Origin of the sequence: Streptomyces sp. NPDC101151 (genome assembly GCF_044768335.1) — a bacterium.
Lineage (GTDB): Bacteria > Actinomycetota > Actinomycetes > Streptomycetales > Streptomycetaceae > Streptomyces.
This window is the reverse complement of record NZ_JBIWPP010000007.1, coordinates 33,932-144,733: the sequence shown is the minus strand read 5'-3', so window position 1 is coordinate 144,733 and position 110,802 is coordinate 33,932. Positions and strand designations below refer to the sequence as shown.

106 protein-coding genes (1 of these 106 running past the window's edge) are annotated in these 110,802 nt (G+C 71.9%); 61 read left to right on the top strand and 45 right to left on the bottom strand.

Translation table 11 applies throughout. The annotated features are described in order from the left end of the window. Positions 1-349: the final stretch of a hypothetical protein gene (locus tag ACIRU3_RS15880; protein ID WP_404056506.1), read on the top strand. 1,337 nt of this gene lie to the left of the window's left edge; 349 of the gene's 1,686 nt are visible here — the last part of the coding sequence; its start codon lies beyond the left edge, outside the window; it ends in the stop codon at positions 347-349. Between the two features lie 27 nt (positions 350-376). Here the strand turns inward: ACIRU3_RS15880 and ACIRU3_RS15875 are convergent, their stop codons facing one another. After that, complete coding sequence (locus ACIRU3_RS15875) at positions 377-1,705, bottom strand: ABC transporter substrate-binding protein (RefSeq protein ID WP_404056504.1); 1,329 nt, start codon at positions 1,703-1,705, stop codon at positions 377-379. A 117-nt stretch (positions 1,706-1,822) separates the two neighbouring features. Here ACIRU3_RS15875 and ACIRU3_RS15870 point away from each other — a divergent pair, with 117 nt between their 5' ends. From ACIRU3_RS15870 to ACIRU3_RS15860, 3 genes are read left to right on the top strand one after another with little or no spacing between them, the layout of a single operon-like run. Next, the gene (locus ACIRU3_RS15870; RefSeq protein WP_404056502.1) at positions 1,823-2,323 is read left to right on the top strand and encodes a hypothetical protein; all 501 of its coding nucleotides are present in this window, start codon (positions 1,823-1,825) and stop codon (positions 2,321-2,323) included. Between the two features lie 47 nt (positions 2,324-2,370). After that, positions 2,371-3,252 (top strand): formyltetrahydrofolate deformylase, encoded by an 882-nt coding sequence (purU, locus tag ACIRU3_RS15865; protein WP_404056500.1) that lies wholly within the window; start codon positions 2,371-2,373, stop codon positions 3,250-3,252. Positions 3,253-3,276: 24 nt separating this feature from the next. Then, on the top strand, positions 3,277-4,056 hold the full coding sequence (locus ACIRU3_RS15860; protein ID WP_404056498.1) for an SDR family NAD(P)-dependent oxidoreductase: 780 nt from the start codon (positions 3,277-3,279) through the stop codon (positions 4,054-4,056). Positions 4,057-4,076: 20 nt separating this feature from the next. Here the strand turns inward: ACIRU3_RS15860 and ACIRU3_RS15855 are convergent, their stop codons facing one another. Continuing rightward, positions 4,077-5,444: a zf-HC2 domain-containing protein gene (locus tag ACIRU3_RS15855; protein WP_404056496.1), complete on the bottom strand. Its 1,368-nt coding sequence runs from the start codon at positions 5,442-5,444 to the stop codon at positions 4,077-4,079. Then, positions 5,441-6,046 carry a sigma-70 family RNA polymerase sigma factor gene (locus tag ACIRU3_RS15850; protein WP_404056494.1) on the bottom strand — a complete coding sequence of 202 codons (606 nt, stop codon included), beginning with the start codon at positions 6,044-6,046 and terminating at the stop codon, positions 5,441-5,443. Before ACIRU3_RS15850 ends, ACIRU3_RS15855 begins: the two co-directional genes overlap by 4 nt. A 334-nt stretch (positions 6,047-6,380) precedes the next feature. Between ACIRU3_RS15850 and ACIRU3_RS15845 the strand changes: the two genes are divergently transcribed. Together ACIRU3_RS15845 and ACIRU3_RS15840 are read left to right on the top strand one after the other, a co-directional pair. Beyond that, on the top strand, positions 6,381-6,761 hold the full coding sequence (locus ACIRU3_RS15845; RefSeq protein WP_404056492.1) for an STAS domain-containing protein: 381 nt from the start codon (positions 6,381-6,383) through the stop codon (positions 6,759-6,761). Between the two features lie 149 nt (positions 6,762-6,910). Then, positions 6,911-7,423 carry an EF-hand domain-containing protein gene (locus tag ACIRU3_RS15840; RefSeq protein WP_404056490.1) on the top strand — a complete coding sequence of 171 codons (513 nt, stop codon included), beginning with the start codon at positions 6,911-6,913 and terminating at the stop codon, positions 7,421-7,423. On the opposite strand, the gene ACIRU3_RS15835 is transcribed toward ACIRU3_RS15840, so the two are convergent. Beyond that, positions 7,407-8,930: a class I adenylate-forming enzyme family protein gene (locus ACIRU3_RS15835; protein ID WP_404056488.1), complete on the bottom strand. Its 1,524-nt coding sequence runs from the start codon at positions 8,928-8,930 to the stop codon at positions 7,407-7,409. The two genes, ACIRU3_RS15840 and ACIRU3_RS15835, sit on opposite strands and share 17 nt — an antisense overlap. 139 nt (positions 8,931-9,069) lie before the next feature. On the opposite strand from ACIRU3_RS15835, the gene ACIRU3_RS15830 reads away from it, so the two are divergent. The 4 genes from ACIRU3_RS15830 to ACIRU3_RS15815 all read left to right on the top strand — a co-directional run bounded on the left by ACIRU3_RS15830 (position 9,070) and on the right by ACIRU3_RS15815 (position 13,343). Continuing rightward, positions 9,070-10,263, top strand: a complete 1,194-nt coding sequence (locus ACIRU3_RS15830) for an amidohydrolase family protein (RefSeq protein WP_404056486.1) — start codon at positions 9,070-9,072, stop codon at positions 10,261-10,263. After that, the gene (locus ACIRU3_RS15825; protein ID WP_404056484.1) at positions 10,263-11,396 is read left to right on the top strand and encodes an acyl-CoA dehydrogenase family protein; all 1,134 of its coding nucleotides are present in this window, start codon (positions 10,263-10,265) and stop codon (positions 11,394-11,396) included. The genes ACIRU3_RS15830 and ACIRU3_RS15825 overlap by 1 nt, the downstream gene beginning before the upstream one ends. Before the next feature lie 2 nt (positions 11,397-11,398). Continuing rightward, positions 11,399-12,283 carry an acyl-CoA dehydrogenase family protein gene (locus tag ACIRU3_RS15820; RefSeq protein ID WP_404056482.1) on the top strand — a complete coding sequence of 295 codons (885 nt, stop codon included), beginning with the start codon at positions 11,399-11,401 and terminating at the stop codon, positions 12,281-12,283. Between the two features lie 553 nt (positions 12,284-12,836). Further along, positions 12,837-13,343, top strand: coding sequence for an ATP-binding protein (locus ACIRU3_RS15815; protein WP_404056915.1), 507 nt, complete (start codon positions 12,837-12,839; stop codon positions 13,341-13,343). Positions 13,344-13,598: 255 nt separating this feature from the next. Here the strand turns inward: ACIRU3_RS15815 and ACIRU3_RS15810 are convergent, their stop codons facing one another. After that, positions 13,599-14,534 carry a cyclase family protein gene (locus ACIRU3_RS15810; protein ID WP_404056480.1) on the bottom strand — a complete coding sequence of 312 codons (936 nt, stop codon included), beginning with the start codon at positions 14,532-14,534 and terminating at the stop codon, positions 13,599-13,601. 86 nt (positions 14,535-14,620) lie between these two features. Here ACIRU3_RS15810 and ACIRU3_RS15805 point away from each other — a divergent pair, with 86 nt between their 5' ends. The 3 genes from ACIRU3_RS15805 to ACIRU3_RS15795 all read left to right on the top strand — a co-directional run bounded on the left by ACIRU3_RS15805 (position 14,621) and on the right by ACIRU3_RS15795 (position 17,836). Further along, positions 14,621-15,532: an SDR family NAD(P)-dependent oxidoreductase gene (locus ACIRU3_RS15805; RefSeq protein ID WP_404056478.1), complete on the top strand. Its 912-nt coding sequence runs from the start codon at positions 14,621-14,623 to the stop codon at positions 15,530-15,532. Positions 15,533-15,638: 106 nt separating this feature from the next. Further along, on the top strand, positions 15,639-16,787 hold the full coding sequence (locus ACIRU3_RS15800) for an acyl-CoA dehydrogenase family protein (protein ID WP_404056476.1): 1,149 nt from the start codon (positions 15,639-15,641) through the stop codon (positions 16,785-16,787). Next, positions 16,787-17,836, top strand: a complete 1,050-nt coding sequence (locus ACIRU3_RS15795; protein WP_404056474.1) for a Zn-dependent alcohol dehydrogenase — start codon at positions 16,787-16,789, stop codon at positions 17,834-17,836. Before ACIRU3_RS15800 ends, ACIRU3_RS15795 begins: the two co-directional genes overlap by 1 nt. 60 nt (positions 17,837-17,896) lie before the next feature. Here ACIRU3_RS15795 and ACIRU3_RS15790 read toward each other — a convergent pair whose 3' ends face one another. Then, positions 17,897-18,928 carry a GlxA family transcriptional regulator gene (locus ACIRU3_RS15790; RefSeq protein ID WP_404056472.1) on the bottom strand — a complete coding sequence of 344 codons (1,032 nt, stop codon included), beginning with the start codon at positions 18,926-18,928 and terminating at the stop codon, positions 17,897-17,899. Positions 18,929-18,999: 71 nt separating this feature from the next. Here ACIRU3_RS15790 and ACIRU3_RS15785 point away from each other — a divergent pair, with 71 nt between their 5' ends. Beyond that, on the top strand, positions 19,000-20,301 hold the full coding sequence (locus ACIRU3_RS15785) for an MFS transporter (protein ID WP_404056470.1): 1,302 nt from the start codon (positions 19,000-19,002) through the stop codon (positions 20,299-20,301). A gap of 7 nt (positions 20,302-20,308) precedes the next feature. On the opposite strand, the gene ACIRU3_RS15780 is transcribed toward ACIRU3_RS15785, so the two are convergent. Both ACIRU3_RS15780 and ACIRU3_RS15775 read right to left on the bottom strand, forming a co-directional pair. Then, positions 20,309-20,917 carry a flavin reductase family protein gene (locus ACIRU3_RS15780; RefSeq protein ID WP_404056468.1) on the bottom strand — a complete coding sequence of 203 codons (609 nt, stop codon included), beginning with the start codon at positions 20,915-20,917 and terminating at the stop codon, positions 20,309-20,311. Between the two features lie 98 nt (positions 20,918-21,015). Further along, positions 21,016-21,663: a ScbR family autoregulator-binding transcription factor gene (locus ACIRU3_RS15775; protein WP_404056466.1), complete on the bottom strand. Its 648-nt coding sequence runs from the start codon at positions 21,661-21,663 to the stop codon at positions 21,016-21,018. A 248-nt stretch (positions 21,664-21,911) separates the two neighbouring features. Here ACIRU3_RS15775 and ACIRU3_RS15770 point away from each other — a divergent pair, with 248 nt between their 5' ends. The 6 genes from ACIRU3_RS15770 to ACIRU3_RS15745 all read left to right on the top strand — a co-directional run bounded on the left by ACIRU3_RS15770 (position 21,912) and on the right by ACIRU3_RS15745 (position 26,873). After that, positions 21,912-22,859 (top strand): ScbA/BarX family gamma-butyrolactone biosynthesis protein, encoded by a 948-nt coding sequence (locus ACIRU3_RS15770; protein ID WP_404056464.1) that lies wholly within the window; start codon positions 21,912-21,914, stop codon positions 22,857-22,859. A gap of 122 nt (positions 22,860-22,981) precedes the next feature. Then, a complete protein-coding gene (locus ACIRU3_RS15765; RefSeq protein WP_404056462.1) occupies positions 22,982-23,680 on the top strand; it encodes an HAD family phosphatase in 699 nt (232 codons plus the stop codon). A gap of 1 nt (position 23,681) precedes the next feature. Beyond that, a complete protein-coding gene (locus ACIRU3_RS15760) occupies positions 23,682-24,437 on the top strand; it encodes an SDR family NAD(P)-dependent oxidoreductase (RefSeq protein ID WP_404056460.1) in 756 nt (251 codons plus the stop codon). Between the two features lie 189 nt (positions 24,438-24,626). Continuing rightward, entirely contained in the window at positions 24,627-25,223 is a 597-nt protein-coding gene (locus ACIRU3_RS15755; RefSeq protein ID WP_404056458.1) for a TetR family transcriptional regulator, read from the top strand. 319 nt (positions 25,224-25,542) lie between these two features. Then, positions 25,543-26,202, top strand: coding sequence for a sensor histidine kinase (locus tag ACIRU3_RS15750; RefSeq protein WP_404056456.1), 660 nt, complete (start codon positions 25,543-25,545; stop codon positions 26,200-26,202). After that, positions 26,199-26,873: a response regulator gene (locus ACIRU3_RS15745; RefSeq protein ID WP_404056454.1), complete on the top strand. Its 675-nt coding sequence runs from the start codon at positions 26,199-26,201 to the stop codon at positions 26,871-26,873. The genes ACIRU3_RS15750 and ACIRU3_RS15745 overlap by 4 nt, the downstream gene beginning before the upstream one ends. 28 nt (positions 26,874-26,901) lie before the next feature. Here the strand turns inward: ACIRU3_RS15745 and ACIRU3_RS15740 are convergent, their stop codons facing one another. The 10 genes from ACIRU3_RS15740 to dmpI form a co-directional block, all read right to left on the bottom strand. Next, positions 26,902-27,687, bottom strand: a complete 786-nt coding sequence (locus ACIRU3_RS15740; protein WP_404056452.1) for an SDR family NAD(P)-dependent oxidoreductase — start codon at positions 27,685-27,687, stop codon at positions 26,902-26,904. Next, on the bottom strand, positions 27,684-28,715 hold the full coding sequence (locus ACIRU3_RS15735) for a ketoacyl-ACP synthase III family protein (RefSeq protein ID WP_404056450.1): 1,032 nt from the start codon (positions 28,713-28,715) through the stop codon (positions 27,684-27,686). Before ACIRU3_RS15735 ends, ACIRU3_RS15740 begins: the two co-directional genes overlap by 4 nt. Beyond that, the gene (locus ACIRU3_RS15730; protein ID WP_404056448.1) at positions 28,705-29,715 is read right to left on the bottom strand and encodes an AfsA-related hotdog domain-containing protein; all 1,011 of its coding nucleotides are present in this window, start codon (positions 29,713-29,715) and stop codon (positions 28,705-28,707) included. Before ACIRU3_RS15730 ends, ACIRU3_RS15735 begins: the two co-directional genes overlap by 11 nt. 41 nt (positions 29,716-29,756) lie before the next feature. After that, on the bottom strand, positions 29,757-30,425 hold the full coding sequence (locus ACIRU3_RS15725; protein ID WP_404056446.1) for an HAD-IA family hydrolase: 669 nt from the start codon (positions 30,423-30,425) through the stop codon (positions 29,757-29,759). Positions 30,426-30,473: 48 nt separating this feature from the next. Further along, complete coding sequence (locus ACIRU3_RS15720; RefSeq protein WP_404056444.1) at positions 30,474-31,451, bottom strand: ketoacyl-ACP synthase III; 978 nt, start codon at positions 31,449-31,451, stop codon at positions 30,474-30,476. 103 nt (positions 31,452-31,554) lie between these two features. Beyond that, entirely contained in the window at positions 31,555-33,459 is a 1,905-nt protein-coding gene (locus ACIRU3_RS15715; protein ID WP_404056442.1) for a CoA-transferase, read from the bottom strand. Continuing rightward, positions 33,456-34,745, bottom strand: coding sequence for a beta-ketoacyl-[acyl-carrier-protein] synthase family protein (locus tag ACIRU3_RS15710; protein ID WP_404056440.1), 1,290 nt, complete (start codon positions 34,743-34,745; stop codon positions 33,456-33,458). Before ACIRU3_RS15710 ends, ACIRU3_RS15715 begins: the two co-directional genes overlap by 4 nt. A 158-nt stretch (positions 34,746-34,903) precedes the next feature. Then, the gene (locus ACIRU3_RS15705; RefSeq protein ID WP_404056438.1) at positions 34,904-36,118 is read right to left on the bottom strand and encodes an acyl-CoA dehydrogenase family protein; all 1,215 of its coding nucleotides are present in this window, start codon (positions 36,116-36,118) and stop codon (positions 34,904-34,906) included. Between the two features lie 45 nt (positions 36,119-36,163). Then, positions 36,164-37,201, bottom strand: coding sequence for a phosphotransferase family protein (locus ACIRU3_RS15700; protein WP_404056436.1), 1,038 nt, complete (start codon positions 37,199-37,201; stop codon positions 36,164-36,166). A 125-nt stretch (positions 37,202-37,326) separates the two neighbouring features. Beyond that, positions 37,327-37,509 carry a 4-oxalocrotonate tautomerase DmpI gene (gene dmpI, locus ACIRU3_RS15695; RefSeq protein WP_404056434.1) on the bottom strand — a complete coding sequence of 61 codons (183 nt, stop codon included), beginning with the start codon at positions 37,507-37,509 and terminating at the stop codon, positions 37,327-37,329. Positions 37,510-37,731: 222 nt separating this feature from the next. Between dmpI and ACIRU3_RS15690 the strand changes: the two genes are divergently transcribed. The 3 genes from ACIRU3_RS15690 to fabG are packed head-to-tail and all read left to right on the top strand — an operon-like array spanning position 37,732 to position 40,533. Further along, complete coding sequence (locus tag ACIRU3_RS15690; protein WP_404056432.1) at positions 37,732-39,318, top strand: FAD-dependent monooxygenase; 1,587 nt, start codon at positions 37,732-37,734, stop codon at positions 39,316-39,318. Between the two features lie 35 nt (positions 39,319-39,353). Then, positions 39,354-39,743, top strand: a complete 390-nt coding sequence (locus tag ACIRU3_RS15685; protein ID WP_404056430.1) for a PPOX class F420-dependent oxidoreductase — start codon at positions 39,354-39,356, stop codon at positions 39,741-39,743. A gap of 28 nt (positions 39,744-39,771) precedes the next feature. Next, positions 39,772-40,533 (top strand): 3-oxoacyl-ACP reductase FabG, encoded by a 762-nt coding sequence (fabG, locus tag ACIRU3_RS15680; protein WP_404056428.1) that lies wholly within the window; start codon positions 39,772-39,774, stop codon positions 40,531-40,533. 60 nt (positions 40,534-40,593) lie between these two features. Here the strand turns inward: fabG and ACIRU3_RS15675 are convergent, their stop codons facing one another. Together ACIRU3_RS15675 and ACIRU3_RS15670 are read right to left on the bottom strand one after the other, a co-directional pair. Continuing rightward, positions 40,594-41,367: an SDR family oxidoreductase gene (locus ACIRU3_RS15675; RefSeq protein ID WP_404056426.1), complete on the bottom strand. Its 774-nt coding sequence runs from the start codon at positions 41,365-41,367 to the stop codon at positions 40,594-40,596. Between the two features lie 80 nt (positions 41,368-41,447). Then, positions 41,448-42,116 (bottom strand): response regulator, encoded by a 669-nt coding sequence (locus ACIRU3_RS15670; protein ID WP_404056424.1) that lies wholly within the window; start codon positions 42,114-42,116, stop codon positions 41,448-41,450. 174 nt (positions 42,117-42,290) lie between these two features. Between ACIRU3_RS15670 and ACIRU3_RS15665 the strand changes: the two genes are divergently transcribed. From ACIRU3_RS15665 to ACIRU3_RS15645, 5 genes are all read left to right on the top strand, one after another. Next, a complete protein-coding gene (locus ACIRU3_RS15665; RefSeq protein WP_404056422.1) occupies positions 42,291-43,841 on the top strand; it encodes an acyl-CoA carboxylase subunit beta in 1,551 nt (516 codons plus the stop codon). Next, positions 43,838-44,062, top strand: a complete 225-nt coding sequence (locus ACIRU3_RS15660) for an acyl-CoA carboxylase epsilon subunit (RefSeq protein WP_404056420.1) — start codon at positions 43,838-43,840, stop codon at positions 44,060-44,062. Before ACIRU3_RS15665 ends, ACIRU3_RS15660 begins: the two co-directional genes overlap by 4 nt. A gap of 150 nt (positions 44,063-44,212) precedes the next feature. Next, on the top strand, positions 44,213-45,178 hold the full coding sequence (locus ACIRU3_RS15655; RefSeq protein ID WP_404056418.1) for a zinc-binding dehydrogenase: 966 nt from the start codon (positions 44,213-44,215) through the stop codon (positions 45,176-45,178). Between the two features lie 41 nt (positions 45,179-45,219). Further along, entirely contained in the window at positions 45,220-46,626 is a 1,407-nt protein-coding gene (locus tag ACIRU3_RS15650; protein WP_404056913.1) for an MFS transporter, read from the top strand. 142 nt (positions 46,627-46,768) lie between these two features. Beyond that, the gene (locus ACIRU3_RS15645; protein WP_404056416.1) at positions 46,769-47,689 is read left to right on the top strand and encodes a hypothetical protein; all 921 of its coding nucleotides are present in this window, start codon (positions 46,769-46,771) and stop codon (positions 47,687-47,689) included. A 3-nt stretch (positions 47,690-47,692) separates the two neighbouring features. Here the strand turns inward: ACIRU3_RS15645 and ACIRU3_RS15640 are convergent, their stop codons facing one another. The 3 genes from ACIRU3_RS15640 to ACIRU3_RS15630 all read right to left on the bottom strand — a co-directional run bounded on the left by ACIRU3_RS15640 (position 47,693) and on the right by ACIRU3_RS15630 (position 52,478). Then, the gene (locus ACIRU3_RS15640) at positions 47,693-48,481 is read right to left on the bottom strand and encodes an enoyl-CoA hydratase/isomerase family protein (RefSeq protein WP_404056414.1); all 789 of its coding nucleotides are present in this window, start codon (positions 48,479-48,481) and stop codon (positions 47,693-47,695) included. Continuing rightward, positions 48,478-50,724, bottom strand: a complete 2,247-nt coding sequence (locus ACIRU3_RS15635) for an acetate--CoA ligase family protein (protein WP_404056412.1) — start codon at positions 50,722-50,724, stop codon at positions 48,478-48,480. The genes ACIRU3_RS15640 and ACIRU3_RS15635 overlap by 4 nt, the downstream gene beginning before the upstream one ends. A gap of 548 nt (positions 50,725-51,272) precedes the next feature. Further along, positions 51,273-52,478, bottom strand: a complete 1,206-nt coding sequence (locus tag ACIRU3_RS15630; protein ID WP_404056410.1) for a flavin-containing monooxygenase — start codon at positions 52,476-52,478, stop codon at positions 51,273-51,275. A 416-nt stretch (positions 52,479-52,894) separates the two neighbouring features. Here ACIRU3_RS15630 and ACIRU3_RS15625 point away from each other — a divergent pair, with 416 nt between their 5' ends. Genes ACIRU3_RS15625 through ACIRU3_RS15615 form a run of 3 tightly spaced genes read left to right on the top strand, consistent with a single transcriptional unit; the run spans position 52,895 to position 54,645 of the window. After that, positions 52,895-53,344: a DoxX family membrane protein gene (locus ACIRU3_RS15625; RefSeq protein ID WP_404056408.1), complete on the top strand. Its 450-nt coding sequence runs from the start codon at positions 52,895-52,897 to the stop codon at positions 53,342-53,344. A 22-nt stretch (positions 53,345-53,366) separates the two neighbouring features. Further along, the gene (locus tag ACIRU3_RS15620) at positions 53,367-53,771 is read left to right on the top strand and encodes a Zn-ribbon domain-containing OB-fold protein (protein ID WP_404056406.1); all 405 of its coding nucleotides are present in this window, start codon (positions 53,367-53,369) and stop codon (positions 53,769-53,771) included. A 7-nt stretch (positions 53,772-53,778) separates the two neighbouring features. Beyond that, positions 53,779-54,645, top strand: coding sequence for a GNAT family N-acetyltransferase (locus ACIRU3_RS15615; protein ID WP_404056404.1), 867 nt, complete (start codon positions 53,779-53,781; stop codon positions 54,643-54,645). On the opposite strand, the gene ACIRU3_RS15610 is transcribed toward ACIRU3_RS15615, so the two are convergent. The 3 genes from ACIRU3_RS15610 to ACIRU3_RS15600 form a co-directional block, all read right to left on the bottom strand. Further along, entirely contained in the window at positions 54,634-55,299 is a 666-nt protein-coding gene (locus ACIRU3_RS15610; protein ID WP_404056403.1) for a pyridoxal 5'-phosphate synthase, read from the bottom strand. The two genes, ACIRU3_RS15615 and ACIRU3_RS15610, sit on opposite strands and share 12 nt — an antisense overlap. 10 nt (positions 55,300-55,309) lie before the next feature. Beyond that, positions 55,310-55,735 carry a pyridoxamine 5'-phosphate oxidase family protein gene (locus ACIRU3_RS15605; protein ID WP_404056401.1) on the bottom strand — a complete coding sequence of 142 codons (426 nt, stop codon included), beginning with the start codon at positions 55,733-55,735 and terminating at the stop codon, positions 55,310-55,312. Between the two features lie 83 nt (positions 55,736-55,818). After that, positions 55,819-56,991 carry a thiolase C-terminal domain-containing protein gene (locus ACIRU3_RS15600; protein ID WP_404056399.1) on the bottom strand — a complete coding sequence of 391 codons (1,173 nt, stop codon included), beginning with the start codon at positions 56,989-56,991 and terminating at the stop codon, positions 55,819-55,821. A gap of 118 nt (positions 56,992-57,109) precedes the next feature. On the opposite strand from ACIRU3_RS15600, the gene ACIRU3_RS15595 reads away from it, so the two are divergent. Beyond that, complete coding sequence (locus ACIRU3_RS15595) at positions 57,110-58,294, top strand: acyl-CoA dehydrogenase family protein (RefSeq protein WP_404056397.1); 1,185 nt, start codon at positions 57,110-57,112, stop codon at positions 58,292-58,294. Then, the gene (locus tag ACIRU3_RS15590; RefSeq protein WP_404056395.1) at positions 58,294-58,776 is read left to right on the top strand and encodes a nitroreductase family deazaflavin-dependent oxidoreductase; all 483 of its coding nucleotides are present in this window, start codon (positions 58,294-58,296) and stop codon (positions 58,774-58,776) included. The genes ACIRU3_RS15595 and ACIRU3_RS15590 overlap by 1 nt, the downstream gene beginning before the upstream one ends. A 69-nt stretch (positions 58,777-58,845) precedes the next feature. Here the strand turns inward: ACIRU3_RS15590 and ACIRU3_RS15585 are convergent, their stop codons facing one another. Further along, the gene (locus tag ACIRU3_RS15585) at positions 58,846-59,802 is read right to left on the bottom strand and encodes a GlxA family transcriptional regulator (protein WP_404056393.1); all 957 of its coding nucleotides are present in this window, start codon (positions 59,800-59,802) and stop codon (positions 58,846-58,848) included. 226 nt (positions 59,803-60,028) lie between these two features. Here ACIRU3_RS15585 and ACIRU3_RS15580 point away from each other — a divergent pair, with 226 nt between their 5' ends. Further along, positions 60,029-60,319 (top strand): hypothetical protein, encoded by a 291-nt coding sequence (locus ACIRU3_RS15580; RefSeq protein ID WP_404056391.1) that lies wholly within the window; start codon positions 60,029-60,031, stop codon positions 60,317-60,319. Positions 60,320-60,440: 121 nt separating this feature from the next. On the opposite strand, the gene ACIRU3_RS15575 is transcribed toward ACIRU3_RS15580, so the two are convergent. Then, a complete protein-coding gene (locus tag ACIRU3_RS15575; protein ID WP_404056389.1) occupies positions 60,441-61,061 on the bottom strand; it encodes a LysE family translocator in 621 nt (206 codons plus the stop codon). Between the two features lie 82 nt (positions 61,062-61,143). On the opposite strand from ACIRU3_RS15575, the gene ACIRU3_RS15570 reads away from it, so the two are divergent. Next, positions 61,144-61,605 (top strand): Lrp/AsnC family transcriptional regulator, encoded by a 462-nt coding sequence (locus ACIRU3_RS15570; protein ID WP_404056387.1) that lies wholly within the window; start codon positions 61,144-61,146, stop codon positions 61,603-61,605. A gap of 145 nt (positions 61,606-61,750) precedes the next feature. Here ACIRU3_RS15570 and ACIRU3_RS15565 read toward each other — a convergent pair whose 3' ends face one another. Beyond that, complete coding sequence (locus tag ACIRU3_RS15565) at positions 61,751-62,386, bottom strand: TetR family transcriptional regulator (protein WP_404056911.1); 636 nt, start codon at positions 62,384-62,386, stop codon at positions 61,751-61,753. A 134-nt stretch (positions 62,387-62,520) separates the two neighbouring features. Here ACIRU3_RS15565 and ACIRU3_RS15560 point away from each other — a divergent pair, with 134 nt between their 5' ends. From ACIRU3_RS15560 to ACIRU3_RS15550, 3 genes are all read left to right on the top strand, one after another. Then, positions 62,521-63,243, top strand: a complete 723-nt coding sequence (locus ACIRU3_RS15560) for a VOC family protein (RefSeq protein WP_404056385.1) — start codon at positions 62,521-62,523, stop codon at positions 63,241-63,243. 190 nt (positions 63,244-63,433) lie between these two features. Continuing rightward, complete coding sequence (locus tag ACIRU3_RS15555) at positions 63,434-65,776, top strand: PQQ-binding-like beta-propeller repeat protein (RefSeq protein ID WP_404056383.1); 2,343 nt, start codon at positions 63,434-63,436, stop codon at positions 65,774-65,776. A gap of 182 nt (positions 65,777-65,958) precedes the next feature. Next, positions 65,959-66,531, top strand: coding sequence for a hypothetical protein (locus ACIRU3_RS15550; protein ID WP_404056381.1), 573 nt, complete (start codon positions 65,959-65,961; stop codon positions 66,529-66,531). On the opposite strand, the gene ACIRU3_RS15545 is transcribed toward ACIRU3_RS15550, so the two are convergent. The 3 genes from ACIRU3_RS15545 to ACIRU3_RS15535 are packed head-to-tail and all read right to left on the bottom strand — an operon-like array spanning position 66,528 to position 68,867. After that, a complete protein-coding gene (locus tag ACIRU3_RS15545) occupies positions 66,528-67,301 on the bottom strand; it encodes an enoyl-CoA hydratase/isomerase family protein (RefSeq protein ID WP_404056379.1) in 774 nt (257 codons plus the stop codon). The genes ACIRU3_RS15550 and ACIRU3_RS15545 overlap by 4 nt on opposite strands. Continuing rightward, entirely contained in the window at positions 67,298-67,705 is a 408-nt protein-coding gene (locus tag ACIRU3_RS15540; RefSeq protein WP_404056377.1) for a Zn-ribbon domain-containing OB-fold protein, read from the bottom strand. The genes ACIRU3_RS15545 and ACIRU3_RS15540 overlap by 4 nt, the downstream gene beginning before the upstream one ends. A 7-nt stretch (positions 67,706-67,712) precedes the next feature. Continuing rightward, positions 67,713-68,867 (bottom strand): lipid-transfer protein, encoded by a 1,155-nt coding sequence (locus tag ACIRU3_RS15535; RefSeq protein WP_404056375.1) that lies wholly within the window; start codon positions 68,865-68,867, stop codon positions 67,713-67,715. 98 nt (positions 68,868-68,965) lie between these two features. Here ACIRU3_RS15535 and ACIRU3_RS15530 point away from each other — a divergent pair, with 98 nt between their 5' ends. After that, complete coding sequence (locus tag ACIRU3_RS15530; protein WP_404056373.1) at positions 68,966-70,558, top strand: FadD3 family acyl-CoA ligase; 1,593 nt, start codon at positions 68,966-68,968, stop codon at positions 70,556-70,558. Between the two features lie 103 nt (positions 70,559-70,661). On the opposite strand, the gene ACIRU3_RS15525 is transcribed toward ACIRU3_RS15530, so the two are convergent. The 3 genes from ACIRU3_RS15525 to ACIRU3_RS15515 all read right to left on the bottom strand — a co-directional run bounded on the left by ACIRU3_RS15525 (position 70,662) and on the right by ACIRU3_RS15515 (position 74,671). Further along, the gene (locus ACIRU3_RS15525; protein ID WP_404056372.1) at positions 70,662-71,114 is read right to left on the bottom strand and encodes a DUF5707 domain-containing protein; all 453 of its coding nucleotides are present in this window, start codon (positions 71,112-71,114) and stop codon (positions 70,662-70,664) included. 214 nt (positions 71,115-71,328) lie between these two features. Further along, positions 71,329-71,496 (bottom strand): hypothetical protein, encoded by a 168-nt coding sequence (locus ACIRU3_RS15520; RefSeq protein ID WP_404056370.1) that lies wholly within the window; start codon positions 71,494-71,496, stop codon positions 71,329-71,331. A gap of 202 nt (positions 71,497-71,698) precedes the next feature. Further along, the gene (locus tag ACIRU3_RS15515) at positions 71,699-74,671 is read right to left on the bottom strand and encodes a BTAD domain-containing putative transcriptional regulator (protein ID WP_404056368.1); all 2,973 of its coding nucleotides are present in this window, start codon (positions 74,669-74,671) and stop codon (positions 71,699-71,701) included. A gap of 189 nt (positions 74,672-74,860) precedes the next feature. On the opposite strand from ACIRU3_RS15515, the gene ACIRU3_RS15510 reads away from it, so the two are divergent. The 6 genes from ACIRU3_RS15510 to ACIRU3_RS15485 all read left to right on the top strand — a co-directional run bounded on the left by ACIRU3_RS15510 (position 74,861) and on the right by ACIRU3_RS15485 (position 82,293). Then, positions 74,861-76,096 carry an amidohydrolase family protein gene (locus tag ACIRU3_RS15510; RefSeq protein WP_404056367.1) on the top strand — a complete coding sequence of 412 codons (1,236 nt, stop codon included), beginning with the start codon at positions 74,861-74,863 and terminating at the stop codon, positions 76,094-76,096. Then, on the top strand, positions 76,093-77,016 hold the full coding sequence (locus ACIRU3_RS15505) for an LLM class F420-dependent oxidoreductase (protein ID WP_404056365.1): 924 nt from the start codon (positions 76,093-76,095) through the stop codon (positions 77,014-77,016). The genes ACIRU3_RS15510 and ACIRU3_RS15505 overlap by 4 nt, the downstream gene beginning before the upstream one ends. A 9-nt stretch (positions 77,017-77,025) precedes the next feature. After that, positions 77,026-77,796, top strand: coding sequence for an SDR family NAD(P)-dependent oxidoreductase (locus ACIRU3_RS15500; RefSeq protein WP_404056363.1), 771 nt, complete (start codon positions 77,026-77,028; stop codon positions 77,794-77,796). Between the two features lie 99 nt (positions 77,797-77,895). Then, positions 77,896-79,014 carry an LLM class flavin-dependent oxidoreductase gene (locus tag ACIRU3_RS15495; RefSeq protein WP_404056361.1) on the top strand — a complete coding sequence of 373 codons (1,119 nt, stop codon included), beginning with the start codon at positions 77,896-77,898 and terminating at the stop codon, positions 79,012-79,014. A gap of 94 nt (positions 79,015-79,108) precedes the next feature. Further along, on the top strand, positions 79,109-80,839 hold the full coding sequence (locus ACIRU3_RS15490; RefSeq protein ID WP_404056359.1) for an amidohydrolase family protein: 1,731 nt from the start codon (positions 79,109-79,111) through the stop codon (positions 80,837-80,839). Next, positions 80,836-82,293, top strand: a complete 1,458-nt coding sequence (locus tag ACIRU3_RS15485; RefSeq protein WP_404056357.1) for an aldehyde dehydrogenase family protein — start codon at positions 80,836-80,838, stop codon at positions 82,291-82,293. Before ACIRU3_RS15490 ends, ACIRU3_RS15485 begins: the two co-directional genes overlap by 4 nt. A gap of 11 nt (positions 82,294-82,304) precedes the next feature. Here the strand turns inward: ACIRU3_RS15485 and ACIRU3_RS15480 are convergent, their stop codons facing one another. Further along, on the bottom strand, positions 82,305-82,700 hold the full coding sequence (locus tag ACIRU3_RS15480; RefSeq protein WP_404056355.1) for a nitroreductase/quinone reductase family protein: 396 nt from the start codon (positions 82,698-82,700) through the stop codon (positions 82,305-82,307). Positions 82,701-82,859: 159 nt separating this feature from the next. Between ACIRU3_RS15480 and ACIRU3_RS15475 the strand changes: the two genes are divergently transcribed. The 4 genes from ACIRU3_RS15475 to ACIRU3_RS15460 are packed head-to-tail and all read left to right on the top strand — an operon-like array spanning position 82,860 to position 85,766. Beyond that, positions 82,860-83,234, top strand: a complete 375-nt coding sequence (locus ACIRU3_RS15475) for a hypothetical protein (protein ID WP_404056353.1) — start codon at positions 82,860-82,862, stop codon at positions 83,232-83,234. Positions 83,235-83,244: 10 nt separating this feature from the next. Continuing rightward, on the top strand, positions 83,245-84,822 hold the full coding sequence (locus ACIRU3_RS15470; RefSeq protein ID WP_404056351.1) for a peptidoglycan-binding protein: 1,578 nt from the start codon (positions 83,245-83,247) through the stop codon (positions 84,820-84,822). Between the two features lie 12 nt (positions 84,823-84,834). Further along, positions 84,835-85,329 (top strand): protease inhibitor I42 family protein, encoded by a 495-nt coding sequence (locus tag ACIRU3_RS15465; RefSeq protein ID WP_404056349.1) that lies wholly within the window; start codon positions 84,835-84,837, stop codon positions 85,327-85,329. A gap of 32 nt (positions 85,330-85,361) precedes the next feature. Next, entirely contained in the window at positions 85,362-85,766 is a 405-nt protein-coding gene (locus tag ACIRU3_RS15460) for a hypothetical protein (protein ID WP_404056347.1), read from the top strand. A 32-nt stretch (positions 85,767-85,798) separates the two neighbouring features. Here the strand turns inward: ACIRU3_RS15460 and ACIRU3_RS15455 are convergent, their stop codons facing one another. Further along, complete coding sequence (locus ACIRU3_RS15455; RefSeq protein WP_404056345.1) at positions 85,799-87,310, bottom strand: CehA/McbA family metallohydrolase; 1,512 nt, start codon at positions 87,308-87,310, stop codon at positions 85,799-85,801. A gap of 195 nt (positions 87,311-87,505) precedes the next feature. On the opposite strand from ACIRU3_RS15455, the gene ACIRU3_RS15450 reads away from it, so the two are divergent. From ACIRU3_RS15450 to ACIRU3_RS15440, 3 genes are all read left to right on the top strand, one after another. Next, positions 87,506-88,366, top strand: a complete 861-nt coding sequence (locus ACIRU3_RS15450; protein WP_404056343.1) for a TIGR03619 family F420-dependent LLM class oxidoreductase — start codon at positions 87,506-87,508, stop codon at positions 88,364-88,366. A gap of 41 nt (positions 88,367-88,407) precedes the next feature. Then, positions 88,408-90,993, top strand: coding sequence for a bifunctional FO biosynthesis protein CofGH (locus tag ACIRU3_RS15445; RefSeq protein WP_404056341.1), 2,586 nt, complete (start codon positions 88,408-88,410; stop codon positions 90,991-90,993). Between the two features lie 69 nt (positions 90,994-91,062). After that, positions 91,063-91,626 carry a hypothetical protein gene (locus tag ACIRU3_RS15440; protein WP_404056339.1) on the top strand — a complete coding sequence of 188 codons (564 nt, stop codon included), beginning with the start codon at positions 91,063-91,065 and terminating at the stop codon, positions 91,624-91,626. Here the strand turns inward: ACIRU3_RS15440 and ACIRU3_RS15435 are convergent. Then, positions 91,619-92,158 carry a DUF2165 domain-containing protein gene (locus ACIRU3_RS15435; RefSeq protein WP_404056337.1) on the bottom strand — a complete coding sequence of 180 codons (540 nt, stop codon included), beginning with the start codon at positions 92,156-92,158 and terminating at the stop codon, positions 91,619-91,621. The two genes, ACIRU3_RS15440 and ACIRU3_RS15435, sit on opposite strands and share 8 nt — an antisense overlap. 87 nt (positions 92,159-92,245) lie before the next feature. Between ACIRU3_RS15435 and ACIRU3_RS15430 the strand changes: the two genes are divergently transcribed. After that, complete coding sequence (locus tag ACIRU3_RS15430) at positions 92,246-95,188, top strand: tetratricopeptide repeat protein (RefSeq protein ID WP_404056335.1); 2,943 nt, start codon at positions 92,246-92,248, stop codon at positions 95,186-95,188. On the opposite strand, the gene ACIRU3_RS15425 is transcribed toward ACIRU3_RS15430, so the two are convergent. Continuing rightward, a complete protein-coding gene (locus ACIRU3_RS15425) occupies positions 95,176-95,373 on the bottom strand; it encodes a DUF397 domain-containing protein (RefSeq protein ID WP_404056333.1) in 198 nt (65 codons plus the stop codon). The genes ACIRU3_RS15430 and ACIRU3_RS15425 overlap by 13 nt on opposite strands. Next, the gene (locus tag ACIRU3_RS15420; protein ID WP_404056331.1) at positions 95,370-96,182 is read right to left on the bottom strand and encodes a Scr1 family TA system antitoxin-like transcriptional regulator; all 813 of its coding nucleotides are present in this window, start codon (positions 96,180-96,182) and stop codon (positions 95,370-95,372) included. The genes ACIRU3_RS15425 and ACIRU3_RS15420 overlap by 4 nt, the downstream gene beginning before the upstream one ends. A gap of 104 nt (positions 96,183-96,286) precedes the next feature. On the opposite strand from ACIRU3_RS15420, the gene ACIRU3_RS15415 reads away from it, so the two are divergent. The 4 genes from ACIRU3_RS15415 to ACIRU3_RS15400 all read left to right on the top strand — a co-directional run bounded on the left by ACIRU3_RS15415 (position 96,287) and on the right by ACIRU3_RS15400 (position 98,353). Beyond that, a complete protein-coding gene (locus ACIRU3_RS15415; RefSeq protein WP_404056909.1) occupies positions 96,287-96,703 on the top strand; it encodes an ATP-binding protein in 417 nt (138 codons plus the stop codon). Positions 96,704-96,928: 225 nt separating this feature from the next. After that, positions 96,929-97,720, top strand: a complete 792-nt coding sequence (locus ACIRU3_RS15410; RefSeq protein ID WP_404056329.1) for a helix-turn-helix domain-containing protein — start codon at positions 96,929-96,931, stop codon at positions 97,718-97,720. Positions 97,721-97,756: 36 nt separating this feature from the next. After that, positions 97,757-97,993 (top strand): hypothetical protein, encoded by a 237-nt coding sequence (locus ACIRU3_RS15405; RefSeq protein ID WP_404056327.1) that lies wholly within the window; start codon positions 97,757-97,759, stop codon positions 97,991-97,993. Positions 97,994-98,023: 30 nt separating this feature from the next. After that, positions 98,024-98,353 carry a hypothetical protein gene (locus ACIRU3_RS15400; protein WP_404056325.1) on the top strand — a complete coding sequence of 110 codons (330 nt, stop codon included), beginning with the start codon at positions 98,024-98,026 and terminating at the stop codon, positions 98,351-98,353. On the opposite strand, the gene ACIRU3_RS15395 is transcribed toward ACIRU3_RS15400, so the two are convergent. Further along, complete coding sequence (locus ACIRU3_RS15395; protein WP_404056323.1) at positions 98,343-99,371, bottom strand: alpha/beta fold hydrolase; 1,029 nt, start codon at positions 99,369-99,371, stop codon at positions 98,343-98,345. The two genes, ACIRU3_RS15400 and ACIRU3_RS15395, sit on opposite strands and share 11 nt — an antisense overlap. A 106-nt stretch (positions 99,372-99,477) precedes the next feature. Between ACIRU3_RS15395 and ACIRU3_RS15390 the strand changes: the two genes are divergently transcribed. Beyond that, positions 99,478-100,218 carry a TetR/AcrR family transcriptional regulator C-terminal domain-containing protein gene (locus ACIRU3_RS15390; RefSeq protein ID WP_404056321.1) on the top strand — a complete coding sequence of 247 codons (741 nt, stop codon included), beginning with the start codon at positions 99,478-99,480 and terminating at the stop codon, positions 100,216-100,218. Between the two features lie 95 nt (positions 100,219-100,313). Beyond that, positions 100,314-101,429, top strand: coding sequence for an ADP-ribosylglycohydrolase family protein (locus tag ACIRU3_RS15385; RefSeq protein WP_404056319.1), 1,116 nt, complete (start codon positions 100,314-100,316; stop codon positions 101,427-101,429). Positions 101,430-101,514: 85 nt separating this feature from the next. On the opposite strand, the gene ACIRU3_RS15380 is transcribed toward ACIRU3_RS15385, so the two are convergent. Both ACIRU3_RS15380 and ACIRU3_RS15375 read right to left on the bottom strand, forming a co-directional pair. Then, the gene (locus tag ACIRU3_RS15380; RefSeq protein WP_404056317.1) at positions 101,515-103,086 is read right to left on the bottom strand and encodes a sodium:solute symporter family protein; all 1,572 of its coding nucleotides are present in this window, start codon (positions 103,084-103,086) and stop codon (positions 101,515-101,517) included. 159 nt (positions 103,087-103,245) lie between these two features. Continuing rightward, complete coding sequence (locus ACIRU3_RS15375) at positions 103,246-104,034, bottom strand: SDR family oxidoreductase (protein ID WP_404056315.1); 789 nt, start codon at positions 104,032-104,034, stop codon at positions 103,246-103,248. A gap of 92 nt (positions 104,035-104,126) precedes the next feature. On the opposite strand from ACIRU3_RS15375, the gene ACIRU3_RS15370 reads away from it, so the two are divergent. After that, positions 104,127-104,975: a hypothetical protein gene (locus ACIRU3_RS15370; protein WP_404056313.1), complete on the top strand. Its 849-nt coding sequence runs from the start codon at positions 104,127-104,129 to the stop codon at positions 104,973-104,975. A gap of 55 nt (positions 104,976-105,030) precedes the next feature. On the opposite strand, the gene ACIRU3_RS15365 is transcribed toward ACIRU3_RS15370, so the two are convergent. After that, positions 105,031-106,992, bottom strand: coding sequence for an MFS transporter (locus ACIRU3_RS15365; protein WP_404056311.1), 1,962 nt, complete (start codon positions 106,990-106,992; stop codon positions 105,031-105,033). A 185-nt stretch (positions 106,993-107,177) separates the two neighbouring features. Continuing rightward, on the bottom strand, positions 107,178-109,703 hold the full coding sequence (locus tag ACIRU3_RS15360) for a D-alanyl-D-alanine carboxypeptidase (RefSeq protein ID WP_404056309.1): 2,526 nt from the start codon (positions 109,701-109,703) through the stop codon (positions 107,178-107,180). Between the two features lie 181 nt (positions 109,704-109,884). On the opposite strand from ACIRU3_RS15360, the gene ACIRU3_RS15355 reads away from it, so the two are divergent. Continuing rightward, complete coding sequence (locus ACIRU3_RS15355) at positions 109,885-110,640, top strand: GPP34 family phosphoprotein (protein WP_404056307.1); 756 nt, start codon at positions 109,885-109,887, stop codon at positions 110,638-110,640. Positions 110,641-110,802: the final 162 nt, after the last annotated feature.

Below are 110,802 nucleotides of genomic sequence, written 5' to 3'. Positions count from 1 at the left end.
CGGTCAGGCCTCTTCCGACCTGCGGAACGCGGCCAAGCAGCGCGCCGACCTGGTCACCCGGCTCGGCAAGCTGTCCGTCGACAAGCTGCCGAACAACGCCGAGCTGACCGCGGCCCTCACCAAGGCCTGGCAGGCGTCCGCGTCCGCCGACAACCACTACGCGGCCTGGGCCGACCAGGCCGGCAGCGGGAAGGGCTGCAAGAAGGGGCACGCCCGCGTCACCGGCCAGACCCAGGCCGGCAACCGGGAGAGCGGCACCGCCAGCGCGCAGAAGGTGAAGGCGGCCGCGCTGTGGAACTCCGTCGCGCAGAAGTACGGCCTGACCCAGCGCCAGCCCACCCAGCTGTGAGGCGGGCGGGGGCGCTGGGGAGCCGGATCAGTCGATCTCCGCGCTCTCCAGCGTGCTCGTCATGTCGGTGATCCCGTCGATGCCCGAGCCGGCGGTCTTCTTCGCGGCGACAAGCCGGCCGTCCCTGACCACCTGCAGGGTCACGTCGGCGTTGACCAGCCGTGGGAAGCCGACCCCGGCGAGCTTGCCCTCGTAGGGCCAGTGCAGGGTCGGGGTGAGGCCGTCCGTGGACACATGCAGACCGTCGTCGAGGGTGTGCCGCACGCTGTCGGCGCTCATCTCGCCGTCAGCGATCTTCTCCAGGACGGTCTTGAGCACGGTGTAGGCGATCCAGGTGGTCTGCACTCCGGCGTCCGCGGGGTCGATGCGGTTGTCGCCGAAGGCCTCCTCGTTGATGACCTTCTTCATCCGGTCCCAGCGCGCGTCCGACGCCACCGGGTACCAGCTGGTGATGTACGCCCCCTCGTACGGCCCCGACGCCCCGCCCGTCGCGTTGATCACGGACTGGTCGACGCTGCCCAGCACGGTCGCCGTCCGCACCGCGGGGAAGCTGTCACGGGCCCGCCGGAAGGAGTCCATGAAGGTGTCGGTGCGGTCCCCGAGCGCGGGCACCACGCAGCCCTTCTTCGCCACGTCCCGGGTCGCGGACCGCAGCGCCTCATCGGCCTGGGTGCCGTACTCGGTGGCGTTCTCGGCCGCGAGCTGGTCGCCGGCCGCCGCGTGCCCGCCCGCCTTCAGGCCCGAGTCGAGCAGGGTGGGCAGCTGGTCGCCGGCGATGCTGTCGGGGCGGACCAGGGCGATGGGGCCGCAGGTGGCGCTCAGGGCCCTGCCGAGGCCGGCCAGGAGGACCGGCTGGCCACCGTTGACCGGGTACGACATCGGGCCGGTGAACTCCTCGTTGGTGACGCCGTAGCCGCCTATGTAGGGGACTCCCGCGCTCTCCAGCGGGGCGAGGAAGGAGTCGCCGAACTGGCTGTAGGAGCCGACGACCGCGACGACGTCCTCGGCCACCGCCCGCCGGGCGCACTTCGCGGCGCCCACGCTGTCGTTGTGGTCGTTGCAGGTCAGGACTTCGAGTTCGTGGCCGTTGATGCCGCCGTGGGCGTTGATCCACTTCTCGTAGGCGCGGGCCATCGCGGGCATGCCGGGCTTGTTGGTGGCATCGGTCTTCTCGGGCGCCCAGGTCATGACCTTGATCGGGCCATCCCCGGAGCCCCCCGTGGCACCGGGGATGGCCCCGCATCCGGCGGTGAGCGACGCACAGGCTGCCAGCGCGACCGCCGACACGACGGTGGCTCTGACGGGCCGGAAGAAGGGTCGGACGAAGGTGCTGCGGGTGCGTCGCCTGCCGGTCATGGACACGCACGATTCCCTCACACCGCTAACCGGGGAGTGACCCTGAGTCAACGAAAGGTGACATCGAGGTGAATTACGGGGGCCGGTGTGGCTCGTGTGACGAGGAACGTACGATCGATGACCGTGCAAGGTTCGGAGAACTCTTCCCGTCGCGGCCGTCGCTCCTCCACCATGGGCGGCATGCCTCTGAACGACATGCCGTGGTGGCGCTGGCGCAGCAATGTGCGCTCGGCGCTGCACATGCTCTCCGACCAGGCGTTCCAGCGGGACGTCTGGCTGGCCGCAGTGGACGGGTACGGCGACGTCACCGACGCCGTGTACCGACTGGTGGAGGACACCTGGCTGGACAACTGGTCCGCGGAGAAGTACATCGGCACGATATTCCGGGACTCGCAGGAGGCGGCGCTCGTCGACACCGCCGTGCTGCGGGTGCTGCGGATCATGCACCAGGTCGGCCCGGACGCGCCGGTCTCCGCCTATTTCGACCACCACGGGTGGCCGGAGGCGGTGCGAGCGGCCCGGGACGCCCATGTGCGCATGTCGGCCAGTGACGGGGACGACCCGGACACGCCGCCGAAGAGCCTTGAGGTGCTGCGGATCGTCACCCGGTCCGCGTAGCGGACGACAGCGCCTCCGGGCGGTGCGGCCATGAGACCCTGTGGTGCATGAACGAGCAGCCCACCCGAGCCGCGGCCCCCGCCGAACAGTACGTCCTCACCCTCTCCTGCCCGGACAAGCAGGGCATCGTGCACGCCGTGTCGAGCTACCTGTTCATGACCGGCTGCAACATCGAGGACAGCCAGCAGTTCGGCGACCACGACACGGGGCTGTTCTTCATGCGCGTCCACTTCTCGGCGGAGCCTCCGGTGACGGTGGACAAGCTGCGGGCGAGCTTCGCGGCGATCGGTGACTCCTTCCACATGGACTGGCAGATCAACCGGGCCGACGAGAAGATGCGCATCGTCCTCTTGGTCAGCAAGTTCGGCCACTGCCTGAACGACCTCCTCTTCCGCGCCCGGATCGGCGCGCTCCCCGTGGAGATCGCGGCCGTGGTCTCCAACCACACCGAGTTCGAAGAGCTGGTGAGGTCGTACAACGTCCCCTTCCACCACATCCCGGTGACGAGGGAGACCAAGGCGGCCGCCGAGGGGCAGCTGCTGGAGATCGTGCGCGAGGAGAAGATCGAACTGGTCGTCCTCGCCCGCTACATGCAGGTCCTCTCGGACGACCTGTGCAAGCAGCTCAGCGGCCGGATCATCAACATCCACCACTCCTTCCTGCCGAGCTTCAAGGGCGCCAAGCCCTACCACCAGGCGCACGCCCGGGGCGTCAAGCTGATCGGTGCCACGGCCCACTACGTCACCGCCGACCTCGACGAGGGCCCGATCATCGAGCAGGAGGTCGAGCGGGTGGGCCACGACGTGACCCCCGACCAACTGGTCGCCGTCGGACGCGATGTGGAGTGCCAGGCCCTGGCGCGCGCGGTGAAGTGGCACGCGGAGCGCCGGATCCTGCTCAACGGGCGCCGGACCGTGGTGTTCGCCTGAGGGCTGCCGTCTAGGCTTTCGAACATGATCTCGCAGGCTTATCTCTCCGGACTCTTCTCCCTGGACGGCCGGGTCGCGGTGGTGACCGGGGGCAGTTCCGGCATCGGCCGGGGCATCGCCGGGGCACTGGCGCGTGCCGGGGCGAGCGTGGTGGTCGTCGCGCGCAAGGAGGCGGAGCTGGCCGCCACGGTCGACGAGCTGACCGCCGAAGGCTGCCGGGCTGCCTGGGTCAGCGCCGACCTGAGCACCCGCGAGGGCGTGCGCGCGGCGGCCGACGAGGCGGCCGCGGTGTTCGGGGAGCCCGACATCCTGGTCAACAGCGCCGGGGTCAACGTGCGGCCGCCGATGGGCGAGCTGGGCGAGGACGTGTGGGACACCACCATGGCCCTGAACCTGGACGCGCCCTTCCTGCTGGGGCAGAGGTTCGGGCCCGGCATGGCCGAGCGGGGCTACGGCCGGATCATCCACCTCACCTCCCAGCAGGCGCACCGGGCCTTTGTGCAGAGCGGCGCCTACGGTGTCTCCAAGGGCGCGTTGGAATCACTGGCCCGCTCCCAGGCCGAGGCCTGGTCGCCGTACGGCGTCACCTGCAACACCCTCGTGCCGGGCTTCGTGATGACGCCGCTCAACGCACGGCTGTCGTCCGATCCCGAGAAGGTGGCGGCGCTGGCCGCCCGCACGCTGGTCGGCCGCAACGGGCTGGCCGAGGACTTCGCGGGCGCGGCGGTGTTCCTCGCCGGCGCCGCCTCCGGCTATGTCACCGGGCAGTCGATCTTCGTGGACGGCGGGTTCTCCGTCCACTGAGCCGCTGCCGGGAGCGGGGCTCACATCCGGCTGAGCCCCGCCGCGGCGAACAGCACGTCTCTGATGGCCACCCGGTCGCCCACCTGTCCCGCCGCCGCCTCCTCCGGTGGCACATGGCCGGCGGCCAGACGGCAGAACTCCACGCCGTCCAGGGCGACATGGGCCACCTCGAACTCTGCGGAGCCCACCGCCGCGGGGGAGTCCAGCGGGATCAGCCATTCGCCGCCGGCCGCGCCCTCGATCTCCAGACGCAGGCTGCGCCCCGGCGACCCCGCCGGGACGAGGTGCGGGGTCTGGCCCGGTGCGGACAGCCCCGCACGGCGCCGCTCGGCCAGGGCGGCCGGGAGCATCCGGGCCGCGAGGTCGATCATCTTGTTCAAGTGGCGTGGTGCGGGCGGCTCGTACGGGTAGTCGACCGCCTCCGCGATGTCCTCCGCGTGCACCCAGCACTCGAAGGCCCGGTCCAGCATCGCATCGTGCAGGGGCAGTTCGAAGCCGCCGTACGGCACCGTGAGCCCGCCGGCGGTGCTGCCCGTGAAGGACACCGTCCGTACGAGGTTGTGGCTCTGCTCCCGCCACGGCCCCCGCACCGACCGCGTCGGCGGGAAGTGGGAGGTCCGCCAGTACGCCTCGGTGCGCCCGGCCGGGCCCGCCGGGGCCTGGCCGGCCTGCTCGCCCTGGGCGAGGACCTCCGTCAGCGGGTCGTCCAGACCGAGCGCCATCGCGACCAGTCCGTCCACCGACAGCAGATGCGCGATCACCCCGGCCACGGTGGTACGACGGCTCGTCGGCGCGTCGCCCTCGAACCACCGCAGCCGCACCGGCGCATGCCACTCGGCGTCCCCGAAGTCCTGCAGCAGGGCGTCCAGCCGCGCCGTCTCGGCGTCGTACGGCGCCGCCCATCCGGGCACCGGGATGCGCGGCGGCCGGCGGTCCAGACAGCCCTCCAGGACGCGGGTGCGCAGCGCGGGGTCCAGGTCGAGGGTCTCGGGCTGGTGCAGCAGACCGACCGCCGCGCGCAGCCGCAGTGCCTCGTCCGCGCAGGAACCGCAGCTGCCGAGGTGGTCCTCCACGGCCGCCGTCTCGGCCGCCGAGCAGGCGGTCAGGGCCCAGGCGCCGAGGAGCGACTTCAGGACATCGTGCGACAGGTCGAGCGGCACGGGCGCGAGGTCCCCCAGGTCGGCGAGGTCGGGCAGTGGCAGCCCGCTGTCCTCGACGGAGGCGCGGGGCAGCGGTATCCGGGGCGTCCGGTCGGGTCCGGGGCCGCCGGCACCGGGCGGCACCTCACCGGACCCGGCACCGGAGCCCGCTCCCCGGGTGCCCCCACAGGCGCGTCGCTCCTCGTCGTCGCGGCCGTCGTGCGCCTCGAAACCGCCGTTCCCGCTCACACCGCACCCCCGTATCCCGGTGGTGTGCCGACGTCATGGGCGGTGGAGAGCAGTTGCAGGCCGAGGCGGAGCCGGCGGCGGGCCTCGTCCTCCGTGACGCCGAGGTCGGCGGCGGTCTGGCGGTAGTCGCGGCGCTGGAAATAGGCCAGTTCCAGCGCGGCGCGCAGCGGGGCGGGCATGGAGTGGACGATGTAGTCGGCACGGGCGGCGACCGAGGCGTGGCGCACCTTGCTCTCCAGGGTCTCCAGCTCCTCGCCGGCCAGGCTCTGCGGCTCCTCGCCGGGGCCGCTCCCGCCCCGGGTGAGCGCGGCGGTCTCGGTGGCGCGCAGCCGCTGCACGGCGAGCCGGTGGGTCACCTCGGCGACCCAGGAGCGCAGCGGACCCTGCTTGGGGTCGTAGGTCTCGGGGTGTTCCCAGACGTGGGCGAAGACCTCGCGGGTGAGGCCGTCGGCGCCCCGCTCGTCGCCGAGGACGCGGTGGGCGAGACTGTGCACCAGCGAGGCGAACCGGTCGTAGAACTCGCCGAGCGCGGCGGCCTCGCCGCGCGCGAGCCGCTGCTGCATCTTGCGGTCCCAACGGGGCGGTACGTCCTTCTGCGCCATGCTGCCCCTCCCCTCGCCCTGGTCCGGCCCGTCCAGCCTCTCTGCACCGTCATCCCGAATGTAGTCGGCACGTCTGACGGCGCACGCCCCTTTGTGTCAATGAGCGCCCCCGAGGCACCGCAGGTGATAGTGCCCTCTTCACACGATCTTCACGCGAGTTGTGTCCATCTCCGATCGAACAGGATCGATAGTGACTGAAACAAGCCCCTTGCCGATCGTGTGCGGTTTGTTCCCCGAAGTTTCAGGGAACGGCCGCTGGGCAGCCGCGCGGAATGAAACGTAGGAACTGCTTCCGTTTCCGGGCGGTTCCGGGAGATCCGGCGAGCGGAGGGGCGTGGCCGTGGGATTCAAGGTGACCGGCGTCGAACAAGGCGAGTGGGCCGTGCTCCGGGTGTCCGGGGAACTGGACCTGATCACCTCGCCGGTGTTGCGCCAGCGCGTGCACGACGTGGTCGCGGAGGGCCACCACAGTCTGATCCTCGACCTCTCCGACGTGTTCTTCTGCGACTCCAGCGGGGTCGGCGTCCTGGTCGCCGCCCGTCGGCTGATCCGCTCCTGCCAGGGCCGGCTGCGGCTGATCCTGCCGGACCGGGGCGCGGACGACGGCTCGCACGTCAACCGGGTCCTCGGCGCGCTCGGCGTCCGCCGTCTCTTCGACGTCCGCCCCGATGTCGAGTCCGCCACCGCCGACGAAGCGGGTCCCCTCTCGGCCTGAGGCACCTTCCCGGGCTGTCGGCACAAGGTTGTCGCAGAATTCCCCCGGTCTTGGCACAACCGCCGCTTTCCCGCCACATCACCGCCGCCCGCGACGTACGCTCCCTGCCAGATCAACCCCCACGTCAACGTAAGGCGGCCCGAACAGACATGGTCAGCACCGAGTACGAGCGCAGGATCGCCGCCCGGTTCGCCACCTTCGACCAGGACGGCAACGGCTACATCGACCGCGAGGACTTCAACGCGGCGGCCAAGGCGCTGCTCGCCGAGTTCACCGTGCCCGCCCGCTCCGACAAGGGCCAGGCGCTGTACGCCGGCGCGGAGGCCTTCTGGCAGGGCATGGCGGGGATCGCGGACCGGGACGGCGACCAGCGCATCACCCGTGAGGAATTCGTCACCGGCGCGGTCAAGCGCCTGCGCGACAACCCTGACCGCTTCGCCGAGATCGCCCGCCCCTTCCTGCACGCGGCGCTGGCCGTGGCCGATCCGGACGCGGACGGCCACGCCACCCTCACCGACACGGTCCGCGTGCTGCGCGTCTTCCACGTGCCGGAGGGCACCGCCAGGGCGACCGCCACCGCGCTCGACAGCGACGGCGACGGCAGGATCAGCGAGGCGGAGATCGTGCCGGCGTTCGCGCGGTACTTCACGGTTCCCGAGTAGCGGCCGGTGGCCCGGAGAACCGCTCCCGCAGCTGGTACTTCAGCACCTTCCGCAGGGTCTCGTTCCGTGGAAGGGCGTCCACCACCTCCAGCCGCTCGGGCAGCTTGTGGACGGACAGCCCTTCCGCCCGCAGGTACGTGACGATCTCCGTCAGCGTCAACCCGGCTGCCCCCGACGGCTGTTCGATCACCGCGCAGACCAGCTCCCCGCGCTCCCTGTCCGGCAGGCCGATCACCGCCACGTCCCCGACCGCCGGGTGCGCGGCGAGCAGATCCTCGATCTCCTTGGCCGAGATGTTCTCGCCCTTGCGGATGATCACGTCCTTCAGCCGCCCGGTGAGCACGAGGTGTCCGGAGTCGGTCACGCGCCCGAGGTCCCCCGTGCGCAGGAAGCCCTCCCCGTCGAAGGCCGCGGCTGTCTGGCCGGGGTCCAGATAGCCCTGGCACACCGCCTCCCCGCGCAGCCGTACCTCGCCGTCGACGATCCGTATCTCCATCCCCTCCGGCGGGCGCCCCTCGGTCGTCGCGAGGTGTTCCGGCGAGTCCCGCGGGTCCCCCATGGTGATCATCGGCACCTCGGTCATGCCGTAGCCGTGGGTGAGCTGGACGCCCATCTCGCGTACGACGGCGTGGTAGACCTCGGGGGGCTTGGGAGCCCCGCCTCCGGCGAGCAGCCGCAGGGAGGGGATCACCTTCGCCCCCGGCCGCTTGCGCTGCTCGGCCAGGAACATCGAGTAGAACGCCGTCGACCCGCCGGCCACCGTCACGCCGTGCCGCCGGTAGCCCTCCAGCGCGTCCGGCAGTGCGAACTGCTCGAACATCACCGCCGGGAAGCCGTAGAGAAGGAGCATGACCGTGTAGTCGGGTCCGGCTATGTGCGCGTACGGGAACGCCATCGAGCCCACGTCCTCGGGCGTCAGACGCAGTGCGTGGGCGAGGCAGGAGCCGCCCGCGATCAGGGAGCGGTCGGTGTGCAGGACGCCCTTGGGGGCGGAGGTCGTTCCCGAGGTCCAGTAGATCCAGCGCACCGACGTGCCGTCCGTGGGGGGTGCGGGGAGGGCGGACGGATCGCCCTCGGGCAGGTCGTCGTACGCCTCGAAGACGCCCTTCGCGCCGAGCCGCCGGGCCATCTCCGTGTGGTCGTGGCCGCGCCAGACGCCCGGTACGGCGAAGAACTCGGCCTTGGACTCGCGCAGCGCGAAGCCGACCTCCCGGTCCCGGTAGAACGGGATGACCGGGGACTGCACGGCGCCCAGCCGGGCCAGCGCGAAGGACAGCAGGGCCGTTTCGATGCGCGTGGGCAGCTGCCAGGCCACCACCGTGCCGGGGCGCACCCCCATGGCGTGCAGGCCGGCCGCGACCCGCTCGGCCCGTGCACGCAGTTCGCCGAAGGTCAGCCGGCGGTCGTCCTGGAGCAGGACGGGACGGTCCGGGGTGAGGCGGGCCCTGCGGTCCACCAGCTCCCACAGGGTGCGCGAGGCGCCCAGGGCGTGTGCGGTGTCGTTCACTTCGACCCCCTGCATAGCTGACAGTGCGTCAGATTTGCAGCAGAGCGTAGAGCCGTGCGCCTTGTCGGTCCAGGGGTCGCGGGCTAGCCTGCTGGGGACGGTAAATCTGACGGTCCATCAGATAAGTAGGTGGGGGACCATGACCGAACTGCCCCGCGTCATCAGCGTCGACGACCATGTGATCGAGCCCGCCCACCTCTTCGAGACCTGGCTGCCGGCCAAGTACCGGGACCGCGGGCCCAAGCCGCTGACCGCCGGGATCGGGGAGCTGGCGTACATCGGCGGGAAGTACCAGATCACCATGGATCCGGACGGCCAGCCGACGGACTGGTGGATCTACGAGGATCTGAAGTTCCCGTACAAGCGCAACATCGCCGCCGTCGGCTTCGACCGGGACGAGATGACCCTGGAGGGGATCACCCGGGAGCAGATGCGGCGCGGGTGCTGGGACCCGAAGGCGCGGCTGGCCGACATGGATCTCAACCACGTCGAGGCCAGCCTCTGCTTCCCGACCTTCCCGCGCTTTTGCGGTCAGACCTTCGCCGAGGCGCACGACAAGGAGGTCGCGCTCGCGTGCGTGCGCGCCTACAACGACTGGATGGTGGAGGAGTGGTGCGGCGACAGCGGGGGGCGTCTGATCCCGCTGTGCCTGATTCCGCTGTGGGACGTGGAGTCGGCCGTCGCCGAGATCCGGCGGAACGCGGCGCGCGGGGTGCGGGCGGTGACCTTCTCGGAGATCCCCACCTATCTCGGGCTGCCCTCCATCCACTCCGGGTACTGGGACCCGTTCTTCGCGGTCTGCCAGGAGACGGGGACCGTCGTCAACATGCACATCGGCAGCAGCTCGCAGATGCCCGCCGCCTCCCCGGACGCGCCGCCCGCCGTCCAGGCCTCGCTCAGCTTCAACAACGCGATGGCCTCGATGATGGACTACCTCTTCAGCGGGGTGCTGGTGAAGTTCCCCACCCTCAAACTCGCCTACTCCGAAGGGCAGATGGGCTGGATCCCGTATGCCCTGGAGCGCGCCGACGACGTGTGGGAGGAGCACCGCGCCTGGGGCGGGGTGCGGGACCTGATCCCGGAACCGCCGTCGACGTACTACTACCGGCAGATGTTCTGCTGCTTCTTCCGTGACAAGCACGGGGTCGCCTCGATCGACGTCGTGGGCCGCGACAACGCCACCTTCGAGACCGACTACCCGCACGTCGACTCGACCTTCCCGCACACCAAGGAGGTCGCCCTCGACCACGTGAAGGGTCTCGACGACGAGACCGTCTACAAACTGATGCGGGGCAACGCCATCCGCATGCTGGGCCTGGACTTCGACACGTAATGGACCTCTCGTACACACCGGAGGAAGAAGAGTTCCGGGCCCGGCTGCGGGACTGGCTCACCAAGGCCCTGCCCACCCTGCCCGCCAAGCCGTCCCCGGACGACTGGCCGGGTCGGCGCGCCCACGACCTCGGCTGGCAGCGGATGCTGTACGACGCCGGGTACGCCGACGTCCACTGGGACGCCTCCCCGACCGTGCGGCTGATCTTCCTGGAGGAGACCGAGAAGGCGGGCGCGCCCTACGTCGGAGCCAACTTCGTCGGGCTGCTGCACGCCGGACCCACCATCGCCGCCGAGGGGACCGCCGCGCAACGGGCGCGCTGGCTGCCACCGATCCTGCGCGGGGACGAGGTGTGGTGCCAGGGTTTCAGCGAGCCGGACGCCGGATCCGACCTCGCCGCGCTGCGCACGCGCGCGTGGCGGGACGGCGACGACTACGTGGTGAGCGGATCCAAGATCTGGACCTCCCACGCCGAGGTCGCCGACTGGTGCGAGCTGCTGGTCCGCACGGACCCGGGGGCACCCAAGCACAAGGGCATCACCTGGCTGGCCATGCCCATGGACGCCGACGGCATCACCGTACGGCCGCTGCGCACGCTCGCCGGGTCGGCCGAGTTCGCCGAGGTGTTCCTGGACGAGGTCCGGGTGCCGGCCGCGAACCGGGTCGGGGCGGAGAACGACGGCTGGCGCGTGACCATGGTGACGCTCTCCTTCGAGCGCGGCACGGCCTTCGTCGGCGAGGTCGTCGCCTGCCGCCGGGTGCTGGGCGAACTCGCCCGCACCGCACGGGAGAACGGCCGCTGGGACGATCCGGTGTTGCGCCGCAGGCTCGGGCTGCTCAACGCCGAGTTCCGGGCGCTGTGGCGGCTGACCCAGTGGAACGTGAGCGAGGCGGAGGCGAGCGGCGGGGTGCCGGGCGTCGGCGGCTCGGTCTTCAAACTGAGGTACTCGCACGCCCGTCAGGAGCTGTACGACACCGCCGCCGAGGTACTCGGCCCGGACAGCCTCGACCTGGACCGGCCCTGGGTCCTCGACCGGCTCTCCTCGCTGTCGTACACCATCGCCGCGGGCACCTCGCAGATCCAGCGCAACATCGTCGCCGAGCGCATCCTCGGCCTGCCGAAGGGACGGTGACCGTGCGCTTCCGACTCACCGATGAGCAGCGGGCGTTGCGGGCCGGGGTACGGCAGCTGCTGGAGCGCCGGTTCGGCACGGACGCACTGCGGGCGGCCGTGGCCCGGCCCGGGCACCTGGACCGGGACCTGTGGCGGGAGCTGGGCGCGGCGGGCCTGTTCGCGCTGCGGGTGCCGGAGGCCGAGGGCGGGGTCGGCCTCGGCCTGCCCGAGGCGGTGCTGGTCTTCGAGGAGACCGGTCGCGCACTGCTGCCGGGGCCGGTGCTTGCCACCCACCTCGCCGCCGGCACCGTACCCGGGGCGGCCGCCGGGGAGACGGTGGTGGCCCGCGTGGACGGCTCCCTGGTGGAGTGGCTGGACGCGGCGGACACCGTGAGCGGGGACGCCTCAGGGGCCGTACCGCTGCGCTCGGTGGACCCGCTGACGCCCCTGCACCGTGTTCCCGGCGGTCCCGGCGGTCCCGGTGCCGCCGCACCGGATCCGGATGCCGTGCTCCTCACCGCCGCCGAGCAGCTCGGCACGGCCGCGCGCGCGTGCGAGCTGGCCGTGCAACACGCCCGGGCGCGAAAGCAGTTCGGGCAGCCCATCGGAGCCTTCCAAGCCGTCAAACACCTGTGCGCCGAGCTGCTGGTGCGCGCCGAGACGGCCCGCGCCGCGGTCTACGCGGCCGCCGTGACCGCCGACCCCGGCGACATCGCCGCCGCCCGCCTGCTCGCCGACGAGGCCGCCGTGCGGGGCGCCCGCGACTGCCTCCAGGTGCACGGCGGCATGGGCTTCACCTGGGAGGCCGAGGTCCATCTGCATCTCAAACGCGCCTGGGTGCGAGCCGGGCGCGGAGGCGGGGGCACGGAGAGTGAGGAAGTGCTTGCCGCCGACCTGGTGGCCTGACCGTCCGGCAACGCGCTGGACTGGGCCGCCGGGAAAGCTCTGGCCCAGGATGTCGCGGATCGTGGCGCACCGGAATTACGGAGCGTCGATATCGGGTTGTGTCCATCACGCGACTCGTCACGGCCCGGAGTCGGGCGCCTGCTCCGGTACCTTGTGTGAGATGCGAGTGGCTGCGAGCACGAGCCGTGCCGGCGATGCCCCTGGGGTGTCCCCGGATCGCGCGCTGCGCCCCGCTGCTCGCGGGGCGGTAAGGGCTTGTGTCCCCGCTTGTTCGAGTCCCCGGCGGGCGCGTCGCACAGTATGCCGCAGGCGTACTCCTTCGCGCTGGAATATGCCCGAAGCGCTTGTTGGGGTGACTGTACGTCAACCATGCTGTCTCGTAAGGGAATCACGTTCCGTGACCCTTGCTCTGGCCGTTGTTCTGGCCATGCAGAAAATGGCTACGATCGTGGCCCTCGTCGTGATGCTCGTCGCGGCTTCCGCCGTGGCGTTCGCACGGCGTGGGGTCATGTGTCCGCCGGTTCGGATGGTGTGAGCGGTGCAGGTGCTTCAAGTGCAGCTGGAGATCCGGCCCGACCCCGCGGAGGTGGGCCGGGCCAGAAGGTGGGCCCGCTCGCGGCTTGCCGGGCTCGGAATAGGGGCCGACGAGCCGTTGGCCGAGACGCTGATCCTGCTCGTCTCCGAGCTGGTGACCAACGCCGTGGTGCACACCGGCCGTCCGGCCGTGCTGCGACTCTCCCTGCCGGGCGCGGCGGAGGAAGCGGTGGAGGAGCCGGTGGAGGAGACGGTGGAGGTGGCCGCTTCGGCCACCGTGCGGCTCGAGGTGGCCGACAACAGCTCCCGCGCGCCCGTCCCGCGCTGTGCCGGCGGTGACGCCACCGGCGGCCGTGGCCTGGCGCTCGTCGACTGTCTCGCCGACCGCTGGGGCTGGAGCCCCGAGGGCTCGGGCAAGAGCATCTGGTGCGAGCTGGACCGGTGCTCGCAGCCCCGGGAGGGCGCAGCGGTGGCGTACGGGGGCGGACGGGCCGCGTACGAGGACCTCGCCTTCGAAGCGGTGTAGGCCCCGGCGCGGTGTGCGCCGGGGGTGCCTCCGTGCGCGGCCACTGTGAATCGGGCGTACGTAACAAACCGCCGTACCGGTGTTGACGGCTTGTGACCGTTTGAACACGCTTGTGGGCAACGATTCGCCGCGAGGGGACGGCGAGGGCTCGGGTGACGGCGGCCCTCGTCGAGCGTGGGTCGCACCGGATGGCGGCGCGAAGTCGATTGCGGGGGGCGCGCCGTCAACCGGGCCCCGTGGTCCGCCGGCCCGGCGTCACAGAACGGCTATCGGTGCCACCGGCGTCCCTGTCGCGCCGACGAACGGCTCCGGCATCGCCGACAGCAGGAACGCGTACCGGCTCTCTTCTCCACAGGCTGTGGACAACTCTTCGAGATTCCAGTTCTGGCCCTGGAGCATCCCCATCTCCACCAGGTCCAGCGCGTGCACCGGCAGCCACAGGTTCTCGATTTCGGGCGGAAATATCTCAAAGGTGAGCGTATCGTTCGCGACCGCGGCCACGTCGCGGGCGTGGAACCACTCCGGGCAGTGCACCGAGAGGCCGGGTGACGGATAGCCGTACCCGTGCTTGTCCCCGGCCAGATACACCTGCACCTGCCCGGTCCGCACCAGAACCACGTCCCCGGCCCGCACCCGCACCCCGCCGAACTCCTCGGCCGCCTCCAGGTCCTGCGGGGTGACCGCGTGCCCGCCCGCCAGCCGGTCCGCCCCCCGCGCGCGTGCCACGTCCAGCAGCACCCCGCGCGAGACGATGTGCCGCGCCTTGTCGATGCCGCTGAACTCCGCCCCGCCGTGCGCGGTGACCGTGTGGGCCGGACGGCCGTTGTAGAGCCTCCCGGAGTGCGAGACATGGGTCAGCGCGTCCCAGTGGGTGCCCGCCTGCAGTCCCATGGTCACCGCGTCGTCGCTGCACGCCACCGTGCCGGGACCGAACAGCTCCTGGTTGATCTGCACCATCGCGTGCAGCGGATTGACCCGCCCGGGGATCATTCCGGTCTGCACCCCGTCCTGCCGCAGCGGCAGTGCGAGCGGAACCCGCCGCCCCGAGCGGACGCAGGCCACCGCCTCCCGCACCACCTCGTCGGTGATCAGGTTCAGGGTGCCGATCTCGTCGTCCGGCCCCCAGCGCCCCCAGTTGTTCACGCGCTCGGCGATCTCGTGGAACGCAGGGTGAAGAGTCGGCTGTGACATCCGGTGCCTCCCCGGGGCTTGTGTCCGCGCATCCGACGGGCCATAGAATCTAACGGTCCGTCAGAAACCGCGAGAAGGGGCCGGACGTGGGGAACTTCTTGGCAGGCAAGGTGGTCGCCGTGACGGGCGCCGGACGGGGCATCGGGCGCGCGGTCGCGCTCGCCGCGGCGGCCGAGGGGGCGAAGGTCGTCGTCAACGACTACGGGGTGTCCACCGACGGCACCTCACCGACCAGCGAGGTCGCCGAGGCCGTCGTCAAGGAGATCGGGGCGGCGGGCGGCGACGCCGTGGCGGTCGCCGACGACATCTCCACCATGGCCGGCGGACAGCGGGTCGTGGACACCGCCCTGTCCTCCTACGGGCGCCTCGACGGGGTCGTCTGCGTGGCCGGGATCCTGCGTGAACGCATGCTGTTCAACATGTCCGAGGAGGAGTGGGACCCGGTGGTCGCCACCCACCTCAAGGGCACCTTCACCGTCTTCCGCGCCGCCTCGGCCGTCATGCGGAAGCAGAAGTCCGGCACCCTCGTCGGCTTCACCAGCGGCAACCACCAGGGCTCCGTCTCCCAGCCCAACTACAGCGCGGCCAAGGGCGGCATCATCTCGCTCGTCCGCAGCGCGGCACTCGGGCTGCACAAGTACGGGGTGACGGCCAACGCGGTGGCTCCCGTGGCCCGTACGCGGATGTCGGCGGGCGTTCCCATGGAGCTGAAGGAGATCGGGGAACCGGAGGACGTGGCCGCGCTGGTGGTCTACCTGCTGTCCGACCCCGCCAAGCAGCAGGGGGTCACCGGGCAGGTGTACACGATCGCCGGGCCGAAGATCGCGGTGTGGGCCCAGCCTCGCGAGCTCCGTGCGGCGTATGCCTCCGGCGGGTGGACGCCGGAGTCGATCGCGGCGTTTCTGCCCGGGTCGGTGGGGGTGGATCCGATGCCGATGCTGGAGCAGGTGGCCGGGATGGAGAAGGCCGCGCGCGAGGGTTCCCGGCCGAACTCCTGAGAGCTCGGGGAATGCGCCGTACGGCGGCCGTGGGCACCCGCGGCCGGTCGCGCAGTTCCCCGCGCCCCCGGGTTCCTTGATGTGACCGGTGCTGTGAGGAGACCCCGTGGACTTTGAATTCACCGCCGAGGACGAGGATTTCCGTGCCGAGGCCCGTGCTTGGCTGGCCGCCCATGCCAATGTCGCCGTGGACAGGCGGAGTTGGGAACGCACTCTCGGCGCGGCCGGCTGGATCGGGATCGGCTGGCCGGAGTCCGGGTACGGCAACCGGACCGCCGGTCTCACCCAGCAGGTCGCCTGGGCCGAGGAGTACGCACGGTCGGCCGCGCCGCCGCGCTCCGGGCACATCGGTGAGAACCTTCTGGCCCCCACCCTCATCGCCCACGGCACCGAGGAGCAGAAGAGCCGCTTCCTGCCGCCGATCGCCCGCGGGGAGGAACTGTGGTGCCAGGGCTACAGCGAACCGGGAGCCGGCTCCGACCTGGCCGGCATACGCACATCCGCGGTGCGCGAGGGTTCGTACTACCGGATCGCCGGCCAGAAGATCTGGACCTCCCTCGCCCATGAGGCCGACTGGTGCTTCGTACTGGCCCGCACCGACCCCGGATCCCGCCGCCACCACGGGCTCGGCTTCCTGCTCGTGCCCATGGACCAGCCGGGTCGCATCGAGGTGCGGCCCATCCGGCAGATGACCGGCACGAGCGATTTCAACGAGGTCTTCTTCGACGGGGCACGCGCGCGCGTGGAGCACGTCGTCGGGGGAGAGGGACAGGGCTGGCGGGTGGCGATGAGCCTGCTGGGGTTCGAGCGCGGGGTGTCGACGCTGGCCCAGCAGATCGGATTCGCACAGGAGCTGTCGCGGGTCGTGCGCACGGCTGCCCGCACCGGTGCCGTCGACGACCCGGTCCTGCGCGCCCGGCTCGTGCGGCAGTGGGCCGAGCTGCGGACCATGCGGTGGAACGCCCTGCGGACCCTGGGCGGCTCCGGCGACGCGGGCGCGCCCAGTGTGGCCAAGCTGCTGTGGGCGAACTGGCACCAGCGGCTGGGGGAGCTGGCCGTCCGGGTCCGGGGCGCGGAGGCCGCCGCAGGGCCGGCGGACTGGTCGCCGGACGCCGCGTACGAACTCGACCCCGACCAGCACCTGTTCCTCTTCTCCCGGGCCGACACCATCTACGGCGGCTCGGATCAGGTCCAGCGCACGATCATCGCCGAGCGGGTGCTCGGTCTGCCGAAAGAGCCGAAGGGGGTCGTGTGATGCGTGGTGTGGTGTTCGACGGCAAGCAGGTCCAGGTGGTGGACGACCTGGCGGTAAGGGAACCGGGGCCGGGCGAGGTGCTGGTGGCCGTCTCTGCGGCCGGCCTGTGCCACAGCGACCTGTCGGTGGTGGACGGCACCATCCCGTTCCCCGTCCCGGTGGTGCTCGGCCACGAGGGCGCCGGTGTGGTGGAGGCGGTCGGCGCGGGTGTCACCCACGTCGCCCCCGGTGACCACGTGGCCCTCTCGACGCTGGCCAACTGCGGCACGTGCCCGGAGTGCGACAGGGGCCGTCCGACGATGTGCCGTCAGGCGATCGGACGCCCGGGCACCCCCTTCACGCGGGGGGACCGGACGGCCTACCAGTTCGCCTCCAACTCGGCCTTCGCGGAACGCACGGTCGTCAAGGCCGTTCAGGCGGTGCGGATCCCGAAGGACATCCCGCTGCCGTCGGCCGCGCTGATCGGCTGCGGGGTGCTGACCGGGGTCGGCGCGGTCCTCAACCGGGCCAAGGTGGACCGCGGGGACAGCGTGGTCGTCATCGGCACGGGCGGTATCGGCCTGAACGTCCTGCAGGGCGCGCGGCTCGCCGGATCGCTCAGGATCGTGGCCGTGGACGCCAACCCGGCGAAGGAGGCGGCGGCCCGGCAGTTCGGCGCGACCGACTTCCTGACCTCGGCGGAGGGTGTCCGGGACATCCTGCCGACGGGCGCCGACCACGTCTTCGAGTGCGTCGGCCGCGTGGAGCTGATCCGCCAGGCGATCGACCTCCTCGACCGTCACGGCCAGGCCGTGCTGCTCGGCATGCCCCGGGCCGGTGCCGAGGCGTCCTTCGTCGTCTCCTCCATGTTCCTGGACAAGGCCGTCCTCGGCTGCCGCTACGGCTCCTCCCGCCCCCAGCGGGACATCCCCCTCTACGCCGAGCTGTACCGCCAGGGCCGGCTGCTCCTGGACGAGTTGGTGACGGCGACCTACCCGGTGGAGGACTTCGAGAAGGCGCGGGCCGATGCGGAGGCGGGTCGGGTGGCGCGGGGCGTGCTCACCTTCTGAGTCCGGACCGGGAGCGGCCGGAGCCCGATGCCCATGGGCCCAGGACGGACCGGCGCGCGCTCACCCGCGACTGCCCACCTCGCCGTACTGTTCGCCGGTCCCGTCGACCCCGGTGCGGAAGGTGCGCCGGTAGGCCGTCGGTGTCACCCCGAGGGCCTGTTGCAGGTGCTGGCGCATCGACTGGGCCGTGCCGAAGCCCGCGTCCCGGGCCACCTGGTCGACCGAGAGGCCGGTGGACTCCAGGAGGTGGCGGGCGCGTTCGACGCGTTGCTGGGTGAGCCACTGGCCGGGGCTGATGCCGACCTCCTCGCGGAAGCGGCGGGTGAAGGTGCGTACCGACATGGCCTCCTGCTCGGCCATGTCCCGCAGTTGGATCGGTTCGTGCAGGCGGCCGAGGGCCCAGGCGCGGGCCGCGGTGGTCGTGGCGAGCTGGAGGTCGGGGACGGGGCGGAGGATGTACTGGGCCTGGCCGCCGTCGCGGTGGGGCGGGACGACCGTGCGGCGGGCCACCTCGTTGGCGACGGCCGTGCCGTGGTCGCGGCGCACCATGTGCAGACACAGGTCGATCCCGGCGGCCACCCCGGCCGAGGTCAGCACGTCCCCGTCGTCGACGAACAGCACGTCCGCGTCCATCCTGACCCGCGGGAACATCCGCTGGAAGCGGTCGGCGTCCGACCAGTGCGTGGTAGCCGGGCGGCCGTCCAGGCGGCCCGCGGCGGCCAGGACGTAGACGCCGGTGCAGATGGAGGCGAGGCGGGTGCCGGGGCGGATGCGGGCGATGGCGGCGGCCAGCTCGTCGGTCAGCCTGCCCTCCTCGTAGACCGGGCCGAGCTCGTACGACGCCGGGACGATCACCGTGTCGGCCGTCTCCAGGGCCTCCGGGCCGTGCGCGACGTGCACCGCGAAGTCGGCGTCCGTCTCGACCGGGCCGGGTGGGCGGACCGAGCAGGTCACGACCTCGTACAGCAGCCTGCCCTCGGCGTCGCGCGGGCGGCCGAAGATCCGGTGCGGGATGCCCAGCTCGAAGGGGAGCAGGCCGTCCAGCGCGAGGACGACGATCCGGTGCGGGCGGAAATCCTGGCCGGCAGTCATGGCCCGATCCTAGCGAACACTGTCCTCCGGGCCACTCGATGCGCGGGTCAGGAAACAGGACTCTTGATGACGTGACTCAGACAAGTGAAGCCGCAGCCCCGGTCCAGGCCCCGCCCGCCCGGCGCCGCCGCGTGCACCGAGCCTGGTTCGTCGCCGCCGTCACCTTCGTCACGATCATCGGCGCGGCCGCCTTCCGCTCGCTCCCCGGCCTGCTCATCGACCCGCTGCATCAGGAGTTCGGCTGGTCACGCGGCACGATCGGCGCCGCCGTCTCCATCAACCTCGCGCTCTACGGGCTCACCGCGCCCTTCGCCGCCGCGCTGATGGACCGTTTCGGCATCCGCCGGGTGGTCGCCGTCGCGCTGACGGTGATAGCCGTCGGCTCCGGCCTGACCGTGTGGATGACGGCGGCCTGGCAACTGCTGCTGTGCTGGGGACTGCTGGTCGGCCTCGGCTCGGGCTCGATGGCCCTCGCCTTCGCCGCCACGGTCACGGGCCGCTGGTTCACCGAGCGGCGCGGGCTGGTCAGCGGCATCCTCACCGCCGCCTCCGCCTCCGGCCAGCTGATCTTCCTGCCGGTGCTGTCCTGGATGGTCGAGGCCCACGACTGGCGTCCGGCCGCCGTGACGGTCGCCCTCGCCGCGCTCGCCGTCGTCCCGTTCGTGTGGCTCCTGCTGCGCGACCACCCGGCCGACGTGGGTCTGAAGCCGTACGGCGCGAAGGAGTTCGTACCGAAGCCGGCGCCGGTCACCGGGGCCGCCCGCCGCACGCTGTCGGTTCTCGCCTCGGCCGTGCGCACCGGCCCGTTCTGGCTGCTCGCCGGCACCTTCGCGATCTGCGGGGCCTCCACCAACGGGCTGATCCAGACCCACTTCGTGCCCGCCGCCCACGACCACGGCATGCCCGTCACGGCGGCGGCCTCGCTGCTCGCGGTCATCGGCGTGTTCGACGTCGTCGGCACGATCGCCTCCGGCTGGTTCACCGACCGCTTCGAACCGCGCCGCCTGCTCGCCGTCTACTACGCCCTGCGCGGCGTCTCGCTCCTCTTCCTGCCCATGCTGCTGGGGCCGTCCGTCCACCCGCCGATGCTCTTCTTCATCGTCTTCTACGGCCTCGACTGGGTCGCCACCGTCCCGCCCACGCTGGCCCTGTGCCGGGCGCACTACGGCGAGGACAGCGCCATCGTCTTCGGCTGGGTGCTCGCCTCCCACCAGGTCGGCGCGGCCCTCGTCGCCTTCCTGGGCGGTGTCGCCCGCGACGTCTTCGGCTCCTACAACATCGTCTGGTACACCTCCGGCACCCTGTGCGCGGCGGCGGCCCTGATGGCCCTGGTGATCAGGCGGAGCCCGGCTCCCGTGCCCGTACTGCCCTGACCCGGGTTCAGCTCCCCTGGAGCCGGGCGAACCGCCCCCGGTGGAAGATCAGCGGATCACCCGGCTCGACGACCCCGAGGGCGTCCACCCGTCCCACCACGATGAGGTGATCGCCCCCGGTGTGCACGGCGTGGACGGTGCAGTCGATCCAGGCGGCCGCACCGGTGAGGCGCGGGGACCCGGAGACCGGCGCGCTGTCGTACGTCACCCCCGCGAACTTGTCCGCGCCGCTCACCGCGAAGGAGCGGCACAGCTCGCCCTGTCCGGCGCCGAGCACGTTGACGCAGAAGACGCCCGCACGGGCGATGCGCGGCCAGGTGGTGGACGTACGGCCCACCAGGAAGCACACCAGGGGCGGGTCGAGGGAGAGGGAGGAGAAGGACTGGCAGGCGAAGCCGGCGGGGGAGCCCTCGTCCGCGGTGGCCGGGGCCGTGATCACGGTCACCCCGGTCGCGAAGTTCCCGAGCACGCTCCGGAACACCGCCTGGTCCACCGGCGCCCGCTCGTCCTCCCCGACGCACCGCAGGTCCGGGCGCGGCAGCGCCTCCACGGGCCCCGGCACCGGGGCCGACCTGAGGTATCGGACGGCGGCGGCCGCCGCCCCTGCGTGTCCCATCACGCTTCCATTGAAGCTGACGGCTCATCAGATAGGAAGCCCCGGGGCAGCTCCGGGGCAGCTCCGGGGCAACCCCGGCCGGGCGTCCGCAGGCGCGGTCAGGTGGCCGCCGCGACCGCCGGCACCGGCCGCACCCGGTCGCGGTCGACCCGGGTGCGGACCGCGACCGCCGGGACCGCGATGCCGGGCAGCAGCAGCCGCCACATCCGCAGGACCCGGTCCATCAGGTCCTCCCGGCCGCTGACTGCGGCGGAGTACAGCTGCATGCCCGTACAGGACTCCACGATGTACTCCGCGAGCTCCCGCGGATCCACGCCCGCCTGCAGCTCGCCCCGGTCGGCGGCCTCGCGGAGGTACTCCTCCATGATCTGCGCCCACTGCTGGTACGGCCCGGAGGCGTCCTCCATGCCGAAGGTGGTCTGCTCGGTGGTCAGACGCACGCCCGCGCGGAGCATGAGGTCCACCTGAAGCTGGTACGCCCAGACGAGCGTCACATCGACGACCCGCTGCAGTCCGTGGGAGTCGGCCATCGGAACGATGGTCTCGGGCTGGGCGTGCATCACCGCGTGAGCCAGCCCCTCCTTGGACTTGAAGTGGAAGTACAGCGCGCCGGCCGTGGTGCCGGCGCGCTCCAGGATGCGGTTGATGCTCGCACCCGAGTAGCCCAGCTCGTCGAAGACGGCCGCCGCCGCACGAAGGATCGCCTCGCGGGTCTGCACGGCACGCTGCTGCTTCGGCTGCCGCATGACGCCTCCAAAAAAATTAGAACGTTCGCTAGGTAACAGGTATCGGGATGGTGGCCCCGCGTCAAGTGTGGGCGGATTCCGGCACCTGCTCATGTCAACTTATCTGCGCGAATCCGGCATTCTCCCTGCTGTCTTTGGCGGTGCCTGGCCGAACCTTTGCCATCCGTTGATGGAAAGAAAAAGAACACTCTTTATGTTTGAGGACGGCGGCTCACGAGCCGCTCACACATGCTTCTAGGGGGAATCGCATGTCCAGCACTGCCCAGACTGCCCGTACGGTCGGGATCGTTCCGACTCGTCAGGCTCTCCAGGCCGTTCAGTCCTACGTGCACAAGAGCGCGGCGTCCGAGGTCCTGGTGACGGGCTGGCGTCCTGAGGGGGAAGACGCCTACGTCGTCACCGCGCGGTGGCCGCAGGACCACCGCTTCTACCGCCCCGTCCAGGGCTGCTACGACCCGCTGCTCGCCGCCGAATCGATACGCCAGGCGGTGCTGCTGCTCGGGCACGCGGCCTACGGCGTCCCGCTCGGCAACCCGCAGTCGTGGAGCCAGTTCCGCTACTCGATCGAGCCGCTTGCGTCCACCGGTTCCGCGGCGGCCGAGGTCGAGCTGCATGTCACCTGCTCCGGCCTGGTCCGGCGCGCCGGCCGGCTCGCCGCCATGACCGTCCGCGTCGACATCCTGCGCGAGGGCGTGCGGGTCGGCGCGGGCGAGGTCGACTACGTCGGCCACACGCCCGCCGTCTACCGCCGGGTGCGGGGCAGCTATGCCGACCCCGAGGCCGCCATGGCCCGGGTCGTGCCGCTGGCGCCGCCGATGCCGCCGGCCCGGGTCGCCCGCGACCGCTTCGAGGACGTCGTGCTCTCGCCCACCGACGCGCCGGGCCGCACGCAGCTGCGCCTCGACCTCAACCACCCGACCCTGTTCGACCACCGCGTCGACCATGTGCCCGGGATGCTCCTGCTGGAGGCCGCGCGGCAGGCCGCGCACACCATGTCCTACCCGCAGCCCGTGCTTCCGGCCGCCATGGACGCCGCCTTCTACCGGTACATCGAGTTCGACGAGCCGTGCTGGGTGCACGCCCACCCGCTTCCGGACGACGGGCGGGGCCGCAGCCGGATCCTGGTGTTCGCGCTGCAGCACCAGACCTGTGCCTTCTCCAGCATCACCACGCTGGTGCCGGTGCCCGAGCGGTAGGCGACCGGCTCCGCCAGCGCTTCTTCCCGGCCGACCTCGGCTCGTCGGCCGACCACCACTTCATTCCGGCGCGCGACCGTGGCGGGGGCCCGGTCCCGGCGCGCCTTCAGGAGGGGAACACCATGGGGGATCAGTTCGCGCGGCTCAGGCTCGCCGCGCTCAACATCGACGGTGTCCTGCTCAACGACACCTTCAGTCCGGTCATCCACCACTTCGTCGTCAGCCGGGGCGCCAGCTACACCGCCGACACCGAGCGGGCGATCTTCTCCCAGCCGCGGGCGGTCGCCGCTCGCCGGCTGGCCGAGGCGGTGGGCGGTTCGCTCACCGCCGACCAGGTCCTCACGGCCTACTTCGCCGAGCGGGACGACTACCTCGCGCAGCACCCGGTCGCCGTCGACGAGGGTGTGCCGGCGCTGCTGCACCGGCTGCGGGCGCTCGGCCTCGGCCTGGTCTGTTACGGCGGACTGCCCGAGCACCACTTCGAGACCCATCTCGGCGCCTGGGCCGACCTGTTCGACGGACCCGGCTATGTCTGCACCGATGCGTTCCGGCCGGGGCTGCACGAGATCACGACGGAGATCTTCGGCCTCAAGCACGACCAGGCCGTGTTCGTCGACGACGTGGCCCGGGTCGGGGAGGAGGCCCGGATGCTCGGGATGCCGTTCATCGGCCGCCCGAGCCGCTATGAGCACGGGTTCCAGCGGGAGTCGATGCGGCAGGCGGGAGTGCGGCACATCGTCGACGGGCTCGACGCGATCGACGGCGACCTGTTGCGCACGGTGGACGCCGAGGCGGCCGCCGGCAGAGTGTGGGAGGCCTGAGGTGCTGCACGGCAAGGTCGCCATGATCACGGGCGCCTCCAGCGGGATCGGGGCCGCCGCGGCGCGCCTGTTCGCCGCGGAGGGCGCGGCCGTCGTCCTCATGGCCCGAAGGGCCGACCGGCTCGCGAATCTGGTGGCCGAGGTGTCCGCCGCCGGAGGTCGGGCACTCGCCGTGGCCGGGGACGTGACCCGGCCCGCGGACGTGGCCCGCGCCGTGGACGCGGCGGTCACCACCTTCGGCCGGCTGGACGCGGCCTTCAACAACGCCGGATACGGCACCGCGGGCGTCCCGCTGCACGAGGTCGGCGACGAGGTGTACGAGCGGACCATGGACGTCAACGTGCGTGGCGTGTGGAACTGTCTCAGCCGGCAGATCCCGGTGATGCTGGAGAGCGGCTCGGGCGGTGCGGTGGTCAACACCTCCAGCGTGGCCGGTACGGCGGCGACCGGTGCCTCGGCCGCCTACGTGGCGGCCAAGCACGCGGTGATCGGTCTGACGAAGGCAGCGGCCGCCGACTACGGGCAGCGCGGCATCCGGGTCAACGCCCTGGTCGTGGGCGCCACCCGGACCGAGATGCTGGAGCAGGCGATCGCTGCCGTGCCGGGTCTGGAACAGGCCTTTCTGGCCGAGTCGGTGCAGAAGCGGATGGCCGAACCGGTGGAGGTGGCGCGGGCCGCCGCCTGGCTGTGCAGCGACCAGTCCTCGTTCGTCACCGGGGCCGCGCTGTCCGTCGACGGGGGTGCCACGGCCGTGTAGCGCACACAGAGGGTGCGCGGGACGCAGGTGCAGAGGAGGGGCGGTCCATGGGAGGACCGCCCCTCGTGGTGTGTGCGAGGTGTGTGCGAGCAGGAATCGAGGACAGAAAGAAAGAGAACGATCGCTTTGATTTACCTGCTCGGCTTGGCTACAGTTCGGGGCGACCCTCGTGCACCTTGGGAGAGTGAGATGACGCAGGCCAGGGCGGCGCGTACGCGCGAGTCGCTCATCCTGGCGGCCGCCGCCGAGATCGACCGCAACGGCTACCGGGGTGCCACCGTCACCGGCATCTGCGCTGCGGCCGGGCTCTCGCTCGGTGCGCTGACCTTCCACTTCGGCAGCAAGTTGCAACTGGCCCTGGCGGTGAGCGAGTCGGGCGCCGAGGCGGCGCGACAGCGCGCCGCGTGCGCGGCCGTGGACCGCGGGACCGCCCTGTCGGCCGTGACCTCCCTGGCCAGAGGTCTTGCCGAGCTTCTGGAGAGCGATGTCGTGGTGCGCTCGGCCGCCCGGCTGGAGCGGGAGCGGCCTGCCCCCGTCGGTGCCTGGAGCCATTCCTGGACGCCGGTGCTGCGCTGTCTGCTGGAGCGGGCCGAGGGGGGCGGCGAACTGCGCCCCGGCGCGGCACCGCAGTTGGTGACGACCCTGGTGGAGTACCTGCTCACCGGCGTCGAGGCGCACGGCGGCCGGGCGGGATGCGGTGGAGGTGTGGTGAGCCGGCTGGAGCGTATCTGGCCGCTGGTGGAGCGGGGAGTGGCGGCCGAACGGGCCTCGGCGGGCTCTGAGTAGGGCCTGACTGCGGCCTGGCCAGGGCCTGGCCGGGACCGGACTGCGGCCGGACTGCGGCCGGACTGGGCCCGGCCATGGCCTGGCTGAGGCTGAGTGGCCCGAACTGCCCGTCCCCTCTTCGGTTTTCGCCTCCGGACGCCCCTGTGCTCCGCCGTCCCACTCCGCTTCTTTCCCTGATCCTTACCTTCGCGGGCCCGAATCCGGGTGGAAAACATAACGAACGTTCTCTATTCTTTGGTTGTCAGGTCGCCGGGCCCGTCAATGCTCGGCAACGGGGGGGACGCCTGTGTGTCCCACGCAGGAAGGCAGGACCGTAGTGATGTACATGGAAGGTGGCCTCGACACGGCGGCACGCACTCTGGCCCGCGAGGTACACGACCGCATCGGCACCGGGCTCGCGGTGGCCCTGCGGCGCCTGGACCTCCTCGAAGCCACCGCGACCTCGCTGGCCCCGGCCGACCGTGCCCATCTGGACCAGGCCCGCAGCGCCCTCGTGGACACCCTCGGCGTCGCCCGCGAGGTCACCACGGCGCTGCGCCGCGGCCACGAGGCCGCGCCGCAGCCCGCGCGGTCCCTGCGGCAGGCGCTGGACGGGTTCCTGGTGTCGATGGCACCGCTCGGACCCCGGGTGCGGATCACGGTGGACGGCGACGACGGCGGGCTCGATCCGCGCCTCGCCGACGAGGTGTTCGTCGTGATCCGTGAGGCCCTGCGCAACGTGCTCGCACACGCCCGAGCCCGCCACGTCGACACCCACGTGGTCGTCGGCGACCGGGACGTGCACGCTTCCGTCACCGACGACGGCACCGGCTTCGCCCCCGAGGCGGCCCGCCGCGCGGGCGCCGCCAACGGCCTGCACGGCATGGAGGAACGGGCCCGCGCCCTCGGCGGCGTCACCACCGTCACCTCCGCCCCCGGCCGGGGCACCCGCATCACCTTCTGGATCCCCGTGCAGGACAACCGGACGGAGCAGCGATGACCGGCCGCATCACCCGCATCCTGGTCGCCGACGACCACACCCTGCTGCGGGACGCACTGTGTGAACTGCTCGCCACCGAACCCGACTTCGAGGTCGTCGCCCGGGTCGGCGACGCCGAGGCCGCGATCCGCCAGGCGGCCGAGCTCCGTCCCGACGTGGCTCTGCTGGACGTCCAGATGCCGCACAACGAGGACCCCGCGGCCACCGTCCGCCGGCTGCTCGCGCGTCGGCCGGAGCTGCGCGTCATCATCGTCAGCATGGACGACCACCCGGTTCTCGTACGGCAGTTGCTGGCCCTCGGGGTCCGCGGCTACCTGCACAAGAGCGTCAGCCGGGAGACCCTGGTGGCGGCGATTCGCGAACGGTCCGACGCCGGGCGCCGCACGGTCACCGTCTCGATGCCGTCCGGCGGCCCCCACCTGCCGGGCAGCGCGCCCACGCCGGGCGAGCGCCTGTCCGAACGGGAGGCGGAGGTCCTCACCCTGGCCGCCGCGGCGCTCAGCAACCGCCAGATCGGCGCCCGCCTCGGCATCACCGAGGGCACCGTCAAACGCCACATGCGCAAGATCTTCGACAAGCTCGGCGCGGTCTCCCGCCTCGACGCCGTGAACAAGGCGGTCGACCGCGGCCAGATACGCCCGCCACGGCCAAGGCGGCGAACGGCCGCCTGAGCGGTCCGCCCGCCGCCGTGGCCGGCCGCTACAGCGCCACGTAGCCGCCGTCCACCGGAAGTGCCGTGCCGGTGACGTACGAGCCGGCGTCCGAGGCGAGGAACAGCAGGGCGCCGTTCAGTTCGTCCAGGCGGCCCGGGCGGCGCATCGGGGTGCGGCGTTCCACCCAGGAGCGGCCCTTCTCGGAGGAGAGCATCGGCTCCGTCATCTCCGACCAGAACCATCCGGGGCACAGGGCGTTCACCCGCACCCCGCGTGCGCCCCACTCGGCGGCCAGCTCGCGGGTCAGGTTCACCACCCCGCCCTTGCTCGCGGTGTACGCGGCCTGGGGCAGGGTGCCGCTGGCCACCAGGCCGTAGATGGAGGCGATGTTGACGATGGAGCCCCGGCCGCGTTCCAGCATGCCCGTGCCGACGGCCGTGCTGAGGGCGAACACCGCCGTCAGATTGACCGCCAGGATGTTCTGGAAGGTCTCCACCGACTGCCGTTCCGCCGGAACCGTCTCCGACAGGCCGGCGTTGTTGACCAGGATGTCGGCGGGGCCGAGCCGCTCGGTGACCGTGCGGACGAGACGCTCCCGGTCCTCGGCCAGGGTCACGTCGCACGGAACGGCGAGCGAGCCGGGCAGCTGGTCGGCGAGCTCCTTCAGCGGGGCCTCGCGGCGGGCGGCCAGCGCCACCCGCGCGCCGGCCGCGGTCAGCACCCGGGCGATGTGCGCACCTATGCCGCTGGAGGCGCCGGTGACGATCGCGACTTGGCCGTCGACCCGGAACAGGTCCGTGGGATCGGTGTCGTCGAAGGTGTGGTCGTTCATCGGGACTCCACTTCCACGATCGCGGCCGACCAGGTGAACCCGGCACCGGCACTGAGCAGGACGAGCAGATCACCGGGGCGGGTGTCGTCCCGGTCGAGCAGATCGGCGAGGTTGGCGACGGCGTCCCCGGCGCCCAGATGGCCGGTGTCCGTGCCGAACCGGACGACCGGTGCCGCGCACACCTCGCGGAACGCCGGTTCGTAGGCGTCCGTCATGACGTGCCGGGCCAGCCGCGGGAGCCCGGCCGCCCGGAGCCGCGGGTCGTGCGCCGAGACACCCGCATCGGCCAGGGCCCGGGCGAGCACACCGGTGACCGCGTCCCGGGCGACCGGGCCGAACGGCAGGTCCGGGCGGGCGGTGAGGAACTCCTTCTTGGCCGCCTTCGGCAGCAGCGTCTTGACCCCGCTGAGCGGGGCCGGCGCGAACGGAGCGTCGCCCCGGTGCATGCCCTCCAGGGCGGACACGGCCACCGTCGCCGTCGACAGCAGGCGCACCGCACGACCGTGCGGCTGCCGGGTGACCAGCACCGAGGTCGCGCCGTCGCCGTAGCAGACGCCGTAGTCGCCGCCCCAGCGGTCGAAGCCGGGGGCCGGGAAGCAGTCGGCGGTGGTGACCAGCACCGGTCCGGCCGCCGGGTCGGCCAGCAGGTCGCGTGCCGCCTGCCCCACGGCGGCCATGGCGCCGTTGCACATCTGCTGCACCCCGGCCGGCTCCGCGGCACGGGCGCCGATCCGGTCGGCTATGTAGTGCGCCGGCGACCAGAACTCGTGGCCCTGGTGGTACGTCCACGCGTGCAGCAGCCGGCCGACCCGGGCCGGGTCGACCCCGGCGGCCGCCAGGGTGCGGGCGGCGGACAGCTCGGCCAGTTCCACCGGCGCACGATCGCTGACCCGGAGCGCGGTGTAGCCGTACTTGCCCGCGGTGGCCGCGTCGAGGAGCGCACCGGAGACCGCTTCCGTCACCGGCTGGGCGTGCTCTCCCAGGACCCGGTCCGGGGCACAGAGGTAGACGGGCGGGTCAACGCGCATCGCCGGCTCCGGCCGTCAGGGTGCTGTCCAGCCGCACCCGCATCCGCGCGACCTCCTCGCCCCGCTGCACGAACGCCACATCCGTGGACCGGCCCGGTCCGTCTGCGGCCCGACGGGTCACCACGGTGATGTCGGAGTCCAGTTCGGCGAAGCGCAGATACTCGGCTCCCATGTACGCCGGCCAGGAGGATCCGGGCGAGACGCCCTCGCGCTCGGCGGCCAGCAGCAGCGACGCCTGCCGCGCGGCCTCCATCATCACCGGGCCCGGCACATGGTCCTGGGCGTGGTCGAACATGCTCGGGTGGTCCACCGGCACCCGCAGCCGGCACACCAGCGCCTCCCCGTCCGACCGGGCGTCCTCCAGGACGACGTTCTCCGCCCGCTCACGGCCCACCAGCCACGGCGGCGGCGCCACCCCGTCGGGACGGCCGGGCAGCGTGTCGGAGTACGGCGGCGGGCCGGCGCGATGGCTCATCCGCAGCTTCTCGTACACGTCGTCGGGCCGCTGCGCGGTGTCCACGGTGATCACGCCGACCTCCCGCCCGCCGGCCAGCACCCGCACCCGGTGCACCACCCGTGAGACGGCGCCCTGGTAGTTCTTCGCCAGGTCCACCGAACCCTCAAGGGCCAGGTCCAGCGCGCCGCGCACGCGCAGCGGCCGGACGTCGGTGATGTCCATGGTGGCGGTGGCGGTGATGGACTTGGTGTCCGATCCTGCGTCGTGCTGCAGATGCATCGCGCACAGCAGCATCTGCCGCACGGCCTCGAAGACCGCGAGCGGGTCGTGCGCGGCGGGGCGCCCGGTGTGGTCGCCGTAGTAGAAGTGGCGCGGCGGGAGCTGGGCGGCGGCCCGGAAGGTGTGCTCGTCGACCGACTGGAAGTCGGTCAGGAACACCTCCGCGAGCGCCGAGCGATGCACCAGGTGGCGGGCCAGGGTGCGCTGGGTGGTCAGCGTGCCGGTCGGGCCGGCGGTGGAGCGGGGGAGCGGCAGGACGGTCATGTCGGTTCTTCCTTCGGTCGTTCCGGGGTGTGCGCGGGCGGTCAGCGGGGTGCGGCGGCGTGGGCGGGGCTGGCCGCGTCCAGCAGTCCCTGGACCTGGCGGGCGGCCTGCTCCGCGTCGTGGAACAGCACGGCCTGCCAGCCCGCCGCGATCGCACCGGCGACGTTCTTCTCCAGGTCGTCCACGAGCACGCACCGGTCCGGCTCCAGACCGGCCCGTTCGGCGGCGATGCGGAAGATCTCCGGCTCGGGCTTGCGGGAACCCACGGCGTGGGAGCAGACGACGGAGTCGAAGTGGGAGTCGTCGGCCATGAACCGCCGGTGCCGTTCCCAGGACGGCGGCAGGTTGGACAGCAGGCCCACGAACGCGCCCTGCGACCGGAACTCCTCCAGGTGCTTCATCCACAGGGTGTTGGCCGGACGGCCGGCGAACCAGCGGTCGCCGAAGTTCTCCAGGTCGGCGACGACGCCGAAGGTGCCGCCGAGCACGTCCTCCAGCTCGCTCGACCAGGTGGCCTCGTCGATCAGCGGGATGTCGATGGCGCCCATCGGGTCGGTGCCGTACTTCTCGCCGACGATGCGCATCGCCTCCTTCAGCGCCCACATCGGGACGCCGGTCCGGTCGGCGAACTCGTTGAAGGTGACGCTGACCGGCGGGGTGAGCACGCCGCCGAAGTCGGTCCAGATCGCGAGCGGTGCAGGGGTGGTCATGGTGGGTCCTTCGCGTGAGGTCGGATGGGGTGCGGATCAGCGGCGGGATCAGAGGCGGTAGAGGAGCCCGCCGTAGTACCAGCCGGAGCCGACCGCGGTGGACAGCACCAGGTCGCCGCTCTTGAGCAGGCCCTTCTCGGAGAACTCCGAGAGGGCGATCGGGATCGAGGCGCAGCCGGTGTTGCCGCGCTCGGGGAAGTTGGTGAGGAAACGGGCCGGGTCCAGGTCGAGGCCGTCGCGGACACCGGCGTGGATGGCGTTGTTGCCCGGGTGCGGCACCAGCCAGTCGATGTCGGAGGTCTTCAGGCCGTTGCGGGTCAGCACGTTGTCGGCGACGCGCAGGCTGGAGGAGACCGCGAGGTCGATCAGCTCGGGCTTGGGGCGCAGCCAGCCCTCCGGGGCGCGGGCCGCGACCGTGTCGGCCTCGGCGGCGTCGCAGTCGAGGACCGAGTCCAGCAGCCCGCTCGGGTCGTCCGGGTCGCCCTTCTCCAGTACGACCGCGCCGGCCGCGTCACCGAACACCAGCTGGCCACGGGTGCCGGGGCGGGCGCGGCGGGTGAACCGGTCGGCGGCCACCACGACCGCGCGCCGCCAGCCCGGGTGCGCGGTGAGCAGTGAGGCCGCGGTCTGCACGCCGTGCACGAAGCCGGTGCAGGCGCCGCAGACGTCGAAGGCGAGGGCGCCGTGTGCGCCGAGGGCGGCCGCGACGCCGGGGGCGATCTCCGGGATCCACTGGCGGTCCGTCCAGTTGGCCAGCACCACCAGGTCGAGGTCGCCGGCCTCCCGGCCGGCCTTCTCCAGCGCGGAGTTGACGGCCTCGACCGCCATGAACTCGATCGTCTCGTCCTCGTCGGCGACGTGCAGGCTCCGCACGCCGAGTTCGGCGGCGGCCTCGGGCGGGTACGTCCGCCCGTCCAGGGTGACCTCGCCCTCGTGGCTGCGCCGCAGCCGGGGGAAGTAGTGGCCGAGGCCGGTGAACTGCAGACCGCTGCCGGTCCAGGTACGGCCTTCGGTGCGTGCGTGCATGGTGGAAGCTCCTCGGGTGGTGGAATGCGTGCTGGGGCGGGGGTGGGACGGCGCGGGAACGGGCAGGCGCGTGCGGTGTGCGGGTGCCGCGCCGTCGGCGCGGTCAGCGGTAGCGGCCGTCCGGGTCGAGGGACCTGAGAAGGGCCAGCTCCTCTTCGGACACCGGCTTTTCCGGGGTCACGTCACTCACGTCCGCCGTCCAGGAAGTGCGGGTGGCCACGGCCTCGGCCGCCTGCCTGCGCATGTCCTCCGCGCTGTCGGCTGCCTCCTCCGCGGGCAGCCACGTGGCGAGGCGGAAGCGAGGCTCCTGCGGGGTCGGGCGGGTGAAACGGCCGAAGTCGCTGACGACCTCGCGGACTCGGTGGCCGGGACTGGTGCGGTAGGACACGCGCTCCACGTAGCGGCGGCGGGAGGACGGGGCGATGACCACGCAGTCCGTACTGGACGCGATGTCGTTCGCTCCGCCGGAGCCGGTGAGCCAGCGGCCGTCCGTCGTGCGGCTGGTGTTGATCGTGCCGGACTCGTCGATCTCGGCGGCCGCCAGGACACCGAGGGCGCGGGGGTTGGCCGCGACCATGCCGCCGAGGATCTCGGGGATGCCGGCGAGCATCTCGCTGCGCCGGGCGTGGCGGAGGCTGAAGAGGTAGACGTCTCCCGGGTCCGGTGAGAAGCCGTACATGCCCAGTTCCGCCACGACCCTGACCTCGTGGCCGCCCGCCCTCAGCAGTTCGGCCGCGAGCCAGGCGGACATGTGGGACGTGCCGATACCCGCGAGAAGGGTGTCGTAGCCGTGCCTTCTGACCTGGTCCGCCACTGCTCTGGCGCCGAGGACGATCAGGCGTTCCTGCCGGGACGCCCCGGCTTCGCCGGCGGCGGAAGCGGTCTCACCCGCAGCGCCCGTGCGGTGTTCGCCGTGGGCTGCGGGCGGCCCCTGCGGGGCGGACCCGCCGTCGGCGGCGACGGGTTCGGGCCGCTGGACGTGGGCGCCCGCAGCGCGCAGCGCCCGGTCCACCGCCTCCCGCTCGCAGCGGTAGATCTCCGCCCACGCCTCTATCTCGGCCTCGTAGTCGGACGTGGTGTCCTTCGCCGGGCGGAGAGGCGCCGTGAGGTCCGTGCGGCGGGCCTGGCCCAGGCGGCTCAGGTAGGCCTCGTGGGAGCCGGGGCCGGTGACCCAGTTCTCGTACCAGTCGGCGCCCCGGTGGGGGCCGTGGCAGGACTCGACCGTCTCCTCCAGGAAGGCGTAGTCGTCCAAGTAGCCTTCCACGCCCGCGAGGTGGGCGGTGCGGAGCGACTGGGGGTGGGCGCCCAGCGGGGCTTCCGCCAGGCCCAGGACTCGCTGGCCGGGGATCACCACGCGGTCGGCGATCTCGCGCATCTCCTCGCGGGTGACGATGCGTTCCACCGAGGCGATCACCCCGCGCTTCGCCGCGTACGCCGCCCATGCGCCCTCGCCGAGGGGCGGGACCAGGGCGACGTTGCCGTCCTCGTCGGCGACCACGCCGTGGACCAGGGTGACGTCCGGGCGCAGGGCCGTGACCAGGGTGATCTCGCGTTCCGGGGCGGCCGGGTCGGGGATCAGGTGCAGCTCGTCCGGCTTGCCGTCGGCGAGGTCGGTGCCGGCCAGGGAGCCGGTGACCGCGTACGGGACGCCCTGGGCGCCCGCGATGAGGCGCTGGACATAGGAGAGCAGGGACCACGCCTCGAAGGTGAAGGGCTTGCCCTGCGCGAGGTCGGCGTAGAGGGGGTTGGGGCGGGGCGAGGGGTAGGTGTCGCCCGCGAAGCCCGCGATGACCTTGTCGGCGACACCGGACAGGGCCAGGGCGTGGGCCGAGGAGTGGACGGCAGTCGTGGACACCGTGAGGTGGCCGTCGGCACCGAACACCCGGCACAGGGCGTAGGTCAGGGCGTTGGGGCGCGACGGTGTGCCCGCCAGGTGGACGTGGTCGCCGGGGCGGACCAGGCGTCGTACCAGATCGTCGACGTCACGCGCGATCAGCGGCCCGGTCATGACGGGGCTCCCACCGCGACGACCGCCGTCTGGCTGCCGAAGGCGAACGACATGGAGACCGCCAGATCGACCTCGGCCTCGCGGGCGCCCTCGGTCACATGGTCGTGATCGCACTCGGGATCGGGCGTGGTGAAGTTGATGGTGGGGGCGAGGGTCCGGTGATGGACCATCAGGCTGGTCGCCGCCACGTTGATGATGCCGGCGAGGCCGAAGGTGTGGCCGTAGATCGGCTTGTTGGAGCTGAGGGGCGGCAGGGCGCCAGGGGTCCGCTCGGGGTACAGGGCGCGCAGGGCGCGGGACTCGGCGATGTCGTTGTAGCGGGTCGCGGTGCCGTGGGCGCAGAAGTAGTCGACGTCGTCCGCGGACCGGCCGGCCGCGGTGAGCGCGTCCTCGATGACCGACGCGGTGACCTTGCCGGTCAGGTCCATGGTGGTGGGGTGGGCGGCCTCGTTGAGGGAGGCGGCGGAGAGGATCTCGGCGTACACCCGGGCGCCGCGCGCCTCGGCGGCGGTGGCGCGCTCCAGGCACAGCACGACCGAGCCCTCGCCGAGCGCGAAGCCCTCCCGGCAGGCGCTGTACGGGCGGACCGCGCGGCTCGGCTCGTCGCGTTCGGAGGAGAGCACACCGTGGCCCATCGCCCGGTAGCAGGCGGCGACTTCGGGCACGATCGGGAACTCGTGACCGCCGACCAGCATCGCGTCGGCGGCGCCGGAGCGCAGTTCGCCGAGCGCCAGCTGGATCGCCTGATGGCCGCCGACGCAGGCGTTGCTGACCGTGGTGACCAGGCCCTGGGCGCCGTTGTAGATGGCGGACAGGGTGGCCGGGCAGCCGGGCAGGCCGCGGAACATCGCGCCCTTGTCGCCGAAGGCGTTCGGGTCGGCGCCGGTGAGGACGTCCCGCCACCAGGCGAACGGACCGCGCGAGGAGGACATGATGACGCCGAGCCTGCGCGGGTCCACGACGCCGTCGCCGAGTCCGGCGTCGCGGCGGGCCTCGGCCACCGCGGACATCGCGATCAGGATCTCGCGGGAGTACTTGGCGGCGTGCGCGTCGGTGAGTTCCGGCAGGAAGCCGTGGTGGTCGAAGCCGTTGATCTCGGCGGCCGCGTGCACCGGCAGTCCGGCCTCGGCTCCGTCGAAGCGGGTGAGCCGGCCCACCTGGGAACGGCCCTGGGAGACATTGGTCCAGAACGTGTCGACCGAGAAGGTGTTGGGGAGTACGACGCCGATTCCGGTGACTACGATCCGGTCGTCGCGGTCGTCGGTTATTCGCTCGAATTCCGTCATGGGAAAAACAGTAGAAGCCGGTGGATCGGGCGGCATGGGCCGTCGGGTACCGAATAACGGGGTACTCGGTACTCGGGGTACTGCGGTACTTCCGGTACCGGGCGGGAACGCAGAAAAACCGCCTCTCCCGGGGGAGAGGCGGTTCGGGAAACGGATTATCAATTCACCGGGTACCGGCGCAGTTCGCGTTTGGCCAGCGAGGCCCGGTGCACCTCGTCGGGGCCGTCGGCCAGCCGCAGCGTCCGTGCGTGGGCCCACAGTTCGGCCAGCGGGAAGTCCTGGGAGACCCCGCCGCCGCCGTGCGCCTGGATCGCCTTGTCGATGACCCATTCGGCCATGGACGGTACGGCGATCTTGATGGCCTGGATCTCGGTGTGGGCGCCCCTGTTGCCGACGGTGTCCATCAGGTACGCCGTCTTCAGCACCAGCAGCCGTGCCTGCTCGATACGGACGCGGGCCTCGGCGATCCACTCGCGCACCACGCCCTGCTCGGCGAGCGGCCGGCCGAACGCGACCCGCCGGCTCACCCGCTCGCACATCAGGTCGAAGGCGCGTTCGGCCATGCCGATCAGCCGCATGCAGTGGTGGATCCGGCCGGGCCCGAGCCGGGCCTGCGCGATGGCGAACCCGTCGCCCTCGCCCGCGATCAGGTTCTCGGCAGGCACCCGTACGTCCTCGAAGACGACCTCGCCGTGCCCGCCGTGCGGCCCGTCGGTGTAGCCGAAGACGTGTACGCCCCGCTTGATGTGCACACCGGGGGTGTCCCGGGGCACGAGGATCATCGACTGCTGCCGGTGACGGGGGCCGTCGGGATCGGTCTTGCCCATCACCACCAGCAGTTCGCACTCGGGTGCCATCGCCCCGGACGACCACCACTTACGGCCGCTCACGACGTACGAGTCCCCGTCCCGGCGGATCCGGGTGGCGATGTTCGCCGCGTCCGAGGAGGCGACCTCCGGCTCGGTCATGCAGAACGCGGACCGGATCGCGCCGTCCAGCAGCGGCTTCAGCCAGCGGTCCTGCTGCCCGGGAGTGCCGAAGAGGGCCAGTACCTCCATGTTGCCTGTGTCGGGGGCGGCGCAGTTCACCGCCTCGGGGGCGATGAAGGGGCTGCGGCCGGTGATCTCGGCGAGCGGCGCGTACTGCAGATTGGTCAGCCCGGCACCGAAGCGGTCGTCGGGCAGGAAGAGGTTCCACAGGCCCTGCCGGCGGGCCTCGTCCTTGAGGTCCTGGAGCACCGGTGGGCGGCCCCACGGGTGGCCGGTGGCGTGCTGGGCGTGGAAGACGGGCTCGGCCGGCAGCACGTGCTCGTCGAGGAAGGCGCGCATGCGGTCCCGCAGTTCTTCGGTGCGGGCGTCGTAGGCGAAGTCCATTGCTTGTCTCCGTTGTCTGCTTCGCGGCGTGGTCAGTCGGCCTGGTCAGTCGGCCTGGTCGAGAGCCGCGTGCCCGCGCTCGACCAGCAGGGGCACGGCGGCTGCCAGGTCGGCGGACTCCTCGCCGACGGTCAGGCCCCGCACGGTGCGGCAGTGGATGCCCTCGAGGATCGCGGCCAGCTTGTAGAAGGCGAACGCGGTGTACCAGCCGAGGCGTTCGAGACCGACGGTGCTGTGGGCGGCGTACCGTTCCACCACCTCGCGGCGGCCGGGCCAGCCGGGCCGCGCGCCCGGGGAGGCCACGGGGGAACGGTCGACGCCGGCGAAGCCGTCCCAGTACATGCACAGCATCCCCAGGTCGGCCAGCGGATCGCCGAGCGTGGACATCTCCCAGTCGAGGACGGCGGTCACCCGGCCCGGGTCGGCCCGGTCGAAGAGCACGTTGTCCAGCTTGTAGTCGCCGTGCACGAGCGCGACCGTCCCGGAATCCGGGCAGTTCGCCGCGAGGCGGTCGTTGAGCGGGTCGGCGCCGGGCACCTCCCGGATGCGGGAGGCGTCCCACTGGCGGCGCCAGCGGGCGACCTGCCGTGCCATGAAGCCCTCGGGGCGGCCGAAGTCCCCGAGCCCCGCCCGCACCGGGTCGACGGCGTGCAGCAGGGCGAGGGTGTCGACGAGCGCGTGCGTGGTGCGCAGCGCCGACCCGGCACCGAGCGGCGCGAGGTCCTCGTCGCTGCGGTAGGTGCTGCCCTCGGCCAGCCCCATCAGGTAGAAGGGCGCGCCGAGCACCTCGGGGTCGGTGCACAGCCCGTACGTCGGCGGCACCGGCACCCCGGTCGGGCCCAGCGCCGTCAGCACCCGGTGCTCGCGGGCCATGTCGTGCGCGGTGGCCAGGACATGCCCGAGCGGCGGGCGGCGCAGCACCAGGGTGCGGCCGCCCCAGTCGATCCGGTACGTCAGGTTGGACCGTCCGCCGGCCAGCGGCCGCACCGCGCCCAGGGGGCCCCGGCCGGGCAGGTGTGCGTCCAGCCACGCGGCCAGCCGGCCGGTGTCGACGCCGTCGGCGGCGGTGATGGTGTCCGGCACGTGCTCTCACTCCTGTTCGCGGTGAAGCGCCTCGGTCCCGGCGCCGAAGGGGCGTCCGGGACCGAGGCACAGGGGGAAATGGGGGAAAGGGGGAGGGGGAAGGGGGGAAAGCGACAGGGGGGGGCTCAGCTGTCGGCGATGAGCTTGCCCGAGGCGGCCCAGCTGTCCGTGGGGACCTCGTGGATCCACACCTGAACCGTCTCCGCCGGGATCTTGTAGGCGTCGACGAAGGCGTCCGTGATCTTGGCGACCAGGTCACGCTTCAGCTCGACGTCGCGCGGACCCTGCTGAACGGTCACGATCGGCATTTCTTCCTCCAGGGAATTTCGAGGGGGGAATTCTTGCTGTGTGTGCCGGTTGCCTCGGCACATCCAGAACGTTATGAGCGCCCCGGGACGGACAACAAGGGAAATGCTCCCTAGGCACCCCCGGCATGTCTCTTTGGAAACACGCGCCCGCCGGTCCTGCCGTATTCCCGCCTAGATTCGGCGGCACCCGTGCCAGAAGAACTCCGGATTCCCATGTGGGGTATGACCGTGACGCAGCCAGAAGACCGCCCCGTTCTCGTCGTCGGAGCCGGCCCCGTCGGGCTGACCGCCGCCACCGAACTCCTCCGCCGCGGCGTGCCCGTGCGCTGTGTGGACCGCTCCTCGGGCCCCTCCCCGCTGACCAAGGCCCTCGCTGTGTGGCCCCGCACGCTCGAGCTGCTGCGCCGGCTGGGCGGAGGCGCCCGCATCGAGGAGTACGGCCTGCCCATCGAGTCCCTGCGCTACCACTCGCTGGGCCGCGAGGTGGCCCGGGTCCGATTCGACCGGCGCACCAGGCCGGTGACACTGCCCCAGCCCGACGTCGAGGCGCTGCTCGCCGAGGCGCTGGCCGGTGCGGGCGGCAAGGCCGAGTGGGACACCGAGCTCGTCGCCCTCGAACAGCACCCCGACGCGGCCTATGCGACCCTGCGCGGCCCCGAAGGCACCGAGGTGCGCGAGGAGTTCGCCTATGTCATCGGCTGCGACGGGGCTGCCAGCACCGTCCGCGAACTGCTCGGCATCTCCTTCGAGGGCAGCACCTACGAGAACCTGTTCGCCCTCGCCGACGTACGCGTCGAGGGCCCGCTGGTGCACGACGCCAACTACTACTACTGCGGCCCCAAAGGCATCGTCGTCCTGGTCGGCCTGCCCGGCGGACGGTTCCGGGTGTTCACCGCGGCCCCGCCCGGCACCGCACGCGAGGACATCGATCTGCCGCTGCTGCAGCGCCTGGTCGACGAGCGCGGACCGGGCGGCCTGCGGCTCGTCGACCCGACCTGGACCGCGGGGTTCGCGGTGCACGCCCGGCACGCCGGGCGCACCCGCGAGGGGCGCGTCTTCCTCGCCGGTGACGCCGCCCACATCCACAGCCCGGCCGGCGGGCAGGGCCTCAACACGGGGGTGCAGGACGCCCACAACCTCGCCTGGAAGCTGGCCCTCGCGCACGGCGGCCGGGCCGGCGACCCGCTCCTCGACAGCTACGCCGCCGAACGCGGCCAGGTGGCCCGGACGGTGATCCGCCAGGCCGACCTGCAGACCCGCGCCTGGACCCCGGTCAAGCGCCGCCATGTGGCCCTGCGCGACGCTGCCCTGCGCGCCGCGTCCGCACTGCGGCTCTTCAACGTCGGCTATGTACCCGGACTGGCCGGCCTCACCACCGTCTACCGCGACGGCATGGCCGTCGGCCCGAAGAGCACCACCGGCGGGTTCACCACCGGCGGCCTCGTGCCCGACCGGCCGGTGTGGGACGAGCGCACCAAGCGCCGCACCCCGCTCCGGGTGGCCCTGGACGACCTGCGCCTGACCCTCCTCCTCGCCGCTCCCGCCGACACCGCCGTACCCGCCGATGCGCTCCGCCTGGCCGGCGAACTCAGGGACATCTACGGCGACTTGATCGACGTGCGTCACCTGGACACCACCCACCACGCCCTGTCCGACGACCCGCCGGCCACGCCGTACCTGCGCCGCGACGACCGCCGCTGCACCTTCGCCCTGAGCCGCCCCGACGGCTATGTCGCCGTGTGCGGCGCCGGCGACGGGGCCGGCCCGGTGCGCGACTGGCTGCGCACGGCGCTCGCGCAGCACACCTGAGCCTGAACGACCGTCCCACCTCTGGAGGTTTCCCCATGTCCGTGATCCCCGAATCCCACGTCGACCTGCTCGAACGCCCCCTGTTCGGCCACCTGGGCACCCTGCGCGCGGACGGCACCGTGCAGGTCAATCCCGTCTGGTTCAGCTGGGACGGCCGACTGCTGTGGTTCACCACCGAGAAGCGGCGCTTCAAATACCGCAACATCACCAAGAACCCGCAGGCCACCCTCTCCGTCAACGACCCCGAGCAGCCCTACCGCTATCTGGAGGTGCGCGGCACGGTGGAGGAGATCGTCGACGACTCCTCCACCGACGGCTTCTTCGCGCTCGCCGCCCGCTACGGCATGAGCTTCGAACGCCCCATCGCCGACGCCCCGTACCGGGTCCTGCTGGGCCTGCGCCCGCAGCACGCCACCCACCAGTGACCGACGCCCCCTGAAGGGAAGCACCACCATGTCCACCACTCCGCAGCGGGTCGCCGTCGTCACCGGTGCCGCCCGCGGCATCGGCGCGGCCACCGCCGAACGCCTGGCCGCCGACGGCCATGCCGTCGCCGTACTCGACCTGGACACCGCCTCCGGCGCCGAGACCGTGCGGCGGATCGCCGAGAACGGCGGCAGGGCTCTCGCGGTCGGCGCCGACGTCTCCGACGAGCGGCAGGTCGAGTCGGCCGTCGCCCGGATCGCCGAGGAACTCGGCCCGCCCGCCGTCCTGGTCAACAACGCGGGCGTGCTCCGCGACAACCTGCTGTTCCGGATGACCGTCGCCGACTGGGACACCGTCTCGAACGTCCATCTGCGCGGCGCCTTCCTGATGACCCGCGCCGTCCAGAAGCACATGGTCGACGCCGGTCACGGCCGGGTCGTCACCCTCTCCTCGTCCTCCGCACTGGGCAACCGTGGCCAGGCCAACTACGCGGCGGCCAAGGCCGGCCTGCAGGGCTTCACCAAGACCCTCGCCATCGAACTCGGCCGGTTCGGCATCACCGCCAACGCCGTCGCGCCCGGCTTCATCGCCACCGAGATGACGGCCGCGACCGCCGCCCGCATGGGCATCACCTTCGAGGAGTTCCAGGAGCGCTGCGCCGCCGACATCCCGGTCCGCCGGGTCGGCACCCCGGACGATGTCGCCGAGGCCGTCTCGTTCCTCGCCGGCGAGCGGTCCGGCTTTGTCTCCGGCCAGGTGCTGTACGTCGCCGGCGGCCCCCTCTGCTGAACGGCGGGCGCACGGGAAGGGGGCCGGTGCCCGAGGCACCGGCCCCCTTCGGGCGGTTGCTCAGACACCGCCACCGGAAGCGATCAGCCCGCCGTCCACGGTGAGGGTCTGCCCGGTCACCCAGGCCGCGTCGTCGGAGGCGAGATAGGCCACCGCGCCGGCGATGTCCTCGGGGGTGCCCAGACGGCCCAGGGAGTAGCCGGCGGCGACCTCCTGCTCCCGCTCCTCGTACAGCTTGGCGGCGAACCGGGTCTTCACCACGGCCGGGGCCACGGAGTTGACGCGGATACGGGGGCCGAGTTCCTGTCCGAGCTGTTCGGTGAGGTGGATCAGCGCGGCCTTGCTCGCACCGTAGGCGCCGATGCCCTCGGCGGGCCGCAGCCCGGCGACCGCCGTCATGTTGACGACCGCACCGCCGTGCCCGCCCATCCAGGCCGCCCGGGCCCGGCGCATCCAGCCCAGCGCGGCCAGCACATTGACCTCGAAGACCTTGCGCAGCGCCTGCTCGTCCAGGTCAAGCACAGGCCCGAACACCGGGTTGATCCCGGTGTTGTTGACCAGGACGTCGAGCCGGCCGAAGGCCTCGAGGGTGCGGGCGACCGCCTCGGCCTGGTGGGCCGGGTCGTCGGCCTTGCCGGCCACCGCGAGGGCGTGCTCCGCACCGCCGAGCAGGGTGACCGCCTCGGCCAGCGGCTCGGGGGAGCGGGCCGTGAGGCAGACCCGGGCACCCTCCGCGACCAGCCGCTCGGCGACGGCGAGCCCGATGCCACGGCTGGCTCCGGTGACAAGGGCGACCCGGCCCTGGAAGCGGGGACGGGAAACGGAAATGGTCACGGTGAGTTACCTCCGGTGAGTGAGAAAAGCGGAGCGGTGAAAGGGCGGGGCCCAGCGGGAAAACGGAGCGGGCGGGCGTTTCATGAAGCCCGGTTCACCGCTCCCTGACTCGCCAGCAGTTCCCTGCGGTTGGCCACGCCGAGTTTGCGCAGCACATTGCTCACATGGTTCTTGACGGTCTGCCGGGCCACATGCAGTTCGGCCGCTATCTCGTCATTGGAATAGCGGCCCAGCAGCAGTCCGAGCACCTGCTGCTCACGGGCGGTCATCCCCGGCACCCCGGGCTGCCCGTGCCCGGCGAAGGCGGGTGTCTCCTCGGGCTGCCCGCGCAGATACCAGACGGGCCGGCCCACCGCGAGAGTCTCCACGGCGTGCACCAGCCGCTCCGGGGAGGCGGAGCGGTGCACGAAGCCATCGGCGCCGCCGGTCAGGCAGGCGGCCACCACGGCAGGGTCGTCGGCGCCGGTGAACACCAGCACCGACGGCGGCCGGGCAAGCTGTTTCACCTGGTGACAGAGGTGGACGCCGTCGCCGCGGCCCGTCAGGTCCACGTCCGTGACGAGCAGGTCGGCGCGCATCCGGCGCACCAGCTCCAGCGCGCCGGGCCGGCTGTCGGCCTCGTGCGCGTCGTCGAGGGCGCCGGAGTGCCGCAGCAGTGAGGCAACCGCCGTCCGGGAGATCGGGAACGGATCGGCCACCACCGCCACGCGGTGCCGGGACAGCGAGGCCGTCGCGTCGTCCTGTGCCATCGCCCCTCCTTTCCACGGGTGGGTGCGGGACGAGAAAGAACGTAGTCCCGGGCCCCTGCGAACCATCCGGAAAATGGCGCGAAGGTGCCTCTCGAATGTCTCTTTCGGGACCCTGTCCCCATGTGTTTCGGTGCCTTCCGCCTAGCGTGAACGGAAATCGAAAGGAGCGAGGGGATGTCCTTGCGCGATCGGCTCGGCGAACTCGCCGGCATCAAACGGGAATCGGCCGACGGCCCCGACCCGGCAGCTACGGAACGTCAGCATGCCCGCGGTAAGCTCACCGTCCGCGAACGCATCGGACTCCTGCTGGACAAGGGCTCGTTCACCGAGGTGGAGGGGCTGCGCCGGCACCGGGCCACCGGCTTCGGGCTGGAGGCGAAGAAGCCGTACGGCGACGGCGTCGTCACGGGCTGGGGCACGGTCGACGGACGGCAGGTGTTCGTCTACGGGCACGACTTCCGGGTCTTCGGCGGCGCGCTCGGTGAGGCCCACGCCCAGAAGATCCACAAGATCATGGATCTGGCGGAGGCCGCGGGCGCGCCGCTGGTCGCCCTCAGCGACGGCGCCGGCGCCCGAATCCAGGAAGGCGTCACCGCGCTCGCCGGGTACGGCGGCATCTTCACCCGCAATGTGCGCATGTCCGGCGTGATCCCGCAGATCAGCGTGATCCTCGGCCCCTGCGCGGGAGGTGCCGCCTACTCCCCGGCCCTCACCGACTTCGTGTTCATGGTGCGCGGCACCGCCCAGATGTACATCACCGGCCCCGATGTCGTGCACGCCGTCACCGGCGAGCAGGTCGGCCACGACGAACTCGGCGGGGCCGACGTCCACTCGGCGCGCTCCGGCGTCTCCGCGTTCGTCCACGACGACGAGGAGTCCTGCCTGGCCGACGTACGCCACCTGCTGTCGCTGCTGCCCGCCAACAACCGGGAACTGCCGCCCGAGGAGCCCACCGACGACCCCGCCGACCGCTCCTGCGACGCCCTGCCCGACCTCGTGCCCGATCACCCCGGCCAGGCCTACGACATGCGCCGGGTCGTCGAGGAGATCACCGACGAGGGCGACTTCTTCGAACTGCACGAACACTGGGCGCCCAACCTGATCACCGCGCTGGCCCGGCTCGGCGGACAGACCGTCGGGATCGTCGCCAACCAGCCGCAGGTGCAGGCCGGCGTCCTCGACATCGCCGCCTCCGAGAAGGGTGCGCGGTTCGTGCAGTTCTGCGACTCCTTCAACATCCCGCTCGTCACCCTCGTCGACGTGCCGGGCTTCCTGCCCGGCACCGGCCAGGAGCACGACGGCATCATCCGACGCGGCGCCAAGCTGCTGTACGCCTACTGCAACGCGACCGTGCCCCGTGTGCAGGTCATCCTGCGCAAGGCCTACGGCGGCGCCTACATCGTCATGGACTCCCGCTCCATCGGCTGCGACCTGTCCTTCGCCTGGCCCACCAACGAGATCGCCGTGATGGGCGCGGAGGGCGCGGCGAACGTCGTCTTCCGCCGCGAGATCGCCGCCGCCGACGACCCGGAACAGGCCCGCGCCCGCCGTGTCGCCGAGTACAAGGAGCAGCTCATGCACCCGTACTACGCCGCCGAACGCGGTCTGGTCGACGACGTCATCGACCCCCGCCGCACCCGTGAGGTCCTGGTCCGCTCCCTGCGGATGCTGCGGGCCAAACACGCCCACCTGCCCGAACGCAAGCACGGGAACCAGCCGGTATGAGCACCTCCAGCACCCCTCGGCCCGCCACGGTGCGCCTGGTGCGCGGCAGCGCCGACGAGGACGAACTCGCCGCCGTGGTCGCCGTGCTGCACGCCCTGGCCGCCCGCCGGGCGTTCGCCGCGCCCCGCCAGGCCGACGTACGCCCCCGCGCCACCTGGCGTCACCCCGCCCGCAGTCCGCAGCCCGCCACCTGGCGCTCGGCGCCGATGTCACTTAGGTGACACCCCGGACGCACCTCGGTGGCACTTTCCTTGAGCGGCCCCGAGCCCTTTCCTAGCGTGCTGAACACGGGCCGGAACGCCCGCCCCCCGCTTCGGCGGCGGGAGAAGTCACCCCTCACACCCCTTCCGTGGACCTCACAGGAGTCAGTCATGCCCGCAGTCGTCCAGCCCGCAGCCGACCGCCCCGTCCGGGCACTGCTGCCCACCGGCCGGCCGGAGGAGATGGTCGAGCCCGGCGAGACCGAGCTGCCGCAGCCCGCGGCCGACGAGGCGCTCATCGAGGTGAGGGCGTTCTCCGTGAACCGCGGCGAGGTGTTCCAGCTGCACGGGCCGCTGCGCCCGAACGGAGCCCGTCCCGGCAAGGACATCGCCGGTGTGGTCGTCCGGGCGGCCGCCGACGGCTCCGGGCCCGCCGAGGGCACCCGCGTCGTCGGCCACCCGCCGGCGAACGGCTGGGCGCAGTACGCCGCCGTCCCCACCCACTCCCTGGCCGTACTCCCCGACGACGTCTCGTTCGAGACCGCCGCCGCCCTCCCGCTGGCCGGGCTCACCGCCCTGCGCCTGCTGCGGGTGGCCGGCCCGGTCGCCGGACGGCGGATCCTGCTGACCGGTGCCTCCGGCGGAGTCGGCCACTACGTCACCGAACTCGCCGCCGGACAGGGCGCCGAGGTCACCGCCGTCACCGCCACCGCCGAACGCGGCAAGCGGCTGGCCGAGCTGGGTGCCACCGTCGTCCAGGACCTGGACGAGGTGACCACCGGGCCCTTCGACATCGTCCTGGAGTCGGTCGGCGACACCTCCACGCCGCGCGCCCTTGCGCTGCTGAAGGAGCGCGGACAGCTGATCTGGTTCGGCCAGGCCTCCCGCAAGCCCGCCGAGCTGAGCTTCTTCAACTTCTTCAAGGGGCCCCGCTCGGCAACGATCCGCCACTTCCACTACGAGCACTTCGACGAGTCCTTCGGCGCCGATCTGAAGACGCTGGTCCGGCTCGTCACCGAGGGGCGGCTCAACCCCCACATCGGCCGCGTCGAGGACTGGGCGCGCACCGCCGAAGTCCTCGGCGACCTGCGCGACCGCCGCATCACCGGCAACGCCGTCCTCACCGTGAGCCCCTGACCCGCGCCCCCCGTCCCGCCCACCACCACGATTGGAACGTGATGGCTACCACCGCCGTAGACGCGCCCGCCGCCCCACCGGCGACGCACATGACCTCGCGTCAGCGCCTGGTTCTCACCCTGCTGCTCGGCTCGCAGTTCATGCTGGCCGTCGACTTCTCCATCCTGAACGTCGCCCTGCCCGACATAGGCAAGGGCCTCGGCTTCTCGCTGGCCAACCTGCAGTGGATCTCCACCGCGATGATGCTGCCGTCGGCCGGCTTCACCCTGCTGTTCGGGCGCCTCGCCGACCTCGCCGGCCGCCGCCGCATGCTGCTCATCGGCATGGGCCTGCTCGCCGCCGGCTCCCTCGTCGGAGGCATCGCCACCAGCCCCGGCATGCTGCTCGGGGCCCGCGTGGCCCAGGGCCTCGCCTCGGCGCTGGCCACCCCGGCCGCGCTGTCCCTGCTGACCACCTCGCTGCCCGAGGGACCCCTGCGCGACAAGGCGCTCGGCCTCAACGGCACCCTGATCTCGGCCGGGTTCACCATCGGCGCGATCTTCGGCGGTATCCTCACCGACCTGCTGAGCTGGCGCTGGGCCTTCTTCATCAACGTGCCCGTCGCCGCCGCCATCCTGCTCGCCGCGCCCGCCGTCATCCCCGAGAGCCGCGGTGAGCGCACCAAGCTCGACATACCCGGTGCGATCGCCGTCACCGGCGGCCTGCTCACCCTGGTCTACGGCGTCACCGAGGCCGGCCAGCACGGCTGGAGCGACCCGGTCGCCCTGGCCACCATCGCCGCCGGGGTCCTCCTCCTCGGCGCCTTCTGGCTGATCGAGCTGAAGGCCAAGGCACCCCTCGCCCCGGTCCGTGTGCTGACCCGGCAGACCGTCAAGTGGGGCAACTTCGGCGGCCTGATCACCTTCACCATGGAGAGTTCGGTCATCTTCCTGCTGACCCTCTACCTCCAGGAGGTCTTCGGCTACACCCCGCTCCAGACCGGCCTCGCCTTCTGCGGCATCGGCGTCGCCGCCTTCGCCGGCGGCCTGGCCGCCCCGCGCCTGATCGGCCGCTTCGGCAACCGCACCGTGCTCGGCGCGGGCCTGCTGCTGCAGGCGGTGGCCACCGGCGCGCTGTTCCTCGTCGGCAACGGCGGGGGCGGCTCCCTCGCCCTGATGCTGGCCGCCTCCTCGGCCGGCGCCTTCGGCCACATCTCCGCGATCGTCGGCTACATGGTCACCGCCACCTCGGGCCTGCCCGACGGCGAGCAGGGCCTGGCCACCGGCCTCACCTCGATGACCCAGCAGGTCGGCATCACCATGGGCATCCCGGTGCTCAGCTCCATCGCCACCGCCCGGATGAACGCCACCGGCTCCACCCTGGACGGCATCCACACCGCGCTCCTGGTCGACGCGGCGATCGTCCTGGCCGGTTCGGCGCTCGCCTACACCGGTCTGCGCCGACGCTGAGCAGCCGGCCGGCATCGTTCCCCCGCCGCCGGCCGGCCCCACCCGGGCAGGGCCCCGGGCCGCTCCGAGGACAACGGTGTCCTCGGCCCGGCCCGGGGCCCTGCCGCCGTACGCGCGCCGGGCCACACGTACCCTGCCGCCCATGGGGTGGGAACAGACAGACGAAAGACGCGGCAACAGCAGGCTGACCTGGGCGGCTGCCGATCTGAGCGCGGCCGCGGCGCTGAGCGGCGCCCAGGTTCCGGCGGCCGGGCTGCTGGTGTGGATCCAGAGCTTCAGCCGCGACAACTACGGCGTCGGCAACGGCGGCGCCCTCGGCGCGCTCTGCTTTCTGGTCTTCGCGCCGCTGCTGCTGCCGGTGCTGGGCATGGCGCAGACGTTCGTCCTGACCCTGCCCTCGGTGGTGCTCGCCCGCCTCGCCGGCCGGCGCCTGCGCGGCCCCTCCTGGCTCTGGCACCTGGTGGCCCCGGTGGTTCCGGCCCTCGTCCTGGGCGGCTTGAGCGCCCTGCTCTGGTCCTGGCCGCTCACCACGACGGTTGCGGTGTCGGCGGCCCTGGGCGTCCTGCCCACGCTCGGCGTCGGCTACGTCCGCCGCCGCACCTGGCGTCCGTGGGGTGTCTGGTGGCGTGCGGCGCTCGGCTCGGTCGCCCTGTTCGTCCTGGCCTTCGGCGGCGGGGTGCTGGCCACCGAGACGGGGCTGATCGCGGAGTACGAGCCCCCGAAGCTCACCACCGCCCAGCTCGCCGGGGAGTGGCACGGTCCGCACGGGGCGGTGCTGCGCCTGCACCCCGGCGGGCGCGCCGAGGCCATCGGTCTGCCGGCCCAGCCCCCGGACTACGACTGGCTCCGCAAGGAGTTCGTCCGGTGCGACGGCGTCGGCTCCTGGAAACCCGAGGACGGCGAGGACAGCGGCGGCCGCGACGGCATCCTTCTGCGCCTCGAAGGGGACTGCGGGGAGGACACCCACTGGTCCTTCGGCGGCACCACGGACGCCCCCGAGCTGTTCGTGCTCTTCGGCGATCCGGACGGGGGCACGTTGCGGATCCTCCATCGGGGGGCCTGAGCCTCACCGCCCCCGGAACTCCGCCCCCCTGCGCTCCACGAACGCCCGCAGGCCCTCCCGGGCGTCCTCGGTCGTCATGTTGATCTCCTGTGCCGCCGCCTCGGCGGCGAAGGCGGCGGCCCGGTCGCCGTCGAGGGAGGCGTTCACCAGCTGTTTGGTCAGGGCCAGGGAGCGGGTCGGGCCGGCGGCCAGCCGGGTCGCCCACTCCCTGGCCGTCTTCTCCAGCTCGCCGTCCGGGACGACCCGGTTGACCAGCCCCAGGCGTTCCGCCTCCGCCGCCGGGAGCGCGTCCCCGAAGAACATCAGCTCCTTGGCCCGCTGCGGCCCCACCAGCCGGGGCAGCAGATAGGCGCCACCGCCGTCCGGTACGAGTCCGCGCCGCACGAACACCTCGATGAACCGGGCCGACTCGGCCGCCAGCACCAGGTCGCAGGCGAGCGCGAGATGCGCGCCGAGCCCGGCGGCCGTGCCGTTCACGGCGGCGATCACCGGCTTCTCGCAGTCCAGCACGGTGGCGATGAGCCGCTGGGCGCCGAGGCGCAGGGTGCGGGCGACATCCCCCGGGACGCGCTCCCGGTCCCCCGCACCGCCCCGCAGATCGGCACCCGCGCAGAACCCGCGTCCGGTTCCGGTGAGGACGACGGCCCGTACGTCCGGATCCTCCGACGCCTGTGCCAGCAGCCCGATCAGTACGTCCCGCTGGCCGGGCGTGAGGGCGTTGAGCGCCTCGGGCCGGTCCAGGGTGACGTACGAGACATGCTCGCGTACCTCATGCCGTACCGGCTCGCTCATCGGCACACCACCAGCGCGTCCAGTGCCACCGCGCCCTGCCCGCGAGGCAGCACCAGCAGCGGGTTGATGTCCAGCTCGGCCAGCTGCCCGCCGAGTTCGAGGGCCATGCGCTGGACGCGCAGCACGACCTCCACGAGCGCGTCGAGGTCGGCCGGCGGCCGGCCGCGGACGCCGTCCAGCAGGGCCCGTCCGCGCAGTTCGGCCAGCATGTCCCGGGCCTGCTCCTCGCCGAACGGCGGAACGCGGACCGCGGCGTCGCGCAGTACCTCCACCAGTACCCCGCCCAGCCCCACGGTCACGGTCGGCCCGAACAGCTCGTCGTGGGTCACCCCGACGACCATCTCGACGCCCTGCTCGACCATCTGGCACACCAGGACACCGTCCAGCGAGACACCCTCGTAGCGGGCGATGTCGGTCAGTTCGCGGTAGGCGTCCCGGACCTGGCTGGCCGAGGTGAGCCCGATCTTCACCAGGCCCAGCTCGGTCTTGTGGGCGATCTGCGCGCCGGAGGCCTTCATCACCACGGGGTAGCCGACCTGCCCGGCCGCCCGGACGGCGGCCGCCGCGCTGGTCACCAGCTGCTCGCGCGGCACCCGGATGCCGTAGGCGCGCAGCAGCTGCTTGGCCGCGTGCTCGCTGAGCTGCTGCCCGGGCCGCATCAGGGCTTCGGCCTTGCGGAAGGAGGGCGACGGGGTGCGCGGGGCCTCGTCGAAGGGGGAGCGGTAGTGGCTCACGAAACGGTGGTGGTCGAGCCAGGCGCGGACGGCGGTGAGGCAGTTGCCGACGGTCCGGAAGGTGGCCACGCGGGAGGAGCCGAGCAGTACCTCCCGGTACGCCGGCTCGGTGCCGACCGGCGACCCCCACACCACGCACACCAGCTTGTCCGTCTCCTCGGCCGCCTCGACCAGGTCCTGGACGAGCTTGTCGCTGAGCGGCGGGAAGGGCCCGGTCACCGGGCAGATCAGCACGCCCACCTCCGGGTCGGCGAGGATCGAGTCGATGATCTTCCGGCCGCGCCAGTCGCCCACCGGATGCCCGCCGTTGTCGACCGGGTTGGCCACGCTCAGGTACTCCGGGATCCACTGGTGCAGCTCGGCCTGTCGCTCCTCCGACAGCGTGGGCAGCCGCAGCCCCCTCCCGGCGGCCAGGTCGGCGACATGCGCACCCGTGCCGCCGGAGATGGAACAGACGACGACGCCCTCGGCCCGCGGCGGCCGGGCCCGGGCCAACAGGGCGGCCGTGTCCTGGAGTTCGTCGAGTCCGTCGACGCGGAGCACGCCGTACTGCCGCATGGCCGCGTCCACGACGTCGTCGGCGCCGGTGAGCTTGCCGGTGTGCGAGGCGGCCGTGCGGGCCCCCGCCTCGGTGCGGCCCACCTTCACCGCGACCACCGGCACCTTGCGGCGGGCGGCGCGGTCGGCGGCCAGCAGGAAGGCGCGGCCGTCCTTGAGCCCCTCGACGTAGCAGGCGATGGCGCCGACCTCGGGCCGCTCGGCGAAGTAGGAGATGAAGTCGGCGGTCTCCAGGTCGGCCTCGTTGCCGGTCGGTGCCCAGTGGGAGAGCCGGATGCCCAGCTCCTGCAGGGCGAAGACGGGCCGGCCCTGGTGTCCCGACTGGGTGATGAGCGCGATCGCCGGCCCCGGCAGATCCTCCCGGAACCGCTCGAAGGCGTTCAGGTTGGTGTTCGGCCCGAGCAGCCGCAGCCCCGAGCGCCGTACGGCGTCCGCGAGCCGCTCCTGAGCCTCGGCACCGGCCTCGCCGGTCTCCGCGAACCCGGAGGCGAAGGCGACGGCGAACTTCACCTTGGCCTCGGCGAGTTCCTCGATCACCGGCAGCGGATCGGCCACCAGCAGTACGGCCAGGTCGACCTGTTCGGGCAGGCCGGCGACGGAGGCGACGCAGGGGATGCCGAACACCGACGGCCGGGTCGGATGCACCGGGTGCACCCGCGCCCCCACCCGCTCGGCCCAGCCCAGCAGTTGCCGGGTGATTCCGGTGTTCGGCCGTCCCTCGGCGTCCGAGGCGCCGATCACGGCGACCGACTCGGGCCGGAAGAACCGGGCCAGATCCGGTACGTCCGCGTACAGCGGCCGTCCGCCGACATCGAGGTCGGCCCCGCCGGATCCGCCGTCCGTGGGGTCGGCCCGCCCGTGGACGGCGGGTCCGGGCCGCTGCTCGCCGCAGGCGATGACCCGGGCCCGGCGGGAGTCGGTGGTGAGGGTGCCGTGGGTTGATCCAAGCATCGTTCCGCCCGCTCCTGTGTGACAGTGCTGGGGGACAGCACTGAGGGACAGCAGTTAACTGACACACTGTCAGATTACTGAACTGACGCAGCGTCAGGAACCGGTCGGGGGCTTGCCGGTCCCGAATCTTTGCCACGGGGTGTCGAGTTGGTCTTGGAACGGCCGCCCGGGCCGCTGTTTCCATGACTGCGTTCCACAGGGTGCGTGCCCCTGCCGTCAATGAGTCTTTCCGCTCGCCGCGCGGCACTCCCTGCGCCGCGCCGGTCGCACGGCCTGCCCGCGGTCCGCCTCCCGGACGGCGCCGACCCCGCGTTCCGCGGCCACCGGGAGCCCTGCCCTTCCGCGAAGGGCCCCGGGTGCACTCGCCGGACGAGTGCCTGCACGCGATCCTCCGGCAGGGTGCGGTGGCCCTGGTCCCCGAGCGGGCGGTGCGCCGGCGCGGCGTCGAGGGCGTCACCTGCGTCCCCGTCGGGGACGTGCCCCCACCCGCCTGGTCCTGGCCCGGCGCCGCGCGGACCGCAACCCCCTGGGCGCCTACGTGGAGGCGTTCACCGCCGTCGGGAGTCCGCGCCCGCCCCGCTGACCGCGGCGGCCACGGCGCGCGCGATGCGCCGTGCGTCCAGGGCGAGTTCGCGGAACATTCCGCTGATCGGGTTCGTGAATCCGGTGAAGTACAGGCCGGGGGCGTCCGCCGGTGTGCGGGAGCCGTGCACCACCGGTCTGCCCCGACCGTCCAGCACCCCCAGATGCCCGACCAGACCCTCCAGCGCCTGGACGTACCCGGTGGCCGCGATCACGGCGTCCGGCGAGATCCGGCTCCCGTCGGCGAGGACGACCTTCCCGTCCTCGAACCCCTCGACGGCCGCCACGATGTCCACCTTCCCCGTGCGTACGGCGTCGATGAGACCGACGTCCTGGACGGGGATGGCGCCTTCGCCGACCCGGGTGTAGCAGCCGGTGTCCGGCCGGGGCAGCCCGTGGGCCGACAGGTCGGGGACGGTGAGCCTGGCCAGCGGCCGCGCGAGCCGGTCGACGAGCCGCACGGGCAGCCGGCGCACCAGCACGCCGGTGTACTGGGCGGCCCAGCCGAGGATCGAGCGGCGCACCAGGTGCGGAACGGTGCGCACCGCCAGCCGCACCCGCGCCGCCCCGCCCGCCACCAGGTCGACGGCGATCTCGGCACCGGTGTTGCCGACGCCGACCACGAGCACGTCCCGGCCCGCGTACGGCTCGGCGTTGCGGTACCGGCCGGCGTGCAGGAAGTCCCCGCCGTAGCCGTCCAGGCCCGGCCACTCGGGCACCTTCGGGGTGTGGTTGTAGCCGGTGGCGACGACCACCGCGCTGCCGGTCAGCTCCCGCCCGCCGGAGGCGTGCAGCAGCCAGCCCTCGCCGTCCCCGGACCGCTCGATGCGGAACACCTCGACACCGGTGACGATCTCCAGCTCGTGGTGCTCGGTGTACTTCTCCAGGTACCGCACCACGTCGTCCCGGGACACCCAGCGCCCGAACCTGCGGGGCATGGGGAGGCCGGGCAGGGCGGACAGTCGCCGGGTGGTGTGCAGGTGGAGCCGGTCGTAGTGGCGCCGCCAGGAGGCACCCACCCGGTCGTCCTTCTCCAGGACCACGGCCCGTATGCCCCGCGCCCGGAGCGCGTACGCGGTGGCCAGTCCGCCGGGACCCGCGCCGATGACGTAGACGGGGCGGTCCGCGGGGGTCCGGGAGAGGTGTGCGGGGGAGGGAGGGGAGACGGCCATGAGCGGGAGCGTAATCACCCACCCGGTTGATGGGTCTCGGTCAAGACCGGAATTGGTTGCGGATCGATCACGCCTGTGGGAGATGTGGGTGGATCAGGTGTCGTAGCCGCCTCGGATCGTCGGAAGCCGCGAAGGCGCAGCTGGTCGAAACCGGCCCGGATGCGGCGCAAGGCACCGCGGTCCTGCACGGGGATCCCCGGGGGCCGGCTCTTGCCGTCCTTCCGGTGACCGGAGATCTCCGTGATCCACTCGATGGCGTCGCCCGGGTCCGTGCTCGCGCCGTGGCCGTCGTCCCGCTGGCGGAGGTGGTTTCACGTCGTCGCCGGGGTGTCCGAGTCCGGCTGCACGGCGGGCGCACAGCCGATCGACGGCACACCTCTCGGCTTTCGGTACGATCTGACGTACCGTCAGATGTCATGGACGCGATCTGGCTCGACGGTGCGGAGTGGCTCGCGGTGCTGCGCATAGGCCTTGGCCTGTGGTGGCTGGAGAGCTGGCGGCACAAGGACAAGAAGGCCTGGTTCGAGCGCGGGGCGGGCATCGCCTGGGCGGCGGACGTGGCGGAGAAGCACCGCTGGGCCCCGGTGCGGGCGGGCTTCGAGACGGTGGTGAAACCGAGGCCGAAACTGATGGCGTACATCGTGGCGTACGCCGAACTCGCCCTGGGGCTCGGCCTGATCCTGGGCTTCCTGACCCCGGTGGCCCTGCTCGGCGGCCTGGTCCTGAACGCCGTCTACTTCGTCCTTATGATCCACGACTGGGCGGAGCAGGGGCAGAACTCGATGATGGCGCTGATCTCAGTGGTCGGTTTCTTCGGGATGGCGTGGCAGACGTGGTCGCTGGACGCCGCACTGGGGTGGTTCTGATGCGGACGACGGGGCGGTTGCGATGACCACGGCACGCTTCGACATCCCCGAGATCGACGGCTTCACCCGCCCCTACTGGGAGGCGGCCGCCGAGGGCCGCCTCCTGATCCGCCGCTGCGCGGACTGCGGCCGGGCCCACCACTACCCCCGCGAGTTCTGCCCGCACTGCTGGAGCGAGGAGGTGGCCTGGGAGGAGGCGAGCGGCCGGGCGACCCTCTACACATGGTCCACGGTCCACCGCAACGACCTCCCGCCCTTCGGCGACCGCGTCCCGTACGTGGCCGCGGTGGTGGACCTGGCGGAGGGCCCGCGGATGATGACGGAGCTGGTGGAGTGCGCGGCGGAAGAGCCGGCGGCAGGGATGCCCCTGCGGGTGACGTTCCGGGAGGGAAAACCGGTGTTCAAGCCGGCCGGACGGCGTGGATGATGCCGGGGTGCATCCGGACACCTGGCGACTGACCGAAGACCTGGACGCGTTCCTCTCCCGGGCCGGCGCGTTCCTGCGCTCCCGGCCGGCCCTGCACACGCTGCAGCTGACGGTGACGGACGCGCTGCACCGGCGGGGGCTGCACCTCTTCGGCGAGGAGGCCCCGCTCTTCGGAACGCTGGAGGACGCGGACGGCGCGGTACGCGCGACCCTGCTCCACACCCCACCGCACCCCCTGCACGTCACGCCTCTCACACCGCAGTGGGCGCAGTCGCTGGCGGCGCACCTGGCCCGGCTGGGCCACCCGGTCCCCGGCTTCACGGCCGAACGGGACACGGCGGCCGCCTTCACGACGGCCTGGCACCGGCACACCGGCACGCCCGGCGCGATCAGCAAGCGCCAACGCCTCTACCGTCTGCACGAGTTGACCGCACCGGCCGTGCGTCCGCAGGGCCGGGCCCGGGTGGCCGGGCCCAGGGACCGGGAGCTGGTGATCCGCTGGTACCTGGAATTCAAGGACGCGGCCGGGCTCAGCCCGGTCCAGGACGCGGGCGAGTGGACCGACGCCCGTATCGCCCACGGCGGCATCACCCTGTGGGAAACCCCCGACGGCACGCCCGTCTCCATGGCCGGAGTGACACCGGAGACGGCCGGCCAGGTGCGGGTGGCCCCGGTGTACACCCCGGCGCGGCTCCGCGGCCACGGGTATGCGGGCGCGGTCACCGCAGAGGTGAGCCGGGTCGCGCTGGAGGGCGGGGCGGACGAGGTCCTTCTGTTCACCGACCTCGCGAACCCGACGAGCAACGGGCTGTACCAGCGGATCGGATACCGGGGGGTCGCCGACTTCGCGGTGTACGAGTTCTCACGGCCATAGCAGTCCCCTGCTCCAGCCGAACTCCGTACGCCGGTACTCCAGCCGTACGTGCCGGCGGTCGGCATCCCCCTGGAAGAACTCCACCGTCTCCGGACGCAGCCGGTACAGGGTCCAGGTCTCGCTCGGCTCCGCCGGGTTGCGCCGGGCCCGCTCCCAGGCGGCCTCCGAGGCCTTCCGCAGCTCCTGAGCCGAGGACAGCTCCTCGCTCTGCCGACCCGTGAGCGCCGCCGCCAGGGCGCCCGTGGAGCGTGCGTGCAGGTCCGCCTGGCTCTCCATCGACGGCGCCGAGGTCACCGGGCCCCGCACCCGCACCTGCCGCCCCAGCACCGGCCAGTAGAAGACCACGGCCGCGTACGGGTGGGCGCCCAGGGCCCGGCCCTTGCGGCTGGTGGCGTGGGTGGCGAAGGACCAGCCGCCCGCGTCGGCGCCGTGCAGCATCACGATCCGTACGTCCGGATTCCCCTGCTCGTCGGTGGTCGCGAGCGACATCGTGTGCGGCTCGGGCTGGCCGGCCTCCACCGCCTCCGCGAACCAGCTCGTGAACAGAGGGAGCGGTGTCGGCGGCGCCTTGTCCGGGTCGAAGGGAGGCAGCGTCGTCGTCCCCGCGTCCCACACCCGTAGCGACCTCAGCAGTGTGTGGAGATCAGTTCCCATCCCCTCATGCTCACACCTGGCCCAGATCCGACGACACCCACCGCTCCGGTCGCATGTGGATCACCACCTGCTCCCCGTGGTTCTTCCAGGCGAAGTCGACATATCCGTCCACCTTCCCGGCCGGCAGGTAACGCGCCGAGATCTCCCGCAGCTCGTCGATGGTCGCCGGAGTCGTCCTGACCACCGGGCCCTCCACCGACACATACCTGATCGTCGGCTCCAGCCGGTCGATCATCAGCGTGAACCGGCCCGCCGCGCTGATGAGGCCGTACTTGCGGGACTCCCGCCCCGTCATGATCCACACGTCCCCGCCGGGCTCGTACCAGTACCAGATCGGCACGGCCAGTGGCGCCCGGCCCGGGCCCGAGTCCACCGCCAGTGCGGCGATGTGCGCCTCGGCCAGGAACGCCTCTCGCTCGTCGCGGGTCAACGCCATCTCGGTTTCCTCCCGTGGCTCGTCCGTCGCCGGCGGCAACACCCGCCGCCACGGACCGTCTTCCCGCGAGGTGCGCCGGCCGATCAGTTCCGGCCGAGGACCACCGTCCCGGACGAGCAGAACCAGCCCCCTGTCCCGGACACCACACCAAGGCGCGGCAGCTGCCCGTCCCCGCTCCGCACCTGTCTCTCCCCGCCCTCCCCGCGCAGTTGCCGCACCGCTTCCACGAGCAGGAAAAGGCCGCGCATCCCGGGGTGTTGGGCCGACAGCCCGCCCCCGTCCGTGTTCACCGGCAGCTCTCCGCCCCGCACCAGCAGCCGGCCCTTCTCCACGAACGCCCCGCCCTCGCCCTTGGCGCAGAAGCCCAGGTCCTCCAGGGTCACCAGGGTCATGTAGGTGAAGGCGTCGTAGATCTCCGCGAAGTCGATCTCGGCCGGGCGTACCCCGGCCCGTTCGAAGGCGAGCCGGCCGCTCACCGCCGCCGGGGAGACCGTGAAGTCCGGCCACTCGGACATCGTGGCGTGCGAGAGGTGCTCGCCGGTGCCGAGGATCCACACGGGGTGGGCACGGCAGTCCCGTACGTACTCCTCGGCCACCAGCAGCACCGCCGCCCCGCCGTCCGAGCGTATGCAGCAGTGCAGCTTGGTGAAGGGGTCGGCGATCATCGGCCCGGACAGGACGTCGTCGACCGTGATCGGGTCGCGGAACATCGCCTCCGGGTTCAGGGCCGCGTTGGCCCTCGCCTGGACCGCCACCTCGGCCAGCTGCTCGATCGTCGTGCCGTGTTCGATCATGTGGCGGCGGGCCGCCATCGCGTACTTGGCGATCAGCGTGTGCCCGTACGGCACCTCGAACTGGAGGGGGCCCCGTGCCCCGAAGGAGAGGTTCCCCGTCCTGCGGCCCGCCCTGATGTCGGCCCGCGCCGTCGAGCCGTAGACCAGCAGGACGGCGTTCGCGTGGCCCGCCGCTATCGCGTCCGCCGCGTGGGCCGCCATCACCTCCCAGGTCGAGCCGCCGACGGAGGTGGAGTCCACCCAGGTGGGGCGCAGGCCCAGATACTCGGCCACCTCCACCGGGGCCAGTGTGCCGAGGCCCGCCGAAGCGAAGCCGTCCACCAGGGCGCGGTCCAGACCCGCGTCCGCGAGGGCGCGGCGGGCCGCCTGGGCGTGCAGGGCGTACGGGGTCGTGTCGTCCACGCGGCCGCAGTCGGAGAGGGCCACCCCGGCCACGGCGACTTTCCGGTTCCCGGGTCTCATGAATCTGACGGTACATCAGATCCGGTGCCTCGCGGCAGGTGTCGCACCCCTGGGCATCCCTCCCGGGGCGCCCTAATATGACGCACCGTCAGATCAGGTCGGAGGGATCGGATCAGCCATGGATACGCGCCTCACCGCCGAGCAGGACGAGATCCGCCGCACCCTGCGCGAGCTGCTGCACAAACGCTGTGGCGCCGAGGAGCTGCGGGCCGCCGCCGGCAGCCCGGCCGGGTACGACCCCGCGCTGTGGTCCGCCCTCGCCGACCGGCTCGGCCTGCCCGGGCTCGCCCTCCCCGAGGCCTACGGCGGTGTCGGCTGCTCGGCCACCGAACTCGCCCTCGCCTGCGAGGAGGTGGGGCGGGCGCTCGCCCCCTCCCCGCTGCTGGCCACCTCCGTCCTCGCGGCTCCGCTGATCCTCGCCCTCGGCACCGAGGCCCAGCGCGCCGACCTGCTGCCCCGCCTCGCCGCCGGTACCCGCACCGCCACCCTCGCCGTCCCCGGCCCCGCCCTCGCCACCGCCCTCGCCCTGACCCGCGGCAACGGTGGGGAGTGGGCCGGCGGCGGCCGGGCGGGGGGTGTGCAGGCCCGGCACGGTGCGGACGGATGGCGGCTGTACGGGCAGGCCGACCAGGTGCTGCACGGGCACGGCGCGAGTCTCCTCCTGGTCGCCGCGCACACCGGCGGGTTCGCGCGGTCCCGGACCCTGCTGTTCCTGGTCGCGGGGGACGCCGTGGGAGTCGTACGGACCCGGCAGACCGCGCTGGACGCCACCCGGCCGCAGGGGCGCATCCAACTGCGGGACGTGCCCGCCGAGTTGCTGGGCCCCGTCGAGCAGGACGTGCTTCCCGCCCTGGCCGCACTCGGTGACACCGCCGCCGCCGTGCTCGCCGCCGAGGCGGTGGGGGCCGCCGACCGGGTGCTGGAGCGGACCGTGGAGTACGTGGGGCAGCGGGAGCAGTTCGGCCGGGCCATCGGCTCCTTCCAGGCGGTGAAGCACCGGCTGGCGGACGTGTACGTGGCGGTGCAGGCCGCACGCTCGGCCGCCTATTACGCCGCCTGGGCGACGGCGCACGGGGAGAAGGCGGGCGGGCTGGCCCTCGCCCAGGCGCTGGAGGCGCTGCGGTGTGCGGCCGGGGAGGCGGTCCAGCTGCACGGCGGGATCGGGTTCACCTGGGAGCACGAGGCCCACCTGTACTTCAAACGGGCGGCCGGTGACGAGCTGCTGTTCGGGCCCGTGCACCGGCTGCGGGACCGGGCGGCCGAGGAGGCCGGGCTGTTCGTGCGCGGGGAGGTGGCGGTCTGATGGTCGCCGTCGGCGTGCGGTTCGTACAGAGGGTCTCCGCCACCCGGACCTTCGCGAAGGTCGCCCCGCATGTGATCCCGGCCCTCGACCGGGCCGTCCACCGGCTCACCCGGGGCAGGGTGCTGCTCAGCGCCCGGATGCTGCCGGGCGTGATCCTCACCTCCACCGGCGCCCGCAGCGGGTTGGCCCGCCGGACCCCGCTGGCCTGCATGCCGGAGGGGAAGGGGAGCAGCTGGCTCCTCGTCGGCTCCAACTTCGGCCGGACCGGCCATCCCGCCTGGACCCACAACCTGCTCGCCCGTCCGGACGCCTCGATCAGCTGGAAAGGCCGGGACATCCCCGTCACGGCCCGGCTGCTGGAGGGCGAGGAGCGGGCCGACGCCTGGAAGGCGCTGCTTGCGTTCTGGCCGCCGTACGCCACCTACCAGGCGCGGGTGGAGCGGGAGATCAGGGTGTTCCGGCTGACGCGCGTGCACCCGTGACCGGCAGTGATCGGACAGCCCTCGGCGGCCGCAACGACAACGGACAGGAGCCGGCCGCGCGTGGCCGGCCTACACCTTCGTGCGCCGACCGCGGAACGAGGCGCGGTAGCCGTGCGGCGTCGTTCCGGTCACCCGCTTGAAGCGCTCGCGGAATGCGGTGGGCGAGCCGAACCCGGCCTGGCCCGCCACGCGCTCGACCGGGTCGTCGGTGGTCTCCAGCAGATACTGGGCCCGGCGGACGCGTGCGCACAGCAGCCACTGCAGGGGCGTGGTGCCGGTCTGTTCGTGGAACCGCCTGCTGAAGGTCCGCTCGCTCAGCCCGGACCGGGACGCCATGGTCTCCAAGGAGAGGTCCTGGCCCAGGTGTTCCTCGATCCAGGTGAGAACCGGTTCGATCACCGACCCCTGGGGCACCGGAGGCTGCTGGTGGACGATGAACTGGGCCTGACCGCCTTCCCGCTCCAACGGCATCACCATCAGGCGGGCGGTGTCGGCCGCCACGGCAGAGCCCAGGTCGTGCCGGACCATGTGCAGGCACAGGTCCAGGCCTGCCGACGCCCCGGCCGACGTCAGCAGCCGGCCGTTGTCGACGTACAGCACGTCCGGACGGACCTCCACCTTCGGGTAGAGCTCCGCGAGCAGACCGGTGGCCAGCCAGTGCGTGGTCGCGGCGAGACCGTCGAGGAGTCCCGCCTGGGCCAGGGTGAACGCTCCCGAGCAGATCGAGGCGATCCGGGTCCCTCGCGCCGCCGCTGCCCGCAACGCCTCCAGGGCCTCCTCGGCGGGCGGGCTGCTGAAATCGGAGCGGCCGGGCACGACGATCGTGTCCGCGTCGGCCAGCGCCTCCAGTCCCCAGGGTGCCCGCACGGCGTACACACCGCTGTCCACGTCCGGCGTCACCCCGCAGACCCGCACCTGGTACGGCCGTCGGCCGTCCGGCAGCCGGACGCATCCGAACACCTCGACCGGGAGCGCGAGGTCGAACGCCAGCACCCGGTCCAACGCGAGCACCGCCACGGTGTGCATGGCATCAACGATAGACGTAATCCAGCCAATGCCAACACTTCGGGCAAAAGGCTCAGAGGGGAGAGAGTTCCAGGTCAGAAGCGTGGCGGGAATCCGTTGCTGTTTGTCGATCCAGCCGCTGTGCCGCTTTTCGACCGGTCACTAACGTGAGCGCTACGGGCCCCGAGAGCGAAGAACGACCATCTCCACCGAAGGGGGCGGTCTCTTGTTCATCGATCATCTGTGGATGGTGGGGTTCCGCCTCCGCACCGGTACGGACCGGACCGTCAGGCACTTCTACGTCGTCCGGAACGCCATGGACGAGCACGACGCCCGGCGGCGTGCGGCACGGCTGGCCGATTCCCTCGCGGAGCGGGAAGCACGCGAGCACGCGGCGCTCGACGAGACAGGGACCGAGGTCCTCCTTCTCCACCGCGACGCCCTGGGGAACTGGCGCCGGTCGGCCCACAGCCCCGGGGCCGGTGCCCGTCCTCCCGTCCGGCCCTTCGCCGACGTCCGAGCCTGCGCGCCCGGATGAACGACCGCTCGCGGCACGCGTCGAGGCGCCGCTCGACAGGATCGCGCTGCCCGTACGCCGCACGGCCGACGACCGGTGGCCTGTCATCGAGGCTGCCGCGTCGCGGCCGGTGGCTCTGCTGCTAGAGCGTCGCCAGCCGTTCCACCAGCAAGAACGCGCCGATTCCCAGCATCGCCGCACCCGAGGTTCGGGTGACCGCGCGGGCCGCCGCCGGGCGGGCCGCCAGCAGGGCGCGGGCCAGGGCGCCGACACTGAGGTACACCGCCGCGCAGCACGCCATGTGCAGCAGGCCGAGTGCCACGGTCTGTGCGGGCACGGGCAGGTGGGCGCCCCGGAGGGTGAGGAACTGGGGGAGCACCGAGAAATAGAGCAGCAGGCCCTTGGGGTTCAGGCCGCTGATCGTGGCGCCCCGCAGGAAGAGGCGCCCGTCCGCGTCGGCGGTCTCCTGGGCCGTCCCCGGGACGGCCGGGCGGCGCAGCACCCTCCAGCCCAGCCACAGCAGATACCCGGCGCCCGCCACCGTCAGCGCCGTCAGCAGCCGGGGCGAGCCCGCCACCAGGACCGCGAGCCCCGCCGTCGCCAGGACCGTGTGCAGGGCGTACCCGCAGACCAGGCCCGCCACCGCGCGCGCCACCGGGCGGCCGCGCAGGGCGGTCGTGATGACGTACGCCCAGTCGGCGCCGGGTACGCACACCAGCAGCAGGTCGACGACGAGAAAGGAGAAGAGCAGTCCCGGATCCATGCTGGGGACATTAGGCGTGAATGGCCCGAAAGTGTTCCTGAAATTTGCCCATGATCGGAGGATCTGAGCAATTATCTTCTTCATGGATGACGTGGACCGGAAAATTCTTGCCGAGCTGCAGCAGGACGGACGGCTGACCGTGACCGAGCTGGCCGCCCGGGTGCGCCTCAGCGTCTCGCCCTGCCACCGGCGGCTGCGCGAGCTGGAGCGCTCCGGTGCCATCCAGGGCTACCGGGCGGTGGTGGACGCGGCCGCCCTCGGGCTGAACTTCGAGGCGCTGGTCTTCGTCTCCATGCGGCAGGAGGACCGGGACACGGTCGTCGAGTTCGAGCGGGCGGTCAGCGAGCTGGAGCACGTCCTCGACGCGCAGCGGCTGTTCGGCGAGCCCGACTATCTGCTGCGGGTGGCCACCGCCGACCTCGCGGCCTTCCAACGGCTGTACGACGAGCGGCTCGCGACCCTGCCCGGGGTGCAGCGGCTCACGTCCACGCTGGTGATGAAGCACGTGGTGCAGGACCGGCCGCTGCCTGCGGCGCGGGGATAGCGGTACGGGGATAGCGGTACGGCCCGGCGGGCCCGACGCGACCTGCTCTGCACGCGCTCGGAGCCGAAGATGAAGACAGGCGGCGGTCCACTCGGGTGAACCGCCGCCTGCCAGACAGGACTTGGGACGTGGAAAAGGCCGCCTGCTACTTCGTCGGCTTCTTGCCGGTCACGCCCAGGTGCACCAACAGCGCCAGGTTCGGCTTGAGTTCGGCCTGTTTGACGCCCCAGGACGAGAAGCCCTTCTGGTGCGAGGCCACCGCGGCGAGCATCGCGACCAGCGAGCCCGCGATCGCGGCGGGGTTCACGTCCTTGTCGACCCTGCCCTTGGCCTGCAGTTCGGCGATGGACTCCGCGAGGGAGTTGTTCACCGAGTTCAGAATCTTCATGCGGATCTTGTAGAACCGTTTGTCCCCCTCGGCCGCGCCGAGATCGACCACGCGCAGAATCGCGTCGTTCTTCCGCCAGAACTCCAGGAAGCCGTCCACGAGTTCCTGCGCGGTCTGCCAGCCCGACTTGCCGGCCCAGCTGCGCCCTTCGAGCAGCTCGGTCAACCCGGCGCCCTCGGTGGCCATTTGCTCGGCGATCTCCAGGACGGCGCCCTCGACGTCCGGGAAGTACTGGTAGAAGGTCGCGGGCGAAGTGCCCGCCTTCCGGGCGACATCGATGACCTTGACGTCCCGGTAGGGGGAGGAGCTGAGCATCTCGCTGAGGCAGTCGAGCAGCTTCTGCCGGGTCGCCTGCCCACGCCGGCCGGCCACGCGGCCGTCGACGGTACGCACTTGTCCTGTCATGCCGTCAGCTTACCGAGGGGTGATCGGAGCGCGATTCGGCCGACTGCAAATGGGGTGCACGGGTGTATCGGGGGTGGTGCGGCTGGTCTGCGGGGTGCGCGCGACGCGGTTACTTTGGCGGCATGGCCGAAAACAGGGCATCGGTGTACGGAGAGGGCGTCCCCTGCTGGGTGGATGCCCAGCTGTCCGACGTCGAGGCGGGCAAGCGGTTCTACGGTGAGCTTTTCGGGTGGACCTTCGAGGTCGCGTTCGGCTCGTCCGTGCTGGCCCGGCTGGGCGGCGAGCCTGTCGCCTCGCTGGCCCCGAAGGCGGACGGCCGGCTGCCCACCGTCTGGACGGTGTACTTCGCCACCCCGGACGCAGAGGCGCTCACCCGGCGGATCACGGCGGCCGGCGGACAGGTCGTGATGGCCCCCACGCCGCTGGAGGACCTGGGTACGGCCGCTCTGGCCGCCGACCCCGACGGCGCGGTGTTCGGCCTGTGGCAGCCGGGCAGCCACCCCGGCTTCGGACGGCGGCGCGAGCCGAACACGTTCGTCTGGGCCGAGCTGTACACCCGCGACACCGCCACTGCCAACGTCTTCTACGGCGACCTCTTCCACGAGGCCCTGTTCGGCGCCGATGCCGAACCCGACTTCGGCCGCGCGGACGTCTCCGACGTCTTCCCGGCCGAGATGCCCCCGCACTTCCTCGCGCACTTCCGGGTGACGGACCTGGACGACGCCGTCGCGGCCGTGCAGCGGCTCGGCGGACGGGTCCAGGTGCCACCCTTCGAGACGTCGTACGGACGAGTGGCCGTCGTCACCGACAATCAAGGGGCGTCGTTCGCGGTACTGCAGCGGTGAGGCGGACACCACGGCGACGAATTGACCGTATTGGGCATGAGACACCCCGATTCATCACCGGGTTCGCAACCAGGCGCCCGGCCAGGAAGAATCGGGGTGTGTGCCGCCAGAGCGGTGCGGTGGTGAGACGCTGCACCTCGGTCGCGTACATATGTGGGTGGCGCGGCTCGTACGGGGAGGTGGCAGGCAAGTGGTGGATCAGCTGACGCAGCACGATCCGCGGCGGATCGGGCCGTTCGAGGTGCTCGGCCGGCTGGGGGCCGGCGGCATGGGGCTGGTCTATCTGGCGCGCTCGGCGTCCGGCCGGCGAGTGGCGATCAAGACGGTCCGCACCGAGCTGGCCGAGGACCAGCTCTTCCGTGTCCGCTTCACCCGCGAGGTGGAGGCGGCCCGCGCGGTCTCCGGCTTCTACACGGCGGCCGTCGTCGACGCCGACCCGCGCGCCGCCGTGCCCTGGCTCGCCACGGCCTATGTCCCCGCGCCCTCCCTCGAAGAAATAGTGAACGACTGCGGGCCGCTCCCGGCCCAGGCGGTGCGCTGGCTGGCGGCGGGTGTGGCCGAGGCCCTGCAGTCCATCCACGGCGCCGGCCTGGTCCACCGCGACCTGAAGCCCTCCAACGTCCTGGTGGTCGAGGACGGCCCCCGGGTGATCGACTTCGGTATCGCCTCCGGAGTCTCGAACACCCGTCTGACGATGACGAACGTCGCCGTCGGCACCCCCGCCTACATGTCCCCCGAACAGGCCAAGGACTCCCGCAGCGTCACGGGCGCCAGCGACGTCTTCTCGCTCGGCTCGATGCTGGTCTTCGCCGCCACCGGACACCCGCCCTTCCACGGCGCCAATCCCGTCGAGACCGTCTTCATGCTGCTCCGTGAGGGCCCGGACCTCACCGGCCTCCCGGACGAGCTGCGCCCGCTGATCGAGTCCTGCATGCAGATGGAGGCCACCGGCCGGCCCAACCCCGCGGACCTCCAGGCCCAGCTCGCCCCGCATCTCTTCGGCTCCGGCTCCGACGACAGCGGCACCGCCTCCGCCTGGCTGCCCGAGAAGGCCGTCGGCCTCATCGAGGCCCGGCGCGGCGGCCGCCCCGCCGTCAAGCCGGCCCCCACCGGGCCCGGCCCCCGCAGCGGCGGCCGGTCGGCCCTGCCGCCGCCCCCGTCCTACGAGCCCGCGGTCCCGGCCCCCGCACCGGTCGGCGCCCCCGGCACCGGCCCGGTCCGCCTGGCCGGCGCCCAGGTGCCCATCGGCCCCGGCCCCCGGGTCGCCGACGCCCGCGCCGCCGCCGTCAAGGCACCCCCGCCGGAGGCCGGTCTGGTCGCCAGCTGGTCCCGCCCCCGTCCCGGCGTCAACGGTGTCGACCCCGCCGTACCCCCCGCCCCGGCCGTGCCCCCGGAGACCGCGTCCGGCTGGCGCCCCTGGCGTTTCCGCATGTCCAACGACGTCTGGGGCACCCCGTCCGTCGACGGCGACCTCGTCTACGTCACCTCCTTCGAGGTGCACGCCCTGGACGTGGCCACCGGCCGGCGCCGCTTCAAGACCCGGGACGTCGCCTGGTCCATGGCGGTCGCCGACGGCCGCATCCACGCCTCCGACGGCCCCACCCTGTTCGCCCTGGACGCCCGCGAGGGCGGCGACCTGTGGCGGCTGTCCACGGACGCCTGGGTGTACTCCCTGCACGCCGACCGCGGCACGGTCGTCACCGGCACCCGCGGCGGCGGCGTCCAGGCCTGGGAAGCCTCGGGCGGCCAGAAGCTGTGGGAGATCTCCGGCTGCCAGACCGACTTCGAGTCCCCCGAGTCCGGCCCCGCCGTCCACGACGGCACCGTCTACGTCTGGCAGGACGCCCGGCTGCGCGCCCTGGAGGCCCGCACCGGCGAAGAGCGCTGGTCCTACCCCATCGGCGACGCGGCCTCCTGCGGCGGCGTCCCGGTCCGCATCACCCCGGCCCCCGACGGCTACGTCTACGTCACGGCCGGCACCCGTGTCCTCGCGATCGACGTGGCGAGCGGCATGGTGCGCTGGCACTTCGAGGCACCCGCGGTCTTCCTCTGTCCGCCCGCCTTCGCCCCCGGCCCCGCCGTCACCGGCGGCGGCGTCTACCTCGCCGACTACCTGGGCACGGTCTACGCCCTCGACGCCACCGACGGCCGCGACCGCTGGCGCATCGCCACCGAGGCCCGCTCCTCCATCGAGCCGGTCCTGGTGGCGGCCGGGCACGTCCACGTCGGCAGCGGCAGGGGTCTGTACACCCTGGACGCGGTCACCGGCACCCCCAAGTGGCGCTTCCAGGCCGGCGGCGAGGTCGTGGGCGCACCCTCGGTCGCCGAGGGCCGCATCCACTTCGGCTCCACCGACCATCTCCTCTACACCCTCAAGGCCGACGACGGCCGCCTGCGCTGGAAGCTCGCCACCGGCGGCGAGATCACCGGCTCGCCGGTCGTCAAGGACGGGGTGGTGTACGCGTGCAGCAAGGACCGCTGCGTGTACGCGCTCGACGCGGAGAAGGGGACGGGAACGGCCCGCACCGCCTGACCGGGGCGGGCCTGGTCGGGTGACGGCCGTCGTACGGGTACACGGAAGGGTTCGGACGGCGGCCGCCGGCCCTGGTGAGCGGCGCTGACGTCGCCGCTCTCCCGGACAAGACGCTAGCCCCGGTGCGCATGCGCCGCCACGCGGAGCGTGAGCGACGCCGGATGCCCCGATAGGGTGATGGTATGAGGCATCGGGGGCGCGGACTCAGGCTTACGGCCGTACTGGCACTGGTGGTACTGGCTCTGACGGGCTTCTCACGGGGCCATGGTCACAGCCGGCACAGCGGCAGCGGCGGCGGGTGCAGCAGTTCGCACCAGGACCACGACAGTTCGTCGTCGTCGACGTCCGGGGGCGGTTCGTACGGCGGCGGGTCGTCCTACGACGACTCGGACGACGACGGTTACGGGAGCAGCGGCGGCACGGGCGGCTACCACCGCCGGCCCACGAACCGAGCCACGTCCTCCAGCGGCAGCACCGGCAGGCCGCTCGCGGACGGGACGGCGAAGCTGATCAGCTGCGCGAGCGAGCAGACGCCGTACGCGACGGTCGAGATCACCAACCCGAACAGCCGCAGGGCCGACTTCCAGGCCCGGGTCACCTTCTACGACGCCGACGGCACCCTCCTCCTGAACAACGCATCCGCCGAAGTGTCCGTGCCCGCGAACGGCAGGGCGACCACCCGGGTCACGCTCGGCAAGCGCCTCCTGCCATCGGTCGACCACTGCGCGGCGGACCGGGAAGCCCCGCTCAGCTAGCGCACCCGGTACTCCCTCCGCCTCCCGGTGAACAGTTCCGTCTGCCGTTCCGCCGGCAGATTGCCGAGGGCGATGAGATGCGGCGCCTGCGCGAACGCCTGCGCGCGCGCCGCCTCCTTGGCCGCCCACAGGGCTCGTACGGTTCCCTGCACGCCCTCCGCCGGATGCCCGGCGATGACGCGGGCGCACCGTACGGCCGCCGCCAACGCCCCGCCCGGCTCGGTGAGTTCGGAGACCAGGCCGATCTCGAGGGCGCGCTGCGCGGAGATCCGTTCCGCGGTCCCCATGAGCATCATCCGCGCCACCTCCCCGTGCGGCATCCGCTGGGCCATGAGCATGGACTCGTACGCGCTCACCATCCCGTACGTCGTGTGCGGATCGAAGAAGGCGGCCGTGGTGTCCGCGACGACGAACTCGCTCTCGCCCAGCAGATAGAAGGCCCCGCCGCAGGCCATGCCCCGCACGGCGGCCACGACCGGCTTCCACAGGTCGTTCGCCTTGGGCCCGATGCCCAGCAGCGGATCGTCCTGCATGTACGGCGACGAGGGCTGCGGGACGACGAAGTCCCGGTCGATGCCCGTGCAGAAGGCCCGCTCCCCGGCCCCGGTGAGGACGACGGCCCGCACGGAGTCGTCGAACCGCACCTCGCGCCAGACCTCGACGAGTTCCCGGGCCATGGCGCCGTCGATCGCGTTGAGCCGCTCGGGCCGGTTCAGGGTGACGACGGCGACGCCGGCGTCCTTGTCCGCCAGGAGATCGAGGGTGTTCACGCCGGCACCCACTGCGGGAGCCCGCCGGAGAAGACGACCTGGACCCGGGCGCCGATCCTGACGCGCTGCGGGTCGAGGGAGTCGAGCCGTGCCCCGGCGCGGCTCACCAGATTCCCGACGAGCCGTATCCGGGGCGCGTCCTCCAGCTCCACGACGATCACGTTGTACGGCGCCTGCTCCGCGTAGTCGGGCAGCAGCGGCGGATGGGGCACGACGTAGGACCACACGCGCCCGCGCCCCGAGACGGGCCGCCACTCGCTCGCGAAGGACTGGCAGTGCGGGCAGCAGGGCCGGGGCGGGAAGCGGGGCTCGCCGCAGTCGGTGCAGGCCTGGACGCGCAGCTCGCCGCGGGCGGCGTACTCCCAGAAGGGGGCGCCGTCGGTGTCGGTGACGGGGGTCAGCATGGCTGGCTCAACTCCTCAGCAGAAGGGCGGAGGTGGGGACACCCTCGCCGGCGGTGACCAGACAGGTGGCGGCCCCGGGAACCTGCGCGGTACTGGTGCCGCGCAGCTGCTTCACCCCTTCGTTGATGAGGTTGAAGCCGTGCACATAGGCCTCGGAGAGCCCGCCGCCACCGGTGTTGACGGGCAGCCGCCCCCCGATCTCCAGGGCCCCCTGCTCGGTGAAGGCCCCGCCCTCCCCTCTGCCGCAGAAGCCGTACCCCTCCAGCGAGAGGGGTATCAGGGCCGTGAACGCGTCGTAGATCTGCGCCACGTCCACGTCCTCGGGCGTGAGGTCGGCGTGCTTCCACAGATGCCGGGCGGCGGTCCAGGCCGGGCCGGTGAGGGGGTCGTCGTTCCAGTAGTTGACCATGCCGTGGTGCTGGGCGGGCAGGCCCTGGGCGGCGGAGTGGACGTAGACGGGCCGCTCGGCGCAGTCCCGGGCCCGTTCTCTGCTGACGACCACGCAGGCCAGCGCCCCGTCCGTCTCCAGGCAGTTGTCGAAGAGGCAGAGGGGCTCACTGATCCAGCGGGAGGTCATGTACATCTCGCGCGTGAGCGGCCGCTCGTACATCACCGCGGCGGGATTCTGGTTGGCCCGGTTCCGGCAGGCGAGAGCGACGTTGAACAGGTGATCCCGGGTGGCGCCGTATTCGTGCATGTACCGCCGTGCCAGCATGGCGATCTCGTCGGCTGGCCGAAGCAGTCCGAAGGGCCGGGTCCACTGGGCCGGAGTGGGCAGCTGGACGGCGGTGTTGGTCCACGGCCGGGGTCCGCTGCCCCGCTTGCGCGACCGCCAGGCGACCCCGACGGTGGCCTGCCCGGCGGCGATGGCGGCGGCGAGATGCGCGACGGTCGCACAGGAGCCGCCGCCCCCGTACCCCACCTTGCTGAAGAAGGTCAGATCACCGAAGCCGACCGCCTTCGCCAGCTCCACCTCGTCGGTCTCCTCCATGGTGTAGGAGGCGAGGGCGTCGACCTCGCCGGGCGCGATCCCGGCGTCGTCGAGTGCGGCGACGACGGCCCGGCAGGCGAGTGTCTTCTCGTCCTCCGGGAGCTGTCTGGCGAATGGGGTCTGTCCTATCCCGACGATGGCGGTGGCGTCTTTCAGCCCCGTTCCTGCCATGGTGCACCCACCTCCGCGAGCCTGCCCAGCTGCTGACAGCCCGTCAGATTACAGCTAATCTGACGGTCAGTCAGCTATGTGTGTGGGGGAGGTCTGCTGTGAGCGATTGGGGCACCATTCCTCGTCTGGTGCGGTCGTCGGCCGAGCGGTACGCGGACACCGAGGCGGTGGTCGAGGGCCGTACGAGGATCACGTACGCGGAGCTGGGCGCCCGGGTGGAGCGTGCGGCGGCCGCCTGCATGGCGAGCGGCGTGCGGATCGGCGACCGGGTCGCCGTCTGGGCCCCCAACTCCCTGGACTGGATCGTCGCGGCGCTGGGCGCGGTGTCGGCGGGCGCGGTGCTGGTGCCGCTGAACACCCGCTTCAAGGGCACGGAGGCGGCGGACGTGCTGCGCCGCAGCGGGGCACGGCTGCTGTTCGTCACGGGCACGTTCCTGGGCACGTCGTACGTGGCGTCACTGAGGCGGGCGGCGGGCCCCTCGGACGGCGCCGGCCACCCGCTGCCCGGGCTCCCGGCCCTGGACCAGGTGGTGGTTCTCTCGGACGACGCACCGCAGGACTTCCGCACCTGGAAGGACTTCCTGGCAGGTGGGGAGGGGGTGGGAGAATCCGAAGTGCGGGCTCGTGAGGACGAGTTGGAAGGCGGCAGCCTCTCGGACATCATCTTCACCTCGGGGACGACGGGCCGCCCCAAGGGGGCGTTGATCACCCACGGGCAGACGCTGACCGCGTACGAGATCTGGGCGGACCTGGCAGGCCTGCGCACCACGGACCGCTACCTGATCGTCAACCCCTTCTTCCACACCTTCGGCTACAAGGCCGGCGTGATCGCGTGCCTGATGCGCGGGGCGACGATGATCCCCCAGCCGGTGTTCAACGTGGACACGGCCCTGGCGAACATAGCGGCGGAGCGGGTCTCGGTCCTGCCGGGCCCGCCGACCCTGCACCAGTCCCTGCTGGACCATCCGGCCCGGGACGCGCACGACCTGGCGGCGCTGCGGCTCGTGGTCACGGGCGCGGCCGTGGTGCCGTTGCGGCTGGTGGAACGCCTGCGCCAGGAACTGGGCGTCGGCACGGTCCTCACCGCCTACGGCCTGTCCGAGGCGAGCGGCATCGTCACGATGTGCCGCCGCGGCGACGACCCGTCGGTGATCGCCTCCACGTCCGGCCGCGCGATCCCGGGCACGGAGGTGAGGGTCGTCGATCCCGGGGGCGCACCGGCACAGCCCGGCACGCCCGGGGAGGTACTGGTCCGGGGCTTCAACGTCATGCGCGGCTACTACGAGGACCAGGCGGCGACGGACGAGGTGGTCTCCCCGGACGGCTGGCTGCGCACGGGCGACGTCGGTGTCCTGGACCCGGCCGGCAACCTCCGCATCACGGACCGTCTCAAGGACATGTTCATAGTCGGCGGCTTCAACGCGTATCCCGCCGAGATAGAGCAGCTCCTCGCCCTGCACCCGGACGTGGCCGACGCGGCGGTGATCGGCGTCCCCGACGCCCGGCTGGGCGAGGTGGGCAAGGCGTTCGTGGTCCGCCGCCCGGACTCGACCCTGACCTGTGACGACCTGATCGCCTGGTCCCGCCGCGAGATGGCGAACTACAAGGTGCCGAGGGCGGTGGAGTTCGTGGGGGAGCTGCCGCGGAACGCGAGCGGCAAAGTGGTGAAGGGGGAGTTGCGGGGGCGGTGAGCCGATGCTGCCGGGCGGCGGCTTCCGGTCGCCGTCGGACCGCCCGGTGAGGGAACGCGCGCGTCCTCGTGGGGCAGCGCCCTCGGCTGTCTCCGCGGTCTGCTCAGCCGAAGGTGAAGCCGGCCGCCTTGGTGTCCAGGGTGGTGGTGCCGTTCTCGGCGGTGGCGAGCACGGCGACGTGCCAGGGACCGCGCGGGGCCGAGGCGGCCTCGGGGCCGGTCACGGCGGTCCTGTAGGCGCACCGCACGGTGTCCTCGCCGGCGGGCTTGCAGGTGGCCGGGTCGGCTTCGGCCAGCTCCTTGGCGGTCGGCTCCTTCCCGGCGAGCGAGGAGTGCGCGGGCCAGGCCAGAACCCTCACGCTCTTGACCCCGGAGGACGCCGTGACCTCGGTGGTGAAGGTGAACGAGCCGTCCCGGTCGCCGCCGGGGGCCGCGTAGCGGGCGGTGCTGTGGGCCAGCGCGGGCGGCTGCTCTCCGGCGTGGGCGAGAGCGAAGGCTCCGGCGCCTCCGAGGACGACGACACCGGCGGCCACGGACAGGGCGATACGTCGGGACATGGCGAGTCTCCGTAACTGTCTCAGCTGGATGGAGCCGGCGCTGTCGTTCGCGCCGCTGCGCCGATACTCGCAATGCCGGGACACCCCGGACGTGAGCACAGGTACTCAACTCGGCCTGGGTGCTTCCGCGTGGATCAGGCTCCGGACACACCTCGGCCGCGACGGCTCCCCCTCCGCGCCGCCGCGGCCGATCCCCGTCGGGTGAAAGGTCTGGTCAGGCCTTCTCGTCGGTGGCGTGGGTGTTGTCCGGAGTGGCCACGCCGGAGTCCTCGCCCGCCGCCACAGTGGTCGGCTTCAGCGGCTCACTGGTGGCGTGCGTGTTCAGCGTGGTCACCTCGGCGGCCGAGGTCTCCGTCGCCGGCTTCTTCTTGGCGTCGCTCATGTCTGCTCCCCTGATGCTCTGTGCGATGGGTCGAAAGGCCCGCCCGGCAGCTCCCCCTAGGGCCGCCGAGCGGGCACTTCTGGGCCGGTACACCTTAAGGCGCGGCCATGTGACGTCCCGTCTGCCCCCCGAGGCGACGGATCGACACCACTGAGAGTGCCGTGCGGCGATAAACGAACGATGAACGTGCAGGAGCCTGCTCTCAGGCCACCGCGAGCGGCTTGAGCAGAGCCCTCACCTCATCGGCTTCCGCTGCACCGAGTGCCTCGAAGATGGCCAGCGCCTCCTGCAGGCACACCTGCGCACGACCGCTCTGCCCGATGCCGCTCAGCGCCCGGCCGAGCGCGGTGAGCACATTGGCGCGCCGCCACTCGCCGCCGATCCCGCGCAGGAGGGTCAGGGCCGACTCCGCGTTGGTGGCGGCCTGTGCCAGACGCCGGGCTGCGAGGTCGACCTCGGCGAGGCGGAAGAGGGTCATGCCCTCCCACAGCCGCTGCCGGCTGTCGCGGAAGACCTCCAGGGCTTCCTGGAGGCGGTCGGTGGCCTCCGCGTAACGACCGCTCTGGGTGAGTGCGAGGCCCAGTGCGTAGCGGCCGTTGGCCCCTCGCAGCGCGTGTCCCATGTCGTCGTACATGTCGGTGACCTGCTGGGCCAGAGACACCGCGCTCGCGGTTCGCCCCAAGGCCAGATGGATCCGCGAGAGGTTGCACATGGCGGCCGCCTCACCGGCGCGGTCTCCGTGGTCGCGGAAGCTGTCGATGGCGCGGGTCAGGTGTGTCTCACCGTCTTCGTTGCGGCCCTGGTAGAGCGCGATGACGCCGAGCACGTTGGACGCCCAGCAACTGGTGAGGGGGTCTCCGGCCACCTGCGCCAGCCGGTAGGCCTCGGCGGCCTCCTGATCCGCGAGCTCGAACCGGCCCGAGACGTGGTGACCGTTGGCCAGGGTGACGAGAGCTCTCGCTTCCGTGCGTTGGTCCCCGACGGTGCTCGCGGCCGCGCGTGTGGACATCCCGGTCGTCTCGTACTCCCTGGAGTTGGCGCCGGACTCCGTCAGGTCCATGGCCGCCCACAGCAGATCGACAGCGCGCGGCAGCCTGGCCGGGCTCGTGGACTGCCGCACGCACGCCAGCATGCAGATCGCCTCGGCATACAGCCAGTCCTGGGCCTGATGACGGTCCTCGAATGTCAGCCCCGGGTACTCCGTCGCCTCCAGGTGATCCACCAGTCGGTCCTCCGGCCGCTCGATCGCATAGACCCCCGCCGCCGTGGCCAGATAGAAGTCCAGCAACCGCGACATCGCGGCCTCCCGCTCACCACGCGGCTGTTCGTCCCTTTCCGCACAGGCACGCGCGTAGAGCCGGACCAGGTCGTGGAAGCGGTAGCGCCCGGGTGCCGCCGACTCCAGCAGGGACGTGTCGACCAAGGACTCCAGCAGGTCCTCCGTCTCCTCCAGAGGCAGATCCAGGGCCGCCGCGGCCGCGGCCAGCGACATGTCCGGGCCGTCCGCCAGGCCGAGCAGACGGAACGCCCGGGCCTGGGCCGGCTCCAGCTGCCCGTAGCCCAGCTCGAACGTCGCCTTGACGGCCAGGTCGCCGGCCTGGAGTTCGTCCAGGCGGCGGCGCTCGTCCGCCAGCTTCGCGGCCAGGACCGACACCGTCCAGGTGCGGCGGGCCGCCAGGCGGGAGGCCGCGATGCGGATCGCCAGGGGGAGGAAGCCGCACGCGGCCACCACGTCCAGCGCCGCCTCGCGTTCCGCCGCCACCCGCTCCTCGCCCACGATCTTCGTGAACAGGGCGAGCGCCTCGTCCGGGGACATGACGTCCAGGTCCACCAGGTGTGCCCCGGCCAGGTCCAGCATCCGTACCCGGGAGGTCACCAGGGCCGCGCAGCCCTCCGTCCCCGGGAGCAGCGGCCGTACCTGTGCCGCGTCCTTCGCGTTGTCCAGCAGGACCAGGACCCGGCGGCCGTCCAGTACGGACCGGTACAGGGCCGCTCGCTCCTCCAGGCTGTCCGGGATCGCCGAGTCCGCCGTGCCCAGGGCGCGCAGGAAGGAGCCGAGCACCGTCTCCGGTTCCGCGGGCCGTGGTCCCGCGCCCTGCAGGTCGACGTACAGCTGCCCGTCCGGGAACGCCGGGCGTGCCCGGTGGGCGACGTGCACCGCCAGCGTCGTCTTGCCCACGCCCCCGATCCCGGCCAGCGCCGACACCGCCATCACGCGGCCCTCGGCCGCCGCCTCGGACGCCGACGCCAGCACCGCGCTCAGCTCGTCCACGAAAGCGGCGCGCCCCGTGAAGTCGGGGACCGAAGCCGGCAGCTGGGCCGGGCGCACCGGCACCACGGCAGGCTCCGCCGCGGGAGTGGAGGGTTCCGCGAGCGCCGGGTCCGCCTGGAGGATCCGCTGCTGCAGTTCGCGCAGGCCCGGCCGCGGGTCCACGCCCAGCTCCTCCGCCAGCAGGCGCCGCGTGTCCGCGTACACCGCCAGCGCCTCCGCCTGCCGCCCGCTGCGGTACAGGGCCAGCATCAGCAGTTCGCGCAGCCGCTCACGGAGGGGGTGCGCGGCCGTCAGGGCGGTCAGTTCCGAGACCGCCTCCGCATGGCAGCCCTGCTCCAGGTCCATGTCCAGGCGGGACTCGAGGAGTTGCAGTCGCCATTCCTCCAGCCGGACCCGCTGCGCGTCCGCGTACGGGCCCGGCACCCCGGCGAGCGGTTCGCCGTCCCACAGCGCCAGGACCCGGTTCAGCACCTCCCGCGCACGGGACGGATCCCCCGCGCCGCGCGCCTTCTCCGCCTCCGCCGCCAGCTCCTGCGCCACCGCCAGGTCCAGTGCGCCCTCGCCGAGGCCCCGCACCGCGTAGCCGCCGGACTCGCTGGCCAGGACCCCGGGGTCCAGGATCTTGCGCAGCCGGGAGGCGTACGTCCGCAGCGCCGCCAGCGCCTGGGACGGCGGCTCGGTGCCCCAGAGCGCGTCGATCAGCTCCGCCGCCGTCGCCGTACGGCCCTCGCGCAGCAGCAGGGCGGCCAGCAGGGCGCGCTGCTGCGGGGAGCCGGTGTTCAGCGTCTCCTCGCCGCGCCAGGCCCGCACCGGTCCGAGCACGCCGAAGCGCAACGTCGCCGGCTCCGCGACAGCCGCGGAGCCGGAACGCCGCTGCTCAGGTACGCGCGGCCGACCGTCCATGCGTTCGCCCCCCTAGGCATCACGAACAACTCCGTCAGTTTGCCTTGTTCGGGGCGGTTGCGTCAGCCGTGGGAGACGCCGATCACAGACCGGTGCGCCGCAGTACACAAGGCCCTCACACGGTCTTCGCACACAGTCGCCCCGGTCCACCAGCTGACGGACCGTCAGATCGGCGCTACCGTGAGCGCCATGGACACCCAGAGCGACTTCCCCCGGATCATCTCCGTCGACGACCACACGGTGGAGCCCGCGCACGTCTGGCAGGACCGGCTCCCGAAGAAGTACCTGGACACCGGGCCACGCATAGTCCGCGCCCCGCTGAAGGAAATGACCTTCCTGGGCGGGCGGTTCAAGCCCGTCATGGGTGAACCGGGCGGCACCGAGGGACCCCTGGGCGACTGGTGGGTCTACGAGGACCTGCACCGGCCGCTCACCCGGCTCGACACGGCCGTCGGCTACAGCAGGGACGACATCAAGCTCGAAGTCATCACCTACGAGCAGATGAGGGCGGGCTCGTACGACGTCCCCCAGCGCCTCGCCGACATGGACGTCAACCACGTCCAGTCCGCCCTCTGCTTCCCCACCTTCCCCCGCTTCTGCGGCCAGACCTTCACCGAGGCCCGGGACCGGGAGCTGGCCCTGCTCTGCGTGCGCGCCTACAACGACTGGATGGTGGAGGAGTGGTGCGGGCCCGAGGCGCACGGGCGGCTCATCCCGCTCACCCTCATCCCGCTGTGGGACGCCGGGCTGGCCGCGGAGGAGGTGCGGCGCAACGCCGCGCGCGGGGTCCGGGCCGTCGCCTTCTCCGAGATACCTCCGCACCTGGGCCTGCCGTCCGTCCACACCGACGAGTGGGACCCGTTCCTCGCGGCCTGCGACGAGACCGGCACGGTCGTCGCCATGCACATCGGCTCCAGCAGCCGGATGCCCTCCACCTCCGCCGACGCCCCGCCCGCCGTCGGCTCCACGATCACCTTCGCCAACTGCTGCTTCTCGATGGTCGACTGGCTGATGAGCGGCAAGTTCGAGCGCTTCCCGAACCTCAGGATCATGTATGCGGAGGGCCAGATCGGCTGGATCCCGTACATCCTGGAGCGCGCCGACGTGGTGTGGGAGGAGAACCGGGGCTGGGGCGGGGTCGCCGACAAGGTCCACCGGCCGCCGTCCGAGCTGTTCGCCGGGCATGTCCACGGCTGTTTCTTCGACGACGCCTTCGGGCTGAGGAACCTCGATTCCATCGGCGTCGGCAACGTCCTGTACGAGACCGACTACCCCCACTCCGACTCCACCTGGCCGATGTCCCGGGAGGTCGGCGAGGCCCAGATGGGGCACCTGCCCGCGGACGTGGTCGAGCGGATCGTCCGGGGGAACGCCATCGAGCTGCTCGGGCTCACGGCGGACGGGCTCTGGCAGGGGTCCCGGTGAGTCTCGCGTACGGCATCCAGCTGCCCGTCCAGTCGCAGAGCACCCTCTACACGGAGGGCTGGGAGGCCACCGCCGGGCCCACCGACCTGGTCGAGATCGCGCGGGCCGTGGACCGGGCCGGGTTCGACTACCTCGCCGTCTGCGACCACGTGGCCATTCCGCGCCGGCTGGCCCCGGCGATGAGCACGGTCTGGTACGACCCGGTCGCCACCCTCGCCCATCTGGCCGCCGTGACCGAGCGCGTCCGGCTGCTCAGTCATGTGGCCGTCGTCGGGCTGCGCCACCCCCTGCTCACCGCCAAGCAGTACGCCACCCTCGACCATCTCTCCGGCGGGCGGCTCGTCCTCGGTGTGGGGGCGGGGCATGTGCGCGAGGAGTTCGAGGTCCTCCAGGTGGACTTCGAGCGGCGCGGAGCCGTCCTCGACGAGGCGATCGACGCACTGCGGGCCGCCCTCGGGCCCGAGGAGTACCCCGAACACCACGGCAAGCTGTACGACTTCGCCGACCTGGGACAGCGGCCACGGCCCGCGCAGGAGCGCATCCCCCTGTGGGTCGGCGGGTCCTCGCCCGCCGCCGTCCGCCGGGCCGCACTGAAGGGCGACGGCTGGCTGCCGCAGGGGGATCCACGGGACCGGCTGCCCGGGCAGATCGCGCGGCTGCGGCGGCTCCGCGAGGAGAACGGCATCGAGGCCCCCCTGACGGTCGGCGCCATCACCGAGCCTCTCTACGTCGGAGACGCCGGCTGGGACGTCGGGCGGCGCACCCTCACCGGGGCGCCCGAGCGGATCGCCGAGTCGCTGCGGGAGTACCGCGCGATGGGCGTGCACCAGATCCAGGTGCGGTTCCGCAGCCGGAGCCGCGGCGAACTCATCGACCAGATCGGCGCGTTCGGGGCCCAGGTGGCGCCCCGGCTGGACTGAGGAGCGGACATGGGCAAGCTGGACGGACGTGTCGTCATCATCACCGGGGCGGCGCGCGGACAGGGCGAGCACGAGGCGCGGCTCTTCCGGGCGGAGGGCGCGCGGGTGGTCGTCGCCGACGTACTGGACGACCAGGGGGAGGCGCTCGCCAAGGAGATAGGCGCCCTCTACGTCCATCTCGACGTGGGCACCGAGGAGGGCTGGCAGGAGGCCGTCGGGCTCGTCAAGCAGGCGTACGGGCGCATCGACGGGCTGGTCAACAACGCGGGCATCCTGCGCTTCAACGCGCTGGTGGACACCCCGCTGGACGAGTTCATGCAGGTCGTCCAGGTCAACCAGGTCGGCTGCTTCCTGGGGATGAAGGCCGTCGCGCCGGAGATGACGGACGGCGGGACCATCGTCAACACCGCCTCCTACACCGCGCTCACCGGGATGGCGGCCGTGGGCACGTACACGGCCACCAAGCACGCCGTGCTCGGGCTGACCCGGGTGGCCGCGCTGGAGCTCGCGGCCCGGCGTATCCGGGTCAACGCCGTCTGTCCGGGTGCCATCGACACGGCGATGTCGAACCCGGCCCGGCTCGACCCGGACGCGGACCCCGAGGAGATGAGCCGCGCCCTGGACGAGCTGTACCGCAAGCTCGTGCCGCTCGGGCGGGTGGGCCGGCCGGAGGAGGTGGCCAGGCTCGCCCTGTTCCTCACCTCGGACGACTCCTCGTACATCACCGGGCAGCCGTTCGTGATCGACGGGGGATGGCTGGCGGGTGTCAGCGTGATCTGACTCATCGTCAGCTATTGACGGCCGAGGCGGCCGGTGCGACAGTCGGCCAACAAACAGGATCTGACGGATCGTCAGAAACACTTGGGACGGTGAACCGCCGTGGAATTCGGGCTCTTTGTACAGGGATACGTGGGCAAGCGAGCCGAGACCGACCCGCTCGCCGAGCACAAGGCGCTGATGGAGGAGACCGAGTACGTCATTCAGGCGGACAAGTCCGGCTTCAAGTACGCCTGGGCCTCCGAGCACCACTTCCTGGAGGAGTACTCGCACCTCTCCGCCAACGACGTCTTCCTCGGCTACCTCGCCCACGCGACCGAGCGGATCCATCTGGGCTCCGGGATCTTCAACCCGCTCGCCCAGGTCAACCACCCGGTGAAGGTCGCCGAGAAGGTCGCCATGCTGGACCACCTCAGTGAGGGGCGCTTCGAGTTCGGCAGCGGGCGGGGCGCCGGCAGCCACGAGATCCTCGGCTTCCTCCCCGGCATCACCGACATGAACTACACGAAGGAGATCTGGGAGGAGACCATCGCCGAGTTCCCGAAGATGTGGCTCCAGGACGAGTACGTCGGCTTCCAGGGCAAGCACTGGCAGCTGCCCCCGCGGAAGGTGCTCCCGAAGCCGTACGGGAAGTCGCACCCGGCGATGTGGTACGCGGCCGGGTCGCCGCCCTCGTACGCCATGGCCGCGAGGAAGGGGCTCGGCGTGCTCGGCTTCAGCATCCAGAAGGTCTCCGACATGGAGTGGGTGCTGGAGCAGTACAAGACGGCGGTCGTGAACGCCGAGCCGGTCGGGGACTTCGTCAACGACAACGTGATGGTGACGACGACGGCGATCTGCGCGCCGACGCATGCGGAGGCGATCGGGATCGCCGTGAACGGCGGGCTGCACTATCTGCCCTCGCTGGTGTTCCGGTACCACGACACGTTTCCCCGGCCGGAGGGCTTCCCGGTCTGGCCGGAGACCCTGCCGCAGTACACGCCCGAGTTCGTCGAGCTGCTCATCGAGGAGGAGCTGCTGATCTGCGGGGACCCGGACGAGGTGCTGCGGCAGTGCAAGCGGTGGGAGCAGGCGGGGGCGGACCAGCTGAGCTTCGGGCTGCCGGTGGGGGTGCCGAAGGAGGAGACGCTGCAGACGATCCGGCTCATCGGGGAGCACGTGATTCCGAAGATCGACACGGATCCTGTGCATCGGACGTCGCGGTTCCGGGCCGCCGTCTAGTCGCCGTCGACGGGTGCGGGTGCGTGGTGGCCGATCGCGCAGTTCCCCGCACCCCTCAGGGAGTTCGACGTATCTGCGCTGGAAAGGAGCCCCTGTGCTCGATCACCTCATCAAGGGCGTCACCGTCGTGGACGGCACCGGTGCGCCCGCCTTCGTCGCCGACGTCGGCATACGCGGAGGCCGGATCGCCGCCGTCGGCAGGATCACCGGCGAAGCCCGTACCAGCGAGGACGCGCACGGCCTCGTCCTCGCCCCCGGCTTCGTCGACCCCCACACCCACTACGACGCCCAGCTGTTCTGGGACCCGTACGCCACACCCTCCCTGAACCACGGTGTGACGACCGTGGCCGCCGGGAACTGCGGGTTCACGCTCGCGCCGCTCAACCCGGCCCGCCCCGAGGACGCCGACTACACGCGCCGCATGATGTCCAGGGTCGAGGGCATGTCCCTGGTCGCGCTGGAGGAGGGCGCGCCGTGGAACTGGCACTCCTTCGGCGAGTACCTGGACGCCCTGGAGGGGCGGATTGCGGTCAACGCGGGGTTCATGGTCGGGCACTGCGCGCTCCGGCGCCATGTGATGGGGCCGGAGGCCGTCGGCGGGCAGCCCGGCGAGGAGCAGCTCGGGGAGATGGTCCGGCTGCTGCACGAGGCCATGGACGCGGGGGCCTGGGGGCTGTCCACCACCCAGTCCAGTACGCACTCCGACGGTGACGGGCAGCCCGTGGCCTCCCGGCATGCCCGGCCCGAGGAACTGCTGGCCCTGTCCCGGGCCGTCGGCGAGCACGAGGGTACCCAGATCGAGGCGATCGTCGCGGGCTGCCTGGACCAGTTCAGCGATGCCGAGATCGATCTCTTCGTGGAGATGAGCGCGACAGCGGGACGGCCGCTGAACTGGAACGTCCTGACCGTCGACGCGGCCGTTCCCGAGCGGGTGCCCCGGCAGCTGAGCGCGAGCGAGCGGGCGCGGAAGGCGGGCGGGCGCGTGGTGGCGCTGACCATGCCGATCCTCACCCCGATGAACATGTCCCTGGGCACCTTCTGCGCCCTGAACCTCATCCCGGGGTGGGGGCCGGTCCTCGGACTGCCCGTCCCCGAGCGGATCGCGCGGCTCCGCGACCCGGAGGTCAGGAAGGAGATGCTGCGGCGGGCCGAGTCCAAGGAGGCGGGTGTCTTCCGGCGGCTCGCGAACTTCGGGCGGTACGTCATCGGGGACACCTACAGCGAGGCCAACCGCGGGCTCACCGGACGGGTGGTCCGGGACATCGCCGCCGAGCGCGGCCAGGACCCGTTCGGCTGCCTGGTGGAGATCTGCGCCAACGACGAGCTGCGTACGGTCCTGTGGCCGATGCCCACCGACAACGACCCCGCGTCCTGGTCCCTGCGAGCCGAGACCTGGCAGCACGAGGACGTGCTGCTCGGCGGCTCCGACGCGGGTGCGCACCTGGACCGGATGTGCGGGGCGCCGTACACCACCCGGTTCCTCGGGGACTGTCTGCGCGGCCGGAAGCTGGTCGGTCTGGAGCAGGCGGTGAAGATGCTGACCGACGACCCGGCGCGGCTCTTCGGGCTGCGCGAGCGCGGCCGGATCCGGGAGGGCTGGCATGCGGACCTGGTCCTCTTCGATCCGGAGCGGATCGGCGCGGGCCAGGCCACCCTGGTGCACGACCTGCCGGGTGACAGTCCGCGGCTGGACTCCAGGGCGCTCGGGGTGCGGGCCGTGTGGGTCAACGGGATCGCGGCGATCCGGGACGACGTGGTGAGCGGGGCGGTACCGGGCAGGGTGCTGCGCTCCGGGCGGGACACCGGGACGGTGAGCACCAGGTGACCGAGCGACAGGGACAGCGGCTGTTCGTCGGCGGGGAGTGGGTCGAACCGGACGCAGGTCACTACCCGGTGACCGACCCGGCCACCGAGGAGACCGTCGGCCTGGCACCGGAGGCCTCGCCGGAGCAGGTGCGGGCGGCTTGTGCGGCGGCCCGGGAGGCGTTCGGGCCCTGGTCGCGGACCAGGCCCGAGGAGCGGGCCGCGGTGCTCGGGCGGGCCGCGGAGATCATCCGCGACCGGCTCGTCCCGTACGCCGAACTGGCGCGGGCCGAGACCGGGGCGACAGCCGGGACGGCCCGGGCGATGCAGGTCGGGGTGGCCGCCGCCCGCTTCCGCCGCTACGCCACCGTGGAGCCCGCCGAGTGGGCCGTCGCGCCGCAGATCAACGAGGCCGGGCCGATGGGGAAGGCGGGGGTGATGGGCGCGCTGGCGGTGCGCCAGCCCGTCGGGGTCGTCACCTGCATCACCTCGTACAACAACCCCTGGGCGAACCCGGCCGGCAAGGTCGCGCCCGCCCTGGCCATGGGCAACACCGTGGTGGTCAAGCCCGCCCCGCAGGATCCGCTCTCCGTGTACCGGATGGCGGAGGCCCTGGAGGCGGCCGGGGTGCCGCCCGGGGTCGTGAACGTCGTCTCGGGCCGCTCGGTGGCCGTGGGCGAGGCGTCGGCCGAGTCGGACGACGTCGACATGGTGAGCTTCACCGGTTCCACGGCCGTCGGCCGGCGTATCGCCGAGGTGTGCGGACGGGACATGAAACGCCAGTTGATGGAGCTGGGCGGGAAGGGGGCGGCCGTCGTCTTCGACGATGCCGACCTCGCGTCGGCCGTGTCCGGGATCGGTACGACGTTCTCCTTCTACAGCGGGCAGATCTGCACCGCGCCGACCCGGGTGCTGGCCCAGCGGGGCGTGTACGACCGCCTGGTCGAGCAACTGGCCATGTACGCGGGCCGGTTGAAGGTGGGTGATCCGCGGGAGGCGGACACGGTCGTGGGCCCGGTCATCTCCGCCGAGCACCGGGCGCGCGTGGAGTCGTACGTCGAACTGGGCCGCAAGGAAGGCGCGACAGTGGTCGCGGGCGGTGAACGCCCGCCCCTGGAACGGGGTTTCTATGTCGCCCCCACCCTCCTGGCCGGCTGCGCGAACGACATGCGGGTGGCCCGGGAGGAGATCTTCGGACCGGTGGTGACGGTGATCCCCTTCGACGAGGAGGACGAGGGGGTGGCCCTGGCCAACGACTCGGACTACGGCCTCATCGACTACGTCTGGTCGGGGGACGTGGCCCGCGCCTTCCGCGTGGCCCGGCGGCTGCGGGCCGGAGGGGTGGGCGTCAACACGGTCGGCCGCAACATGGAGGCCCCCTTCGGCGGCTTCAAGAAGAGCGGGGTCGGCCGGGACGTGGGCTCCTACGCCCTGCACGCGTACAGCGAGGTGCAGGCGATCGTGTGGCCCGGGTGAGGTGACCCGGCTCAGTCCGTCAGGTCCACCCGCACCGTCAGCAGGGCGTTGCCGAAGGCCCGCACCGCCGCGCTGTTGAACCGGGGCAGGGCGCGCAGGCGGGCCACGGCGTCGTCCTCGGGCATGAGGTGGGCGGTGCCGTGGTGCCAGCGGCCGCCGATGCGGACGCGGACCTTCGGGTCGGCCTGGATGTTGCGGACGTACTGGGACTTGAACCCGAACTCGGAGACGATCCAGAAGGAGTCCCCGACCCGGCGCCCGCCCACCGGCGTCGGCCGGGGCAGCCCGGACTTGCGGCCGGTGGTCTCCAGGAGGGTCTGGAACGGCAGACGCCGGTTGAGCGGATTGGCCAGGTGGCGCTGGAAGCGGGTCACGATCCGGTGCTTGAGGCCGGTCTTGCGGGACATGTCTCGGACTCTCCTGTTCTCCTCCACGAGCGGCGCCCGGCCGCGGGCCTCCGTATGCGATGTGGCGGCTCTGTGCGGGCCCGCGCCTTGTGGATGGGCGTGCGGCTGTGGCGTGTTAGCCTCCCCCGCGATCAAGGCCGAGTGCAACGGGGGAACGTGATGGGCACGTCTTCGGACGGCTATCAGGTCAAGTCCGGCATGTCCGGGCAGGCGAAGGAACTGGACGGCGCGGGCGACGACGCCGGGAAGATCGCGCAGGCGATCAGTCCCACGGCCTGCTACGCGCAGGACGTGCTGGGCGGGTCCGACTCCGGGCCGGCGTTCGACGCCTACGCGGCGGCCTGGGAGGCGGAGGCCGAGACGCTCAGGGACGCGCTGCACGAGCTGGGGACCAAGGTCCGCGCGTCCAAGGGTGCCTACGGCGGCAGCGACGGCCTCGTCCGGACACAGGCCGCGAACGTCCGCGTGAACGACACCGGTGTCAGCACCATGCCCGCGTACGCCGAGCGTCCCTCGGCTCTGTCGAGCTACTGAGGACCGCCCGATGACGGAATCCACCACCGACCGCCGCAAGCGGCTGGCCGGGCTGTGCGACGACATCGCCTCGGCCGGCAGCAAGAACGACCTGATCGACGCGATCGACTCCGCGCTCGCCGTCTCCGCCCCGGTGGGCGAACCGGCCACCCTGGAGACGCTCGGCAAGCGCTACCGGGGTCAGGCCGACAACGCCCTCGGCGTCTCCGAGCGGGTCGACAAGGTGGCCCGCAAGGGCCTGCCGGACGTGTGGGTCGGCGACACCAGCGTCCTCGCCTCCGACGCGATCTCCGGCGCCTCACGGGCCGCCGTGCAGATGTCCGAGGCGCTCCGGGGCGGCGGCAACGCCCTGCTGAATCTGGCCGACTGGCTCAAGGTCGCGCAGAAGGACGACGGCGACGGCCGCGTCAAACTGCGCGAGGCACGCGGCATGCTGGGCGGCAAGGACGGCTTCTTCGACGACTGGGTGGAGGACGACGGCGAGGAGTCGGAGCGGCTGAAGGCCCGCTCCGTGGCCTCCTCCGGCGTGAAGCTGCTCCACGACGCCGCCGTCACCGCCGACGACGCCGCGCGCCATGCCGCCCGCGAGCTGAACAAGTGGGCCGCCGAAGCCCGCGCCGGCAAGCTGAACACCGACGACCTGTCCGCGGTCGACCGGCTGATGCTGGCCGACACCAGCAATGCGGGCGGCGATCGCGAGCTGAACGAGATCCTCACGGCGAACGACCTGGAGCGGTCCGGGCGCGCCATGGAGAAGCTGTCACCGGCGGACCGGGCCCGGATGGAGCACCTCCTGGCGGATGCGAAGACGCCGCAGGAGAAGGCGTACCTGATGAAGGCCCTCGCCGCGGGCAACTCCGTCGGCGAGGTCGACGCGTTCGCGAAGAAGATCCACGGCAAGGACGCGGTGTGGCTGCAGCAGCACCTGGCGCCGGTGACGACGGGCAACGACTCGTCGGTCACGGGCCAGGAGAAGCAGGCCTTCAAGGGCAAGCTGTGGGACCAGGACGGTGAGACCTGCGTGCCCTCCTCCACGGTCACCGCGCGTGCCATCGTGGATCCCGTGTACGCCCTCGAACTGACCGGCGGCCCCGACGGCACGGACGACGACCCGGAGCACTTCCGCGAGCGCCTGACCGACGAACAGCTCCGCCTGCACGAAGAGGGCGACGGCGACAACTCCGGCTGGTGGTGGGACGAGCACCCGTCCGGCATGGACAAGGACGGGCAGGAGGAGATCTCCGACAAGGAACTCAGCCCGCACACCGGCGATCATTACGAGACCCAGAACATGGGCGGTGAGGACGACCGGCGCAACGTTCTGCCCGACATCGAGAAGTCCGTCGCCGAGGGCAAGCCCGTACCCATCAACATCGAGCGGTACGACGAGAACAACGACCGGCACGGCCACAGCATGATGATCATCGGCCAGGAGGGCGACAAGCTCCAGATCTACAACCCCTGGGGCGTCACCACCTGGGTCAGCGAGGAGGACTTCATCAAGGGAGACCTCAGCGCGGCCGCGGACGACCGCTACTCGGCCGCGCACAAGGGCAACGTCGACACCGTCTACATCCAGCAGGGCTGAGCAACCGTGAACATGCGCACCGTACTGACCTCCCTGGCCACCACGGCGGCCGGAGTCCTCGTCCTGTCCGGCTGCGGTGCTTCGGGGGGAGCCGACGAGTACGGCACCGAGCAGCGCGCGGGCATCACGGTCGACGCGGGCGGCGAGTTCACCCTGAAGGTGCCGGCGAATCCCGCGCTCGGGCAGAACTGGTACCTGGCCGAGCCCCGGCCGGACGCGGACATCCTGAAGTACCGGGGCAAGCGGGAAGAGGAGGAGGGCGGCGGCGATCTCACCGGCGGCGGCGACGGCACCCAGTTCTTCGACTTCACGGCACGGGGGCCCGGCAAGGCCACGGTGAAGCTTCTGCACTGCCCCATGGCCGGCTGCCACAGCGGCACCGAGTCGGCGGCTCCGTTCCCGAACCCGACTGCCCCCGGCACGACCACGATGAGCCCGTTCCCGACCGCCACCGGCACACCGGACGACCTGCCCGCGTTCTTCGTCTACACGATCACGGTCCGCTGACCCGCCCCATCCGAGAACCGGAAGCGCTCGCCATGCCCTCCGTACCCCGTACCGACGACGAGGTCCTCGCCACCACCGACGTGTCCGTGCTGCTCCGCTACGGCCTCACCCAGGACGCCTTCCGCACCGCCCTGTTCGGGGACGGCGCCGTCGCCGCCGCCGTCACCCTGGACCGGATGGGGGTGGTGCCGCGTTCGGTGGCCTTCGTCGCCAAGGTCGTGCGGGCGGGCGGCCTGGCGTACGCGGCCGGGCTGGCCGAACCGCTGCCGTCCCGGGAGGCGGCAGCGGTACTGCGCGACTGGCTGGAGACCGCGGCGACGGTCACCCCACCGGAGGGCGAGGACCGCGTCGCCCACTGGCTGGACGCGGTCGCCGAGATCGTCGGCATGCGCCGGGACAGCCGCCGCGAGGCGGTCCGCCGCGACGGTCGCCGGTAGGCGGGCACCTCACACCCCGGGGACGGTCGCCGTCAGCGGCGCCCGAGGAAGATCGGGTTGGTGAGCGCCGCCAGCGCCCCCGGAAGCGGTCCCGCCGCCGTCTCGTGCCGCAGTTCGGCCCGGACGTATGCCGCGTACGCCGGGGTCGTGCGCCACTCCACCACCCCCGAGCCGGCCACCGGAAGCGGGGCGCTGGTGAGCAGCACGCCCTGGTCGGTGACGAAGCGGACCGTGCAGCGCGGGGCGCCGGACACCTCCAGGCGGACCGTCACCGGGGTGTCGAGCGGTACCGCCAACCGCCCGCCGATGCCCGCGTGTTCGCCCCGCCCGCCGGACGCGCCGAAGGCCAGCGAGACGTTCTTGGACTCGGCGATGTACGAGCGCCCCGCCTTGATGCCCTCCTGGATCGCCTCCCGGGTCAGGTCGTCGGCGAACACCACGGTCTGCGGCGAGCCGACCGGGTCGGGGTCACGGTGCGCGTCGCTGTTGCCCATCGCCGGGATCCAGGCCCGGCCCTCGCGCACGGACGCCACCAGCATGCTGTCCCAGTCGGCCAGCGCCACCTCGTCGTCGGGGGTGTAGGGACCGTTCCACACCTCGATGGCGTCGGCCTCGCCGAAGCCGAACTTCCAGTTGCAGCCGACGCAGGTGGCGTGCGGGTGGGCGGGCACGACCAGGCCGCCGGACCTGCGGATCTGGCGGGCGAACCGGCCGAAGCGGTTGTCGCGGGCGCGGTAGCGCCAGTCGACGAAGGTACCCGGGTCCGTGCCGAGCGCCACGACATGACCGTTGCGGGTGGTGATCTCCTCGCCCAGCATCACCAGCAGGTCCTCGCCCGCGACGTCCGCCCAGTGGGCGTGCGAGGTGTGCGTGTTGTGGTCGGAGCTGTTGATGAAGTCCAGGCCGGCGGCGCGGGCGAGCGCGCCGATCTCGGCGGGGGTGCGGCGGCCGTCGGAGTGCCAGGAGTGCAGATGGCAGTCACCGCGGTACCAGGATCGGCCGCGGCCCTTGGCCCGCTGCGGCGGGTACCCGGGCTCGGGGGTGTCGGCCTGCTCGCCGTAGGTGAGGGTGATCGTGAGCTCGTACGACAGCCCCTGCGGGGCGACGGTGTAGGGGCCGAGGGCGATCTGCCAGGTGCCCGGGTTGATCGTCCCGGGGAGGTAGCCGGGCGTGGCGTCGTCGGAGCGGACGAAGAACTCCGTCCGGGCACCGCCGGACCATCCGCGGAAGCCCTTCCCGCCCAGTTCGGTCCCCCGTTCGTCGAAGAGGCCGATGTCCAGGGCGTTGCCGGCGGTACCGGCGGGGACGGCCGGGCGGTCGTAGGTGTAGGCGACCTTGATCTCCTTGGTGCCCTCGGGTACTTCGACGGGCACGTACACGAAGTCGGGCGAGCCGGTCGGCAGCGTGCCGCGCACCGTACGGGTCTCGGCCTGGTGCATGTTGTCCGCCCCTCTCGCGAAGGTCACGCTTCCCAACGTAAGCGCGGCCGCGGTGCCCGTCACGATCAGTGAACGTCTTCCGAGCCTTGCGTCGTCATCACACATGCCGGTGAGCGTTCCCCATGGGCGTGAACATGCAAGGAAGGGAAGGAAATCGGCGGGTATCGAGCCCAGGGGGGCGCATATGGACCGGCCCCTGTCGGACGACCGGTGGGAAGGGGCGCGTCCGGCGACGCCCGCCGTCGCCGGTGCCGACCGGTCGGTATCGACTTCTCGGCCCGATCCCGGTACAGATGACCCATGCGCATCGCCGTGACGATCTTCCTCACCGACGAGACGGTCACCCCCACGCGGCTCGCCCGCGAACTGGAGCAGCGCGGCTTCGCCGGGCTGTACCTGCCCGAGCACACCCACATCCCGGTGGAGCGGACCACCCCGTACCCGGCCGGCGGTGATCTGCCGCGCGAGTACGGCCGCACCTTCGACCCCTTCGTCGCCCTCGGCCAGGCCGCGGCCGTCACCCGGCGGCTGGCGCTCGGTACCGGGATCACGCTGGTCGCCCAGCACGACCCGATCGACCTGGCCAAGCAGATCGCCACGCTGGACCATCTCTGCGGCGGCCGCTTCACCCTCGGCCTGGGCTTCGGGTGGAACGTCGAGGAGGCCGCCGACCACGGTGTCGAATGGCGCGGCCGCCGGGAGCTGGTGCGGGACCGGATGGGCCTGATGCGGGCGCTGTGGTCCGAGGAACCCATGGGGTACGAGGGGGAGTTCGGCGGCGTGCGGCCCAGCTTCGCCTTCCCCAAGCCGGTGCAGAAGCCGCGCGGACCGGTCGTCGGCCCCCGCACCCTCGTCGGCGGGGCGGCGGGCCCCAAGCTGTTCGCGCACATCGCCGAGTACACCGACGGCTGGCTGCCGATCGGCGGACGCGGGCTCACCGAGTCGCTGCCCGTGCTGCGATCCGTCTGGGCGGACGCCGGCCGCGACCCGGCCGCCCTCCAGGTGGTCCCGTACGCCGTCCACCCGACCCCCGGCAAACTCGCCCACTACGCCGAGCTGGGCATCGAGGAGACGGTCGTCCAACTGCCGTCGGCGGGCGAGCCGGAGGTGCTGCGGGTGCTGGACGAGTACGCCGGTTTCCTCGGCGGCGGAGCCGCGTAGCCAGCCCGCTGCGCTGATCAGCCCGAACGTATGCTCAGAGGATGACGACTTCCGCGACCTCCGGAACCGGCCCGACCGAGAACTCCATGCGTCGCGCCCTCAAACGTGCTCGTGACGGCGTCGCCCTCGACGTCTTTGAGGCGGCGGTGCTCCTCCAGGCCCGCGGCGAGGCTCTGACCGACCTCGCCGCGTCCGCCGCCCGGGTGCGCGACGCGGGCCTTCAGGCGGCGGGCAGGCCCGGTGTCATCACCTACTCGAAGAGCGTCTTCATCCCCCTCACCCGGCTGTGCCGGGACAAGTGCCACTACTGCACCTTCGTCACCGTCCCCGGCAAGCTGCGCCGGGCGGGCCACGGGATGTTCATGTCCCCCGACGAGGTGCTCGACGTCGCCCGCAAGGGCGCCGCACTCGGCTGCAAGGAAGCCCTGATCACCCTGGGCGACAAGCCCGAGGACCGGTGGCCGGAAGCGCGCGAGTGGCTGGACGCGCACGGTTACGACGACACCATCGCCTACGTCCGTGCCGTCTCCATCCGCATCCTGGAGGAGACCGGCCTGCTGCCCCACCTCAACCCGGGCGTCATGACCTGGACGGACTTCCAGCGTCTGAAGCCCGTGGCCCCCTCCATGGGCATGATGCTGGAGACGACGGCCACCCGGCTCTGGTCCGAGCCCGGCGGCCCGCACCACGGCTCCCCGGACAAGGAACCGGCCGTACGGCTGCGGGTGCTTCAGGACGCGGGCCGCTCCTCGGTGCCCTTCACCTCCGGCCTGCTGATCGGTATCGGTGAGACCCACGAGGAGCGCGCGGAGTCCCTCTTCGCCCTCCGCAAGGTCTCCCGGGCCTACCACGGCATCCAGGAGCTGATCATCCAGAACTTCCGCGCCAAGCCGGACACGGCGATGCGCGGCATGCCGGACGCCGAACTGGACGAGCTGGTCGCCACGGTGGCGGTGGCCCGGCACATCATGGGCCCCTCAGCCTGTCTCCAGGCCCCGCCGAACCTGGTGGACGACGAGTACGAGCGGCTCATCGGCGCCGGCATCGACGACTGGGGCGGGGTCTCCCCGCTCACCATCGACCACGTCAACCCCGAACGCCCCTGGCCGCAGATCGAGCAGCTCACCGAGCGTTCCCGGGCCGCCGGCTTCGAACTGCGCGAACGCCTCTGCGTCTACCCGGAGTTCGTCCGGCGCGGAGAACCCTGGCTGGATCCGCGCCTGCGTCCGCACGTGGCCGCGCTGGCGGACCCGGACACCGGCCTGGCGCGTCCGGACGCGGTGGTCGAGGGGCACCCCTGGCAGGAGCCGGAGGAGGCGTTCGTGGCGAGCGGCCGCACGGACCTGAACGCGTCGATCGACACCGAGGGCCGAACGGCCGACCGGCGCGCCGACTTCGACGAGGTCTACGGCGACTGGGAGGCGCTGCGCGAGGCGGCAGCCCCGGGCATGGTGCCGGAGCGCATCGACACGGACGTCCGCCAGGCCCTGCGCACGGCGGCCGACGACCCCACGCGGCTTTCGGACGCCGAGGCCCTGGCCCTGTTCCACGCGGACGGCCCGGCCCTGGACGCGCTGTGCCGGGTGGCCGACGACGTGCGCAGGTCGGCGGTGGGCGACGACGTGACGTACATCGTCACCCGCAACATCAACTTCACCAACGTCTGTTACACGGGCTGCCGCTTCTGCGCCTTCGCCCAGCGCCGCACGGACGCGGACGCGTACACGCTCTCCCTGGAGCAGGTCGCCGACCGGGCCCAGCAGGCGTGGGAGGTGGGCGCGGTCGAGGTGTGCATGCAGGGCGGCATCCACCCCGACCTGCCCGGGACGGCGTACTTCGACATCGCGAAGGCGGTGAAGGAGCGCGTCCCCGGTATGCATGTGCACGCCTTCTCCCCGATGGAGGTCGTGAACGGCGCCACCCGCACCGGCATGTCCGTCCGTGAGTGGCTTTCCGCCGCCAAGGAAGCGGGCCTCGGCTCCGTCCCCGGTACGGCGGCGGAGATCCTGGACGACGAGGTCCGCTGGGTGCTGACCAAGGGCAAGCTGCCCACGGCGACCTGGATCGAGGTGATCACGGCCGCCCACGAGCTGGGCATCCGTTCCTCCTCCACGATGATGTACGGCCATGTCGACCAGCCCCGGCACTGGCTCGGCCATCTGCGCACACTGGCCGGGATCCAGCAGCGGACGGGCGGCTTCACGGAGTTCGTCACGCTCCCCTTCATCCACACCAACGCACCGGTGTACCTGGCGGGCATCGCCCGGCCCGGCCCTTCCACGAGGGACAACCGCGCGGTGACGGCGATGGCGAGGCTGCTGCTGCACCCCTGGATCCCCAATATCCAGACAAGTTGGGTCAAACTGGGCGCCGAGGGGGCGGCGGAGATGCTCCGCTCCGGGGCGAACGACCTCGGCGGCACATTGATGGAGGAGACGATCTCCCGCATGGCGGGCTCTTCCTACGGCTCCTACAAGTCGATCCGCGACCTGGTGGCCGTGGCCGAGGCGGCCGGCCGGCCGGCAAAGCCCCGCACCACGCTCTACGGCGAGGTGCCCCAGGAACGCCGGCGGGCCGCGGAGGCCTCGGACGGGCACCTGCCCGCCCTCCTGCCGGTCCTCGACTGAACCCGGACTGAGTACGATGATCCGACCCTCGTGCTGAGAGGGGACCCGTAGCGGAGGAGATGCGTACCCGTGGCTGCCCGACTGCCCTCGTGGGCCTGGGTCTCCGGTCTGACGGCGGGGGCGACCGCGGTCGTCGTCGCCCTCGCGGTACAGGCGAACCACGCGCCGCACCCCACGGCCGCGACGGCCGGGCCCAGCCCCTCGGCGTCGGCGGGCGCACACGCGTCCGCCGAGCCGAAGGCGCCGGCGCCGCACACGCTCCCGAGGGAGTCCGGCACCGGCCGCCGAATCGTCTACTCGCTCGGCGAGAAGCGCGTGTGGCTGGTGGACGCGACCGGCACGGCGAGCCGTACGTTCGCGGTGTGGCCGGGCACGGTCGGCCCGCAGCCCGGTCGCTACTCGGTCACCCTGCGCATCCAGTCCCTCAAGGGCTCGGACGGCGTTCAGATCGAGCACGTGATGTACTTCACCAAGGCCTCCGGCGTGAACATAGCCTTCTCCAACGCCCTGGACGGCGCCTCGCCGCCACCGGCGAACGGCCAGAAGCTGGGCGGCATCCGCCTCCACAAGGAGGACGGAGCCGCACTGTGGGCGTTCGGTGATCAGGGGACCAAGGTCACGGTCGTCAGCTAGCCGCGTCCTGCGCGCGCTGTCCCGGCAGCTGGTTGACGATCAACGCCACCCCGCTGAGCAGGAACACCCGGGTCGCCGCGTCCAGGCCGTTCCAGGTCTTCGACTGCCACATGGCGAACCACTCCCCGCCGATGGCGATGAACCCGGCGCCGAAGAGCAGCAGTAGCATCAGCAGGCCGTAGGTGGAGAGGCGGCGCGCCAGGTCGTCCCTGCGCCGCGCCCAGAGATACGTCCCCCAGATCAGCACCAGGGCCGCCACCGTCTCCCACACGATGATCGCGACATAGGCCGTGTCCTGAAGCGCGGTGCTGGTGATCGCCCGCCACATCAGGTCGTCGTCCTTGAACGTCGTGTCCATCGCCAGCACATGCCGGACGAACTGCTGGTTGGTCCCGAAGTCGGTGATGTTCCCGAGGGCGACCAGGGCGATGTAGAGGGCGAGTATGCCGGTGAGCACACCGGCGGCCAGAGCGACCGCGTTACCGGAGGTGCGGCCGGTCGCGGTGGTGGCGGTGGTGGGGGTGGTGGTCATGGCTGGATTCTCCCCTGTCGAGGGCCGCCTTTTCCCCTCGGCATTGCGCCAGAATGACCAAGCCGGCTTCGGGGGAGGGGCGTACGGATGGCGCAGGCACGGCCGTCGATGCAGGAGCTGATCGGACGGCGCAGGCGGGCGGGTTTCGTGGGTCGGGGCGAGGAACGGGCCGCGTTCCGGGAGAACTTCGACCTCTGCCCGGAGGACGAACGTCACCGTTTCCTCTTCCACATCCACGGCAACGCCGGTGTCGGAAAGACGTTCCTGGTCCGGGAGCTGGAGCAGATCGCCCGGGAGCGGGGCGCGCTCACCGCGTACGTCGACGAGGGCGTGGGGAGCGTGCCGGAGACGTTGGCGGCGATCTGCCGCCAACTCGCCCAGCAGGGCCACCGCTTGAAGAAGCTGGAGGAGACACTGGCCGCCCACCGGGAGCGGCGGCACGAGGCGGAGGCCGAGGCGGCGACCCTGGAGCCGGCGCCCGAGGGCCCCTCCCCGCTGACCACGACCGCCGTCCGGCTGGGCATGGCGGGCGTGGGCGCCCTCGTCCCCGGCGCCGGCGCCCTCGTCGGAGCGATGGACGTAGCCCAACTGGCGGACGCCACCGCTCGTTTGAAGGCCCGGCTCAGCGCACGCTTCCGCAACCAGGAGGACGTACAGCTGGTGCTGTCCCCCGAGCGGGTCCTGACCCCGAAGCTGCTGGACGAACTGGCGGCCTTGACGGCGTCGGTCCCCTGGCTGGCCTTCTTCTTCGACACGTACGAGCGCACCGGCCCCATCCTCGACGGCTGGCTGCACGAGCTGATGACCACCGACCGGTACGGCGCCCTGCCCGCCAACGTCCTCGTCGTCACCGCCGGCCAGGGCCCCTTCGACACTGCCCGCTGGGGCGGCTTCGCCGACTTCATGACCGATCTGCCGCTCCGCCCGTTCACGGAGGTGGAGGCGCGGGGCCTGCTGGCGGACCGGGGCGTGCTGGCGGAACCGGTGGTGGCGGAGGTGCTCCGCCTGACCGGCGGCCTCCCTGTCCTGGTCTCCACCCTCGCCGAGGCCCGCCCCGCCGACCCGGACGACGTGGGCGACCCGAGCGCGACGGCCGTGGAGAGGTTCCTGAGGTGGGAGCCGGACCCGGTACGCCGGTCCGTGGCCCTGGCCTGCGCGCTGCCCCGGCGTCTGGATGCCGATGTGTTCCGCGCGGCGGCGGACTGCCCGGAGGCAGAGGCCGACGCCCTGTACGACTGGCTGCGGGGCATGCCCTTCGTCAGCGACCGGGGCGAGCGGGTGCAGTACCACGACGTCGTACGGGCGCCGATGCTGCGGCTGCAGCGGAGGCGGTCGCCGAGGGGGTGGGCGCGGCGGCACGGGCGGCTGGCAGAGACTTTCGGCCACTGGCGCCGCGAACGGCAGGACGGTCTCGCCGACCCCTGGGCCGACGAGGCATGGCGGGAACTGCGGCTGGCGGAGGCCTATCACCGGCTGTGCACGGGGGAGCGGGCCGCGCTGGCGTCCGTGCTCGGGACCGTGGTGCGGGCCTGTGCGCGGGGTGAGGACGAGGTTCGTCGCTGGGCGCGGATGCTGGTGGAAGCCGGAGCGGACACCCAGGCGGAAGCGGTGTCCCGGTGGGGCGGGGACTTGTTGCGCGCCCTTGAGGACTCGACCGCCCCCGACGCGCTGGATCTGCTGCTCGACCGTGCTCCCCTCGACACCAGGTCCAGGGCCGTGGCGCACTCTCTTCGCGGTCATGCCTTCCGGGCCGGTGACGAGCACGTGCGCGCAGTGGCCGAGTACGACCGAGCGCTCGCCCTCGACACAGGGCTGCCCCACGCCTACTCGGGCCGAGGCGCTGCTCTGGCCGCACTGCGAGACTTCGACGCGGCCACCGAGGACCTTGACCGGGCCGTCGACCTGGATCCCGACAACGCCGTGACTCTGGCTCGCCGCGGCGACTGCCACCGGATGCGTGGGCGCTATGAAGCGGCCTTGCGAGATCTGGACCGTGCGGTCGAGCTCGACCCGACCCTGCGCGTCGCCTGGGCCGGGCGGGGAGTCGCCCACCGCGCGCAAGGACGCCAGGACCTTGCTCTGTCTGACCTGAACCGGGCGCTGGAGATCGATCCGGACTTCGTATGGGCTCTGGTCATGCGGGCTCGCGTACGGCGAGCGCGTGGCGAACAGGACCTCCGGCTGGCCGACCTTCTCCGGGCCAAGGAGCTGGATCCGGACTCCCCTTGGGTACTGTGCGAGCGGGGTGACGCACTGTGGGCCGTCGGCCGCGATGAGGAGGCCCTCGCCGACTACCGCAAGGCCATCGACCTGAAACCCGACTACGCCTCCGTATACGCCAGTCGGGGCGCCCTGCACGGCATGCGCGGCCGTGACGCGGACGCGCTGGCAGACCTCGACCGCGCGCTGAGCCTGACGCCGGACTATGCCTGGGCGTTGGTGCACCGCTCCCGCGCCCACCGCCGTCGGGGCACGTACGACCAGGCGCTCGCCGATGCCCGCCGTGCGGTGCAACTGGACCCCGAGGGTGCCTGGGCCCTGGGGAACAGCATCCAGGCCGAGCTCGCCGTCGGCCGGCTGGAACAGGCGCGGTCGGACCTGGAGCGGTACGTCACCCTGGGGGGCGATCCGGAATGGGCCCGTCAGCAGCTGCCCCAGATCCGACCGGACATGCGTCTGGGCATGGCCCTGAGCCAGGCGCTGGAGGTGAGCAGACGAGAGGGTATGGCCGCCGCGCGCCTTCACTGGACGAGCTGCGCGGGGCTGGCCCGGCACCCGGGCGTCTTTCCCCACACCCCGCACGACCTCGTCGAGGTCCTGATCAGCGCGGGTCTCCAGGCCTGGCTCGAACTGGACAACCGGCTCCACCGCGCGCTCGCCGTACCGCACGAGTGGCCCGACCTGGCAACCCTGGCCACCGGCCTCGACACCCTCCTGCACAGCCCCGGTGCCGACCGCTCCAGGCTCACCCCCAGGCTGGCGAGGGTGACAACGGCCCGGGACGCGCTGCGGGCGCGCTACGAGGACTGACCGGAGGGCGCGGCGAAGGCCAGGAACTCCGTCCAGGTGGCTTCACCGACGGCGAGTCGGGCGCCGTCCTTGTCTTTGGAGTCGCGGATGTGGACGGCTGCGGGGGTTATGGCTATTTCGACGCAGTCGGGACCGTCAGCGCTGCTGTAGCTGCTCTTGAACCACGTCAGCCTGGAGGTGGTCATGCTTCGTCTCCCAGCACTTTCTCGATGAACGCCATCGACTCCCGGGGCGAGAGAGCCTGTGCTCGGATCATTCCATAGCGCATATCGAGGATCTGTACTTCCCGGGGGTCACTGATCACTCGGCTGTGCAACTGCACTTCCAAGTGTCCCAGGGTCTTTCCGTTCCGGAACTTCAGCAGCCGGATGGGTCCGCTCAGCCCGGCGTGATCCTGCCGGTCCGTAGGCATCACCTGGATTTCCACGTGTGGCAACCGGCCGACTTCCAAGAGGTGTTCCAGCTGACGTCGCAGAACCTCTCTGCCTCCGACCGGCCTTCGTAGGGTCACCTCTTCCTGAACGAACGTGATCAGTGGGCGCGGCACCCTGCCGAAGACGGACTTCCGTGCCAAGCGCGCTGCGACGAGCCGTTCGATCTCGTCCTCCGTGTATGCCGGGCGCCGCAGCGTGTAGACCGCTTGGGCGTATTCGGCTGTCTGCAGCAGGCCATGGATGTGAGAGCTGACGTAAGCCCCCATCTCAACGGCCTCGTCCTCCAGCTTGGTCAGATCCCGAACGCTTTTCGGATACCGCGCCTTCTCCACGTCCTCCTTCATCACGGACAACTTCCCACCCGCACCCAGAACTTCATCAGCCTTCTCGAGGAAGTCGGGCTTGGGAAGCCGGCGCCCCCGCTCCACCGACGAGACCATCTCCTCGCCGTACCCGATCGCGGCCCCCAGCTCGGCCTGCCGCATCCCGGCCGACTCCCGCCATGTCTTGATCTGCCGTCCGACCGTCTTGAGAACGGCCTCGGCCTCCTCGTCCTCCACCCTTGCCCCTCCCGGCGTACGAGCAGTACGGCTGCACCAGCCACCCGGACAGTCACGCTGCGTACCGTGGTCGTCGCTGTTCAGAGTAGGGAGGGGCGGCCACGCTGGGTGACGTGAATCAGAAAAACCACCTCCGTATCCAGCTGTCGGCAACCCGCAGAGGTGCCCGTCTCGCCCGCCTCCTCACGGAGCGTCAACTGGGAGAGTGGGGCGTGCCGTTCGAGGAGGCGGCGCTGGTGGTGGCGGAGCTGGCCGCCAACGCCGTACTCCACGGACGGGTCAGAGGACGGGACTTCCGGCTCGGCCTGAAGCTGCACGACGACGGCACGCTCCGCATCGAGGTGACCGACGCCCGGGGCGACCGGATCCCGCGTATCCCCGACCCGGTGGACGGGGCAGCGGAGACCGGCCGGGGATTGCTGATCGTGGCGGCCTGCGCGCACCGCTGGGGCGTTGACGAGGCACCCGCCGACGCGAAGACGGTCTGGGCCGAACTGGCACCGGGACGCGGCGGCGCGTGACCCGGTGGCTCCCGACGCCAAAGACCAAAGAACCGGGGAAAGTACCAACCCCATCCCCACCGCCCCCGTCGATCACCCGCCGGAGTGAATATGCCCAACGCAACTGGCGCGGCGGGACAGTTGTGGTGCAACGTCGGCGAAAGCAACCCCAGACATGCATCGGCCCTCGCCGGGACTGGCATCCCAGTGCGAGGGCCTGATCACCGAGGAAGTAGGAGCTTCCCAGTGACTGACGAGCAGCGTAACGCGCCCGCGCGCCCGAGGACCCGGCATTCCAGCGGCGTCACCCATGTGAAGGAACGCCTCGACGGCAACTTCACCGTGATCAGCAATGAACTGCTCCAGCACCCGGAGTTGTCCACGATGGCGAAAGGCATCGGAGGCTACATCCAGTCGCTGCCCGAGGGTGCCCCGGTCGGCATCAAGGCGCTGGCGGAGGCGTTGCCCGAGGGGGAGATCAGGATCGCCTCCGCCCTGCGCGAGCTGGAGAAGTACGGGTTCTACGCACGCCCGAAGGAGCGGCTTCCGTCGGGCCAAGTGGTGACCCGGTCGATCTCTTACAACAGGCCGCGTCTCGCGGTGGCTGAAGCCGCACGAGCCCCCGAGCCGGCCACCGCCCCGCCGAAGGCTCCCGCGCCGCCCCGCAAGGCCGCCGAACTGCTCGCCGGGCTCCGGGCGTACGACTCCCGCCTGGTCCTCAGCGAGCGGGACGTACACCGCCTGGAACCGGTCGTTTCGAAGTGGCTGGAGCGAGGTGTGCTGCCCACAGCCGTCGCGCGCACGCTCACCACGGGCCTGCCCCAGGAGTCGATCAAGCACCCGGCGGCCTTCTTGGCCCATCGCCTCACCGCCCTACTGCCTCCTCGTCTGCCGACCCCGGCCACTGTCCCGCGTGACACCCCCGCACCCACTCGCCCGGAGCCACTCCAGACCTGCGACGGCTGCGACCGGGCGTTCCGGTCGGCTCGCCCCGGCCATTGCCGCGGCTGTCGGGCACGGTCCGAAACAGCGGCTTGACCAGCCACTGCCCCTTCAGGAGAGGGAGACTTCCCGGTGACCTACACGTACAGGCCCACGCCCAAGGCTCGCATCTTTGCGGGGCATGAAGACCTGGCTCTGCACACGGAGTTGTCCCTGATGGCGATTGGCGTCGGGGTCCATCTCCGGAGGTTGCCCGACGGTGCCCCCACCAGCGTCCAGGCACTGGCCGGGTCGCTCCGGGAGAGCGAGTTCGGGATCGCCGCCGCCCTTAAGGAGCTGCGGGACCACGGCTTCCTGCCCCAAGTCTGACGGCGCCCGCCCGTACGGTCCGTGATCCCTGTGCAGGAGCTGACGCCGGACGCGCTGCGCGCAGCGGTCGCGCGCATTGCTCCCAGCCGGATTCCCGAGCTCACGCAACACCTCGTCGACGCCACGACCAACGTCCAGCAGACCCGGAGCCTCGCCCCTCTGTGTGCCTTCGTACACTCCTGGGCCGTGTTCGTGGCCATCGAACGGCACCCGGAACGCGCGGTCCGCCTGCGCGAGCTTGAGCACATTGTCGATGCGGGCGAACAGGATCCGGCAGCTGCCATCGTGGAGATCCACGTGATTCGCGAGGCGGCCGAGGCGGAGGCCGGGCTGTGCGGCGTCGGACGGCTCACCGGCTGACTCGTGTCTCCCCGGTCACCACCGGCCGCACCTTGCTCAGCATCAGGTCCAGAAACTGGTCGGGGTGGCGGAACGACGCGAAGTGGCTGGCGCCCCGGATCAGGGCGAAGTCCTTCACCGGGGCCGTGACTTCCTCGTAGAAGCGGTGCGCGGGCCCCGGCGGGGTCAGGACGTCGCTGTCGCCCTGGAAGAGGAAGAAGGGGAGGTCGAAGGACGTGCCCTCGGCGACCTCGTCGACCGGCATCGACTGCGGGCCCAGTTGCTCCGAGAAGTTCATGGCCTGCAGGTAGCTGCGCAGCCCGCGCAGGTTGTGGAGCGGGGAGAACCAGAGGGAGCGGATCACCACCGTCTTCATGGTGTCGTAGGTCAGCGGGTCGGTGGTCGTCACGATCTTCGCGTACTCCGACCACTGGTGAGCCGTCCAGGCCGTCCGGTCCGGGCCCATCTCGCGGATCGCCGCCAGCTCCTTCCTCTTGCCCGCCTTCTCCAGCCGTGCCAGCAGCCCCTCGTACGACGAGGTGTCGCGGCCGCCGCCGATGATGTTCTGGTCCGTGCCGACGTACGCCGAGTACAGCTCGGGGTGGCTGCGCGCCAGGCGGAGGCCGGTGACCGTGCCGAAGCTGTTGGCGACCAGGAGCACCTTGGCGACTTCGAGGCGGGCGCGGACGTGGGCCGTCACCTCCAGGGCATCCCGGTGGAGGCGGTCGAGCGTCATCTCGCCCTGGCCGGCCGGGCCGCCCGCCGCGAACGTCCTGCCCGCGCCCCGCATGTCCCAGCGGACGATCGTGAAGTGCTCTTCCCAGGCGCGGGTGCGCGGTGTGAAGACCAGGTTGGAGGCACCGGGGCCGCCGTGGAGCTCCAGGATCACCGGGTTCGAGAGGTCGTCGCCGCGGATGGAGAGCCACTGGTCGATACCGCCGATCCGGACGTACGACCCCTCGTCGATGCCGTTCGGCGCGGTGATGCGCAGCTTCTTCGCGAGCGAGGCGCGCTTGAGGGCCCGGTAGGTGAGCAGCATGAGTGTTCCCCCTAAACTGTTTATGTCGTCAGCAGTTGTGTTTACGGTATATACAGTTGGTGGGCGGAGTCAATGGACTTCGCCGGGACCGAAGGGGAGGAACGGCATGGCCGCCCGGGACAAGGAGCAGGACAAGCCGCGTGACCCGCGGGCGAGCCTCGCGCTGCTGTGGGGCGAGCAGGAGCAGCCCACCCGCGGGCCCAAGCCGAAGCTGACCCCGCAGGGGATCGCCGCGGCCGCCGTCGCACTGGCCGACGGGGAAGGACTGGACGCGGTCTCCATGAGCAAGGTGGCCGCCGGGTTCGGGGTGTCCGCCATGGCGCTGTACCGGTACGTCCCGGGGAAGAGCGAACTCGTCGAGCTGATGGTGGAGGCGGTGCTGGCCGAGGGACCGGATCTGTCGGGCGTGCGGGACGAGGACTGGCGGGCAGGGGTGCGGGAGTGGACGCGGCAGTGTGCGCGGGTCTACGCCGCCCGCCCCTGGCTGCTCGCCGCCACCGCGATGCGCCGCCAGGCCATGGGGCCGCAGCAGCTGCGCTGGCTGGACGCGGCGCTCGCCGCCCTGGAGCCGGCCGGCCTCGGTGCCGCCCAGCGCCACCAGGTCTTTCTGCTCCTCGTCGGTCTCGTCCGCAACCTCGCCCAGCAGATGTCCGACCACGACGAGGAGCAGGATGGGGAGTGGAACCGTCTCACCGGCGAACTGATCGCCCGGCACGCGGACCGCTTCCCCGCGCTCACCAGGGCGATCGCCGAGGGCGCCTTCGGCCCGGCCGGCATCGACCCGCTCGACTTCGGCCTCGACCGGATCCTGGACGGGGTCGAAGCGCTCATAGCTGTACGGGAATGACCGGGCCGGGCCGATTTGCCCCCGTGAACCGACCGTCCCGGGTCGATTACAGTGCTGAGCGTCGTACGTACGGGCGGTGCCGTGAGGAGGTCTGGATGGGTGCCACGTCCGGTGCCGTCTGGGGCCGCGCCGAGCAGCAGGACTTCCGCAGCCGGGTGCGCGGCACCCTGCTCGGCGTTGCCGTCGGCGACGCGCTCGGCGGGCCGGCCGACGCGCTCGCCCTCGACGAGATCCGTTCCGTGTACGGCGGGGAGGGGCTGCTCGACCTGGCCTTCGGGCACGGACAGCGCGGTACGGTCACGCACCACACCCAGCTCACCCTCTTCACGGTGGACGGGCTGATCCGCGCCCAGGTGCGCCGCGACACCGGCGCCTGGCACCCGCCGACCGATCTGCACCGGGCCTATCTGCGGTGGGCCGCCACCCAACGGGACTGGGGGCCCGACGAGCGCCGCAAGGACGACGGGTGGCTGGCGCGCGAGGAGTGGCTGTACGCCCGGCGTGATCCGACCCGGGCCCTGCTCGTCGGGCTCGGCGACGAGACCCTGGGCACCCTGGAGACCCCGAAGAACCCCGGCGAACTCGGCCCGGAGGCCGTGGCCCGCTCCGCGCCCTTCGGCCTCCTGGTCGGCTGGGAGCCCCAGCTCGTGATCCAGCTGGCCGTGGAGTGTGCCGCGCAGACCCACGGCCACCCCATCGCCTACCTGTCGGCGGGCGCGTACGCCGTCATCGTGCACGGCCTCGCCCGCGGCGAGAGCCTGGACGGCGCCGTGCAGCGGGCCCTCGCGCTGCTCGCCGCCCGCCCCGGCCACCAGCCGGTCTCCGACGCCCTCCAGCACGCGCTCGGCGCGGTACGGCAGGGCCTGCCCGGACCGGGCCGGGTGGAGGAGCTGGCCGGCGACGGCACGGCAGACGGGCTGCTGGCCGCGGCCGTGTACTGCGCGCTGGTGGGGGAGGACGTACGCCACGGCCTGTGCCTCGCGGTCAACCAGAGCGGCCCCTCGGCGGCGGCGGGCGCCCTCACCGGCGGTCTCCTCGGCGCCCTGCACGGCGAAACCGCCCTCCCGCCGGCCTGGCTGACCGAGCTGGAAGGGCGGCCCACGATCCTGGAACTCGCCGACGACTTCGCGATGGAGATGACCCAGGGACCCGCACTGCACGGCCCCGCCGGGTCGTCACCGGGGTGGCTGGCGCGGTATCCGCGAGCCTGACCTCAGGCCCGGACGGAGGCCCGCCCGCACCGCGTCCATACTCATGGCGTCCCCGTTCATGCCGAGCCGGTGATCAACCGGCAGGCTACAGGGGTTGGTTGGGCGCCCCCACGACGTCGTCGCCCGCCCCGGCCGGCACCGGTACCGCCGTCGCGCCGTCCCCGTCCGTGTTCAGCCTCTCGATGATCGCCAGGCGCTCGGGGGTGTCCTCCGGCTTAAGGAAGCCGATCAGGATGTACAGGACAAGCGAGACCGCCAGCGGGATCGAGACCTGGTACTGGAGCGGGACGCCGCCGTCGACGTTCCAGCTGATGGGGTAGTTGACCAGCCAGAAGGCCAGCAGGCCCGCCGCCCAGCTGGTGAGGGCAGCCGTCGGGCCGGAGCGGCGGAACGGGCGGAGCAGGCCCAGCATCATCGGGATCGCGATCGGGCCCATGAGGCCGGCCACCCACTTGATGACGACCGTGATGATGTCCTTGAAGGCGGGGGAGTTGACCTGGGTCGCCACCGCCATGGAGAGGCCGAGGAAGACGACCGTGGTCACACGGGCCGCGATCAGGCCCGAACGCTCGCCCCACGCCCGCGCCTTGGCCGACATCACCGGAGCCACGTCACGGGTGAAGACCGCCGCGATCGCGTTCGCGTCGGAGGAGCACATGGCCATCGTGTGCGAGAAGAAGCCGACGATGACGAGGCCCAACAGGCCGTGCGGCAGCAGCTGTTCGGTCATCAGGCCGTAGGAGTCCGAGCCGTCCGGCTTCTGTGCGTGGACGAGCAGCGGGGACATCCACATGGGGAAGAAGAGGACGACCGGCCAGACCAGCCACAGGACCGCCGACAGACGTGCGGAGCGCTCGGCCTCGCGCGCGCTGCCCGTGGCCATGTAGCGCTGGGCCTGGTTGAGCATGCCGCCGTTGTACTCGAAGAGCTTGATGAACAGGAACGCGAGGAGGAAGACCGTGCCGTACGGGCCGACCAGCGCCTTGCCGTGGCCGTGCAGCGCGGGCTCGTCCCAGGCGCCGAAGAAGCCGATGTTCTTGTCGTTCAGCTTCAGCACGACCGCGACGAACATCGAGACGCCGGCCAGCAACTGGATGATGAACTGGCCGAGTTCGGTCAGCGCGTCCGCCCACAGACCGCCGATCGTGCAGTAGACGGCGGTGATCGCGCCGGTGATGAGGATGCCCTGGTTCAGCGACACACCCGTGAACACCGACAGCAGGGTGGCGATCGCGGCCCACTTGGCGCCCACGTCCACGATCTTCAGCAGCATGCCCGACCAGGCGAGCGCCTGCTGCGTGGAGAGGTTGTAGCGGTTCTTGAGGTACTCGAGCGGTGAGGCCACATGGAGCCGTGAGCGCAGCCGGTTGATGCGCGGTGCGAACAGCTTCGAGCCGATGGCGATGCCGAGCGCGATCGGGAAGGACCAGGTGATGAAGGAGGTGACGCCGTAGGTGTAGGCGATCCCCGCGTAGCCCGTGAACATCACCGCGCTGTAGCCCGACATGTGGTGCGAGATGCCGGAGAGCCACCAGGGCATCTTGCCGCCGGCCGTGAAGAAGTCGCTGACGTTGTCGACGCGCTTGTGCGACCAGACGCCGATCGCGACCATCACTCCGAAGTAGCCGATCAGCACGGCCCAGTCGAGACCGTTCATGTGTCCCCTTCCAGGGTTCGCAGCCAGGGTCAGGCATGTGAACTCTGGTTTCGAACATGCACGCACGGCAAGGAAGCGGAAGGTCAAGAGCGAGTAAAAATGTTCGTCGTGGTGACCTTAGTTCATATGCGTGAACAAGCGCGCCGGGGTCGCGTCGCCTCAGCGCATCAGCTCGCCCGCATTGACCAGCAAAGACTGTCCCGTGATGGACTTTGCCCGGTCCGAGGCCAGGAACACCGCCGCATCCGCCACGTCCCCGTCCGTCGCCAGTTCCGGCAGGGCCATCCGTCCCGTCAGCCGTCCCAGCACCTCCGCCTCCGGTACCTCCTCCGTGTGCGCGGTGAACTGGACGTACGCCTGCACCGGCGGCCCCCACATCCAGCCGGGCAGCACCGTGTTGACCCGGATCCGGTACGGCCCGAGCTCCCGCGCCAGCGAGTACATCGCGCTGGTCAGCGCCCCCTTCGAGGCGGCGTAGGCGGCCTGCTTCACCTGGGAGGGCGCGGCGACCGCCGACTGCGTCCCGATGAACACCACCGACCCGCCGCCGCCCGCCTTCAGGGCCGGCAGACAGGCGCGCGTCATCCGCAGCGTCCCCAGCAGGTTCACGTCGATGACCGACTGCCAGCTCGCGAAGTCCGCGTCCTCGACCCCGCCGAAGTAGGAGTCCCAGGCGGCCACGTGCACCACCGCGTCGACCGAGCCGAAGCGCTCCCGCGCCAGCCCGGCAAGCGCCTCGCACTGTCCCTCGTCCGTGATGTCGGTCGCCCGGTACGCCGTGCGCGCGCCGTCCGGGTCGATCTCGGCCGCACTCTTGGCGAGGTTCGCCTCGGTGCGCGCCCCGAGCACCGCGTTCCCGCCGTCCCGTACGACGGCCGCCGCGACCTGATGGCCGAGGCCGGCCCCGACCCCCGAGACGACGACGGTCTTGCCTGCGAGCAGTGACATGGCGGACCTCCAGCTGTCCTGGCTCTGGCGCATCATCTGACGGAGCGTCAGAGTATGGGCGAGTGCAGGAGGACGGAAGGGGAGGAGCGTTCATGTCCGAGGAGACCGACACCCGTAGTGAGACGTACGCCGAACTGGCCGCCGTGGGCCCCTACGGCGTCCACCCCGGCCACGCCCTGATCACCATGGTCGAGCCGCATCCCGGTCACGAGTACGCCTACAACCGCTGGTACGAGGACGACCACTACTACGCCGGCGCCATGGCCATGCCCTGGATGTACACCGGCCGCCGCTGGGTCGCCACCCGCGACCTGCAACTCCTGCGCTATCCCGAGAAGTCGGCCATAGCCCAGCCGGTCACGGCCGGCTGCTACATCTCCACGTACTGGATCACCGACGGCCGCTACGACGACCACATGAAGTGGACGGTCGCCATCAACAAGCGCCTCAACCGCGACGCCCGCGTCCACCACGCCCGCACCCACGTCTTCACGGCCTTCCAGGACCACGAGACGACGGTCTACCGGGACGGCGCGGCAGGCCCGAGGGACTTCCACGCCCTCGACCATCCCTACGCCGGACTGGTGGTGGAGGTGATCGACGCGGAGTCGGCCGAGCAACGCGCGCAGCTGCTGGAGTGGCTCCGCGGCCGCCATCTCCCGGGGCGTCTGGCGGGCTCTGCGGCGGCCATGGTGACGGTCTTCCGGCCGACACCGCTGCCCGGCGACCGCATGACCTACGTCAAGCAGGTGGAGGGCGTCGACACCCGCCTGACACTGCTCTGGTTCCTGGAGACGGATCCGCGGGAGTGCTGGGAAGGGCACTTCACCGGGCTGGACGAACAGGTGGGGGAGTCGGGGCTGGGCCGGGTGGAGCTGGTGGCACCCTTCATCCCCACGGTGCCGGGCACGGACCGCTACGTCACGGAGCTACGCAGCTGACCGAGTCGGGTGCGCGGGTGGGAGACGGGCCTCTGGGGGCGGAGCCCCCGGAGGGTCACTTCAGCTCGTCCGGGCACGGCGTACCGCGGGGCAACTGGTACGGCGCGGCCAAGTGGTATGTCCCGGTGCGCGGAGCGACCAGCATCGTCCACTTGTCCCCCTTCGCATCCTCCGGCGTCTCCATCAGGCACCCGTTGACGTTGTCGTACGTCTTCGGCGTGCCCTCGCCCCGGTGCTTGGACGCCTCCGTCTCCTGCGGCGCCTTCAGGCTCTTGCCCTGCTCGTCGACGACGCTCAGCCACGGCGAGTACGGGATCTTGATGAGGATCCGCCCGGCCTTGCGCACCTCGAGGGTCATCTCGCCCTGCTCGGCCCGGTCCACCACCGCGTTGGGCTCGGCGAGCGGCGCCGGGTCGGTCACCCGGAACAGCTGCCAGTTGGCGTCGCCCCATATCTGCTTCAGATACGGCATCCCGCGCTGCAGCAGTGCCCGCTCGCGCTGTCCGCCGTCCCCGTCGGGGTTGTCCTTCGGCAGCACGACGAAGTGCACGGCCCACCGCTGCAGCCACTCGTGGTAGTTCGCCGAGTTGAGCGTGTCGTCGTAGAAGAGCGGGTTGCGCTCCATGTCGGCCTGCCGGTTCCAGCCGCGGGCCAGATTGACGTACGGCGCGAGCGCGGAGGCCTCGCGGTGCGAGCGCGCCGGGACCACCTCGACCCGGCCTTTCTCCGCGCCGACCTTCTGCAGCTGGTTGACCAGCGGGGCCAGCTCACGGGCCCAGGACGCGGCCGGGGTCGTGTGGATGATGTCGTCGACCGTCTTGAAGCCGATCCAGCCGACGAAGCCCAGGAAGGCCACCACGGTCACGTACCACTTGCGCGAGCGCGGCACCGTGAACGGCAGCGCGGCGATCAGCGTCGCGCCCGCGAACATCATCGGCAGCCGCGAGATGTTCGAGCCGATCTGCGAGCTGATCAGCCAGACGAGTATCACGCCGAGGCTGTAGACGGCGGCCGTCAGCCGTACGGTCGTCCACTCCTTGGGGACGAGGAACAGGCACAGCAGGCCGTACAGCAGGGGCAGTATCACCGAGCCGATGGTCATCGGCTGGGTGCCGGAGAACGGGAACAGCCACGCGGAGACGCCGACCACGGCCGAGGGTGCGAGCCCCAGCGCCCAGGCGCCGGGCCGCCGCTTCTGCAGGAACAGAGCGGCCGCCACCAGGCCCACGAACAGCCCCGCGACCGGCGAGGACATCGTGGCGAGCGCGGCCAGCGGGGCGGCGACCAGGGCCTTCGCCCAGCGTTTGTACCGCCACCGGTAGGGCCAGCAGAAGACGGCCGCGGCCGCGCCGAGCGCGAACATCGTGCCGAGTCCGAAGGTCACCCGGCCCGACACCGCGTTGCTGATGAGGGCGAAGACCCCGGCGAGCGAGGCCCAGAGCGGGTTCTTCACCGCCCGGCTGCGGATCAGCACCAGGGTCAGCAGGCCGGCCGAGACCGTCCCGGCGATCATCATCGTCGTACGGACGCCGAGGACCGACATCAGATACGGCGACACCACGCTGTACGAGACCGGGTGCATGCCCCCGTACCAGGCGAGGTTGTACGCCGAGTCCGGGTGCCGGCCGACGAACTCCGCCCAGGCGTCCTGGGCCGCGAGGTCACCGCCGCTGTTCGCGAACGTGAAGAACCAGATGATGTGCAGGGCGCCCGAGAGGGCGGTGAAGGAGACCACGGGGTGCTGCAGGAGCCGCTGCCGAAGGGGCTCGGCGGCGGCGAGGAGACGGGCGGGTCCGCCCGGACGCGCCTCGGGCCGGACGGCTATGCGGCCGTCCGTGCGGCCGTCCGTGCGGCCGTTCGTGCGGATGTCCGCACCACCGTCCGCAGGGCCGTTCGTACCGCTGTCCGCGCGGTCCCCGTGATGACCGTACGTGTCAGCCGTGGACAGGCGTATTCGCGGGCCGGATCCCGGGTCCGGATCGGCGTCGTCGGCGCGTGTCGGCTCGGTTGTGGCCACCTGAAGGCACTCCCCGTGTCCCGTCTTTTGTTCTCGGCCGCGTCCCTCGGTGTTACCGGCCGTTTCTCGTCCAGTTCGCGGTCCCGTCCCGTGACCGGCGACCTGCCCCGTTTCGTGACGCTAGCACGCACCCCGCCGCGGGGCTCCGTCGGCAGGGTGCGGCAGTGCGGAAGCGGGGGCCCGGCTCAGCCGAGACGGGTCAGCTTGTCCGTGAAGCCGGGTTCGGTCAGGGCCTTCTCCAGTGCCACCGGCACCTTCACGGCACCGTCCCCGCCGTCACCCACGGTGAGCGTGCCGACCGTGGTGCCGGCCTTCGCGGTGTGCGGTACGACGTCGGAGGCGAAGGACAGCTTCACCTGCAGACCGGCCCAGCCGGCGGCCGTGACGTCCTTGGTGGCCACGACCGGCGTCCGGCCGCCGAGCCCGTCGTCGACGTACCCGACGACATCGCCCTTCTTCAGGATCGTCGCCGGCTTCAGCGCGCCCTGCGCGGCCCGGATCAGCTTGTCGCCCGCGTCCAGGACCCCGCTGATGATGGTGTTGTCGAAGCCACCGGCGGGCTGGCGAAGCACGGCACCGATGATGGTGCGCTTCTCGCCGCCGACCTCCTGCTTCGCCGCGAAGACGAGGTTGCCGAGGGCGGAGCTGGTGGTGCCGGTCTTGATGCCGACGACGTTGTTGTGGCCGACCAGGCGGTTGTAGTTGGAGTGGTTGACGCCCTTGTAGTCGTCGTACGACATCATCGCCGCGACCTCGCGGAAAGCGGGCTTCTCCATCGCTGCCTTGGCCAGCTTGACCTGGTCCACGGCCGTGCTGACCGTCGAGTCCGTCAAGCCCGAGGGATCGGTGTATGTGGTGTTGGTCATGCCGAGGCTCTTGGCGGCGGCGTTCATCTTCGTCACGAACGCCTTCTCGGAATCCGAGTCCCAGCGGGCGAGCAGCCGGGCCACGTTGTTGGCGGACGGCAGGAGGATGGCTTCCAGGGCCTCCCGCTCGGAGATGCGGTCGCCCGCGGTGACGCGGACGGTGGACTCCTGGTGCGCGTCCGACTGCTCCTCGGCGGGCTTGTCGATCTTGATCTTCGGGCCGTCCTCGCCGCTCTTGAGCGGGTGGTCGCGCAGGATCAGGTACGCCGTCATGACCTTCGCGACGCTGGCGATCGGTACGGGCTTCTCGGTGCCGGAGGAGCCGAACGTCCCGATGCCCTGGACGTCGAGGGCGGCCTGGCCCTTGGAGGGCCAGGGGATGCCGGGCTTGCCGCCGTCGAAGGTGAAGGTGTCCTTCACGGTGAGGTCGAGGGTGGGCCGGGGGAGGGGGCGGAAGGCCTGTACGACCGCGAAGACGATCGCCAGGACGAGGACCAGGGGGGTCCAGATCTTGACCCGGCGGACGATCGTGCGGACCGGGGTCTCCGCCGGCGGGGGCGTGTTCGTCAGCTCGGCCAGCAGGTCCAGCGGGGGCTTGGGCGGAAGGGGCTGCTGGGTGGTGCGCTCGGGGCCGACCTGGGGGACGGAGGTGGTGACGTCGGGGTTCTTGAGCGGGACGAACTTGCTGCCGCCCAGCTTGAGCATGGTGGTCGGCTGGTCGACCTCGGGCTTCTTGGGGCGGACGGCCTTGAAGACGGTGGTGGGCTGATCGACGGTGCCCTTGGCTTCGGCGGCCTTCGCCTCGGCTGCGCCTTCGGCGTCCGTGTTCCCACCCGCACCACCCGTGCGGGTCTCGTCGTCGCCTGCGGGTGGCCCCTGCGGGGCGTTCTCGCCGTCGGCGGCCTTCTCGTCCGTGCCCGCGTTCGCCTTCGTGGCGCCTTCGGCCTTCGCGTCCGCCTCGGCTGCGCCTTCGGCGTCCGTGTTCCCACCCGCACCACCCGTGCGGGTCTCGTCGGCGCCTGCGAGTGGCCCCCGCGGGGCGTCCTCACCGTCGGCGGCCTGCGGGTCCTCGTCCTCGACGGCAGCCTTCGCGTCCGCCTTCGGCTGCACACCGGCGCCCGACTCCGAGGCACCCTTGCCCTTCGCGTCCGCCTTCGGCTTCGCGGCAGCGCCCGCGTCCGACTCCGAGACCGCGTCGGCCTTCGCGTCCGCCTTCGGCTTCGCGTCCGCCTTCGGCTTCGCGTCGGTGTCGGCGTCCTCGTCCGACTCCCCGTCCGCGTTCGCGTCCTTGCCCGACTCCGACACCGCGTCGGCCTTGGCGTCCTGCTCAGCCTCCGCGTCCGCCTCCGCCTTTGCGGTCGCGTCCGCCTTCGGGGCCTTGCCCGGCTTCGCGTCCGTCTTCGCCTCGGTGTCGGCGTCCTCGTCCGACTCCGACCCGGACCCCGTGTCCGCCTTGTCCTCCGCGGGCTTTGTGGGCTCCGTCGGCTCGATGTTCTCCGAGTCGGCTTCCTGGCCGGGCCCTTCGGGCTCCTCAGGCGTCTTTGCAGTCGCGTCGGGACCGGGCTCCGGCTTCTTCGGGGACTCGGCCGAGCGGACCCAGGCCGAGACCGCCTCGCGGAGGTCGGCGTCCTCGTCGTCGGCCGGGTTCGGCTTCACCTCGCGTACCGAAAGGATCTTCGTCGCCGTGTCCACCGCTGGGCGCGAGGAATCCTTTTCGCGGGACACCGCGAGCCGCGGATCGCGAGCCTCGGGAACCGAACCCGCGCTCCCCGACGTCGGTTCCGCCGACGACTCGTGCTGCTTCGACCTGTCGGGGGACTCGCCCGCCACCGATGCCTCCTCCATGCGCCGCACGCTCACGCGCGCGCCCTGTCCGAACCATGTACCAGTGTCCTGTGTGAGGGCTTGGCCCCTGTGGTAGACGAGAACGACATACCTACCGGTTCCCTTACGAACCGGTCACGCACCCTCGACAGACCAATGTGAGAGGGGTCACCCTGTCTTTCATCCACGCGGGGAGGCATGGATGGGCAGGAGCCGCAGAACAATTCCGGAAGAGCTTTTGCTGCTGGCACTGGACCCGGCCACGGGTACCACTGCACAGCCGCAGTCGCTCGACCTCGGTCTGGCCGGAGCACAGCTAGTGGAGCTGGCGCTGGCCGGACGGATAGCCCCAGACGGGGATCGTATCGCCGTGGTGGCACCACGGCCGACTGGAGATCCGACTCTGGACTGCGCGTTGGAGTTGCTGCGAAGGCGCGGCGCTCCGGTGCGTGCGGTCCATTGGATCGGCGGGCCACGACTGGGGCTCCGCCAGATCTACCTCTCGCATCTGGAGCGGTGCGGCATGGTTGCCGCCGTACCGGGTCAGATGTGCGGGGTGCTGCCGACGACGCGGTACCAGGCGACGGACACCGCCATCAGCCGGGAGATCCGTTCCCGGCTGGATTCCGCGATCCGCACCGGCGTTCCGCCGGACCCGCGGACCGCGGCGCTCGCCGCCCTGGCCCACGCCGTCGGTCTCGGCAAGCACCTGTATCCGGGGAATGAGGGCCGCTCCTCACGTTCCCGGCTGCGGGATCTGATCCGGCACGACCCCATGGGCGGGCTGGTCGCGCATGCCGTGATGGATGTGCAGAACGGCGCGGCGGCCCAGCCGCGGCGCGGTCCGGCCCCGGCCGGCCGCCAGGCGGGGCCCGGGCCCAGGACCGCGCCGGAACCCGCACGCGGGGTTCCGATGCAGCCGCACCACGGGTCCATGGCACGCGCCGTGGCCCACTGAAGCCGCACCGTCAGTCCCCAAGACCCGGTACGGGAGCCGCTGGTTCGAGCGGGGGGGGGGGGTGCCCCTGGTGGAACCCCCCCCCCCCCCCCCCGCCCCCCCCCGGCAACCCGGCCCCCACAGACCCCGGCCCCCCCCCCAACCCACCCGGTGCCCCCGGGG

Coding starts and splice junctions, on each gene's coding strand:
- ACIRU3_RS15650 (WP_404056913.1), top strand. CDS start 45,220: ATGGCTACCACCGCCGTAGACGCGCCCGCCGCCCCACCGGCGACGCAC.
- ACIRU3_RS15435 (WP_404056337.1), bottom strand. CDS start 92,158: ATGACCACCACCCCCACCACCGCCACCACCGCGACCGGCCGCACCTCC.
- ACIRU3_RS15455 (WP_404056345.1), bottom strand. CDS start 87,310: ATGTGTGATGACGACGCAAGGCTCGGAAGACGTTCACTGATCGTGACG.
- ACIRU3_RS15515 (WP_404056368.1), bottom strand. CDS start 74,671: ATGGACGGTCGGCCGCGCGTACCTGAGCAGCGGCGTTCCGGCTCCGCG.
- ACIRU3_RS15875 (WP_404056504.1), bottom strand. CDS start 1,705: ATGACCGGCAGGCGACGCACCCGCAGCACCTTCGTCCGACCCTTCTTC.
- ACIRU3_RS15745 (WP_404056454.1), top strand. CDS start 26,199: ATGACCGGCCGCATCACCCGCATCCTGGTCGCCGACGACCACACCCTG.
- ACIRU3_RS15570 (WP_404056387.1), top strand. CDS start 61,144: ATGGATGACGTGGACCGGAAAATTCTTGCCGAGCTGCAGCAGGACGGA.
- ACIRU3_RS15655 (WP_404056418.1), top strand. CDS start 44,213: ATGCCCGCAGTCGTCCAGCCCGCAGCCGACCGCCCCGTCCGGGCACTG.
- ACIRU3_RS15585 (WP_404056393.1), bottom strand. CDS start 59,802: ATGCACACCGTGGCGGTGCTCGCGTTGGACCGGGTGCTGGCGTTCGAC.
- ACIRU3_RS15780 (WP_404056468.1), bottom strand. CDS start 20,917: ATGGGACACGCAGGGGCGGCGGCCGCCGCCGTCCGATACCTCAGGTCG.
- ACIRU3_RS15630 (WP_404056410.1), bottom strand. CDS start 52,478: ATGGCCGTCTCCCCTCCCTCCCCCGCACACCTCTCCCGGACCCCCGCG.
- ACIRU3_RS15580 (WP_404056391.1), top strand. CDS start 60,029: ATGGTGGGGTTCCGCCTCCGCACCGGTACGGACCGGACCGTCAGGCAC.
- fabG (WP_404056428.1), top strand. CDS start 39,772: ATGTCCACCACTCCGCAGCGGGTCGCCGTCGTCACCGGTGCCGCCCGC.
- ACIRU3_RS15640 (WP_404056414.1), bottom strand. CDS start 48,481: ATGAGCGAGCCGGTACGGCATGAGGTACGCGAGCATGTCTCGTACGTC.
- ACIRU3_RS15540 (WP_404056377.1), bottom strand. CDS start 67,705: ATGCTGACCCCCGTCACCGACACCGACGGCGCCCCCTTCTGGGAGTAC.
- ACIRU3_RS15725 (WP_404056446.1), bottom strand. CDS start 30,425: ATGACCACCCCTGCACCGCTCGCGATCTGGACCGACTTCGGCGGCGTG.
- ACIRU3_RS15620 (WP_404056406.1), top strand. CDS start 53,367: ATGACCACGGCACGCTTCGACATCCCCGAGATCGACGGCTTCACCCGC.
- ACIRU3_RS15635 (WP_404056412.1), bottom strand. CDS start 50,724: ATGCTTGGATCAACCCACGGCACCCTCACCACCGACTCCCGCCGGGCC.
- ACIRU3_RS15525 (WP_404056372.1), bottom strand. CDS start 71,114: ATGTCCCGACGTATCGCCCTGTCCGTGGCCGCCGGTGTCGTCGTCCTC.
- ACIRU3_RS15830 (WP_404056486.1), top strand. CDS start 9,070: ATGACCGAACTGCCCCGCGTCATCAGCGTCGACGACCATGTGATCGAG.
- ACIRU3_RS15535 (WP_404056375.1), bottom strand. CDS start 68,867: ATGGCAGGAACGGGGCTGAAAGACGCCACCGCCATCGTCGGGATAGGA.
- ACIRU3_RS15380 (WP_404056317.1), bottom strand. CDS start 103,086: ATGAACGGTCTCGACTGGGCCGTGCTGATCGGCTACTTCGGAGTGATG.
- ACIRU3_RS15850 (WP_404056494.1), bottom strand. CDS start 6,046: ATGGCGCAGAAGGACGTACCGCCCCGTTGGGACCGCAAGATGCAGCAG.
- ACIRU3_RS15665 (WP_404056422.1), top strand. CDS start 42,291: ATGTCCTTGCGCGATCGGCTCGGCGAACTCGCCGGCATCAAACGGGAA.
- ACIRU3_RS15765 (WP_404056462.1), top strand. CDS start 22,982: ATGGGGGATCAGTTCGCGCGGCTCAGGCTCGCCGCGCTCAACATCGAC.
- purU (WP_404056500.1), top strand. CDS start 2,371: ATGAACGAGCAGCCCACCCGAGCCGCGGCCCCCGCCGAACAGTACGTC.
- ACIRU3_RS15370 (WP_404056313.1), top strand. CDS start 104,127: ATGTCCGAGGAGACCGACACCCGTAGTGAGACGTACGCCGAACTGGCC.
- ACIRU3_RS15775 (WP_404056466.1), bottom strand. CDS start 21,663: ATGCGGCAGCCGAAGCAGCAGCGTGCCGTGCAGACCCGCGAGGCGATC.
- ACIRU3_RS15870 (WP_404056502.1), top strand. CDS start 1,823: ATGACCGTGCAAGGTTCGGAGAACTCTTCCCGTCGCGGCCGTCGCTCC.
- ACIRU3_RS15520 (WP_404056370.1), bottom strand. CDS start 71,496: ATGAGCGACGCCAAGAAGAAGCCGGCGACGGAGACCTCGGCCGCCGAG.
- ACIRU3_RS15360 (WP_404056309.1), bottom strand. CDS start 109,703: ATGGAGGAGGCATCGGTGGCGGGCGAGTCCCCCGACAGGTCGAAGCAG.
- ACIRU3_RS15720 (WP_404056444.1), bottom strand. CDS start 31,451: ATGCACGCACGCACCGAAGGCCGTACCTGGACCGGCAGCGGTCTGCAG.
- ACIRU3_RS15605 (WP_404056401.1), bottom strand. CDS start 55,735: ATGGCGTTGACCCGCGACGAGCGAGAGGCGTTCCTGGCCGAGGCGCAC.
- ACIRU3_RS15685 (WP_404056430.1), top strand. CDS start 39,354: ATGTCCGTGATCCCCGAATCCCACGTCGACCTGCTCGAACGCCCCCTG.
- ACIRU3_RS15645 (WP_404056416.1), top strand. CDS start 46,769: ATGGGGTGGGAACAGACAGACGAAAGACGCGGCAACAGCAGGCTGACC.
- ACIRU3_RS15575 (WP_404056389.1), bottom strand. CDS start 61,061: ATGGATCCGGGACTGCTCTTCTCCTTTCTCGTCGTCGACCTGCTGCTG.
- ACIRU3_RS15740 (WP_404056452.1), bottom strand. CDS start 27,687: ATGAACGACCACACCTTCGACGACACCGATCCCACGGACCTGTTCCGG.
- ACIRU3_RS15795 (WP_404056474.1), top strand. CDS start 16,787: ATGCGTGGTGTGGTGTTCGACGGCAAGCAGGTCCAGGTGGTGGACGAC.
- ACIRU3_RS15390 (WP_404056321.1), top strand. CDS start 99,478: ATGGCCGCCCGGGACAAGGAGCAGGACAAGCCGCGTGACCCGCGGGCG.
- ACIRU3_RS15395 (WP_404056323.1), bottom strand. CDS start 99,371: ATGCTGCTCACCTACCGGGCCCTCAAGCGCGCCTCGCTCGCGAAGAAG.
- ACIRU3_RS15600 (WP_404056399.1), bottom strand. CDS start 56,991: ATGAGACCCGGGAACCGGAAAGTCGCCGTGGCCGGGGTGGCCCTCTCC.
- ACIRU3_RS15610 (WP_404056403.1), bottom strand. CDS start 55,299: ATGGGAACTGATCTCCACACACTGCTGAGGTCGCTACGGGTGTGGGAC.
- ACIRU3_RS15860 (WP_404056498.1), top strand. CDS start 3,277: ATGATCTCGCAGGCTTATCTCTCCGGACTCTTCTCCCTGGACGGCCGG.
- ACIRU3_RS15470 (WP_404056351.1), top strand. CDS start 83,245: ATGACGGAATCCACCACCGACCGCCGCAAGCGGCTGGCCGGGCTGTGC.
- ACIRU3_RS15445 (WP_404056341.1), top strand. CDS start 88,408: ATGACGACTTCCGCGACCTCCGGAACCGGCCCGACCGAGAACTCCATG.
- ACIRU3_RS15705 (WP_404056438.1), bottom strand. CDS start 36,118: ATGGACTTCGCCTACGACGCCCGCACCGAAGAACTGCGGGACCGCATG.
- ACIRU3_RS15500 (WP_404056363.1), top strand. CDS start 77,026: ATGGGCAAGCTGGACGGACGTGTCGTCATCATCACCGGGGCGGCGCGC.
- ACIRU3_RS15465 (WP_404056349.1), top strand. CDS start 84,835: ATGCGCACCGTACTGACCTCCCTGGCCACCACGGCGGCCGGAGTCCTC.
- ACIRU3_RS15475 (WP_404056353.1), top strand. CDS start 82,860: ATGGGCACGTCTTCGGACGGCTATCAGGTCAAGTCCGGCATGTCCGGG.
- ACIRU3_RS15355 (WP_404056307.1), top strand. CDS start 109,885: ATGGGCAGGAGCCGCAGAACAATTCCGGAAGAGCTTTTGCTGCTGGCA.
- ACIRU3_RS15790 (WP_404056472.1), bottom strand. CDS start 18,928: ATGACTGCCGGCCAGGATTTCCGCCCGCACCGGATCGTCGTCCTCGCG.
- ACIRU3_RS15690 (WP_404056432.1), top strand. CDS start 37,732: ATGACCGTGACGCAGCCAGAAGACCGCCCCGTTCTCGTCGTCGGAGCC.
- ACIRU3_RS15710 (WP_404056440.1), bottom strand. CDS start 34,745: ATGACGGAATTCGAGCGAATAACCGACGACCGCGACGACCGGATCGTA.
- ACIRU3_RS15670 (WP_404056424.1), bottom strand. CDS start 42,116: ATGGCACAGGACGACGCGACGGCCTCGCTGTCCCGGCACCGCGTGGCG.
- ACIRU3_RS15625 (WP_404056408.1), top strand. CDS start 52,895: ATGGACGCGATCTGGCTCGACGGTGCGGAGTGGCTCGCGGTGCTGCGC.
- ACIRU3_RS15755 (WP_404056458.1), top strand. CDS start 24,627: ATGACGCAGGCCAGGGCGGCGCGTACGCGCGAGTCGCTCATCCTGGCG.
- ACIRU3_RS15590 (WP_404056395.1), top strand. CDS start 58,294: ATGGTCGCCGTCGGCGTGCGGTTCGTACAGAGGGTCTCCGCCACCCGG.
- ACIRU3_RS15425 (WP_404056333.1), bottom strand. CDS start 95,373: ATGACCACCTCCAGGCTGACGTGGTTCAAGAGCAGCTACAGCAGCGCT.
- ACIRU3_RS15750 (WP_404056456.1), top strand. CDS start 25,543: ATGTACATGGAAGGTGGCCTCGACACGGCGGCACGCACTCTGGCCCGC.
- ACIRU3_RS15430 (WP_404056335.1), top strand. CDS start 92,246: ATGGCGCAGGCACGGCCGTCGATGCAGGAGCTGATCGGACGGCGCAGG.
- ACIRU3_RS15510 (WP_404056367.1), top strand. CDS start 74,861: ATGGACACCCAGAGCGACTTCCCCCGGATCATCTCCGTCGACGACCAC.
- ACIRU3_RS15660 (WP_404056420.1), top strand. CDS start 43,838: ATGAGCACCTCCAGCACCCCTCGGCCCGCCACGGTGCGCCTGGTGCGC.
- ACIRU3_RS15560 (WP_404056385.1), top strand. CDS start 62,521: ATGGCCGAAAACAGGGCATCGGTGTACGGAGAGGGCGTCCCCTGCTGG.
- ACIRU3_RS15480 (WP_404056355.1), bottom strand. CDS start 82,700: ATGTCCCGCAAGACCGGCCTCAAGCACCGGATCGTGACCCGCTTCCAG.
- ACIRU3_RS15460 (WP_404056347.1), top strand. CDS start 85,362: ATGCCCTCCGTACCCCGTACCGACGACGAGGTCCTCGCCACCACCGAC.
- ACIRU3_RS15550 (WP_404056381.1), top strand. CDS start 65,959: ATGAGGCATCGGGGGCGCGGACTCAGGCTTACGGCCGTACTGGCACTG.
- ACIRU3_RS15450 (WP_404056343.1), top strand. CDS start 87,506: ATGCGCATCGCCGTGACGATCTTCCTCACCGACGAGACGGTCACCCCC.
- ACIRU3_RS15840 (WP_404056490.1), top strand. CDS start 6,911: ATGGTCAGCACCGAGTACGAGCGCAGGATCGCCGCCCGGTTCGCCACC.
- ACIRU3_RS15385 (WP_404056319.1), top strand. CDS start 100,314: ATGGGTGCCACGTCCGGTGCCGTCTGGGGCCGCGCCGAGCAGCAGGAC.
- ACIRU3_RS15735 (WP_404056450.1), bottom strand. CDS start 28,715: ATGCGCGTTGACCCGCCCGTCTACCTCTGTGCCCCGGACCGGGTCCTG.
- ACIRU3_RS15825 (WP_404056484.1), top strand. CDS start 10,263: ATGGACCTCTCGTACACACCGGAGGAAGAAGAGTTCCGGGCCCGGCTG.
- ACIRU3_RS15770 (WP_404056464.1), top strand. CDS start 21,912: ATGTCCAGCACTGCCCAGACTGCCCGTACGGTCGGGATCGTTCCGACT.
- ACIRU3_RS15375 (WP_404056315.1), bottom strand. CDS start 104,034: ATGTCACTGCTCGCAGGCAAGACCGTCGTCGTCTCGGGGGTCGGGGCC.
- ACIRU3_RS15730 (WP_404056448.1), bottom strand. CDS start 29,715: ATGACCGTCCTGCCGCTCCCCCGCTCCACCGCCGGCCCGACCGGCACG.
- ACIRU3_RS15810 (WP_404056480.1), bottom strand. CDS start 14,534: ATGTCACAGCCGACTCTTCACCCTGCGTTCCACGAGATCGCCGAGCGC.
- dmpI (WP_404056434.1), bottom strand. CDS start 37,509: ATGCCGATCGTGACCGTTCAGCAGGGTCCGCGCGACGTCGAGCTGAAG.
- ACIRU3_RS15595 (WP_404056397.1), top strand. CDS start 57,110: ATGGATACGCGCCTCACCGCCGAGCAGGACGAGATCCGCCGCACCCTG.
- ACIRU3_RS15715 (WP_404056442.1), bottom strand. CDS start 33,459: ATGACCGGGCCGCTGATCGCGCGTGACGTCGACGATCTGGTACGACGC.